87 protein-coding genes (1 of these 87 running past the window's edge) are annotated in these 111,167 nt (G+C 62.6%); 42 read left to right on the forward strand and 45 right to left on the reverse strand.

The window, feature by feature from the left end:
• The 3 genes from preA to hydA all read right to left on the reverse strand — a co-directional run.
• Positions 1 to 235, reverse strand: the beginning of a protein-coding gene (gene preA, locus ACM6IP_RS01255; RefSeq protein WP_095168849.1) for an NAD-dependent dihydropyrimidine dehydrogenase subunit PreA. The gene continues 1,040 nt to the left of window position 1, outside the view; the window shows 235 of its 1,275 coding nt (coding positions 1–235); its start codon is at positions 233 to 235; its stop codon lies beyond the left edge, outside the window.
• Positions 235 to 1,602, reverse strand: coding sequence for an NAD(P)-dependent oxidoreductase (locus ACM6IP_RS01260; RefSeq protein ID WP_159995767.1), 1,368 nt, complete (start codon positions 1,600 to 1,602; stop codon positions 235 to 237). The genes preA and ACM6IP_RS01260 overlap by 1 nt, the downstream gene beginning before the upstream one ends.
• Before the next feature lie 77 nt (positions 1,603 to 1,679).
• Positions 1,680 to 3,119 (reverse strand): dihydropyrimidinase, encoded by a 1,440-nt coding sequence (gene hydA, locus ACM6IP_RS01265; protein WP_414860766.1) that lies wholly within the window; start codon positions 3,117 to 3,119, stop codon positions 1,680 to 1,682.
• Positions 3,120 to 3,752: 633 nt separating this feature from the next.
• On the opposite strand from hydA, the gene ACM6IP_RS01270 reads away from it, so the two are divergent.
• Both ACM6IP_RS01270 and ACM6IP_RS01275 read left to right on the forward strand, forming a co-directional pair.
• On the forward strand, positions 3,753 to 5,237 hold the full coding sequence (locus tag ACM6IP_RS01270) for an NCS1 family nucleobase:cation symporter-1 (protein WP_159995771.1): 1,485 nt from the start codon (positions 3,753 to 3,755) through the stop codon (positions 5,235 to 5,237).
• Positions 5,238 to 5,327: 90 nt separating this feature from the next.
• Positions 5,328 to 6,599 (forward strand): Zn-dependent hydrolase, encoded by a 1,272-nt coding sequence (locus tag ACM6IP_RS01275; protein WP_414860767.1) that lies wholly within the window; start codon positions 5,328 to 5,330, stop codon positions 6,597 to 6,599.
• Positions 6,600 to 6,670: 71 nt separating this feature from the next.
• On the opposite strand, the gene fabI is transcribed toward ACM6IP_RS01275, so the two are convergent.
• The 8 genes from fabI to gloB all read right to left on the reverse strand — a co-directional run bounded on the left by fabI (position 6,671) and on the right by gloB (position 17,410).
• Entirely contained in the window at positions 6,671 to 7,465 is a 795-nt protein-coding gene (gene fabI / locus ACM6IP_RS01280; protein ID WP_007910591.1) for an enoyl-ACP reductase FabI, read from the reverse strand.
• Positions 7,466 to 7,484: 19 nt separating this feature from the next.
• A complete protein-coding gene (locus ACM6IP_RS01285) occupies positions 7,485 to 9,095 on the reverse strand; it encodes an ABC transporter ATP-binding protein (RefSeq protein ID WP_414860768.1) in 1,611 nt (536 codons plus the stop codon).
• Between the two features lies 1 nt (position 9,096).
• Positions 9,097 to 10,116 carry an ABC transporter permease gene (locus tag ACM6IP_RS01290; protein ID WP_414860769.1) on the reverse strand — a complete coding sequence of 340 codons (1,020 nt, stop codon included), beginning with the start codon at positions 10,114 to 10,116 and terminating at the stop codon, positions 9,097 to 9,099.
• Between the two features lies 1 nt (position 10,117).
• Positions 10,118 to 11,191 carry a microcin C ABC transporter permease YejB gene (locus tag ACM6IP_RS01295; protein WP_414860770.1) on the reverse strand — a complete coding sequence of 358 codons (1,074 nt, stop codon included), beginning with the start codon at positions 11,189 to 11,191 and terminating at the stop codon, positions 10,118 to 10,120.
• A gap of 1 nt (position 11,192) precedes the next feature.
• Positions 11,193 to 13,034 carry an extracellular solute-binding protein gene (locus ACM6IP_RS01300; protein ID WP_095168841.1) on the reverse strand — a complete coding sequence of 614 codons (1,842 nt, stop codon included), beginning with the start codon at positions 13,032 to 13,034 and terminating at the stop codon, positions 11,193 to 11,195.
• Positions 13,031 to 14,863, reverse strand: a complete 1,833-nt coding sequence (locus tag ACM6IP_RS01305; protein ID WP_414860771.1) for an extracellular solute-binding protein — start codon at positions 14,861 to 14,863, stop codon at positions 13,031 to 13,033. The genes ACM6IP_RS01300 and ACM6IP_RS01305 overlap by 4 nt, the downstream gene beginning before the upstream one ends.
• A 252-nt stretch (positions 14,864 to 15,115) precedes the next feature.
• The gene (locus tag ACM6IP_RS01310) at positions 15,116 to 16,543 is read right to left on the reverse strand and encodes a transglycosylase SLT domain-containing protein (RefSeq protein ID WP_401128849.1); all 1,428 of its coding nucleotides are present in this window, start codon (positions 16,541 to 16,543) and stop codon (positions 15,116 to 15,118) included.
• 99 nt (positions 16,544 to 16,642) lie between these two features.
• A complete protein-coding gene (gene gloB, locus ACM6IP_RS01315; protein WP_414860772.1) occupies positions 16,643 to 17,410 on the reverse strand; it encodes a hydroxyacylglutathione hydrolase in 768 nt (255 codons plus the stop codon).
• Between the two features lie 65 nt (positions 17,411 to 17,475).
• On the opposite strand from gloB, the gene ACM6IP_RS01320 reads away from it, so the two are divergent.
• Positions 17,476 to 18,234 carry a class I SAM-dependent methyltransferase gene (locus tag ACM6IP_RS01320; protein ID WP_095168837.1) on the forward strand — a complete coding sequence of 253 codons (759 nt, stop codon included), beginning with the start codon at positions 17,476 to 17,478 and terminating at the stop codon, positions 18,232 to 18,234.
• A 92-nt stretch (positions 18,235 to 18,326) separates the two neighbouring features.
• The gene (rnhA, locus tag ACM6IP_RS01325; RefSeq protein WP_095168836.1) at positions 18,327 to 18,770 is read left to right on the forward strand and encodes a ribonuclease HI; all 444 of its coding nucleotides are present in this window, start codon (positions 18,327 to 18,329) and stop codon (positions 18,768 to 18,770) included.
• Between the two features lie 216 nt (positions 18,771 to 18,986).
• Here rnhA and ACM6IP_RS01330 read toward each other — a convergent pair whose 3' ends face one another.
• Positions 18,987 to 19,868 carry a LysR family transcriptional regulator gene (locus ACM6IP_RS01330; RefSeq protein WP_095168835.1) on the reverse strand — a complete coding sequence of 294 codons (882 nt, stop codon included), beginning with the start codon at positions 19,866 to 19,868 and terminating at the stop codon, positions 18,987 to 18,989.
• 127 nt (positions 19,869 to 19,995) lie between these two features.
• On the opposite strand from ACM6IP_RS01330, the gene ACM6IP_RS01335 reads away from it, so the two are divergent.
• The 11 genes from ACM6IP_RS01335 to ACM6IP_RS01385 all read left to right on the forward strand — a co-directional run bounded on the left by ACM6IP_RS01335 (position 19,996) and on the right by ACM6IP_RS01385 (position 31,498).
• Positions 19,996 to 21,144, forward strand: coding sequence for a muconate cycloisomerase family protein (locus ACM6IP_RS01335; protein ID WP_162530203.1), 1,149 nt, complete (start codon positions 19,996 to 19,998; stop codon positions 21,142 to 21,144).
• 10 nt (positions 21,145 to 21,154) lie between these two features.
• Positions 21,155 to 21,445: a muconolactone Delta-isomerase gene (gene catC, locus ACM6IP_RS01340; RefSeq protein ID WP_159995779.1), complete on the forward strand. Its 291-nt coding sequence runs from the start codon at positions 21,155 to 21,157 to the stop codon at positions 21,443 to 21,445.
• Between the two features lie 50 nt (positions 21,446 to 21,495).
• Entirely contained in the window at positions 21,496 to 22,425 is a 930-nt protein-coding gene (catA, locus tag ACM6IP_RS01345; protein ID WP_095168832.1) for a catechol 1,2-dioxygenase, read from the forward strand.
• Positions 22,426 to 22,579: 154 nt separating this feature from the next.
• Positions 22,580 to 23,536 (forward strand): AraC family transcriptional regulator, encoded by a 957-nt coding sequence (locus ACM6IP_RS01350; protein WP_095168831.1) that lies wholly within the window; start codon positions 22,580 to 22,582, stop codon positions 23,534 to 23,536.
• A gap of 116 nt (positions 23,537 to 23,652) precedes the next feature.
• Positions 23,653 to 25,017, forward strand: a complete 1,365-nt coding sequence (gene benA / locus ACM6IP_RS01355) for a benzoate 1,2-dioxygenase large subunit (protein WP_095168896.1) — start codon at positions 23,653 to 23,655, stop codon at positions 25,015 to 25,017.
• A complete protein-coding gene (gene benB, locus ACM6IP_RS01360; protein WP_095168830.1) occupies positions 25,014 to 25,502 on the forward strand; it encodes a benzoate 1,2-dioxygenase small subunit in 489 nt (162 codons plus the stop codon). The genes benA and benB overlap by 4 nt, the downstream gene beginning before the upstream one ends.
• A gap of 10 nt (positions 25,503 to 25,512) precedes the next feature.
• Positions 25,513 to 26,526, forward strand: a complete 1,014-nt coding sequence (gene benC / locus ACM6IP_RS01365; RefSeq protein WP_414860773.1) for a benzoate 1,2-dioxygenase electron transfer component BenC — start codon at positions 25,513 to 25,515, stop codon at positions 26,524 to 26,526.
• A 147-nt stretch (positions 26,527 to 26,673) separates the two neighbouring features.
• Positions 26,674 to 27,447, forward strand: coding sequence for a 1,6-dihydroxycyclohexa-2,4-diene-1-carboxylate dehydrogenase (locus ACM6IP_RS01370; RefSeq protein ID WP_414860774.1), 774 nt, complete (start codon positions 26,674 to 26,676; stop codon positions 27,445 to 27,447).
• An 89-nt stretch (positions 27,448 to 27,536) separates the two neighbouring features.
• Positions 27,537 to 28,295 (forward strand): DNA polymerase III subunit epsilon, encoded by a 759-nt coding sequence (dnaQ, locus tag ACM6IP_RS01375; RefSeq protein ID WP_414860775.1) that lies wholly within the window; start codon positions 27,537 to 27,539, stop codon positions 28,293 to 28,295.
• A gap of 318 nt (positions 28,296 to 28,613) precedes the next feature.
• The gene (locus ACM6IP_RS01380) at positions 28,614 to 30,869 is read left to right on the forward strand and encodes an Orn/Lys/Arg decarboxylase N-terminal domain-containing protein (RefSeq protein ID WP_401128864.1); all 2,256 of its coding nucleotides are present in this window, start codon (positions 28,614 to 28,616) and stop codon (positions 30,867 to 30,869) included.
• A gap of 14 nt (positions 30,870 to 30,883) precedes the next feature.
• Positions 30,884 to 31,498: a GNAT family N-acetyltransferase gene (locus tag ACM6IP_RS01385; RefSeq protein WP_095168825.1), complete on the forward strand. Its 615-nt coding sequence runs from the start codon at positions 30,884 to 30,886 to the stop codon at positions 31,496 to 31,498.
• On the opposite strand, the gene ACM6IP_RS01390 is transcribed toward ACM6IP_RS01385, so the two are convergent.
• Positions 31,464 to 32,357 (reverse strand): LysR substrate-binding domain-containing protein, encoded by an 894-nt coding sequence (locus tag ACM6IP_RS01390; RefSeq protein WP_401128868.1) that lies wholly within the window; start codon positions 32,355 to 32,357, stop codon positions 31,464 to 31,466. The genes ACM6IP_RS01385 and ACM6IP_RS01390 overlap by 35 nt on opposite strands.
• 87 nt (positions 32,358 to 32,444) lie before the next feature.
• Positions 32,445 to 32,681 carry a hypothetical protein gene (locus ACM6IP_RS01395; protein ID WP_320334469.1) on the reverse strand — a complete coding sequence of 79 codons (237 nt, stop codon included), beginning with the start codon at positions 32,679 to 32,681 and terminating at the stop codon, positions 32,445 to 32,447.
• Between the two features lie 184 nt (positions 32,682 to 32,865).
• Here ACM6IP_RS01395 and ACM6IP_RS01400 point away from each other — a divergent pair, with 184 nt between their 5' ends.
• The 3 genes from ACM6IP_RS01400 to ACM6IP_RS01410 all read left to right on the forward strand — a co-directional run bounded on the left by ACM6IP_RS01400 (position 32,866) and on the right by ACM6IP_RS01410 (position 35,307).
• The gene (locus tag ACM6IP_RS01400) at positions 32,866 to 33,423 is read left to right on the forward strand and encodes an NADPH-dependent FMN reductase (RefSeq protein ID WP_095168822.1); all 558 of its coding nucleotides are present in this window, start codon (positions 32,866 to 32,868) and stop codon (positions 33,421 to 33,423) included.
• 209 nt (positions 33,424 to 33,632) lie between these two features.
• The gene (locus tag ACM6IP_RS01405) at positions 33,633 to 33,980 is read left to right on the forward strand and encodes a metalloregulator ArsR/SmtB family transcription factor (RefSeq protein WP_095168821.1); all 348 of its coding nucleotides are present in this window, start codon (positions 33,633 to 33,635) and stop codon (positions 33,978 to 33,980) included.
• A 43-nt stretch (positions 33,981 to 34,023) separates the two neighbouring features.
• The gene (locus tag ACM6IP_RS01410) at positions 34,024 to 35,307 is read left to right on the forward strand and encodes an arsenic transporter (RefSeq protein ID WP_320334470.1); all 1,284 of its coding nucleotides are present in this window, start codon (positions 34,024 to 34,026) and stop codon (positions 35,305 to 35,307) included.
• 129 nt (positions 35,308 to 35,436) lie between these two features.
• Here ACM6IP_RS01410 and ACM6IP_RS01415 read toward each other — a convergent pair whose 3' ends face one another.
• A complete protein-coding gene (locus ACM6IP_RS01415; RefSeq protein WP_414860776.1) occupies positions 35,437 to 36,387 on the reverse strand; it encodes a DUF1853 family protein in 951 nt (316 codons plus the stop codon).
• 104 nt (positions 36,388 to 36,491) lie between these two features.
• On the opposite strand from ACM6IP_RS01415, the gene ACM6IP_RS01420 reads away from it, so the two are divergent.
• From ACM6IP_RS01420 to ACM6IP_RS01470, 11 genes are all read left to right on the forward strand, one after another.
• Positions 36,492 to 37,382, forward strand: a complete 891-nt coding sequence (locus tag ACM6IP_RS01420) for an NAD(+) kinase (RefSeq protein ID WP_095168818.1) — start codon at positions 36,492 to 36,494, stop codon at positions 37,380 to 37,382.
• Positions 37,379 to 38,353, forward strand: coding sequence for a metallophosphoesterase (locus tag ACM6IP_RS01425; RefSeq protein ID WP_414860805.1), 975 nt, complete (start codon positions 37,379 to 37,381; stop codon positions 38,351 to 38,353). Before ACM6IP_RS01420 ends, ACM6IP_RS01425 begins: the two co-directional genes overlap by 4 nt.
• The gene (locus ACM6IP_RS01430) at positions 38,350 to 39,219 is read left to right on the forward strand and encodes a rhomboid family intramembrane serine protease (protein WP_095168816.1); all 870 of its coding nucleotides are present in this window, start codon (positions 38,350 to 38,352) and stop codon (positions 39,217 to 39,219) included. Before ACM6IP_RS01425 ends, ACM6IP_RS01430 begins: the two co-directional genes overlap by 4 nt.
• 33 nt (positions 39,220 to 39,252) lie before the next feature.
• Complete coding sequence (locus ACM6IP_RS01435; RefSeq protein WP_095168815.1) at positions 39,253 to 39,513, forward strand: YeaC family protein; 261 nt, start codon at positions 39,253 to 39,255, stop codon at positions 39,511 to 39,513.
• Positions 39,510 to 40,340 (forward strand): DUF2797 domain-containing protein, encoded by an 831-nt coding sequence (locus ACM6IP_RS01440; protein WP_159995793.1) that lies wholly within the window; start codon positions 39,510 to 39,512, stop codon positions 40,338 to 40,340. The genes ACM6IP_RS01435 and ACM6IP_RS01440 overlap by 4 nt, the downstream gene beginning before the upstream one ends.
• Positions 40,341 to 40,353: 13 nt before the next feature.
• Positions 40,354 to 43,011 carry an aminopeptidase N gene (pepN, locus tag ACM6IP_RS01445; RefSeq protein WP_414860777.1) on the forward strand — a complete coding sequence of 886 codons (2,658 nt, stop codon included), beginning with the start codon at positions 40,354 to 40,356 and terminating at the stop codon, positions 43,009 to 43,011.
• A 511-nt stretch (positions 43,012 to 43,522) separates the two neighbouring features.
• Complete coding sequence (locus ACM6IP_RS01450; protein ID WP_414860778.1) at positions 43,523 to 44,575, forward strand: WD40/YVTN/BNR-like repeat-containing protein; 1,053 nt, start codon at positions 43,523 to 43,525, stop codon at positions 44,573 to 44,575.
• A 37-nt stretch (positions 44,576 to 44,612) separates the two neighbouring features.
• On the forward strand, positions 44,613 to 46,988 hold the full coding sequence (locus ACM6IP_RS01455) for an efflux RND transporter permease subunit (RefSeq protein WP_371917593.1): 2,376 nt from the start codon (positions 44,613 to 44,615) through the stop codon (positions 46,986 to 46,988).
• A gap of 118 nt (positions 46,989 to 47,106) precedes the next feature.
• The gene (locus ACM6IP_RS01460) at positions 47,107 to 47,403 is read left to right on the forward strand and encodes a DUF5629 family protein (protein ID WP_095168810.1); all 297 of its coding nucleotides are present in this window, start codon (positions 47,107 to 47,109) and stop codon (positions 47,401 to 47,403) included.
• A complete protein-coding gene (locus ACM6IP_RS01465; protein ID WP_177440649.1) occupies positions 47,390 to 48,565 on the forward strand; it encodes a lactonase family protein in 1,176 nt (391 codons plus the stop codon). Before ACM6IP_RS01460 ends, ACM6IP_RS01465 begins: the two co-directional genes overlap by 14 nt.
• Before the next feature lie 156 nt (positions 48,566 to 48,721).
• Positions 48,722 to 48,901 carry a hypothetical protein gene (locus ACM6IP_RS01470; RefSeq protein WP_095168809.1) on the forward strand — a complete coding sequence of 60 codons (180 nt, stop codon included), beginning with the start codon at positions 48,722 to 48,724 and terminating at the stop codon, positions 48,899 to 48,901.
• Positions 48,902 to 49,055: 154 nt separating this feature from the next.
• On the opposite strand, the gene ACM6IP_RS01475 is transcribed toward ACM6IP_RS01470, so the two are convergent.
• The 13 genes from ACM6IP_RS01475 to ACM6IP_RS01535 form a co-directional block, all read right to left on the reverse strand.
• Entirely contained in the window at positions 49,056 to 49,667 is a 612-nt protein-coding gene (locus ACM6IP_RS01475) for a glutathione S-transferase (RefSeq protein ID WP_414860779.1), read from the reverse strand.
• A complete protein-coding gene (locus ACM6IP_RS01480; RefSeq protein ID WP_414860780.1) occupies positions 49,664 to 53,305 on the reverse strand; it encodes an AAA family ATPase in 3,642 nt (1,213 codons plus the stop codon). Before ACM6IP_RS01480 ends, ACM6IP_RS01475 begins: the two co-directional genes overlap by 4 nt.
• Positions 53,302 to 54,546 carry an exonuclease SbcCD subunit D C-terminal domain-containing protein gene (locus tag ACM6IP_RS01485; RefSeq protein WP_401128898.1) on the reverse strand — a complete coding sequence of 415 codons (1,245 nt, stop codon included), beginning with the start codon at positions 54,544 to 54,546 and terminating at the stop codon, positions 53,302 to 53,304. The genes ACM6IP_RS01480 and ACM6IP_RS01485 overlap by 4 nt, the downstream gene beginning before the upstream one ends.
• 113 nt (positions 54,547 to 54,659) lie before the next feature.
• Complete coding sequence (locus ACM6IP_RS01490; RefSeq protein WP_414860781.1) at positions 54,660 to 56,300, reverse strand: BatD family protein; 1,641 nt, start codon at positions 56,298 to 56,300, stop codon at positions 54,660 to 54,662.
• The gene (locus tag ACM6IP_RS01495) at positions 56,297 to 58,060 is read right to left on the reverse strand and encodes a VWA domain-containing protein (protein WP_414860782.1); all 1,764 of its coding nucleotides are present in this window, start codon (positions 58,058 to 58,060) and stop codon (positions 56,297 to 56,299) included. Before ACM6IP_RS01495 ends, ACM6IP_RS01490 begins: the two co-directional genes overlap by 4 nt.
• Positions 58,057 to 59,133, reverse strand: coding sequence for a vWA domain-containing protein (locus tag ACM6IP_RS01500; protein ID WP_095168803.1), 1,077 nt, complete (start codon positions 59,131 to 59,133; stop codon positions 58,057 to 58,059). The genes ACM6IP_RS01495 and ACM6IP_RS01500 overlap by 4 nt, the downstream gene beginning before the upstream one ends.
• On the reverse strand, positions 59,126 to 59,620 hold the full coding sequence (locus ACM6IP_RS01505) for a DUF4381 domain-containing protein (RefSeq protein WP_414860783.1): 495 nt from the start codon (positions 59,618 to 59,620) through the stop codon (positions 59,126 to 59,128). Before ACM6IP_RS01505 ends, ACM6IP_RS01500 begins: the two co-directional genes overlap by 8 nt.
• Positions 59,617 to 60,561 carry a DUF58 domain-containing protein gene (locus tag ACM6IP_RS01510; protein ID WP_414860784.1) on the reverse strand — a complete coding sequence of 315 codons (945 nt, stop codon included), beginning with the start codon at positions 60,559 to 60,561 and terminating at the stop codon, positions 59,617 to 59,619. Before ACM6IP_RS01510 ends, ACM6IP_RS01505 begins: the two co-directional genes overlap by 4 nt.
• A gap of 5 nt (positions 60,562 to 60,566) precedes the next feature.
• Positions 60,567 to 61,526 (reverse strand): AAA family ATPase, encoded by a 960-nt coding sequence (locus ACM6IP_RS01515; RefSeq protein ID WP_020800601.1) that lies wholly within the window; start codon positions 61,524 to 61,526, stop codon positions 60,567 to 60,569.
• 367 nt (positions 61,527 to 61,893) lie between these two features.
• Positions 61,894 to 63,222, reverse strand: a complete 1,329-nt coding sequence (locus ACM6IP_RS01520) for an MFS transporter (RefSeq protein WP_159995817.1) — start codon at positions 63,220 to 63,222, stop codon at positions 61,894 to 61,896.
• A gap of 65 nt (positions 63,223 to 63,287) precedes the next feature.
• The gene (lhgO, locus tag ACM6IP_RS01525) at positions 63,288 to 64,481 is read right to left on the reverse strand and encodes an L-2-hydroxyglutarate oxidase (protein WP_401128910.1); all 1,194 of its coding nucleotides are present in this window, start codon (positions 64,479 to 64,481) and stop codon (positions 63,288 to 63,290) included.
• 107 nt (positions 64,482 to 64,588) lie between these two features.
• Positions 64,589 to 65,299 carry a FadR/GntR family transcriptional regulator gene (locus ACM6IP_RS01530; protein ID WP_095168798.1) on the reverse strand — a complete coding sequence of 237 codons (711 nt, stop codon included), beginning with the start codon at positions 65,297 to 65,299 and terminating at the stop codon, positions 64,589 to 64,591.
• Positions 65,300 to 65,374: 75 nt separating this feature from the next.
• Positions 65,375 to 65,728, reverse strand: a complete 354-nt coding sequence (locus ACM6IP_RS01535) for a hypothetical protein (protein WP_095168797.1) — start codon at positions 65,726 to 65,728, stop codon at positions 65,375 to 65,377.
• A 327-nt stretch (positions 65,729 to 66,055) separates the two neighbouring features.
• On the opposite strand from ACM6IP_RS01535, the gene ACM6IP_RS01540 reads away from it, so the two are divergent.
• On the forward strand, positions 66,056 to 67,447 hold the full coding sequence (locus ACM6IP_RS01540) for a hypothetical protein (RefSeq protein WP_414860785.1): 1,392 nt from the start codon (positions 66,056 to 66,058) through the stop codon (positions 67,445 to 67,447).
• A gap of 439 nt (positions 67,448 to 67,886) precedes the next feature.
• Complete coding sequence (locus ACM6IP_RS01545; RefSeq protein WP_320332138.1) at positions 67,887 to 72,758, forward strand: NAD-glutamate dehydrogenase; 4,872 nt, start codon at positions 67,887 to 67,889, stop codon at positions 72,756 to 72,758.
• A 120-nt stretch (positions 72,759 to 72,878) separates the two neighbouring features.
• Here ACM6IP_RS01545 and ACM6IP_RS01550 read toward each other — a convergent pair whose 3' ends face one another.
• Positions 72,879 to 73,160 (reverse strand): antibiotic biosynthesis monooxygenase family protein, encoded by a 282-nt coding sequence (locus ACM6IP_RS01550; protein WP_414860786.1) that lies wholly within the window; start codon positions 73,158 to 73,160, stop codon positions 72,879 to 72,881.
• 181 nt (positions 73,161 to 73,341) lie between these two features.
• Between ACM6IP_RS01550 and ACM6IP_RS01555 the strand changes: the two genes are divergently transcribed.
• On the forward strand, positions 73,342 to 73,863 hold the full coding sequence (locus tag ACM6IP_RS01555) for a GNAT family N-acetyltransferase (RefSeq protein WP_414860787.1): 522 nt from the start codon (positions 73,342 to 73,344) through the stop codon (positions 73,861 to 73,863).
• Between the two features lies 1 nt (position 73,864).
• Here ACM6IP_RS01555 and ACM6IP_RS01560 read toward each other — a convergent pair whose 3' ends face one another.
• Positions 73,865 to 74,557: an aspartate/glutamate racemase family protein gene (locus ACM6IP_RS01560; RefSeq protein ID WP_414860788.1), complete on the reverse strand. Its 693-nt coding sequence runs from the start codon at positions 74,555 to 74,557 to the stop codon at positions 73,865 to 73,867.
• 151 nt (positions 74,558 to 74,708) lie between these two features.
• Between ACM6IP_RS01560 and ACM6IP_RS01565 the strand changes: the two genes are divergently transcribed.
• Entirely contained in the window at positions 74,709 to 75,203 is a 495-nt protein-coding gene (locus ACM6IP_RS01565) for a hypothetical protein (RefSeq protein ID WP_095168792.1), read from the forward strand.
• 112 nt (positions 75,204 to 75,315) lie between these two features.
• Here the strand turns inward: ACM6IP_RS01565 and ACM6IP_RS01570 are convergent, their stop codons facing one another.
• Both ACM6IP_RS01570 and ccoN read right to left on the reverse strand, forming a co-directional pair.
• Positions 75,316 to 75,537 carry a CcoQ/FixQ family Cbb3-type cytochrome c oxidase assembly chaperone gene (locus ACM6IP_RS01570; RefSeq protein WP_095168791.1) on the reverse strand — a complete coding sequence of 74 codons (222 nt, stop codon included), beginning with the start codon at positions 75,535 to 75,537 and terminating at the stop codon, positions 75,316 to 75,318.
• Positions 75,538 to 75,546: 9 nt separating this feature from the next.
• On the reverse strand, positions 75,547 to 76,974 hold the full coding sequence (ccoN, locus tag ACM6IP_RS01575) for a cytochrome-c oxidase, cbb3-type subunit I (protein WP_095168790.1): 1,428 nt from the start codon (positions 76,972 to 76,974) through the stop codon (positions 75,547 to 75,549).
• Between the two features lie 274 nt (positions 76,975 to 77,248).
• Between ccoN and ACM6IP_RS01580 the strand changes: the two genes are divergently transcribed.
• A complete protein-coding gene (locus ACM6IP_RS01580; RefSeq protein ID WP_414860789.1) occupies positions 77,249 to 78,919 on the forward strand; it encodes a nitrite/sulfite reductase in 1,671 nt (556 codons plus the stop codon).
• Positions 78,916 to 79,425, forward strand: a complete 510-nt coding sequence (locus ACM6IP_RS01585) for a DUF934 domain-containing protein (RefSeq protein ID WP_414860790.1) — start codon at positions 78,916 to 78,918, stop codon at positions 79,423 to 79,425. The genes ACM6IP_RS01580 and ACM6IP_RS01585 overlap by 4 nt, the downstream gene beginning before the upstream one ends.
• 280 nt (positions 79,426 to 79,705) lie before the next feature.
• Here the strand turns inward: ACM6IP_RS01585 and ACM6IP_RS01590 are convergent, their stop codons facing one another.
• On the reverse strand, positions 79,706 to 82,054 hold the full coding sequence (locus ACM6IP_RS01590) for a tetratricopeptide repeat protein (protein WP_414860791.1): 2,349 nt from the start codon (positions 82,052 to 82,054) through the stop codon (positions 79,706 to 79,708).
• 220 nt (positions 82,055 to 82,274) lie between these two features.
• Between ACM6IP_RS01590 and ACM6IP_RS01595 the strand changes: the two genes are divergently transcribed.
• Complete coding sequence (locus ACM6IP_RS01595; RefSeq protein ID WP_095168785.1) at positions 82,275 to 82,946, forward strand: DUF3313 domain-containing protein; 672 nt, start codon at positions 82,275 to 82,277, stop codon at positions 82,944 to 82,946.
• Between the two features lie 635 nt (positions 82,947 to 83,581).
• On the opposite strand, the gene ACM6IP_RS01600 is transcribed toward ACM6IP_RS01595, so the two are convergent.
• The 12 genes from ACM6IP_RS01600 to ACM6IP_RS01655 form a co-directional block, all read right to left on the reverse strand.
• Positions 83,582 to 86,098 (reverse strand): fused MFS/spermidine synthase, encoded by a 2,517-nt coding sequence (locus tag ACM6IP_RS01600; protein WP_414860792.1) that lies wholly within the window; start codon positions 86,096 to 86,098, stop codon positions 83,582 to 83,584.
• Positions 86,099 to 86,263: 165 nt separating this feature from the next.
• A complete protein-coding gene (locus ACM6IP_RS01605; protein ID WP_414860793.1) occupies positions 86,264 to 87,844 on the reverse strand; it encodes an arylsulfatase in 1,581 nt (526 codons plus the stop codon).
• A gap of 74 nt (positions 87,845 to 87,918) precedes the next feature.
• Positions 87,919 to 88,947 (reverse strand): HAD family hydrolase, encoded by a 1,029-nt coding sequence (locus ACM6IP_RS01610; RefSeq protein WP_414860794.1) that lies wholly within the window; start codon positions 88,945 to 88,947, stop codon positions 87,919 to 87,921.
• Positions 88,944 to 90,275: a hypothetical protein gene (locus ACM6IP_RS01615; RefSeq protein ID WP_414860795.1), complete on the reverse strand. Its 1,332-nt coding sequence runs from the start codon at positions 90,273 to 90,275 to the stop codon at positions 88,944 to 88,946. The genes ACM6IP_RS01610 and ACM6IP_RS01615 overlap by 4 nt, the downstream gene beginning before the upstream one ends.
• Positions 90,272 to 91,849 (reverse strand): VWA domain-containing protein, encoded by a 1,578-nt coding sequence (locus tag ACM6IP_RS01620; RefSeq protein WP_414860796.1) that lies wholly within the window; start codon positions 91,847 to 91,849, stop codon positions 90,272 to 90,274. Before ACM6IP_RS01620 ends, ACM6IP_RS01615 begins: the two co-directional genes overlap by 4 nt.
• A gap of 1 nt (position 91,850) precedes the next feature.
• Positions 91,851 to 92,843, reverse strand: a complete 993-nt coding sequence (locus ACM6IP_RS01625; protein ID WP_414860797.1) for a vWA domain-containing protein — start codon at positions 92,841 to 92,843, stop codon at positions 91,851 to 91,853.
• Positions 92,830 to 93,342 (reverse strand): DUF4381 domain-containing protein, encoded by a 513-nt coding sequence (locus ACM6IP_RS01630; protein ID WP_414860798.1) that lies wholly within the window; start codon positions 93,340 to 93,342, stop codon positions 92,830 to 92,832. The genes ACM6IP_RS01625 and ACM6IP_RS01630 overlap by 14 nt, the downstream gene beginning before the upstream one ends.
• Positions 93,339 to 94,280, reverse strand: coding sequence for a DUF58 domain-containing protein (locus ACM6IP_RS01635; RefSeq protein WP_159995851.1), 942 nt, complete (start codon positions 94,278 to 94,280; stop codon positions 93,339 to 93,341). Before ACM6IP_RS01635 ends, ACM6IP_RS01630 begins: the two co-directional genes overlap by 4 nt.
• A 10-nt stretch (positions 94,281 to 94,290) precedes the next feature.
• Positions 94,291 to 95,271 carry an AAA family ATPase gene (locus ACM6IP_RS01640; RefSeq protein WP_414860799.1) on the reverse strand — a complete coding sequence of 327 codons (981 nt, stop codon included), beginning with the start codon at positions 95,269 to 95,271 and terminating at the stop codon, positions 94,291 to 94,293.
• A 159-nt stretch (positions 95,272 to 95,430) separates the two neighbouring features.
• Entirely contained in the window at positions 95,431 to 96,336 is a 906-nt protein-coding gene (locus tag ACM6IP_RS01645) for a transporter (protein ID WP_414860800.1), read from the reverse strand.
• A 43-nt stretch (positions 96,337 to 96,379) separates the two neighbouring features.
• Entirely contained in the window at positions 96,380 to 97,783 is a 1,404-nt protein-coding gene (locus ACM6IP_RS01650) for a DUF1254 domain-containing protein (RefSeq protein WP_414860801.1), read from the reverse strand.
• A gap of 24 nt (positions 97,784 to 97,807) precedes the next feature.
• A complete protein-coding gene (locus tag ACM6IP_RS01655) occupies positions 97,808 to 98,599 on the reverse strand; it encodes a hypothetical protein (protein ID WP_095168773.1) in 792 nt (263 codons plus the stop codon).
• A gap of 457 nt (positions 98,600 to 99,056) precedes the next feature.
• On the opposite strand from ACM6IP_RS01655, the gene tpx reads away from it, so the two are divergent.
• From tpx to ACM6IP_RS01685, 6 genes are all read left to right on the forward strand, one after another.
• Positions 99,057 to 99,557, forward strand: a complete 501-nt coding sequence (gene tpx, locus ACM6IP_RS01660) for a thiol peroxidase (protein ID WP_095168772.1) — start codon at positions 99,057 to 99,059, stop codon at positions 99,555 to 99,557.
• Positions 99,558 to 99,733: 176 nt separating this feature from the next.
• Positions 99,734 to 101,050, forward strand: coding sequence for an MdtA/MuxA family multidrug efflux RND transporter periplasmic adaptor subunit (locus ACM6IP_RS01665; protein ID WP_401131111.1), 1,317 nt, complete (start codon positions 99,734 to 99,736; stop codon positions 101,048 to 101,050).
• Positions 101,047 to 104,151: an MdtB/MuxB family multidrug efflux RND transporter permease subunit gene (locus ACM6IP_RS01670; RefSeq protein WP_095168770.1), complete on the forward strand. Its 3,105-nt coding sequence runs from the start codon at positions 101,047 to 101,049 to the stop codon at positions 104,149 to 104,151. Before ACM6IP_RS01665 ends, ACM6IP_RS01670 begins: the two co-directional genes overlap by 4 nt.
• Entirely contained in the window at positions 104,148 to 107,255 is a 3,108-nt protein-coding gene (locus ACM6IP_RS01675; protein WP_414860802.1) for an efflux RND transporter permease subunit, read from the forward strand. Before ACM6IP_RS01670 ends, ACM6IP_RS01675 begins: the two co-directional genes overlap by 4 nt.
• Positions 107,252 to 108,745 carry an efflux transporter outer membrane subunit gene (locus ACM6IP_RS01680; protein WP_401131107.1) on the forward strand — a complete coding sequence of 498 codons (1,494 nt, stop codon included), beginning with the start codon at positions 107,252 to 107,254 and terminating at the stop codon, positions 108,743 to 108,745. The genes ACM6IP_RS01675 and ACM6IP_RS01680 overlap by 4 nt, the downstream gene beginning before the upstream one ends.
• Before the next feature lie 161 nt (positions 108,746 to 108,906).
• Positions 108,907 to 110,982, forward strand: coding sequence for a putative bifunctional diguanylate cyclase/phosphodiesterase (locus ACM6IP_RS01685; RefSeq protein ID WP_414860803.1), 2,076 nt, complete (start codon positions 108,907 to 108,909; stop codon positions 110,980 to 110,982).
• The last annotated feature ends 185 nt before the right edge of the window (positions 110,983 to 111,167 follow it).

Raw genomic sequence — 111,167 nt, forward strand, 5'->3', positions numbered from 1 at the left:
TCAGCTCGATGTTGTTGATGCCCATGACTTCACGGTTGGCGCCAAAGTGCGCGGAATAGCGGGACGAGACGTTGACCGCCGCCGGGTCCTCGCCCAGGGTTTTCCAGACCACGCCGCCCCAGCCGGCCTCGAAGGCCCGGACCACGTTGTAGGCCTTGTCGGTGGGCGGTGCGGAGGCCAACCAGAACGGGTTGGGGGCCTTGATGCCGGCGAAGACAATCGAGAGATCGGCCATTACGCAGCCTCCACGTTGAGCATGAGTTGGGCATGCATGGCGTGCGCGGCGAGCTTGCCGTGCTGCACCGCTTGCACGGTCAGGTCCTGGTCGAGGCTGGTGCAATCGCCGCCGGCATAGACCCCGGGAATACTGGTGCGCATCTGCTCGTCCACCTGGATTCGCCCGCCCTGGCGCTGCAGTTGGCAGGCCAGCGGATCGCTCAGGGCGTGCTCGTCGAAGCTCTGGCCGATGGCCTTGAAGATCGCATCGGCGGCCAGTTCGAAGGTCTCGCCGGTGTTGACCAACCGCCCCTCATCCAGGCGGGTGCGGGCGAAGCGCATGCCGCGCACCTGGCCTTTAGCGTCGAGCAAGACTTCCTCGGGTTGGGCCCAGGTCATCAGCCGCACCTGATTGGCCTTGGCGATGTCTTGCTCGTGGTCGGTCGCGCCCATCTCCTCCAGGCCCCGGCGGTACACCAGGTTGACGTCACGGGCCCCCAGGCGAGCCATTTGCACGGCCATGTCGATGGCTGTGTTGCCAGCGCCGAGGACGATGCAATGCTCGGCCAGGGGCAGTTGGCTGAGGTCATCGCTCTGGCGCAGTTCGCGGATGTAGTCGGTGGCGGCCAGCAGGCCCGGTGCGTCTTCGTGGGGCAGGCCCAGTTGTTTGCTGGCGGCCAGGCCGAGCCCGAGGAACACTGCGTCGAACTGTTGGTGCAGGTCGCTGAGGCTCAGGTTGTCGCCGAGCTTGTGCCCGTGGCGGATTTCGATGCCGCCGATTTGCAGGAGGAAATCCAGTTCGTGCTGGGCGAAGTCATCCACCAGCTTGTACTTGGCGATCCCGTATTCATTGAGTCCACCGGCTTTTTCCCGGGCTTCGAAGATCACCACTTCATGGCCGTGCATGGCACTGCGGTGTGCGCAGGACAACCCGGCGGGGCCGGCGCCGACTACGGCAATGCGCTTGCCGGTGGCGGCGGCGCGCTGGAACGGATGCTCGCGAAAGTGCGCGTTGTCGATGGCATAGCGTTGCAGTAGGCCGATCAACACTGGCGCGCATTCCTCGGCGTTGTTGCGCACGCAGGCGTGCTGGCAGAGGATTTCCGTCGGACAGACCCGGGCACAGCTGCCGCCGAGAATGTTCGCCGAGAGGATTTTCTGCGCGGCGCCCTGGACGTTGTCCTGGTGGATGTTACGGATGAAGGAGGGAATGTCGATCTCGCTGGGGCAGGCGTTGACGCAGGGCGCGTCGTAGCAATACAGGCAACGCGAGGCTTCGACTTCGGCCTGGCGCGCAGTGAGGGGCGGGGCCAGGTCGCTGAAGTGGCCGGCGAGGGTAGCGCCATCCTCAAGGGGATGGGGCAAGTGGTTCAGGGAATTGATCACGGTCTAGGCCTCACGGTTATTTGAGGGTTTGCCTCTGGCGGGCATTGGTTTTTGTATGGCCTGTGTGGGCCCGGATCTCAGCGTTTCACCGCCACCGGCTTGCGCAGTTCGGCGCGCTTGCTCAACAGGTCGAACACCGCCGGGTAGGCCGGGCGTTCGATGTAGCGCCCGGCACCCCGTTCGGCCCGCAGGTCGCCATCGGCCCAGACCAGCCGGCCCTGGCTGATGGTATGGCTGGGAATGCCGCGCACGGTCTTGCCTTCGAAGATGTTGAAGTCGACTTGCTGGTGATGGGTCTTGGCCGAGATCGTGCGAGTGCCCTGTGGATCCCACAGCACCAGGTCGGCATCGGCGCCTACGCGGATCGCGCCCTTGCGCGGGTAGAGGTTGAAGATCTTCGCGGTGTTGGTGGAGGTCAGCGCGACGAATTCCTGCATCGACAGGCGCCCGCTGTTGACCCCTTCATCCCAGAGCACCGCCATGCGGTCTTCGATGCCGGCCGTGCCATTGGGAATCTTGCTGAAGTCGTCGCGACCGGCGGCTTTCTGATCGGCGCAGAAACAGCAGTGATCGGTGGCGGTGGTGTGCAGGTTGCCCGATTGCAGGCCGTGCCAGAGTGCCTCCTGGTGGCCGCGGGGACGGAAGGGCGGGCTCATCACGTAACCGGCGGCGGTGTGCCAGTCCGGGTGCTGGTAGACGCTGTCATCCAGCAGCAGGTGCCCGGCCAGCACTTCACCGTAGACCGGTTGCCCCTTGCTGCGGGCGTAGGTGATTTCGTCCAGGGCTTCCTTGGTCGATACGTGCACCAGGTACAGCGGCGTGCCGAGGGTTTCGGCGATGCGGATCGCCCGGCTTGCCGCCTCGCCCTCGACCTGTGACGGCCGCGACAGCGGGTGTGCTTCCGGCCCGGTCATGCCCTGGGCCATCAACTTGCGTTGCAGGTGATAGACCAGTTCGCCGTTCTCCGCATGTACGGTGGGCACGGCCCCGAGTTCCAGGCAGCGTTCGAAACTGGCGACCAGGGTGTCGTCGGCCGCCATGATGGCGTTCTTGTAGGCCATGAAGTGCTTGAAGCTGTTGACCCCGTGCTGGCTGACCAATTCGGCCATTTCCTCGCGGACCTGCTCGCTCCACCAGGTGATGGCGACATGAAAGCCGTAGTCGGCGGCGGACTTCTCGGCCCAGCCGCGCCACTGCTGAAAAGCTTCGAGCAGGGACTGCTGGGGGTTGGGGATCACGAAGTCGATGATCGAGGTGGTGCCGCCGGCAAGGCCCGCAGCGGTGCCGCTGTAGAAGTCCTCGCTGGCGACTGTGCCCATGAAGGGCAGTTGCATGTGGGTATGGGGGTCGATGCCGCCGGGCATCAGGTACTGGCCGCTTCCATCGAGCACTTCGCAGCCTGCGGGAATTTCCAGATTGTTACCGATGGCTTTGATCAAGCCGTCGGCGCAGAGGACATCGGCGCGGTAACTTTCATCATGGGTAATTACAGTGGCGCCACGGATCAACAGAGACATTCCGAGTTCCTCGCAGGCAAGACCGGCTTGTGCCGGTTCTAAGTGTTTTATATGTAGCAGGCTAAGGAAGTTGTATTCCTGTCAGCGCTGTCAGGATTAAACGCTAGCTGGAGTTAGGCGAATGAGCAAGAATATTTTTTATATGCTTATAACTATCTTAAGTCATTGAATATAAACAGATAAAACTTATATTCCGCATATTGGTGCGACCGTTCACCATTTTGACGCACTTGACAGGAACCCAATATGGTCGAGATTTGTCATGTGAAATCAGCTATTTGAGGTCAGCCTGTTGCGAAGGAAAAATTCATCTATAAATATAACGCACCAGAATGAGTCCTGACGGGTTGGACAACTTGCCTGGCATTCAGCCTGAGTGTGCAGGTCAGTTGTCGCAGGCAGGCTGGTTTTGAAACAAAAACGAAAAGATATCAGTTGTTTACATGGATTTTACTGATCCGCACCGAAGCCTGGCAGCGTCCGCGGCACGCTTCGCGGCACGCTTATTGATTGCCGCCGCTGACACCTTGGTCGGAAGGTAAAAGTTGTCAGTTCTCCGGCCATCGTTTGGCTCGCGGTTACTCCGTTGGCCAGCCCGATGAGCAAAATAATCAAAAGAACAGTGGAGCGGCCATGCAACAGAACAGATCCCAGGTCACCGAGCGCGACGGGTTGTACGAACTGGACGCCGGCAGTGACGTCCTCGACAGCCCCAGGTACAACCACGACATTGCCCCGACCAAGGTGCATGAGCGCACTTGGAACAAATGGCACATCACCGCGCTGTGGGTCGGCATGTCGATCTGCGTACCGACCTATACCCTGGGCGGGGTGCTGACAGCGTACTTCGGCCTGAGCGTCGGCGAAGCACTGCTGGCGATCCTGCTGGCCAACGTCATCGTCCTGATTCCGCTGACCCTCAATGCCTTTGCCGGGACCAAGTACGGTATTCCGTTCCCGGTATTGCTGCGGTCCTCCTTCGGGGTGATCGGCTCCAACGTACCCTGCCTGATCCGCGCCCTGGTCGCTTGTGGCTGGTTCGGTATCCAGACCATGTTCGGCGGGCTGGCAATCCATCTGTTTCTGGGCTCGATCTTCGAGGGCTGGAAATCCCTCGGCGGCACCGGCGAGGTTATTGGCTTCATGGTGTTCTGGGCCCTGAACCTGTGGGTGGTGCTGCGCGGGGCCGAGTCGATCAAATGGTTGGAGACCCTATCGGCGCCGCTGTTGGTGCTGGTGGGGCTGGGGCTGCTGGTGTGGGCCATGCCGAACGTTTCCCTGACCGAGTTGATGGCGCAGCCACCCAAACGGCCGGAAGGCGCCAGCGTCTGGAGTTACTTTTTCGCCGGTTTGACCGCCATGGTCGGCTTCTGGGCCACCCTGTCGTTGAACATTCCGGATTTCAGCCGCTACGCAAAAAGCCAGAAGGACCAGATCGTCGGGCAGATCATCGGCCTGCCGCTGACCATGTTCCTGTTCGCCGCCCTGGGCGTGGTGCTGACCGCCGCCTCGGAAAAACTGGTGGGGGTGACAGTGTCCGATCCGGTGACCCTCATCGGTCACATCCAGAGCCCGCTCTGGGTCGCGCTGGCCATGGCCTTGATCATCATTGCCACCTTGTCCACCAACACCGCGGCGAACATTGTGTCGCCGACCAATGACTTCCAGAACCTGGCGCCCAAGCTGATCAACCGGACCATGGCGGTGATGCTCACAGGGCTGGTGGGCCTGGCCCTGATGGGCCATGAACTGCTGAAAAAACTGGGCTGGATTGTCTCCGAGATCAGCCTGGAATCGGTGTATTCCAACTGGCTGCTGGGTTATTCGAGCTTGCTTGGACCGATCGCCGGGATCATGGTGGTGGACTATTTCCTGATCAAGAAACAGCAACTGGACCTGGCGGGGCTGTACCGCGATGACGTGTACCCGGCGTGGAACTGGTTCGGTTTCATCGCGTTCGGCGTACCGGTGGTGCTGACCCTGTTGTCCCTGGGCAGCGATGCGTTCAGTTGGTTCTACAGTTACGGCTGGTTCACCGGTTCGGCCCTGGGAGGCCTGATTTACTACGGGTTGTGCACGATGCGGCCGGACGCTTCCATTGCGAAATCGGCGGTATGACTGCAGGCCTCATCGCGGGCAAGCCCGCTCCCACAGAGCGGAGCATGTGCCTGGTACCTGACAAAACAATAACAGCCTGAGGAGATCCCCATGAACGCGGCCGTAGACGTTCTGCAATCGAACCATCAGCACATCAATCGCGACCGCCTGTGGCAGTCGCTCATGGAGCTGGCCAGGCTCGGCGCCACGGTCAAGGGCGGCGTCTGTCGCCTGGCCCTGACCGACCTTGACCGTCAGGCCCGGGACATCTTTGTGCGCTGGTGCGAGGACGCTGGGTGCAGCGTGAGCATCGATGCCGTGGGCAACATTTTTGCCCGTCGTCCGGGGCGCAACCCGGGCTTGCCACCGGTGATGACCGGCAGCCACATCGACACCCAACCCACCGGCGGCAAGTTCGACGGCTGCTTTGGCGTGCTGGCCGGGGTCGAAGTGCTGCGCACGCTCAACGACCTGGGGGTGGAGACCGAGGCGCCACTGGAGGTGGTGGTCTGGACCAACGAGGAAGGCTCGCGGTTTGCCCCGTGCATGATGGGTTCCGGGGTGTTTGCCGAAAAGTTCACCCTGGAAGAAACCCTGGCCAAGGTCGATGCCGAGGGGGTGACGGTCGGTGAGGCACTCAACGCGATTGGTTATGCCGGACCGCGCCAGGTCAGCGGGCATGCGGTGGGGGCTTACTTTGAAGCGCACATCGAGCAAGGGCCGATCCTGGAGGACGAGCGCAAGACCATCGGTGTGGTGATGGGGGCGCTCGGGCAGAAATGGTTCGACCTCAAGCTGCGTGGTGTCGAGGCCCACGCCGGGCCGACGCCGATGCACCTGCGCAAGGACGCCCTGGTGGGGGCCGCCGTGATAGTCGGAGCGGTCAATCGCGCGGCCCTCGGTCATCAGCCCCACGCCTGTGGCACCGTCGGTTGTCTGCAAGCCTATCCGGGATCGCGCAACGTGATCCCCGGCGAGGTGCGCATGACCCTGGACTTCCGGCATCTGCAGCCGGCGCGACTGGACTCGATGATTGCCGAGGTGCGCGAGGTGATCGACAGTACCTGCCAGGAGCACGGCCTGACGTATGAGCTGACGCCGACCGCCGATTTCCCACCGTTGTACTTCGACCAAGGCTGTGTCGAGGCCGTACGCGGCGCGGCCCAGGGCCTGGGCCTGTCCCATATGGATATTGTCAGTGGCGCGGGGCATGACGCGATCTTCCTCGCCGAACTGGGCCCGGCCGGGATGATTTTCGTGCCGTGCGAGGGCGGCATCAGTCACAACGAAATCGAAAACGCCACGCCAGACGATCTGGCGGCGGGTTGTGCGGTGTTGCTGCGGGCGATGCTGGCGGCATCGGCGGCGATCGCCAAGAGGTAGGCCCAAGGCACAAAAAAACCGCCAGGATCGGCGTCAGCCGATCGTGGCGGTTTTTTCGTGCAGCGCGAAGATTACTCTTCGATGTTGCCCATGGCAGTGGTGTTGAAGCCGCCGTCCACGTACATGATTTCGCCGCTGATGCCGGATGCCAGGTCCGAGCACAGGAACGCGCCGGCGTTGCCAACTTCGTCGATGGTGACGTTACGACGCAGCGGGGTTTGCGCTTCGTTGGCGGCCAGCATCTTGCGGAAGTTCTTGATGCCCGAAGCTGCCAGGGTGCGGATCGGGCCAGCCGATACGCAGTTTACGCGGGTACCGTCCGGGCCCAGGGAGCCGGCCAGGTAACGCACGCCTGCTTCCAGGGAAGCCTTGGCCATGCCCATCACGTTGTAGTTCGGCATGGTGCGTTCGGCACCCAGGTACGACAGGGTCAGCAGGCTGCCGTTGCGGCCTTTCATCATTTCGCGACCAGCCTTGGCCAGGGCCACGAAGCTGTAGGCGCTGATGTCGTGGGCAATGCGGAAACCGTCACGGGTGGTGGCTTCGGTGAAGTCGCCGTCCAGTTGGTCGCCCGGGGCGAAGCCGACGGAGTGCACGATGCAGTCCAGGCCGTCCCACTTTTTGCTCAGCGCTTCGAAGACCTTGGCGATTTCTTCATCGCTGGCCACGTCGCACGGGAAGCACAGTTCAGGGCTCGAGCCCCAGCCTTGTGCGAACTCTTCGACGCGACCCTTGAGTTTGTCGTTCTGATAAGTGAAGGCAAGCTCAGCGCCCTCGCGATGCATGGCGGCAGCGATGCCGGATGCGATGGACAGCTTGCTGGCGACACCGACGATCAGTACGCGCTTACCGGCGAGAAAACCCATGTGTTGCTCCTCTTTCAGGTTATTGCGCAGTGTCTGGTGCCAGGAAAGCGGCTTCCAGCAACTGCTGTGTATACGGATGTTGGGGGGCGGCAAAGATACCTTGCGCGTCTCCCTGTTCGACCACTTGGCCATGCTTGACCACCATCAGTTGGTGGCTCAGCGCTTTCACCACAGCCAGGTCATGGCTGATAAACAGATACGTCAGGTTGTACTTGCTTTGCAGTCTGCGCAGCAGTTCAACCACTTGGCGTTGCACGGTGCGGTCCAGAGCCGAAGTCGGCTCGTCCAGCAAAATCAACGCCGGTTTTAGCACTAAAGCCCGGGCAATGGCGATTCTTTGCCGTTGCCCGCCGGAAAATTCATGGGGGTAGCGGTGCCGGGTTGCCGGGTCCAGTCCTACCTCCTCAAGGGCTGCAATGATAGCCAGCTCCTGTTCGGCTTGCGTACCGATCTTGTGGATCTGCAAGCCTTCGCCGACGATCTGGCTCACGCACATGCGTGGGCTCAGGCTGCCGAAGGGGTCCTGGAAGACCACCTGCATCTCCCGCCGCAGCGGTCTGACCTGCTGCTGCGTCAAGCCGTCCAACTGCTTGCCTGCAAAGCGGATCGCGCCTTTGCTGGCGATCAAACGCAAAATCGCCAGGCCCAGGGTCGATTTCCCCGAACCACTCTCGCCGACAATACCCAGGGTCTGGCCCTGGGGCAGGCTGAAGTTGATGCCATCCACCGCTTTCACATAATCGACCGTGCTGCGCAAGAAGCCTTTCTTGATCGGGAACCAGACTTTCAGGTCCTCGACTTGCAGCAGCGGCGGCCCGATTTCATTGGTTGCAGGCCGCCCGCTGGGCTCCGCGGCCAACAGCTCACGGGTGTACGGATGCTGCGGCGCGCGAAACAATTCTGCGCAGGATGCCTGTTCGACGATGCAACCGCGCTGCATGACACATACCCGATGCGCAATTCTTTGCACCAGGTTCAAATCGTGGCTGATCAGCAGCAGCGCCATGCCCAGGCGCGCCTGCAACTCCTTGAGCAATTCGAGGATTTTCAGCTGCACGGTAACGTCCAGCGCGGTGGTCGGTTCGTCGGCGATCAACAGTTCCGGCTCGTTGGCCAGGGCCATGGCGATCATCACCCGCTGGCGCTGGCCGCCGGACAATTCGTGGGGCAGCGCCTTGAGGCGCTTGTGCGGCTCGGGGATGCCCACCAGCTCCAGCAGCTCCAGGGTGCGCCGGGTCGCGACTTTGCCGGTCAGGCCCTTGTGGATCCCGAGCACTTCGTTGATCTGCTTCTCGATGCTGTGCAGCGGGTTCAGCGAGGTCATGGGCTCCTGGAAGATCATCGCGATCCGGTTACCGCGGATGTGGCGGATGGTTTTCTCTTTCAGGCTCAGCAGGTCGTGTCCGGCGTACTGGATGGTCCCTGTGGGGTGACGAGCGAGGGGGTAGGGCAGCAGGCGCAGGATCGAGTGCGCCGTGACCGACTTGCCCGAACCACTTTCGCCCACCAGGGCCAGGGTCTCCCCGCGCTTGATGTCGAAGCTGACGCCTTGCACCACGCGCTGCTGGTGTTCGCCAACCACGAACTCGACGCTGAGGTCGCGCACTTCGATCAGATTGTCCTGATTCATTTCACTTCCTCGGGTCGAAGGCATCGCGAGCGGACTCGCCGATAAATACCAGCAGGCTGAGCATCACCGCCAGCACGGCAAAGGCACTGATGCCCAGCCAGGGTGCCTGCAGGTTGGATTTGCCCTGGGCCACCAGCTCACCCAGGGACGGGGCGCCGGGTGGCAGGCCAAAGCCGAGGAAGTCCAGGGCGGTGAGGGTGCCGATGGCGCCCGTGAGAATGAACGGCATGAAGGTCATGGTCGAGACCATGGCGTTGGGCAGGATATGGCGGAACATGATCGCCCCGTTCTGCATGCCCAGCGCCCGGGCGGCGCGCACGTACTCCAGGTTGCGTCCACGCAGGAACTCGGCACGCACCACGTCCACCAGGCTCATCCAGGAAAACAGCAGCATGATCCCCAGCAGCCACCAGAAATTGGGCTGCACGAAGCTGGCGAGGATGATCAGCAGGTACAGCACCGGCAACCCCGACCAGATTTCCAGGAAGCGCTGGCCCAGCAAGTCGACCCAGCCGCCATAAAAACCCTGCAGGGCCCCGGCGATAACGCCGATCATCGAGCTGAGCACGGTCAGGGTCAGGGCGAACAGCACCGACACCCGAAAGCCATAGATCACCCGCGCAAGCACGTCCCGGCCCTGGTCATCGGTGCCCAGCAGGTTATCCGCCGAGGGCGGGGCCGGGGCCGGGACTTTCAGGTCGTAGTTGATGCTCTGGTAGCTGAAGGGGATCGGTGCCCACAGGGTCCAGGCGTCCTTGGCCTTGAGCAGTTCGCGGATGTAGGGGCTCTTGTAGTTGGCTTCCAGCGGGAACTCGCCGCCGAAGGTGGTTTCCGGGTAGCGCTTGAGTGCCGGGAAGTACCATCCGCCGTCGTAATGCACCGCCAGCGGCTTGTCGTTGGCAATCAGTTCGGCGCCCAGGCTCAGGCCAAACAGGATCAGGAACAGCCACAGCGACCACCAGCCACGCTTGTTGGCCTTGAACAGTTCGAAACGCCGGCGGTTGAGAGGGGACAGGTTCATCTCAATGCTCCCGGGTTTCGAAGTCGATGCGCGGATCGACCAGGGTGTAGGTGAGGTCGCCGATCAGTTTCACCACCAGGCCGAGCAAGGTGAAGATGAACAGCGTGCCGAAGACCACCGGGTAGTCGCGGTTGATCGCCGCCTCGAAACTCATCAAGCCGAGGCCGTCGAGGGAGAAGATCACCTCCACCAGCAGGGAGCCGGTGAAGAAGATCCCGATGAAGGCTGAGGGGAATCCGGCGATTACCAGCAGCATGGCGTTGCGGAACACGTGGCCATAGAGCACCCGATGACGAGTCAGGCCCTTGGCTCGGGCCGTGACCACGTACTGCTTGTTGATTTCGTCGAGAAAGCTGTTCTTGGTCAGCAGGGTCATGGTTGCGAAGTTGCCGATCACCAGCGCCGTGACGGGCAGTGCCAAGTGCCAGAAGTAGTCGAGGATCTTGCCACTCCAGCTCAATTCGTCGAAGTTGTTCGAGGTCAGGCCGCGTAAGGGGAACCAGTCCAGGTAGCTGCCCCCAGCGAACACCACGATCAGCAGGATGGCGAACAGGAACGCCGGGATCGCGTAGCCGACGATGATCGCCGAGCTGGTCCAGACATCGAAGTGACTGCCGTGGCGGGTGGCCTTGGCGATCCCCAGGGGGATCGACACCAGGTACATGATCAGGGTGCTCCACAGCCCGAGGGAGATCGATACCGGCATCTTTTCCTTGATCAGGTCGATGACCTTGGCGTCGCGAAAGAAGCTTTCACCGAAATCCAGGCGGGCGCAGTTCTTGACCATGATCCACAAGCGTTCCGGCGCCGACTTGTCGAAACCGTACATGTGCTCGATTTCCTTGATCAGCGCCGGGTCCAGGCCCTGGGCGCCACGGTAGCTGGAGCCGGCCACCGAGACTTCCGCGCCGCCACCGGCAATCCGGCTGGTAGCGCCTTCGAAGCCTTCGAGCTTGGCAATCATCTGCTCTACAGGGCCGCCGGGGGCCGCCTGGATGATCACGAAGTTGATCAACAGGATGCCGAACAGGGTCGGGATGATCAGCAACAGTCGCCGTAATATGTACGCCAGCATCTTATTGCTCCACGCCTGCAGGTTCGGTTTGCTCGTTGGTCAGCACCTCGATCGCGGGCTTGGCATCGGGCTTGATCCACCAGGTGTTGATGCCTATGTCATAGGCCGGCGAAATCTTGGGGTGGCCGATGTGGTTCCAGTACGCCACGCGCCAGGTCTTGATGTGCCAGTTGGGGATCACGTAATAGCCCCATTGCAGCACTCTGTCGAGCGCCCTGGCGTGGGCCACCAGGCTCTGGCGTGAATCGGCGTTGATCAGTTCTTCCACCAGTTGGTCGATGGCCGGGTCCCTCAGGCCGATGGTGTTGCGGCTGCCGGGCTTGTCGGCACTTTCCGATTTCCAGAATTCACGCTGTTCGTTGCCCGGCGAGTTGGACTGCGGGAAGCTGCCGACCACCATGTCGAAGTCCCGTGAGCGCACGCGGGTGATGTACTGGGACACATCGACCCGGCGGATCACCAGCTCGATCCCCAGGTCACTGAGGTTGCGCTTGAACGGCAGCAGGACCCGCTCGAATTCGGTCTGGGCCAGCAGGAACTCGATGCTCACTGGTTTACCGGTGGTGTCGACCATCTTGTCGTCGACGATGCGCCAGCCGGCTTCCTGCAGCAGTTGGTAGGCCTGGCGCTGCTGGGCGCGGATCATGCCGCTGCCGTCACACACCGAGTTCTCGAAGGGCTGGCTGAACACCTGGTCGGGGATCTTGCCGCGCAAGGGTTCGAGGATCGCCAGTTGCTCGGCATCCGGCAGGCCGCTGGCGGCCATTTCCGAATTTTCGAAGTAGCTGCGAGTGCGGGCGTAGGCACCGTTGAACAGTTGTTTGTTGGTCCATTCGAAGTCCAGCAGCAGGCTCAGGGCCTGGCGCACTCGCACGTCCTGGAACACCGGGCGGCGCAGGTTGTAGACGAAACCTTGCATGCCGGTGGGGTTGCCGTTGGGGATCTGCTCCTTGATCAGCCGACCTTCGGTGACGGCGGGAATATTGTAGGCGTTGGCCCAGTTCTTGGCGGTCATTTCCAGCCAGTAATCGAACTGTCCGGCCTTGAGTGCCTCCAGTGCCACCGTGTTGTCGCGGTAGTAGTCGGTGCTCAGGGTGTCGAAATTGTAGAAGCCGCGGTTGATCGGCAGGTCCTTGCCCCAGTAGTCCTTGACCCGTTGATAACGGATCGAACGCCCGGCCTTGACCTCGCTGACCTGGTACGGACCGCTGCCCAACGGCGCCTCGAGGTTGCCCTTGCTGAAGTCGCGGTTTTGCCACCAGTGCTTGGGCAGCACCGGCAGTTGGCCAAGGATCAGTGGCAGCTCGCGGTTATTGTTGTGCTTGAACTTGAACAGGACCCGCAGCGGGTCTTCGGCGATCACTTCTGCCACGTCGCCGTAGTAGCCGCGGAACAGGGGCGCGCCGTCCTTGATCAGGGTCTGGAAGCTGAAGACCACGTCCTCGGCGCGCACCGGATGACCGTCATGGAAGCGGGCTTCGGGGCGCAGGTAGTAACGCACCCAGCTGTTGTCCGGGGCCTTTTCGATCTTGCCGGCCAGCAGTCCGTACTCGGTGAAGGGTTCATCCAGGCTCTGGCGGGCCAGGGTGTCGTAGATCAGGTCGATGTTGTCGGCCGGCACACCCTTGCTGATGAAGGGGTTGAGGCTGTCGAACCCGCCGAAACCGGCCTGGCGGAAGATCCCGCCCTTGGGCGCGTCGGGATTGACGTAGGCAAAGTGCTTGAAGTCAGCCGGGTACTTGGGTGGCTCGTTGTACAGGGTCAGGGCATGTTGCGGGGCCGCTTGGGCGACGCAGGCCAGTCCTGCGAAGACCAGGCCCAGCAGGGTACGCAAAGGCATCATTGGGCTTTCTCCGAAGTCTTCAGCCACCAGGCGTTGAGCCCCAGCGTGTAGGGCGGCGTGGTGACGAAGGCGAACCGGTTGCGGTACGCCAGGCGATGATAATTGATGTACCAGTTGGGAATGATGTAGTGCTGCCACAGCAGCACCCGGTCCAGGGCCTTGCCGGCGGCCAGTTGCGCGTCACGGGATTGGGCGGCGAGCAGTTGTTCCAGCAGGTGGTCGACCACCGGGTTGGCCACGCCGGCGTAATTCTTGCTGCCCTTGACCTTGGCCTGGCTGGAGTGGAAGTACTGCCACTGCTCCAGGCCCGGGCTCAGGGTCTGATCGAGGGTCATCAGGATCATGTCGAAATCGAACTGGTCCAGGCGCTGTTTGTACTGGGCCCGGTCGACGGTGCGCAGGCGGGCGTCGATGCCGATGCTGGCGAGGTTTTCCGTGTAGGGCTGGAGAATGCGCTCCAGGTTCGGATTGACCAGCAGGATCTCCAGGCGCAGCGGTTGGCCGGCGGCATTCTGCAGGCGCTGGCCGCTGAGCTTCCAGCCGGCCTCGGCGAGCAGGCCAAGGGCCTGGCGCAGGGTGTCGCGGGGAATCCCGCGGCCATCGGTCTGCGGCAGGCTGAAGGGGGCGGTGAACAGCTTGGCGGGCAACTGCTCGCGATAGGGTGAGAGCATCAGCCACTCGTGACCCACCGGCAGGCCGGTGGCGGCAAACTCACTGTTGGGGTAAAAACTCATGGCCCGTTTGTAGGCGCCGCTGAACAGGGTGCGATTGGTCCATTCGAAGTCGAACATCAGGCCCAGGGCTTCGCGCACCTTGGCGTCGGCGAACGAGGCGCGCCGGGTGTTCATGAACAGGCCTTGGGTCTGGGTCGGGATCTGGTGCTCGATCTGCGCCTTGACCACCTCGCCACGGCGTACGGCGGGGAAGTTGTAGCCATTGGCCCAGTTTTTCGCCTGGTGCTCGATGTAGATGTCGAACTCGCCGGCCTTGAAGGCTTCGAACGCCACATCGCTGTCGCGATAGAACTCGACTTCGACGCGATCGTAGTTGTATTTGCCGCGATTGACCGGCAAATCCTTGCCCCAGTAATCCTTCACTCGCTCGAACAGCAACTGCCGGCCTGGCGACACCCGGGTGATGCGGTACGGCCCGCTGCCCAGCGGCGCCTGGAAGGTGGTGGCCTTGAAATCGCGGCCTTTCCAGTAATGCTGGGGCAATACCGGCAACTCGCCCAGGCGCAGGATCAGCAACGGGTTGCCCGCCCGCTTGAACACGAAGCGGATGCGCAGGGGGCTGAGGATATCCACCCGCTGCACTTCCTGCAGGCTGGTGCGATAGCGCGGATGGCCTTCCTTGAGCAGCAGCCGGTAGGAAAAGGCCACGTCGCGGGCGGTAATCGGCTGGCCATCGTGAAAGCGTGCTTCGGGCCGCAGGTTGAACACCACCCAGCTGCGGTCCTCGCTGTACTCGACGGACTGGGCGATCAAGCCGTAGCTGGAGGCCGGTTCGTCCCCTGATGGCGCGTACTGGCCGGTGCCGACCATCAACGGTTCGTTCAACTCGTTGATTCCGTACTGCAGGAAGTTAGCCGTGGCGACCGGGCTGGTGCCCTTGAAGGTGTAGGGATTGAGGGTGTCGAACGTGCCAAAGGCCATGAGCCGCAACGTACCGCCCTTGGGCGCTTGCGGGTTTACCCAGTCGAAGTGGGTGAAACGTGTCGGGTACTTGAGTGTGCCGAACTGCGCATAACCATGGCTTTCGCTGATCGTCGCGCATGCGGGGAAGCTCAAGGCCAGACTGATCAGGAACAGGGGCAGGGGACGCTTCAAGTCAGAGATCCGATCCAGGCGGCTTGGGCTACATGGTTCGTACAGTAACAGCTTGTATGGGCAGGAAAAAGGTAGGGTTCAAGGTTCTCCCACGCAACACGGGCCATCGTTGACGACCATCGCCGGCAAGCCGGCTTCCACAAGGTTTGCGGTAGAAACTGTGGGAGCTGGCTTGCCAGCGATGCACTAAAGAACAACGCGGTGATTCAGGATGTACGCGTCATCGTTGGCGACCATCGCAGGCAAGGGGGCTCAGCGTGGCGAGGAGACCGTCAGCATCTGCCCAGGCTTGAGTGCCTGGCCAACGCGCGGGTTCCAGCGCTTGAGGTGTTGCATCTCGACGTTGAAGCGCTTGGCTACCATGTACAGCGAGTCGCCTTGCTTGACCTTGTACTGGGTCTGCTTCTTGGTGTTGGCGGCCAGCACCGTAGTGGTGCGGCCGGTGCTGCGCTTGCGGGTGTCCTGCATGACCAGGGTCTGGCCGGCCTTGAGGTTCTTGCCGGTCAAGTTGTTCCAGCGCTGCAGGTCCTTGACGTCGACCCGGTTGGCCTTGGCGATGGAGGTCAGGTTGTCGCCGCGCTTGACCCGATAGCTACGCTTGGCCGTAGCCAGCGCCGGGCTGTCTGCGCCCTCGAACACCGGCTTGAGCGAACGCTTGCTGATCAGCTCTTCGGGTTTCATGGTCGACAGGCTGGTCGTCAGCAGTTGCGCCTTGGACGTTGGCACCAGCAGGTGCTGAGGGCCGTCGATGGTGGTGCGTTGCTTGAAGGCCGGGTTGAGCTGGAACAGTTCGTCTTCGTCGATGTTGGCCACCGCGGCAACCTTGGACAGGTCCATGCGCTGGTTGATCTCGACGACTTCGAAGTAGGGTTCGTTGGCGATCGGATTGAGGTTCACGCCGTAGGCTTCGGGCGCCAGGACCACTTGCGAGAGGGCCAGCAGCTTGGGCACGTAGGCCTGGGTTTCTGCCGGCAACGGCAGGTTCCAGTAGTCGGTGGGCAGGCCGAGCTTTTCGTTGCGCTCGATGGCCCGGCTGACCGTGCCTTCGCCGGCGTTGTAGGCCGCCAGGGCCAACAGCCAGTCGCCGTTGAACATGTCGTGCAGCTTGGTCAGGTAGTCCATCGCGGCCGTGGTGGAGGCCGTGATGTCGCGACGACCATCGTAGAAGCGGGTCTGGCGCAGGTTGAAATAACGCCCGGTGGACGGAATGAACTGCCACAGGCCGACGGCATGGGAACGCGAGTAGGCCATCGGGTTGTAGGAGCTTTCAATGACTGGCAGCAGGGCCAGTTCCAGCGGCATGTTGCGTTCTTCGAGGCGTTCGACGATGTAGTGGATGTACAGGCTGCCGCGCTCGCCGGCGCTTTCCAGGTAGGACGGGTTGCTGGCGAACCACAAGCGCTGTTGCTCGATGCGCGGGTTGACGCCCAGGCCATCTTGCAGCTGGAAGCCCTGGCGCATGCGCTCCCAGACATCCTGGGGAATTTCCGGGGCGGGCTTCTCGCTGAGCCAGATCGGTTTTTGCTTGGTGCGTACGGATAAGGTGTGGGCCGCGTCGGTTTGCGGCAACTGACTGGTGCTGCTACAGCCCGCCAGGGTGGCGGACACAGCCACCGCGATGGCTTGAGCCAAGCGGGTCAATGCGTCTGAATGGATGGATTTACGAATAGATGACGACATTGGCTGGAAGTAAGTTCCGGGCAAAAATGTCGGGCGATTCTAGAAAGCGCACCGGGTGCGGTCAACCATTCAGAATTTTTCGGCCTATGGTGGCACTGCTTAGAACGTATCTTTCCATGCGCGCAGGGCCGCAAAAACCTCACTGGGGGCCCGGTTATCGGGGCCATTCCGTTCGTCTATTTTTTCTTTAACAGATGTTACGCCAGTACGCAGAAACGGGTTTGTCAGCTTTTCCAGCGCCAGGGTCGAAGGCAACGACATGCGTCCGGCTTCGCGTAACTGGGAGACCTTCTCGAATCGCTCGGCTATGTGCCGGTTGTCGGGCTCGACCGCGACAGCGAAACGCAGGTTGCTCAGGGTGTACTCATGGGTGCAATACACCAGGGTGTCCTCGGGCAGGGCGGCGAGGCGGCTGAGGGAGTCATGCATTTGCTGCGGCGTGCCCTCGAACAGGCGCCCGCAGCCGGCGGCGAACAGGGTGTCGCCACAGAACAGCAGGCCGTGGTGGTAATAGGCGATATGGCCCAGGGTGTGGCCTGGCACCGCATACACCTCAAACTCCCAACCGAGTACGCTGACTTGATCGTTGTCATTGAGGGCCACGTCGCGCCCGGGAATGTTTTCGCTGGCAGGGCCGTAGACCGTCGCGCCCGTGGCGTGCTTCAGGGTTTCGACGCCGCCGACGTGATCATGGTGATGGTGGGTGATCAGAATCTCGCTCAGGCGCCACTCCGGGTGTTGGGCCAGCCAGGCCTGGACCGGCGCGGCATCGCCTGGATCGACCACCGCGCAGCACTGGCTGCGATGATCCTGTAACAACCAGATGTAGTTGTCGGTGAACGCGGGAAGAGCACTGATCTGTATCATCGCGGGATTCGCCAAGCGGAAAACATTGGTGCATCTTAGAGCTTCCTGGCGCATTGGAGAATGCAATGACCGATAAAGCGTTCGCTCAGGCTGATCCGGACTGGCTGGCATTGATCAGCGCGGCCCGCGAGTGGCTGTCCGGTCCCCTGGGGCAATTTCTACTGAATGAAGAGCGGCGCATGCTCGAAGACGAGTTGGGGCGCTTTTTTGGTGGCTACCTGGTGCATTACGGGCCGTCTGCCGAATCGCCACCCAATGCGCCCCAGGTGCAGCGTAATGTGCGCCTTGGCGCACCGTTGCCGGGGGTGGAAATCGTCTGCGAAGAACAGGCCTGGCCCCTCAGCGAACACGCCGCCGACGTGGTGGTGATGCAGCACGGCCTGGACTTCTGCCTGTCGCCCCATGGCCTGCTGCGCGAAGCGGCCAGTGCCGTAAGGCCTGGCGGGCATTTGCTGATCATCGGCATCAACCCCTGGAGCACCTGGGGCCTGCGCCATGTGTTTGCCCACGACGGGCTGCGCAAGGCGCGCTGTATTTCGCCGTCACGGGTTGCCGACTGGCTCAACCTGCTGGGCTTCGCGCTGGAGAAACGCCGCTTCGGGTGCTATCGTCCGCCGCTCGCATCCCCCGCCTGGCAAACACGCTTGGCCGGTTGGGAGCGCAAGGCCGGAGACTGGCAGGTATCCGGTGGTGGTTTCTATTTATTGGTGGCACGCAAGATAGTAGTCGGCCTGCGCCCGGTGCGTCAGGTTCGCCGCGAGCCAATGGGCAAGCTGATTCCACTGCCGATGGCCAAGGTCAACCGCCGCCACAGCGATCCGTAACACCCTCATTATTTTCCCGGCCGGGCTTGCCCGGCCTCAGGCGTTGTCGGTCGTTGATCGGCAAGCCACCGACATTTTCTGGATAGATTGGCATGAGCGATAGCGTAGAACTCTTCACCGACGGCGCCTGCAAAGGCAACCCTGGCCCCGGCGGCTGGGGCGCACTGCTGATCTGCAAGGGCGTGGAAAAGGAACTCTGGGGCGGCGAAGCCAATACCACCAACAACCGTATGGAACTGATGGGCGCGATTCGCGGGCTGGAAGAGCTCAAGCGTTCCTGCGACGTGCTGCTGGTGACGGACTCGCAGTACGTGATGAAAGGCATCAACGAGTGGATGGTCAACTGGAAAAAGCGCGGCTGGAAAACCGCGGCCAAGGAACCGGTGAAAAACGCCGACCTGTGGCGACTGCTGGACGAGCAGGTCAACCGCCACAACGTGACCTGGAAATGGGTCCGCGGGCACATCGGCCACCCAGGCAACGAACGTGCCGACCAATTGGCCAACCGCGGCGTCGACGAAGTCCGGGGTCTGTAGGATCTATAGGGGCAAGCCTGCTCGCGATGGTGATGTGTCAGGCACCGTCGATGTTGAATGTACCGGCCCCATCGCGGGCAAGCCCGCTCCCACAAACTTTGTAGGTGTATGCGGGGTCTGTGTGCATCCAGAGCCACTGTGGGAGCGGGCTTGCCCGCGATGGGGCCGGCACAGCCAGCATCCATAGCGCCTGACACACCGCTATCGCGGCAGCAATCAAGCGCTGCGCAACTGCTCGATCAGCCGCAGGCAATGGTTCAGCCCCGGCGACACATCGCCGATGCGCTGGCTGAGGATGATCGGCGAGGTGGCATTGCTTTCCAGCAGTGGAGTGAAGCCGATGTCGTCGCGGTGCAGCAACTGCACCGAGGCCGGTACCAGCGTCACGCCGATTCCCGCGCCCACCAGGCCTATCGCCGTTTGCAGTTCGTTGGTCCACTGCGCCACCTTGATGCTGACCCCGTAGGATTCGAACAGTGCGATCACGTGATCGGCATAGCTTGGCCGGGGATTGCCCGGGTACAGCACAAAGGGTTCGGCGGCCAGTTCGGTGAGGCTGATGGGCCGTGCCAGCAGCGGGTGGCCAGCGGGCAGGGCGGCGACCAGGCGGTCTTCGTTGAGCACCGTCTGGATGATCGCCGGGTCGTCGATGCGAATCCGCCCGAATCCGACATCGATCCGCCCGGCCTTGAGTGCCTGCACCTGTTGCAGGGTGGTCATTTCCGACAGCCCCAGCTCCAGTTCCAGGATCTCGTTGCTGCGCAGGCGGCGAATCAGCTCGGGCAACACGCCATACAGGGTCGAAGGCGCAAAGCCGATGCCCAGCCAGGTCTTCTCGCCCAGGCCGATGCGCCGCGTGTTGTCGCAGACCTTGTGCAGTTGCTCGAGCAACGCTGTGGAATGCTCGAGGAAAAATCGTCCCGCCTCGGTCAGGCGCAATGGCCGCCCACGCTCGAGTAGCACCACCCCCAGTTCATCTTCCAATTGCTGGATCTGCCGGCTCAGTGGCGGCTGGGCGATATGCAGGCGCTCGGCGGCGCGGGTGAAATTCAGGGTTTGCCCCAGCACCTGGAAGTAACGCAAATGACGCAGCTCCATGAGCCCTCCACCGTCCACAGGAGTGAATACCTTTAAGGTATCGATCCAGACCAATTCTATATTGGAACCCAGAAAAAAGCCGTACGAGAATCGATCCCAGAACTTCAAGAACCTAACGGGTATCGACATGCTTGCTGCTGCCATTAAATCGATCGAGACGATCATCGTCGATCTGCCGACCATCCGCCCACACAAGCTGGCGATGCACACCATGCAGAACCAGACCCTGGTGATCATCCGGGTACGCTGCGAGGACGGTATCGAGGGGATAGGCGAGGCGACCACCATCGGTGGCCTGGCCTACGGCAATGAAAGCCCGGACAGCATCAAGACCAACATCGACCAGCATTTCACTCCGCTGCTGCTGGGCCAGGATGCCAGCAATATCAACGCGGCGATGTTGCGCCTGGAGCGCAGCATTCGCGGCAACACCTTTGCCAAGTCAGGTATCGAAACTGCCTTGCTCGACGCTCAGGGCAAGCGCCTGGGGCTGGCGGTCAGCGAATTGCTCGGTGGCCGGGTGCGCGACGCGCTGCCGGTAGCCTGGACCCTGGCCAGCGGCGATACCGCCCGGGACATCGCCGAGGCCGAGCAGATGCTCGACCTGCGTCGGCACCGGATCTTCAAGTTGAAGATCGGCGCCGGTGACGTCGACCGCGACCTGGCCCATGTGATCGCCATCAAGAAAGCCCTGGGCGATCGCGCCAGTGTGCGGGTCGACGTCAACCAGGCGTGGGACGAAGCCGTGGCCCTGCGCGCCTGCCGGATTCTCGGCGGCAATGGCATCGACCTGATCGAACAGCCGATTTCGCGCAACAACCGTTCCGGCATGGTGCGCCTGAATGCCATGAGCCCGGCGCCGATCATGGCCGACGAGTCGATCGAGTGCGTCGAGGACGCGTTCAACCTGGCCCGGGAAGGCGCGGCCTCGGTGTTCGCCCTGAAAATCGCCAAGAATGGCGGACCCCGCGCGGTGTTGCGCACGGCGGCGATTGCCGAAGCGGCGGGCATCGGCCTGTACGGGGGCACCATGCTCGAAGGCGGGATCGGTACCCTGGCCTCGGCCCATGCGTTCCTGACCCTGAACAAACTGAGCTGGGACACCGAGTTGTTCGGCCCGCTGCTGTTGACCGAAGACATCCTCAGCGAACCACTGGTGTACCGCGATTTCCACCTACACGTTTCATCGGCGCCGGGCCTGGGCCTGAACCTGGACGAAGAGCGCCTGGCGTTTTTCCGCCGGGACAAGAGCGCCCCTGCCCACCATTTAGTCTGAGGATTTGCACATGTTGTTCCACGTAAAAATGACCGTGAACCTGCCGGTCGACATGAACCCTGAGCGAGCCGCTCAACTCAAGGCCGACGAGAAGGCCCTGGCCCAGCGCCTGCAGCAGCAGGGCAAGTGGCGGCACCTGTGGCGCATTGCCGGGTTGTACGCCAATTACAGCGTGTTCGACGTCGACAGCGTGCAAGAACTGCACGATCTGCTGATGCAATTGCCGCTGTATCCCTACATGGCTATCGAAGTGACGGCGATGTGCAGGCATCCTTCTTCTATTCATGAGGACGATCGCTGAGCCGCTGTTGCCTGTTCTGTACTCTAATAAATACAAGATGAGGATTAATCATGAACGTCAGAATTTCCCACACTGCCACGGCCCAGAAGTTTCTCGAAGAAGCCAGCGGCCTGCTCAACGATGACGGTAACCCGCGTGCCAAGGCCCTGGTCTACCGCATCCTGCGCGATTCGGTGAACATCATCGAAGACCTCAACGTGACCCCGGAAGAGTTCTGGAAAGCGGTCAACTACCTCAACGTGCTGGGCAGCCGCCAGGAAGCCGGCCTGCTGGTGGCCGGCCTGGGGCTGGAACACTACCTGGACCTGCTGATGGACGCTGCAGACGAGCAGGCCGGCAAGGCCGGCGGCACTCCGCGGACCATCGAAGGCCCGCTGTACGTGGCCGGCGCACCGCTGTCCCAGGCAGAGGCACGCCTGGATGACGGCGTCGACCCGGGTGTGGTGCTGTTCATGCAGGGCCAGGTCAAGAACACCGATGGCACGCCGCTGGCCGGGGCTGTGGTTGACGTCTGGCACGCCAACACCGGCGGCACCTACTCGTATTTCGATGGCAGCCAGTCGGAGTTCAACCTGCGTCGGCGCATCGTCACCGATGCCGAAGGCCGCTATCGTTTTCGCAGTATCGTGCCGTCGGGCTACGGCTGCCCACCGGATGGTCCGACCCAGCAACTGCTCGATCAACTGGGCCGGCATGGCCAGCGTCCGGCGCACATTCACTTCTTCATCTCGGCCGATGACCATCGCCACCTGACCACCCAGATCAACCTGGATGGCGACAAGTACCTGCACGATGACTTCGCCTACGCCACTCGTGACGAGCTGATCGCCCAGATTACCTTCAGCGACGACCAGCAGCGTGCCGCGGCCTACGGCGTGAGCGGTCGGTTTGCCGAAATCGAGTTCGACTTCACCCTGCAATCCTCGGCCCAGCCCCAGGAGCAGCAGCGCCACGAGCGGGTTCGCGCACTGGAGGACTGATCCACGCGGGAATCGAGCCACGGTAAAACCCTGCGGTTTTCCCGTGGCTTTGCGCTGTGGGGTAAGTTGCCTAGAATGCCCAGGCCTGATTTGCCTGAGCAGGGCGCCACGAGCAGCCCTGCACAGTCTATAAAAATAATGAGAGTGACCGGTTATGCAAGCGCATCTCTTGAGTGAGCGCAGCAGTGTCTTTGCGCAGGCCGACCCTTACGCGGTGTCGGGTTACGTCAATCAGCACGTGGGCAACCACTGCATCCGCCTGCCCAAGAGTGGCAGCCCGCAAGCCAGTCTCAATCACAGCAAATTCGCCAGCCTGGACCTGTGCCGCATCAGTTACGGCGGCAGTGTGCGGGTAACCTCGCCAGCGCTGGAGACCATCTTTCACCTGCAGGTACTGCTCAAGGGCAACTGCCTGTGGCGCGGTCACAAGCAGGAACACTACTTCGCCCCCGGTGAATTGCTGCTGATCAACCCGGACGATCCGGTGGACCTGACATACTCCGACGACTGCGAAAAATTCATCCTGAAAATGCCCGCCAGCCTGCTGGAGTCGGTCTGCCAGGAACAACGCTGGCTGCATCCGGGGCAGGGCGTACGCTTCCTCGAAAACCGCTACCAACTGGCCGAACTCGAAGGCTTCGTCAATCTGCTGGGCATGGTCTGCCAGGAAGCCGAGGCCACCGAGAGCATGCCCCGGGTCCAGGAGCACTACGCGCAGATCATCGTCAGCAAGATGCTCAGCCTGATGAAAACCAACGTCAGCCGCGCCGGTCTCGGTTCCCAGACCTCAAGTTTCGAGCTGATCGCCGACTACATCGAGCGCAACCTCAAGCAGGACATCTGCAGCGAGGAACTGGCGCGCCAGGCCCGCATGAGCTTGCGCTCGCTGTATGGCCTGTTCGAACGGCATGCCGCCTGCACGCCGAAAAACTACATCCGGCAGAAGAAACTGGAGCGGGTCAACGCCTGCCTCAGCGACCCCACCTGCACGGTGCGCAACGTCACCGAACTGGCCATGGACTACGGCTTCCTGCACCTGGGGCGGTTTTCCGAGAGCTACCGTAAACAGTTCGGCGAATTGCCTTCCGATACCCTCAAGCGCCGCCATTGACCGCCATGGGGGCAATTGCACAAAACGGATAATGATCTGCAGCCAATGGCTATTGCCCCTCCAGCACCGGCTCTAGCATGAGCCTTGCCTGAATAAAAACAATGGAGGCGGCGGCCATGTCCCTGCGACCCGAATACCTTCACTCCCTGCTCGAAGACGACAAAGAACAGGGTATTTTCCGTTGCAAGCGCGAGATGTTTACCGACCCGCGCCTGTTCGATCTTGAAATGCAGCACATTTTCGAGGGCAACTGGCTGTATCTGGCCCACGAGAGCCAGATCCCCAACAAAAACGATTTCTACACCACCACCATGGGCCGCCAGTCGATCTTCATCGCGCGCAACAAGGACGGTGAGCTCAACGCCTTCATCAACGCCTGCAGCCACCGTGGGGCGATGCTCTGCCGCCACAAGACCGGCAACAAATCGTCCTACACCTGCCCGTTCCATGGCTGGACCTTCAACAACTCCGGCAAGTTGCTCAAGGTCAAGGACCCCTCGGCGGCAGGCTACCCGGCCAGCTTCAACTGCGAAGGCTCCCACGACCTGACCAAAGTCGCGCGCTTCGAGTCCTACCGCGGCTTCCTGTTCGGCAGCCTCAAGGCCGATGTGGTGCCGCTGGTCGAGCACCTGGGGGAATCGGCGAAGATCATCGACATGATCGTCGATCAGTCCGCCGACGGCCTGGAAGTGCTACGCGGCTCCAGCAGCTACATCTACGAAGGCAACTGGAAGCTCACCGCGGAAAACGGCGCCGACGGCTACCACGTCAGCTCCGTGCACTGGAACTACGCAGCCACCCAGAACCAGCGCAAGCAGCGTGAATGCGGGGACGAGAACCCGACCATGAGCGCCGGCACCTGGGCCAAGCAGGGCGGCGGCTTCTACTCCTTCGACAAGGGCCACATGCTGCTCTGGACCCGCTGGTCCAACCCCGAGGACCGTCCGCTGTACGAACGCCGTGACGAACTGGCCAGGGACTTCGGCAAGGCGCGCGCCGACTGGATGATCGAGAACTCGCGCAACCTGTGCCTGTACCCCAACGTGTACCTGATGGACCAGTTCAGCTCGCAGATCCGCATTGCCCGGCCGATCTCGGTCAACCGCACCGAAATCACCATCTACTGCATCGCCCCCAAAGGGGAGAGCGACACCGCGCGTTCGAGCCGGATCCGCCAGTACGAAGACTTCTTCAACGTCAGCGGCATGGCCACCCCGGACGACCTGGAAGAGTTCCGTTCCTGCCAGATGGGCTACCAGGGCAGCACCAGCGCCTGGAACGACATGTCCCGTGGCGCCGAACACTGGGTCGAAGGCGCCGACGAGGCGGCCAAGGAAATAGACCTGCACCCGTTGCTCAGTGGCGTTCGCACCGAAGACGAAGGGCTGTTCGTGCTGCAACACAAGTATTGGCAGCAAACCATGCTCAAGGCGCTGGACGCTGAGCAGTCGGCGTTGATCAAGGTGGAGGAACTGGCATGAGCGTGACCTACGATACCGTGCGCGACTTTCTCTACCGCGAAGCGCGCTACCTCGACGACAAGGACTGGGACAACTGGTTGGAGCTGTACGCCGCCGACGCCAGCTTCTGGATGCCGTCCTGGGACGACAACGACGAGCTGACCGAAGACCCGCAGCGGGAAATTTCCCTGATCTGGTACGGCAACCGCACCGGCCTTGAAGACCGCATCTTCCGTATCAAGACCGAGCGTTCCAGCGCCAGCGTGCCGGACACCCGGACCTCCCACAACATCAGCAACATCGAGCTGCTCGAACAGCACGACGGCCTGTGCAAGGTGCGCTTCAACTGGCACACCCTGAGTTTTCGCTACAAGACCGTCGACAGCTATTTCGGCAGCAGTTTCTACACCCTCGACGTGCGCGGTGACAGCCCGCTGATCAAGGCCAAGAAAGTGATCCTGAAGAACGACTACGTTCGCCAGGTCATCGATGTCTACCATTTGTGAGGCCGCGGTCATGTCCCATTCCATCGCTTTGAATTTTGAAGACGGCGTCACCCGTTTTGTCGACGCCAACCCCGGTGAGACTGTGGCCGATGCCGCCTACCGCCAGGGCATCAACATCCCGCTGGATTGCCGCGATGGCGCCTGCGGGACCTGCAAGTGTTTTGCCGAGGCCGGGCGCTATGACCTGGGTGAGGAATACATCGAAGACGCGCTGACGGCCGAAGAGGCCGAGCAGGGGTTTGTCCTGACCTGCCAGATGCGCGCCCAGAGCGATTGCGTGGTGCGGGTGCCGGCCTCGTCCGATGTCTGCCGCACCCACCAGGCCAGCTACAGCGCCGCCATCAGCCAGGTGCGGCAGTTGTCGGACAGCACCATAGCCCTGTCGATCAAGGGTGAGGCCCTGAGCAAGCTGGCGTTCCTGCCGGGGCAATACGTCAACCTGGGCATTCCCGGCAGCGAGCAGACCCGCGCCTATTCATTCAGCTCGCTGCAGCGTGACGGCGAGGTCAGCTTCCTGATCCGCAACGTTCCAGGCGGGTTGATGAGCAGCTTTCTCACCGGCATCGCCAAGGCCGGCGACAGCATGAGTCTGGCGGGCCCCCTGGGCAGTTTCTACCTGCGTGATATCCAGCGGCCGTTGTTGCTGCTGGCGGGGGGCACGGGACTGGCGCCATTCACCGCCATGCTGGAAAAAATCGCCGACCAGGGCAGTGCCCATCCGTTGCACCTGATCTACGGGGTGACCAACGATTTTGACCTGGTGGAGCTCGATCGCCTGCAAACCTTGGCCGCGCGCATCCCCAACTTCAGCTTCAGCGCCTGCGTGGCCAACCCGCAAAGCAGCCACCCGCTCAAGGGCTACGTGACCCAGCACATCGAACCCCGGCATTTGAACGATGGCGACGTCGACGTCTACCTCTGTGGACCGCCCCCGATGGTCGAGGCGGTGAGCCAGTACATCCGCGAGCAGGGCATTGCGCCGAAGAATTTCTACTACGAAAAATTTGCCGCCAGTGCTGCCTGACAGGCTCAAGCAGCCACCCCATCCCCTGTGGGAGCGGGCTTGCCCGCGATAGCGCCGGGTCAGCCAACAATGATGTTGACTGTGCCGAAGTCATCGCGGGCAAGCCCGCTCCCACAGGGATCAGTCACACCGTCTTGAGGATTGGAAATGCACAGATTCCACGAAAAAGTCGCGCTGGTTACCGGCGCAGCCCAGGGTATCGGGCGTCGAGTGGCCGAGCGGATGGCGGCGGAAGGTGCGCGCCTGGTGCTGGTCGATCGCTCTGAGCTGGTGTTCGAGTTGCAGGAGCAACTGGGCGCACACTGCGAAGTCCTGACCCTCACGGCCGACCTTGAACAATACACCGAGTGCAACCGGGTGATGCAGGCCGCGGTCGAGCGTTTCGGGCGGCTCGACATCCTGATCAACAATGTTGGCGGCACCATCTGGGCCAAGCCGTTCGAACATTACGAGGCGCAGCAGATCGAGGCGGAGGTCCGGCGGTCGTTGTTTCCGACCCTGTGGTGCTGTCACGCCGCATTGCCGTACATGTTGGAGCAGGGCAGTGGGGCGATCGTCAACGTCTCCTCCATCGCCACCCGCAGTGTCAATCGTGTGCCTTATGGCGCGGCCAAGGGCGGGGTCAACGCCCTGACAGCGTGCCTGGCCTTCGAAACCGCCGGGCGCGGGATCCGGGTCAATGCCACGGCCCCAGGTGGCACCGAAGCGCCGCCGCGGCGAATCCCGCGCAACAGCGCCGAGCAGAGCCCGCAGGAGCAGGTCTGGTACCAGCAGATCGTCGACCAGACCGTCGACAGCAGCCTGATGAAGCGCTATGGCACCATTGATGAACAGGTCGAGCCGATCCTGTTCCTGGCGTCCGACGCCGCGGCCTATATCACCGGGTTGGTAATGCCGGTGGGCGGTGGCGACCAGGGCTGAGGCCTGCAACTGCCATCGGGCGGTGCTTTGCAGCTCTGTGTTAAGATCGCCGCCCTACGCAAAATGCTACGCAGAAGGGGTGTACATAGATGGCTCAGAGGATGGTGGTGCTCGACACCGAAACCACCGGCATGCCGGTAACCGACGGGCACCGGATCATCGAGATCGGTTGCGTCGAGTTGCTCGGCCGACGCCTGACGGGCCGGCATTTCCACGTCTATTTGCAGCCAGATCGGGAAAGTGACGAGGGCGCGATTGGCGTCCACGGCATCACCAACGAGTTCCTGGTGGGTAAGCCGCGCTTCGCTGAAGTGGCCGATGAGTTCTTTGAATTCATCAAGGGCGCCCAACTGATCATCCATAACGCGGCGTTCGACGTTGGTTTCATCAACAACGAATTTGCCCTGATGGGCGCGCACGACCGGGCGGACATCACCCAGCACTGCTCGATCCTCGACACCCTGATGATGGCCCGGGAGCGTCACCCCGGGCAGCGCAACAACCTCGATGCCCTGTGCAAGCGATATGGCGTCGACAACTCCGGCCGTGAACTGCACGGCGCGTTGCTCGACTCCGAGATCCTTGCCGACGTCTACCTGACCATGACCGGCGGCCAGACCAGCCTGTCGCTGGCTGGCAATGCGTCTGACGGTAACGGTTCGGGTGATGGCTCCGGCAGCCAGGCCAGTGAAATCCGTCGCCTGCCGGCGGATCGCAGCCCGGCGCGGATCATTCGGGCCAGCGAAGCCGAACTGGCCGAGCATGCCGTGCGCCTGGAAATCATCGCCAAGTCCGCCGGCGCGCCCGCGCTGTGGACCCAACTGGCCGAAGCCAAAGCCCTGGGCTGAGGAAGTAGCGCCGACCCTGTGGGAGCGGGCGCCCGCTTGCGGCTTGCCCGTGATGGACTTAAGGACCCCGCGTTGAGCCTGGCTTGGCGCGGCATCGTTCACGACCATCGCGGGCAAGCCGCAAGCGGGCGCCCGATCCCACAGGGGGACGGTGTACCCATGGATTGTGCGGGCTTTTGTGCCGGGTTCATGGTGTTCTCGTATCAGCCATACGGTTTGCCCCCAGGTTCCTGGCCCATCGCTCGCTACATGGGCCGCAACCCTCTACCCTGAGTGTATTGGCAGACCATGGTCCGCCGTCTCAGGACGCCAAGCCCCATGTACAAAGACTTGAAGTTCCCGGTCCTCATCGTTCACCGCGACATCAAGGCCGACACGGTTGCCGGTGACCGCGTCCGGGGTATCGCCAGGGAGTTGGAGCAGGAAGGTTTCAGCGTCGTGTCGGCGGTGGATTACGCGGAAGGGCGACTGGTTGCCTCGACTCACCACGGCCTGGCGTGCATGTTGATTGCCGCCGAGGGGGCGGGGGAAAACACCCACCTGCTGCAGAACATGGCCGAGTTGATCCGGGTGGCCCGCGCCCGCGCACCGAACCTGCCGATTTTCGCCCTGGGCGAACAGGTCACCCTGGAAAACGCCCCGGCCGACGCCATGAGCGAACTTAACCAGTTGCGCGGCATTCTTTATCTGTTCGAAGACACCGTGCCCTTTCTCGCACGCCAGGTAGCGCGGGCTGCCCGCAGCTACCTGGATGGCTTGCTGCCGCCGTTCTTCAAGGCCCTGGTGCAGCACACCGCCGACTCCAACTATTCCTGGCACACCCCGGGGCATGGTGGGGGCGTGGCCTATCACAAGAGTCCGGTAGGGCAGGCCTTCCACCAGTTTTTCGGGGAAAACACCTTGCGCTCGGACCTCTCGGTCTCGGTGCCCGAACTCGGCTCGCTGCTCGACCACACCGGCCCCCTGGCCGAAGCCGAAGCCCGGGCCGCGCGCAACTTCGGTGCCGACCACACCTTTTTCGTAATCAATGGCACTTCCACCGCCAACAAGATCGTCTGGCAGGCGATGGTCGCCCGCGATGACCTGGTGCTGGTGGACCGCAACTGCCACAAGTCGGTGCTGCATTCGATCATCATGACCGGGGCCATCCCGCTGTACCTGTGCCCCGAGCGCAACGAGCTGGGGATCATCGGCCCGATTCCCTTGAGCGAGTTCAGCCCTGAATCGATCCAGGCCAAGATCGATGCCAGCCCGCTGACCCGTGGCCGTGCCGCCAAAGTCAAGCTGGCGGTGGTCACCAACTCGACCTACGACGGCCTTTGCTACAACGCTGAGCTGATCAAGCAAACCCTGGGCAACAGCGTCGAAGTCCTGCACTTCGACGAGGCCTGGTACGCCTATGCGGCGTTTCACGAGTTCTTCGCCGGGCGCTACGGCATGGGCACTTCGCGTTCGGCCGACAGCCCGCTGGTATTCACCACCCATTCGACCCACAAGCTGCTGGCGGCCTTCAGCCAGGCCTCGATGATTCACGTGCAGGACGGTGGTGCCCGGCAACTGGATCGCGACCGCTTCAATGAAGCCTTCATGATGCACATCTCGACGTCGCCGCAGTACAGCATCATTGCTTCGCTGGACGTGGCGTCGGCGATGATGGAGGGGCCGGCGGGGCGCTCGCTGTTGCAGGAGATGTTCGATGAGGCCCTGAGCTTTCGCCGGGCGCTGGCCAATCTGCGTCAGCACATTGCTGCCGATGACTGGTGGTTCTCGATCTGGCAGCCACCGCTGGTGACCGGTATCGACCGGGTCGCAACCGCGGACTGGCTGTTGCTGCCCGAAGACGAGTGGCATGGTTTTGGTGATATCGCCGAGGACTACGTGCTGCTCGACCCGGTCAAGGTGACCCTGGTGATGCCCGGCCTGACCGCCGGCGGTGCGCTGAGCGAGCGCGGGATCCCGGCGGCGGTGGTCAGCAAGTTCCTCTGGGAGCGCGGCCTGGTGGTCGAGAAAACCGGCCTGTATTCGTTCCTGGTGCTGTTCTCTATGGGCATCACCAAGGGCAAGTGGAGCACCTTGCTCACCGAGCTGCTGGAGTTCAAGCGCAGCTACGATGCCAACGTCAGCCTCGCCGTCTGCCTACCCTGTGTGGCGCAACAGGACGGCGCCCGTTACCAGGGCATGGGCTTGCGCGACCTGTGCGATCAACTGCACGCCTGCTATCGCAGCAACGCCACGGCCAAGCACCTCAAGCGCATGTACACGGTGCTGCCGGAAGTCGCGATGAAGCCGGCCGATGCCTATGATCAACTGGTCCGTGGCGAAGTCGAGGCGGTGCCCATCGATCAATTGCCAGGGCGCATCGCCGCCGTGATGCTGGTACCGTACCCGCCGGGGATTCCACTGATCATGCCCGGTGAGCGTTTTACCGAGGCCACTCGCTCGATCATCGACTACCTGGCGTTTGCCCGCACGTTTGACCGCAGTTTCCCGGGGTTCGTCGCCGATGTGCACGGCCTGCAACATGAAGATGAGGGCAATGGGCGGAACTACACCGTCGATTGCATCAAGATTTGAGGACGTTTCCCAGCATGCAACCGGTCATCAACCCCAAATACCCGGGCCTGGCAGTGCGTGTCGCTGACCAGGGTTTTGCCGCGTACATCTGGGGCAGCGACTTCAGTTTTGAAGTCAGGGCCTATGCCCGCGCCCAACTTGATACACCGGTGGCGGCCTGGCCGCTGCAAACCATCACGCCTTATCGCAAATGCTACGGCATCGACCCCGAGGAGTTCGCCAGTTTCCACGACGCCGCCGACAGTGCGATTTTCATGGCCTTCCTCGATGACCAGCCAGTGGGGCACATCGTGGTCAGCACCAACTGGAACGGCTTCGCCCATATCGATGAGCTGGCGGTGCATGCGCCGGCGCGGCGCCATGGCGTGGCCAAGGCATTGCTCGACGTGGCGCAGTTCTGGAGTCGCAAGAAGAAGTTGCCGGGGATCATGCTGGAAACCCAGAACAACAATCTGGGCGCCTGCCGGCTGTATGAGCGTTGTGGGTATGTGATTGGCGGCATCGATCACCTGCGATATCGCGGTATCGACCCGCAGACGGCGGAAGTGGCGTTGTTCTGGTACCGCCTGTTTGCCGACCCGCTGGAGCACCCGGTCAGCCCGCCAGCATCGCCTCGGCTTGTGCCTTGATAATCTCCAGCAGTGCGCTCAATGCTGGTGTGGCGACAGCATTGTCGAGGGTCAGGGCATACAGGTTGATCGGCACCGCCGGTGACAGTGGGCAGACGTCCAGGCCACCGGCCTTGGCACCCAGGGCGGTAAATGGGTCGACGATGGCCAGGCCTTCGCCGGCCTCGACCATGCTGCGCATCATCTGGTGAGTCTGCACCCGGGTGTGAATCACCGGGGCGGGGCGCAGGGCCTGCAATTTACTGTCGAACAGCGGGCTCAGTGGGTCGTGGCCTTCCAGCCCGACCAATGACTGGCCCGCCAGGTCCTGCACGCCGATGTACTTCTGTCGCGGTTGCAGCCAGCCGTGGGGGGCCAGCAGCTGCAGCTTGCCCTGGGCCAGGAGTTGGCAGTGAATGTCGGCGTGTTCGGGGTCATGCAGGCTCAAGCCGAGGTCGCTTTCGCGCAGCAGCAGGCTCTTGACGATATCGCGGGTGGGTTGGCTGTGCAGCGAGCAGGGCGCATCGGGAAACCGCCGGCGCAGGCTCGCCAGTCCCTGGGGCACCAGTTGCTGGGCCAGGGGCGGAGTGCAGATCACCCGCAACGGCGGGGCCTGGTACTGACGCAGGCTGTCGGCCAGGCGCTGCACGGGCTCGAAGGCTTCATACACGCGGTCGATCTGCACCTGTAGCTGGCGAGCTTCGCGGGTCGCCTGCAGGCGCCCGCGCACGCTGGCAAACAGCATGAAGCCGAGATGATCCTCGGCCTCGCGCAACATCCCCTCGATCGCGGCCACCGGCAATTGCAGCATCTCGGCAGCGGTGCCCAGATGGCTGGTTTGCAGGAGTGCCTGGATCACTTCGATATGGCGTAGACGCATGCGTGAAGTCCATGTTCAGCAGGTGAGGGGTAGTGGCTGAATCCTAACCCAAGTCCGTGACGTTGACTTCAGCTCATGACGGTGGGCTCAAGAGGCGACGTTGGTGTCCGGTTCACGAATGATGGTGACGCCCGATTGCACCAGCACAAATTCGTTGCCGTCGAGTTTGTTGACTCGATCACCGATGGCCAGCTTGTAGGTGGTAACAGGAACGGAGGTGCTGAAACCGTCTGCCGACGGGGTGGAATCCTGGAACTCATGCACCGAATAGACACGGCCTTCCGCGTCTCTTGCATGGAATTGTCCGACGAGTACTGCTGCCATCTGCTTAGAACCTCTGGAGATAAGTCACTCAATTTGCGGTTCTGTAGACCGTCGATAAGCTTGGTAAGTTTTCCTACAGGAAAAAAATAGTGTTTTGCCGCAATAACCGCACAACAACCCCCTGAAATGGCACCGAATCATCTATAACTACAGGCTCCTTTAGCCAGATAGTCGGGAATCTCCAATGAGCAAGGTCTATACGGTTGCTGTCCTGGTGGGTAGCTTGAGAAAACAGTCGATCAATCGCAAGGTCGCGCTGGCGCTGGCCGAACTGGCCCCCGCCAACCTGCGCTTGAACATCGTCGAGATTGGTGATCTGGCGCTTTACAACGAAGACATCGACGTAACCCCGCCGGCAGCCTACAGCACTTTTCGCGATCAGGTGAGCTCATCCGACGCGGTGCTGTTCGTGACCCCGGAATACAACCGCTCGGTACCGGCACCGTTGAAGAACGCCATCGACGTTGGTTCACGGCCCTACGGCAAGAGCGCCTGGAGCGGTAAACCGGGCGCGGTGATCAGCGTTTCACCCGGTGCGGTTGGCGGTTTTGGCGCCAACCACCACCTGCGCCAGTCCCTGGTGTTCCTCGACGTGCCGTGCATGCAACAGCCGGAAGCGTACCTGGGGGGCGCGGGTTCGGCCTTCGATGAGGCGGGCAAGCTCTCGGAAAAGGTCCGGCCGTTCCTGCAAGGCTTCATCGACGCCTACGCCAAGTGGGTCGAGCAACACAAAAAATCCTGAGTGAGCTTTGTAGCAGTTGCCGAAGGCCGCGTGGGGTTGCGCAGCGACCCCACGCGGTATTGCCATATCGAATGAACGTCCTGCGGCCGTTGACGCAGTCTCGCGAGCTCGACAGTTGCACGGGTGAACCCGATTCCCAAAGTCTGTGCTTTACCAGATATTCGAAATTCCATATATTTGCGCCTGGTTAGTCCAGGCGCACTCCCTCCATGTCCCCATCCTGCAATCCCGTCGAAGTATTCAAGGCGCTGGCCGATGACACCCGCAGCCGTATCGCCTTGCTCATCACCCACGAAGGCGAGCTTTGTGTCTGTGAGCTGACTGCGGCGCTGGACCTCAGCCAGCCGAAAATCTCCCGGCACCTGGCGCAATTGCGCAGCAGTGGTCTGCTCGCCGATCGCCGGCAAGGGCAGTGGGTGTATTACCGGGTTCATCCGCAACTTGCGCCCTGGGTCGCCCGGCTGTTGCGCGAAGCCCTGGTCGCCAACGAGGCCTGGTTGGCTGCGGATATCGCGCGGTTGGTGGCGATGCCTGGCCGTCCACAACGTTGCTGCTGATGGCTTTCTCTTTCCCAAACTCGTTGATTGAAGGTTGCTGTGCATGCTGATCGCCTCATTGATTTTTCTGCTGACCATCACCCTGGTGATCTGGCAACCCAAGGGCCTGGGCGTCGGCTGGAGCGCCATGCTCGGCGCGGTGCTGGCCTTGCTCAGTGGCGTGGTGCACTTGAGCGACATCCCCTTGGTCTGGGAAATTATCTGGAATGCCACCGGGACCTTTGTCGCCCTGATCATCATCAGCCTGCTGCTGGATGAAGCCGGTTTTTTTGCCTGGGCGGCCCTGCATGTGGCGCGCTGGGGGCACGGCAGCGGGCGCAAGCTGTTTGCCTATATGGTCTTGCTCGGGGCCCTGGTCTCGGCGCTGTTCGCCAACGACGGTGCCGCGCTGATCCTCACTCCGATCGTCATTTCAATGCTGCTGGCCCTGCGGTTTTCGCCGACGGCGACCCTGGCCTTCGTGATGGGCGCTGGATTTATCGCCGACACCGCCAGCCTGCCGCTGGTGGTGTCGAACCTGGTGAACATTGTCTCGGCCGACTTCTTCCACATTGGCTTCAACCGCTATGCCGCGGTGATGGTGCCGGTCAACCTGGTGGCCGTGGCCGCGACCCTGGCGGTACTGCTGTGGTATTTCCGCCGCGATATCCCGCAGCGTTACGAGCCTGAGCAACTGGCGGAGCCGAAGACCGCGATTCACGACAAGGCCACCTTCTTCGCCGGGTGGGCGGTGCTGGCGATCCTGCTGCTGGGGTGTTTTGCCCTGGAGCCGCTGGGGATTCCCATCAGCGCGATTTCCGCGGTGTGCGCGGCGCTGTTGCTGGCTATCGCTGCCCGTGGGCACAAGATCTCCACGCGCAAGGTGATGAAGGAAGCGCCGTGGCATATTGTGATTTTTTCCCTGGGCATGTACCTGGTGGTCTACGGCCTGCGCAATGCCGGGCTGACCGCCTACCTGGCCGGCTGGCTGGATCTGTTCGCCCAATATGGCGTGTGGGGCGCGGCCATGGGCACCGGGCTGCTGACGGCGCTGCTGTCGTCGCTGATGAACAACCTGCCGACGGTGCTGATCGGTGCCTTGTCGATCGATGCCAGCCAGGCCACCGGGGTGGTCAAGGAGGCAATGATCTACGCCAACGTGATCGGCAGCGACCTGGGACCGAAAATAACCCCGATCGGCAGCCTCGCGACCTTACTCTGGCTGCATGTGCTGCAACGCAAGAATATCCAGATTGGCTGGGGCTACTACTTCAAGGTGGGGATTGTGCTGACGTTGCCGGTGTTGCTGGTGACACTGGCGGCCTTGGCGCTGCGGTTGTCGGTTTAGGACCGCGTTGGCCCTATCGCGGGCAAGCCCGCTCCCACAGTGTTTGGGGTGTTCGCAGGTTTTGCATACACCACCAAACCTGTGGGAGCGGGCTTGCCCGCGATGAGGCCGGCCCAGGCACCGCGTAACTCAGCTCGACCCCGGAACGTTCGGCCACAAATCAGAAACCAGGAACAACCGTTCGGCTTCCTCCCAGTCGCCCTGAGGGTTTTCGCTCAGGCGCACCATCAGCTGTGCCGGCGCCATGGGTTGCAGCTCAGCCAGCCAGGCGTGCAGTTGCTCCGGGCGCCAGGCCTGGTCGGCGCTGTAGTGCGCAGGCGCCAGCCAGGCGTGGCGGGGCAGGTTTACCCAGCGTCCGGGCGGGCGTTGCGCGACAAAGGCCGGCCAGTCCTTCTGGTGCAGCCAGCTGCCGCGCAGGTGTTGCGGGTGGGCACCGGTCGGGGGTTCGGCGTGCCCCGGCCACGGGTACAGCAGATAGCCGCCGAGCCACAACCTGGCACTGAACTCCCCGATATCCAGGGCGGCCAGGGCCGCGCGGCTCTCCGGGCGCGCGGAGATCGGCAGCTGGTGTTGGCTCAGGTGCGCCAGCTTCAGGTCCAGTCGGTCGTGGCAACCGGGGCCCAGCCACTGTGCGGGGTCCTGGCCGTTGCCTTGTTGCGGGCCGAGGTAGAGCTTGATTGCCAACTCCAGGTGATGCACACCGTCGCGGTCGCGCAGCAACATGTCCAGCTCCCCCAGGGTATGACCTTCGCGGCGGATCGGCAGGTTGGCGGCAATCAGTTCGATCCCCGGCGCATGCTGCACGGCAAACTGCCACAGACGTTCGTAATACAGGCCCAGGCGCCGGGTGCGAGCCTGGGACAACCAGTGCAGCAGCGCGTAGCTGTCGCGGTCGAGCTCGCGCAGCCAGCGCTCCAGGCGCTGCGGATCGTCCACCCAGGCGCTGCCGGCCAGCGGATGGCGTTGCGGCCAGGGCGTGGCGCTGAGCATTGGCGGGGCGAGAATCACCCACGCCAGGTCGCGCACTTGCGGGTGGTGCAACTGGTGGGGCAGGGTGAGCAAATCGGGGAACAGGATCATTTTGCGAGCATAGCTTCTAAAGTCCCGGCTGAAAGGATTTTGTCTACGCAGCGCTTTCGCCCATAATCGTGGTTTTCGCCGTCGCAGACCCCCGCAGGAGCCCCATGGAGCAATTTCGCAATATCGGCATTATCGGTCGCCTGGGCAGTTCCCAGGTGCTGGATACCGTTCGCCGACTGAAAAGATTCCTGCTTGACCGGCACTTGCACGTGATTCTCGAAGACACCATCGCCGAAGTCCTGCCCGGCCACGGCCTGCAGACCTCGTCGCGCAAGATGCTTGGCGAAGTCTGCGACATGGTGATTGTGGTCGGCGGTGACGGCAGCCTGCTGGGCGCCGCACGGGCACTGGCGCGACACAACATCCCGGTGCTGGGGATCAACCGCGGCAACCTGGGTTTCCTCACCGACATCCGCCCCGACGAGCTGGAAGTCAAGGTCGCCGAAGTGCTGGACGGCCACTACCTGGTGGAAAACCGCTTCCTGCTCCAGGCCGAAGTGCGCCGCCATGCCGAAGCCATCGGCCAGGGCGATGCCCTTAATGACGTGGTGCTGCACCCCGGCAAGTCGACCCGGATGATCGAGTTCGAGCTGTACATCGACGGCCAGTTCGTCTGCAGCCAGAAAGCCGACGGCCTGATCGTCGCCACACCCACCGGTTCCACGGCCTACGCGCTGTCGGCCGGCGGCCCGATCATGCATCCCAAGCTCGATGCCATTGTGATTGTGCCGATGTACCCCCATACCTTGTCCGGACGGCCGATCGTGGTCGATGGCAACAGCGAGCTGAAAATCGTCGTGTCCAAGGATATGCAGATTTACCCGCAGGTTTCCTGTGATGGGCAGAATCACTTTACCTGCGCCCCCGGCGACACCATCACTATCAGCAAGAAGGCGCAGAAGTTGCGGCTGATCCACCCACTGGACCACAACTACTACGAAGTCTGCCGGACCAAGCTTGGCTGGGGCAGCCGTTTGGGTGGTGGAGGCGACTGATGCTCGATCCCGCGCGTAGCTACGACCTGATCGGTGACGTGCACGGTTGCGCTCATACCCTTGAGCATCTGCTGGACCGACTCGGGTACCACAAGCTGGGTGGCGTGTGGCGTCATCCATCGCGCATGGCGGTGTTCCTGGGCGATGTCATCGACCGTGGCCCGCGCATCCGCGAGGCGCTGCACCTGGTGCACGACATGGTCGAGGCAGGCCAGGCGCTGTGCATCATGGGCAACCACGAGTTCAACGCGCTGGGCTGGAGCACACCGGCACCACCGGGCAGCGGCAAGCAGTACGTGCGCGAGCACACCCCGCGCCATGCCCGGCTGATCGATGAAACCCTGAGCCAGTTTGCCCACCACCCCGCAGACTGGCACGACTTCCTCGAATGGTTCTACGAGATGCCGCTGTTTGTCGACGCCGGGCGTTTCCGGGTAGTGCATGCCTGCTGGGACGGTGGCTTGATCGACCTGCTGCGCCGCCAGCACCCTGACGGCTGCGTGGATGAACACTTCGTCCAGGCCGCGGCGGTCAGCGGCAGCTTTGCCTGCATGGCCTTCGACCGCCTGTTGCGCGGCACCGACATGCGCCTGCCCCACGGCTTGACCATGACCAGCGGCGATGGCCTGACGCGTTCGTTCTTCCGTACCAAATTCTGGGAAGACAACCCGCAGACCTACGGCGACATCGTGTTCCAGCCGGACGCCTTGCCCGAACCCGTGGCCCAGACCCCGCTGACCCCAGTGGAAAAAGACACCCTGCTGCGCTATGGCGTCGACGAGCCGTTGTTGTTCGTCGGCCACTACTGGCGCAGCGGCAAACCAGCGCCCATCCGCCAGAACCTGGCGTGCCTGGACTACAGCGCAGTGCTGTACGGCAAGCTGGTTGCCTATCGACTTGACCAGGAAACCCGACTCGACCCGAGCAAATTCGTCTGGGTCGATGTCGAACGGCCGGAGGCCCTGCAATGAGTGCTGTTGCTGTATTACGTCTGCCCCTGACTGTGGACCTCAGTGGTTTTGTCAAACTGCTGCAACGTATGCAGGTGCCCCATCGAGTCAGCGAGGAGGCGGGACAGCAGGTGCTCTGGGTGCCGCACGCCGTCAGCGAAGACGTGCGCGCGCTGTACCAACGGTTTCCAGCAGGTGATCCCGATCAGCAATTGGACTTGCCGCCCGCGGCGAAATCCCAGCGTCCGGGTTTTATTGCGCAACTGCGCGCCAGCCCCATGACCGCCTTGGTGCTGCTGCTGACGCTGATCGTCGGCGCTATCACCTTGCTGGGGACCAACCTCGATACGATGCGCTGGTTCACCTTCCTGCAGTTTCGCGTGGTGGGCGAGTACATCCACTTCACCCCCCTGGCCGACAGCCTGGCGGCGGGGCAGTGGTGGCGCCTGGTGACGCCGATGCTGATCCACTTCGGTTTCCTGCACGTGGCCATGAACGGCATGTGGTACTGGGAACTGGGACGGCGCATCGAAGCGCGCCAGGGTGGCATCAACCTGTTGGGCCTGACCCTGCTGTTCAGCCTGGTGTCGAACTACGCCCAGTATTTTTACGGCGGTCCGGGGCTGTTCGGCGGCCTGTCCGGAGTGCTGTACGGCCTGCTTGGGCACTGCTGGATCTACCAATGGCTGGCGCCGAACCCGGCTTATCGCCTGCCGCGTGGCGTGCTGGTGATGATGCTGGTGTGGCTGGTGCTCTGTCTGTCGGGGCTGATCTCGCTGATCGGTTTCGGCGAAATCGCCAATGCGGCCCACGTCGGCGGGTTACTCGTCGGCTGCGCCACCGGTTTGTTGGGCGGCTTGTACAGTCGTCGTAAAACAGCCCTCTAATCTGTTTAGTAAATGAAGAGCACGGAGACCCTGATGTCCTCTTTTAGCGAAATGATCAACAACATCACCCCCGAGATCTACCAGAGCCTGAAACTGGCAGTGGAGATCGGCAAGTGGTCCGACGGCGGCAAACTCACCGCCGAGCAGCGTGAACTGTCGTTGCAGGCAATGATTGCCTGGGAAGTGCAGAACCTGCCCGAAGACCAGCGCACCGGCTACATGGGCCCGCAGGAATGCAGCTCCAAGTCGATCGAAGTGCCGAATATCCTGTTCAAGTCGGATGCCATCCATTGATCGAGATTGGCCGCGGTGCAATCAGTAAAATGTCGGCGCGCCTCGACGCGTCGGCGGTGCAATACGCTTTTCGCCTGGGCGATACCGAGGTGCCGGTCAACCCGCTGATCGGCAGCACGCTGCGCCTGGAGTTCCTGGGGGCGATCCACTGCAGCCATTGTGGACGCAAGACCAAGACCAGCTTCAGCCAGGGATACTGCTACCCGTGCATGACCAAGCTGGCGCAGTGCGACGTCTGCATCATGAGCCCGGAACGCTGTCACTACGACGCCGGCACCTGCCGCGACCCGGGCTGGGGCGAGCAGTTCTGCATGACCGATCACATTGTGTATCTGTCCAACTCATCCGGGGTCAAGGTCGGGATCACCCGCGCCACCCAGTTGCCGACCCGCTGGATCGACCAGGGCGCCCGCCAGGCACTGCCGATCATGCGGGTGTCGACCCGTCAGCAATCGGGGTTCGTCGAAGACCTGTTCCGCAGCCAGGTGGCCGACAAGACCAACTGGCGCGCCTTGCTCAAAGGCGAAGCGCCCGCGGTCGACCTGGCCGCGGTTCGCGATCAACTGTTTGCCAGCTGTGCCGAAGGCCTGCAAGGCTTGCAGGCGCGTTTTGGCTTGCAGGCGATCCAACCGGTGACCGATGTCGAGCCGCTGGAGATCCATTACCCGGTGCAACAATACCCGGCGAAGATTGTCAGTTTTAACCTGGACAAGAACCCGATTGCCGAAGGCACGCTGATGGGGATCAAGGGCCAGTACCTGATCTTCGACACCGGCGTGATCAATATTCGTAAATACACGGCCTACCAGCTCGCCGTGCATCAGTAGAAGGATTCGAGCCATGCGCACCGAACAACCGAAGATGATTTACCTGAAGGACTATCAGGCGCCTGAGTACCTGATCGACGAGACGCACCTGACCTTCGAGTTGTTCGAGGACCACAGCCTGGTCCATGCGCAACTGGTGATGCGCCGCAACCCGGCCCAAGGCGCCGGCCTGCCGCCGCTGGTGCTCGACGGCCAGCAGCTGGAACTGCTGTCGGTGGCCCTGGGCGATAACACGCTGACGCCGGCCGACTATCAGTTGAGCGACAGCCACCTGACCCTGCACCCGACCAGCGCCAGCTTCACGGTCGATACCAGCGTGCGCATCCACCCGCAAACCAACACCGCCCTGGAAGGCCTGTACAAATCCAGCGGCATGTTCTGCACCCAGTGCGAGGCCGAGGGTTTTCGCAAGATCACCTACTACCTCGACCGCCCGGACGTGATGAGCAAGTTCACCACCACCGTCAGCGCCGAGCAGCACAGCTATCCGGTGCTGCTGTCCAACGGCAACCCGATTGCCTCAGGCCCAGGCGAAGACGGCCGGCACTGGGCGACCTGGGAAGACCCGTTCATGAAACCGGCCTACCTGTTCGCCCTGGTGGCCGGTGACCTGTGGTGCGTCGAAGACACCTTCACCACCATGACCCAACGCAGCGTGGCCCTGCGCATCTATGTCGAGCCGGAAAACATCGACAAGTGCCAGCACGCCATGAACAGCCTGAAGAAGTCCATGCGCTGGGACGAAGAAGTCTACGGTCGCGAGTACGACCTGGACATCTTCATGATCGTCGCGGTCAACGACTTCAACATGGGTGCCATGGAGAACAAGGGTCTCAACATCTTCAACTCCAGTTGCGTGCTGGCCCGTGCCGAAACCGCCACCGATGCCGCTCACCAGCGGGTCGAAGCGGTGGTCGCCCACGAGTACTTCCACAACTGGTCGGGCAACCGCGTGACGTGCCGCGACTGGTTCCAGTTGTCGCTCAAGGAAGGTTTCACGGTGTTCCGCGATGCCGAGTTCTCCGCTGACATGCATTCGCGCACCGTCAAGCGGATCGAGGACGTCGCCTACCTGCGCACCCATCAGTTCGCCGAGGATGCCGGCCCCATGGCGCATGCCGTGCGCCCGGACAGCTTCATCGAGATTTCCAACTTCTACACCCTGACGGTCTACGAGAAGGGCTCGGAAGTGGTGCGCATGATCCGCACCTTGCTCGGCAACGAAGGGTTCCGCAAAGGCAGCGACCTATACTTCGAGCGCCATGATGGTCAGGCCGTGACCTGCGATGACTTCATCAAGGCCATGGAAGACGCCAACGGCGTCGACCTGACCCAGTTCAAGCGCTGGTACAGCCAGGCCGGTACGCCGCGTCTGGCGGTCAGCGAGTCGTACGACGCCTCCGCCCGGACCTACAGCCTGACCGTGCGCCAGAGCTGCCCGGAAACCCCGGACAAGGTGCAGAAACTGCCGTTCGTGATTCCCCTGGAACTGGGTCTGCTGGACCGCCAGGGCGCGGCGATTGCCCTGCGCCTGAGCGGCGAAGCGGCGGCCAGTGGCACCTCCCGTGTGCTGTCGGTGACCGAAGCGGAACAGACCTTCACCTTCCTCGACATCGCCGAACACCCACTGCCGTCCTTGCTGCGCGGTTTCTCGGCACCGGTGAAACTGAGCTTCCCGTACAACCGCGACCAATTGATGTTCCTGATGCAGCACGACAGCGACGGCTTCAACCGTTGGGAAGCCGGCCAGCAACTGTCGGTGCAAGTGCTCCAGGAACTGATCGGCCAGCACCAGGCGGGGCAGGCACTGGCCCTCGACCAGCGTTTGATCGAAGCGCTGCGCAGCGTGCTCGCCGATCCGGGCCTGGACCAGGCCATGGTTGCCGAAATGCTCTCGCTGCCGAGTGAAGCCTACCTGACCGAAATCAGCGAAGTGGCGGACGTCGAGGCAATTCATGCCGCCCGTGAATTTGCTCGCAAACAACTGGCCGAGCAACTGTTCGAAGGGTTGTGGCTGCGTTACCAGGCCAATCGCGAGCTGTCCCGGCAGACACCGTACCTCGCTGAGGCCGAGCACTTTGCCCGGCGCAGCCTGCAGAACATCGCCTTGTCCTACCTGATGCTCAGCGCCAAGCCTGAAGTCCTGGCCGCGACCCTCGAGCAGTTCGAGGCCTGCGACAACATGACCGAGCGCCTGACGGCGTTGGCGGTGCTGGTCAATTCGCCGTTCGAGGCCGAGAGGGCCAAGGCCCTGGCGAGCTTCGCCGAGCACTTCAAGGACAATCCGCTGGTCATGGACCAGTGGTTCAGCGTTCAGGCTGGCAGCGGCCTGCCGGGTGGCTTGCAGCGCGTGCGGCAACTGATGGAGCACCCGGCGTTCAACCTCAGGAACCCGAACAAGGTCCGGGCGCTGGTGGGGGCGTTCGCCGGGCAGAACCTGATCAACTTCCACGCCGCCGACGGCTCGGGCTATCGCTTCCTCGCCGACCTGGTGATCGAGCTCAACGGCTTCAACCCGCAGATCGCCTCGCGCCAACTGGCGCCGTTGACCCGCTGGCGCAAATACGACAGCGCCCGCCAGGCGCTGATGAAAGCTGAACTGGAACGCATCCGCACCTCGGGCGAGCTGTCCAGCGATGTCTTCGAGGTGGTCAGCAAAAGCCTGGCTTAGGTAGGAGCGGGTGCCCGCTTGCGGTTTCCTATTCAACATCGATGGCGCTTGACCCACCGCCATCGCGAGCAAGCTCGCTCCCACAGGTTTGCTGTATGTGATGCAAAATCTGCGAACAGCAGAATCTACTGTAGGAGCGGGCGCCCGCTTGCGGCCTGCTCGCGAAAAACGTCAACGATAACGCGTGTATTCAGTATAAACGCGACGCCTTTGAGTTCTTCGCGAGCAGGCTCGCTCCCACAAATATCTAAAGGCCACCTTCGTGGCCTTTTTTCATCATGCGCACGAATGCCTTGCCATTCAGCGCCTACCCTTACTCCCCAAGTTAACAAAACATAACGTGGCGTCGATTGTCAGACGATTCTAAAGCTGGATAGGATAGGCCAGCTTCCGAGAAGGGGCTCTAGATTGCAGGTTTCAGCTCAACGCTGAATCCGGTCATCCGGTAGCACGCCCCGCACGGCGCCCTGAAAGGTTGAACGACCTAACAATAATAATGGGGGAAAGGTCTATGAGTGAGCCTGTCATGGGTGTGGGTATTGGCCGCCCGCCGGCACTACGCAGATTCGCGTTGCTGGCTACAGCGCTCTCGCTGTTGGGCAGCGCGGTCCTGTCGGCACCGGCCCTGGCGAATGCCACGCCAGCCGTCGATACGGTCTATTCCATTGAATCGGTCAAGTCCGCCAAGGGCTTGATGCTGGATGTCGTGCATGCCGGCAAACGGCTGATCGCGGTTGGTGACCGCGGGCACATTCTCTATTCCGATGACCAGGGCAGCACCTGGACCCAGGCCAAGGTGCCTTCGCGGCAGTTGCTGACCTCGGTGTTCTTCATCGATGACCAGCATGGCTGGGCCGTCGGTCACGATGCGCAGATCCTCGCCAGCGCCGACGGCGGTGTGACCTGGACCAAGCAGTTCGAAGACCTCAAGCGCGAAGCGCCGTTGCTCGACGTCTGGTTCAAGGACGCCAGCAACGGCTTTGCCGTGGGTGCCTATGGTGCGCTACTGGAAACCACCGACGCCGGGAAAACCTGGGAAGACGTCAGTGACCGCCTCGACAACGAAGATCAGTACCACCTCAACGCCATTGCCGCGGTCAAGGATGCCGGCCTGTTCATCGTCGGAGAGCAGGGCAGCATGTTCCGCTCCGCCGACTGGGGCCAGACCTGGGAACGGGTCGAAGGCCCGTACGAGGGTTCGCTGTTCGGGGTCATCGGCACCGCCCAGCCATCGACGCTGCTGGCCTACGGCTTGCGCGGCAACCTGTTCCGCTCCAGCGATTTTGGCAGCAGCTGGGAGCCGGTCGAGCTCAAGGCCGCGCGCGGCGCCCTGGAATTCGGCCTGTCTGGCGCGACCTTGCTCGAGGATGGCTCGATCGTGATCGTCGGCAACGGCGGCAGCGTGGTGCGCAGCAATGACGACGGGCAGACCTTCAGTGTGTTCAATCGCCCAGACCGGATTTCGGTGGCGGGCGTCACGGCGGCAGGCAACGGCAATTTGATTTTGGTCGGACAGGGCGGCGTTCGCGCCACTTCGCCAACCGGTGCAGAACTGAATAAATGAGCCGGGCAAATAATAAGAAGGCGGAGAAATGACATCCATGAGCAGTCATCATCAAGACAAGGCGACGTTTCTCGAGCGCCTGATTTTCAACAACCGCCCGGCAGTCATCGTGATCTGCCTGCTGGTGAGCATTTTCCTGTTCTGGCAGGCGACGCTGATCCGGCCTTCCACCAGCTTCGAAAAAATGATCCCGCTGCAGCATCCGTTCATTGAAAAAATGATGGAGCATCGCAACGACCTGGCGAACCTGGGCAACACCGTGCGGATTTCGGTGGAGGCCACCAACGGTGACATCTTCTCCAAGGAGTACATGGAGACCCTGCGCCAGATCAACGACGAGGTGTTCTACATCTCCGGCGTCGATCGCTCGGGCCTGAAGTCGCTGTGGAGTCCCAGCGTACGCTGGACCGAAGTGACCGAGGAGGGCTTTGCCGGCGGTGAAGTGATCCCGCAGAGCTACAACGGCTCGGCCGACAGCCTCGAACTGCTGCGCAACAACGTGCTCAAGTCCGGCCAGGTCGGGCGGCTGGTGTCCAACGACTTCAAGTCGAGCATCGTCGACATTCCGCTGCTGGAGTCCTACCCGGACCCGCAAGACCAGGGCAAGCTGCTGGCGCTGGACTACCAGAAGTTCTCCCACGAACTTGAAGACAAGATCCGCAATAAGTTCGAGCAACAGAACCCCAACATCAAGATCCACATCGTCGGTTTTGCCAAGAAGGTCGGTGACCTGATCGATGGCCTGATCATGGTGGTGCTGTTCTTCGGCGTGGCCTTTGTCATCACCCTGGTCCTGCTGTTGTGGTTCACCAACTGCGTGCGCAGCACCATCGCCGTACTGAGTACCACCCTGGTGGCGGTGATCTGGCAACTGGGCTTGATGCATGCGTTCGGCTTCGGCCTGGATCCGTACTCGATGCTGGTGCCGTTCCTGATCTTCGCCATCGGTATTTCCCACGGCGTGCAGAAAATCAACGGTATCGCCCTGCAATCCAGCGAGGCCGACAACGCGCTGACCGCAGCCCGGCGTACCTTCCGCCAGCTGTTCCTGCCGGGCATGATCGCGATCCTGGCGGACGCGGTGGGCTTCATTACCTTGCTGATCATCGACATCGGGGTGATTCGCGAGCTGGCCATCGGCGCCTCCATCGGCGTGGCGGTGATCGTGTTCACCAACCTGATCCTGTTGCCGGTGGCGATTTCCTACGTCGGCATCAGCAAGCGTGCTATCGCCAAAAGCAAGAAAGACGCGACCCGCGAACACCCGTTCTGGCGCCTGCTGTCGAACTTCGCCAGCTCCAAAGTCGCGCCGGTGTCGATCCTGATCGCCCTGATCGCCTTCGGTGGCGGCCTGTGGTACAGCAAAAACCTGAAAATCGGTGACCTCGACCAGGGCGCACCGGAGCTGCGTCCGGACTCGCGCTACAACAAGGACAACAACTTCATCATCAACAACTATTCCACCAGCTCCGACGTACTGGTGGTGATGGTCAAGACCAAGTCCGAAGGCTGCTCGCGCTACGAGGCCATGGCACCGATCGATGAGCTGATGTGGAAAATGCAGAACACCGAGGGCGTGCAGTCGGCGATTTCCCTGGTGACCGTGTCCAAGCAGATGATCAAGGGCATGAACGAGGGCAACCTGAAATGGGAAACCCTGTCGCGTAACCCTGACGTGCTGAACAACTCCATCGCCCGCGCCGACGGCCTGTACAACAACAGTTGCTCCCTGGCGCCGGTGCTGGTGTTCCTCAACGACCACAAGGCCGAAACCCTCGACCGTGCGGTACATGCGGTGCAGGAGTTTGCCAAGGAAAACAACAAGGATGGCCTGGAGTTCATCCTTGCCGCCGGTAACGCCGGGATCGAGGCGGCCACCAACGAGGTGATCAAGGAGTCGGAGCTGACCATCCTGATCCTGGTCTACATCTGTGTAGCCACCATGTGCATGATCACCTTCCGCTCCTGGGCGGCGACCTTGTGCATCGTCCTGCCGCTGGTCCTGACCTCTGTGCTGGGCAACGCCCTGATGGCCTTCATGGGCATCGGCGTGAAGGTTGCGACCTTGCCGGTGGTGGCGCTCGGGGTGGGGATTGGCGTGGACTACGGCATCTACATCTACAGCCGCCTGGAAAGCTTCCTGCGTGCCGGTCTGCCATTGCAGGAGGCTTACTACCAGACGCTGAAATCCACCGGCAAGGCGGTGCTGTTCACCGGCCTGTGCCTGGCCATCGGCGTGTGCACCTGGATCTTCTCGGCAATCAAGTTCCAGGCCGACATGGGCCTGATGCTGACCTTCATGCTGCTGTGGAACATGTTCGGCGCCCTGTGGCTGTTGCCGGCCCTGGCGCGGTTCCTGATCAAACCGGAGAAACTGGCAGGGCAGAAGGGTAATTCGCTGTTTGCCCACTGATCCTGACCTGAAGTGAAAGAACCGCAGCCCCAGGGTTGCGGTTTTTTTTTGCCGGTTCGCTGCGCTGTCGGGCTCACGGCCGCTATCATTGCGCCTTTCAACTTGATGATTGATCGCCATGACTGCTGCAACCGATACCTTGCTCACCATTCTCGAAACCTGCGACATGCTGGAAATCGATGGCCTGCACGCCTTCGACTTCTCGTTGGACGAGGAGGATCAGTTGCACATCGAGTGCATGGATGGCCGCGCGGCCAAGCATTGGGTGTTCAGCCTGGCCCAGGTGCAGGCGGCCGTGTTCGACGCCGACCTGCAGAGCTGGACCCTGAGCGGCGATGCCGGTGAGCACCGCCTGGTGTGCATGAGCGCGTTCAGTGGCAGCAATGATGAAGGCGAAGACCATGGCGATGCGTAACCTCTGGCCGCTCCTGGTGGCCAGCAGCTTCGCCGCGATGGGGGTGCAGGCCGCTCCCGTCGAGCCCCATGAACTGTTGATTGGCAGCTACACCCAAGGCCAGAGCCAGGGCATCTATCGCCTGCAGTTCGACAGCCGCAGCGGCCAGCTCGACGCCACGCCGTTGCAAGTGTTCCAGAGCGCCAACCCTTCGTGGCTGACCTTGTCCCGCGATCAGCGGCAACTGTTCGTGGTCAACGAGAATGGCCCCGGACAAGCTGACGTGGTCGGACGCGTCAGCAGCCTGGCGATCGACCCGAAGACCCGCCAACTGAGCTTGATCAACCAGGTACAGAGCCTGGGCAACGAGCCGACTCATTCGAGCCTCAGCGCCGATGGCCAGTACCTGTTCGTCAGCAACTACTCGGTAGCGGCCGACCCGGGTGGCAGCCTGGCGGTCTTGCCGGTCAGCCGCGAGGGCCGGTTGTCGCCACCCGTGCAACTGAGCAGCCATCCGGCGAGCCGGGTCAACCCCGAGCGCCAGATGTCGGCCCACGTGCATTCGACGGTGTCGTCACCGGACGGTCGGTTCGTGTTTTCCAATGACCTGGGGGCCGACCAGGTGTTTGTCTATCGCTACGACCCCAAGGCTAATCCGGAGCACCCGCTGACGGCCGCCACGCCGGCCTCGGTGCAGTTGCCACCAGGCAGCGGGCCACGGCACCTGCTGTTCGCCGCCGATGGCAAGCATGCCTACCTGAGCATGGAGATGAGCGCGCAAGTCGCGGTGTTCGACTACCAGGATGGCACGCTGACCCAGCGCCAACTGGTGGACCTGGCAGCCGGGCAGCCAGCGGCGAAAAAAGCCGCAGCCGCGTTGCATGCCTCTGCCGATGGCAAGTTCCTCTACGTCAGCAACCGCGGTACGGCCAACGAGCTGCTGGTGTTTGCCATCGACCCGAGCACGGGTGAGCTCAAGGAGCTGCAACGGCGTTCGGTGGAAGGCGATCATCCCCGCGAGTTCAGCCTCGATCCGAGTGGCCGGTTTGTGTTGGTGGCCAACCAGAAAAGTAACCAGATCGTCGTCATCGAGCGTGATGGACACAGCGGCCTGCTGGGTAAAACCGTGCAGAAGCTGGCGTTCGATGCGCCCAGCGATCTCAAGTTCCTGTCCCGCCCGTAAGCGTGAGGCCCCGCCTGGCGGGGCTTGCACCGTTGTATTAATCGCAGTGATATCGGCTACTGATACAAAAGATTTCAAGCGCGCCAACCCTCGGGCGTAAGTTTGCTTCACGGCCTACACAGGCAAGCAAGCCAACTGCACACGAGGGTTACCGCCATGAACTTCAATCTCTTCTCCGTCATCGCCGCGTCCGCCATCTCAGCCAGCGTCGTGCTGCCAGCCAATGCCAGCGTCGAGATCAACGACAAAAGAACCGGCACCCAGACCTACACCCAGAAATACCTGCAACAGAGCGCCAATTTCTATGCGGCGCTGGATCACAAAGTCCAGCATTGATCTGCCAGGCACCAAGTGTGACACCATCAATGGTGCCTGTTCCGCCGCCATCGCGAGCGGGTCGCTCCCACGGGTTTGCAAAATCACTGTGGGAGCGGGCTTGCCCGCGATGAGGCCGGCATAGCCAACATCAATGGTGCCTGATTCAGTGGTATCAGTGATGCTCGGGTTGCTTGGCCATGATCGCCGTGAACAACGGCGACTCGATCATCCCCGTAAGCCACACCTGCAACTGCGTATACGGTAGCTGCGCGAAGCCGTCGCGGTCGACGTGGGCGAACTGGCGGATAAAGGGCATCAGGGCAATGTCGGCCAGGCTTGGGTGATCGGCCACTAAATAGCGCTGCTGTTGCAGCAAGCCATCGAGCTTGCGCAGGAACACTTCGCCCTCGGCGCGGTAGTGCTCCCTGGAATGCTCCGGGTAGCGCTCGGCGTACTTGTAGCGATTGAGGCTGACCTTGAACACCTGGTCGTTTTCTTCGATCAGCGCCGCCGTCAGTGATTGAGCGACAGGGTTGCCCTTGAGCAACCAGTCCTCGGGATCGTTCTGCGCCAGCGCCCAGGCCATGATCTGCAGGCTTTCGTCGATCACTCGGCCATCGGTACTCAGTACCGGCACCGTGCCCTTGCTTGAAAGCGCGAGCATCTCCGGCGGCTTGGCCTTGAGGCTGACTTCGACGATGGCCAATGGCACCGCGCTATAGCGCAGCGCCATGCGTGCCCGCATGGCGTAGGGGCAGCGGCGGAAGGAATACAGCCGGTTCATTTCACCTCCAGGGTGCTCAGTCCGTTGCCTTGGCGACGCACCTGAATCTGCACCGGAATCCGCTCGTGCATTTCCTGCACGTGGGAAATCACCCCCACCTTGCGTCCCTGGGCCTGCAGGCCGTCGAGGGCGTCCATCGCCAGTTGCAGCGACTCCGGATCGAGACTGCCAAAACCTTCGTCGATGAACAGCGACTCGATTTTCAAGGTGCTCGAAGCCATCGAGGCCAGGCCCAGGGCTAGCGCCAGCGAGACCAGGAAGGTTTCCCCGCCGGACAATGAATGCACCGAACGCAGTTCGTCGCCCATCTCGGTGTCCATCACCAGCAGGCCGAGCATGCTGCCGCCGCGCTTGAGCCGGTAGCGCCGCACCAGTTGGCGCAATTGCACGTTGGCGTGATGCACCAGCAGGTCGAGGTTGTAGGCCTGGGCGATCTTGCGGAAAGTGTCGCCGGTGGCCGAGCCGATCAAGGCATTGAGCCGGGCCCAGCGCTGCCACTCCAGATACGCCTGGCTGATGCGTTGCGCCAGCGCCTGGTTGGCATCCTGGCGTCGTTGATCCTCGGCCTGTTGTGCGCGCAACTCGGCGCATTGTTGTTCGCTGATGGTGGCCTGTGCTTGCAGATCGCCCAGGGCCGCGGCCAGTTGTTCGCCGTCCAGGTAAGCGTTGTGCTGGGCCTGATGTTCGTGCAGGCGCTGCTCGCGTTCCTGCAGCAAGACCTTGGCTTGCTCGATCGCGGTTTCGCTGCGTTGCAACTGTTGGCGCAACTGGCTGACCTGTTCGTCGCTGTAACCCAGCAACTGCGCAAGGCCTGCGTCGTCGAGTTCGGGGTGCAGGGCACGCCATTCGGCGACGTTGCTCTGCAGTGCTTGGCGTTCGCTGTCCAGCGCCTGCTGGCGCTGTTGCTGGGCCTTGAGTTCGGCTGCCAGCTGGATGAGCTGGCTATGCACTTCCTGCAGTTGCTGGCTGGCCGTGGCTTGTGCCTGGCGTGACAGTTCGAGCGCTTGCTCCAGTTGTGTTTGCCAGGCTTCGGCACTCGGCTGTTCACCCAGCAGCGCACTGAGTTGCTGTTGGGCGCCGTGCAGCTGTGCGCTGAGCAGGGCGTGCTGCTGTTGCGCGGCCTCGGTCTGTTGCAGCCGGGTCAGTTGGCGGTCTTGTTCCATTTCCAGGCTTGGCTGGCGTTGCTGCTGCTCGTCCAGTTCTTCACGCTGGCGCGCCAGTTGCTCCAGGCGCTGGGCCACCTGTTGGTCGAGCTGGAGGAAGGTCGCCGCAGGTTCATGGCGCAGGCCTTCAAGGATGGCGCTCGGGAGCAGGTTGGCGAAAGCGGCAAGCTCTTCGTCCAGGCGTAGGCGGTCGTTGCCCAGCTCGCGCTGCTGCAGGGTCAGCTGTTGCGCCGCCTGCTGGCTGGCCTGTTCGGCGGCCTGCAGTTGCTGCGCCAGGCGCGCGGCGTCCTGTTGCAGGGTGAGCAGGGCGCCCTGGCGCTGTTCGTCCTGGCTGAGGTTCTGGTTCAACTGAGTGTTTTGCTGGGCCAGCCAGGCTTCGCGGCGACCAGGATCCTGCGCCAGCAACTGGGCTGCCAGCGGATGGGCTTCCAGGCTCGGGGCCAGGCTCTGCTGCTGGGTGAGCAGGTTTTCCTGCTGTTGCAGCAGCTCTTTTTGCTGGGCGATCACGCCGCCGACTTCGGCGCGCAGTTCGGCGAGGGTTTCCTTGAGCAGGTCGACGGCTTTCTGGGCGCTGGCCTGTTCGTTTTCATCGTGTCGGCCCAGGCTTTGCAACAAGGCCTCGGGCTGGTGATAGGGGTGCTCGACACTGCCGCAGACCGGGCATGGCTGATCGTCCTGCAACTGCCCGCGTAACTCCTCGACACTGGCGCTGCGGGCCAGGCGTTGGCGCTCCAGCAGCGCTTGGGTTACGGTCAGTGTCTGCTCGGCCACGGTCAGCTCGGCCTTGGTTTGAACGCCTTCGCGGGTCAGGCGTTCGCGTTCGCCCTGGGCACTGTGCAGGCGCTGTTGCAGGGCTTGCCCGCGATTGTCCAGCTCCTGTTGGTTGGCCCACAGCCGCGTCAGCTCTTCCACCGCCCGCAGTTGCTTGCGGTTGTCTTGCAGCAGGCTGCCGAGAATCTGGATCTGCTCGGCGACTGCCTGAGGTTCGACGTCGGCTTCGCTGTACAGCACCTGTAGCAGCTGACGCTGCTCCTCCAGGCGGCTGGCGCTGGTGCTCGCCTGATGTTGCAGCCCCTGCAGTTCCGCCTCGCCTTGTTTCAGGCGATTGCCCACCAGCATCAGTTGCTGCAAGCGCTCGCGGTGCAGGTTCCAGGCATCGCTGACCGGCGCCCACTGCAGGCTTTGCTCCAACTGGCTGGCGATGCTGACCAGGCGCTCGGCCACGCGCTGTTGTTGTTCGAGCATCTGTGTGATGGCTTGCTGGCCTTGCAGGCTTGCCTGTTCGGCGCTCTGCTTGAGCTCCGCCGAGGCGCTGATGGCCTGGGTCAGTCGCGCCAGGTTGCCTTGTTCTTCGAATGCCTGACGCAGCAGCGGAACATTGTTGGTGTGCTGCTGTTGCGCCTGAATCAGTGCCGCCTTGGCCGACTCCAGGCTCAGTTCCAGCTGTGCCTGACGGGCCAGTTGTTCGGCCTGTTGGGCGCTGTGGTGCTGGATCGATGCGGCCAAGGGGCTCAACTGCGCATCTAGCTCGGCCTGGCGGGCAAACTGGTGGCGTTGCGGGGCCAGGTGCTCCAGGCGCTTGAGGTTCAGCCGTGCGTCCGCCAGGGCATCCCAGGCGTGCTGGGCTTGTTGCAGTTGCTCGGCGCCCGCCAGTTGCTGGTCCTGGATCTGCTGCAGTTCCTTGAGCCAGGTGTGCTGCAGTTCCAGCTGCTTGAGCTGCGCCTGCTGGGTCTTGAGCTGCTGCTGGGCCTGACTGAAACGCTGGTCGAGTTCGGCGCGGGCCTCGGGCTCCAGGGGGGTGACGCCGCTGGCCTGGTCCTGCAGCTGTTTGTGCAGCTCGCGGGTTTCCTTGCTCTTGTCGAAGGCGCGTTTGCCCAGACGGGTGTAGAGCGCGGTGTCGGTGAGTTTTTCCAGCAGTTCGCTACGGTCGTTGTCGTCGGCCTTGAGGAAGGCGCTGAATTCGCTCTGGGCGAGCATCACCGCCCGGGTGAACTGTTCGAAGTTCAGGCCCAGTACCGCTTCGAGCTGGGTCTTGTATTCACCTTTCTGGCTGGCCAGCAGTTGATCGGTGTCCAGGTCGCGCAGGCTTTGGCGGCTGGCCTGCAGTTTGCCGTTGGCTTTTTCCCGGGCGCGGTTGGCTTCCCAGCGCGCGCGGTAGCGCCGGCCATCAATGCCGAGGAAGTCGACCTCGGCGTAACCGTCGCCGGTGCCGCGGCGCAGCAGGGTGCGTGGATCGCCGGTGGCGATTTCGCCGTCGGCGTCCGGGACCTTGGCGTCACGCCCGGTGTTGTTGAGTCGCGGTACGGCGCCAAACAGGGCCAGGCACAAGGCGTCGAGCAGGGTACTTTTGCCGGCGCCGGTGGGGCCGGTGATCGCAAACAGGCCGGCACTGGCCAGCGGTTCGGCGCTGAAGTCGATCTCGAACGGCCCGGCCAGCGAGGCCAGGTTCTTCAGGCGGATGGCGAGGATCTTCATGGCTGTTCGCTCTCCTGCTGAACGTCTTGCAGCAGTTGCGCAAAATCGCTGAGGGTCTGTTCGTCGACGGCGCTGCCGTAATTATCCAGCCAGGCGCGACTGAACAGCTCCTGGGGCGTCAGTTGGTCCAGTTCGATCAAGGTGTCGCCCTCATCGCTGCCGCCCCCCGCGCCGCTGCCGGCGTATTCGGCGGCGATCCGCACCAGGCGCACGGCTTTGCCTTGCAAGGCGTTTTCCACCTGTTGACGCAGGTCCGGTTGCGGCTCGTCAAGGCGCACCCGTACCTCCAGCCAGGGCTGGCGCTGGACATCGGCCAGCAGGTCGATGTCGGGCAGTGCTGCCAGTTGGCCGAGGATCTCGGCCAACGGTGCCGGGCCCATGCGTTGCAGGTTGACTGCCCGCGGAATCAGGCGCGGCTCGACGCTGACCAGGGTCGAGCCGTCAAGACGCACGTCGAGGATCTGGTGCTGGTAGCCAATTTCGGAAAACGACAAGGGGATGGGTGAACCGCAGTAGCGAATGCGCTCCTCGCCGTTGACCTTCTGCGGCTTGTGCAGGTGGCCGAGGGCGACGTAGCTGATGCTCGGGCCAAACAGGCTGGCGGGCAGGGCTTCGGCGTTGCCGATGATCAGGCTGCGCTCGGAGTCCTCGGACACCGAGCCGCCGGCCATGTGCGCATGACTGATGGCGATCAGCGCCTGGCCCGGCTGGCGCTTGGCGTTGGCGGCTGCGATCAGCCACTCATGCACCTGGCCGATGCCGCGCAGGTAGTTGTCGCCCAGGTGGGCGCCGGTGACTTCGGCAGGGCGCAGAAATGGCAGTGCCAGGCACCAGCCGGCGATCTCGCCCGAGGCGTCGGGCAGCGGGATCAGCAAACGTTCGGCATCCAGTTGCCCGTCATCGAGCCACAGCACTCGGCCCAGGGCGTGGGTGCGCAGGCGGCGCATCAGCGGCGCGGGCAGTTCGATCCGGGAGCCGGAATCGTGGTTGCCGGCGATCATCACGATGCTCAGCGCGGGCTGTTGTTCGTGGGCACTGACGATGAAGTCGTACAGGCGTTCCTGGGCTTTGACCGGTGGGTTGACCGTGTCGAAGATATCGCCAGCGATCAGCAGCACGTCGGGCTTTTCCTGCCCCAGTTGACGCAGCAGCCAGTCGAGGAAACAACCGTGTTCGTAGTCGCGTTCCTGGCCATGCAGGTTTTGCCCAAGGTGCCAGTCGGAGGTGTGAAACAGACGCAAGGCAAACTCCGCTCATTCTGAAAGAGGTGGACTGTGTAGGGGCAACGCTTGCTGGCGATAACGTTCTTTGGGACGTGATCACCGTCAAGCCTTGCCCCTGCAGGGTATCGAAATTACTTAGGATAAAGCGGCGGCAAGCCACTGTCGCCCACCGGGTCCTGGACCCGTTCGGCGGTGGGGATGGCGCGGATCGCGCGCCACAGGTCTTCGCCTTGCCAGTGTTGTCCGGTTTCGCTGTAGAGCGCGCCGTTGAGGCCGTCGAGGGCGTCGGACAGCGGTACGAAGCGCGCCGCCATGTCAGCCAGGGTTTCCGGTTGCTGGCGCGCCCAGGCGTCCAGCGCCTGGCGGGTGGCTTGGGGGTCGTTGGCCTGGCTGGCGCGCTTGAGGTCATCGAGCAGGGTGCGTGGGCTCGGCCCGGTCTGGGCGGCGCGCAGGATCGCCGGTTGCCAGCGCGCGCGCCACCACAGGCCGAAGCCGAGCAGGGTGGTGCAGGACAGGATCAGCGTGGCGAGCTTCCAGTACCACAGCGCTTCGCTGTCGGCGGTGGGCTGGGCCGGCGCGTTGCCGGCCGGGGTGTCGATCATCAAGTTCGGGTTGTTCTGGATGTGCAGGGTTCGCGCCGGCAGGCTGCTGCGTTCCAGGCGGTCTTCGTCGGTGTTCCACCACACCACCTCGACGCCCGGCAACTCGATGTTGCCACTGCGGGTGGGGACCAGGGCTTCGCGGTCCTCGCGGCTACCGATCAGGCCACGGTCGCTCTGCTGATTGCTCAGTTGCGGTTGGTCGGGGTAGCGGCGCAGGCCGCTGACGTCAGTCGCCGGCAAGGGCGGCAGTTGCGAACTGGCCAAGCCTTCGGCCTTGAGCGTCAGGCTGCGGGTCAGCGAGTCGCCGACCTGGCTGCGGTCCGGTTCCGGGTTCCAGTGTTCCCCCAGGCTCAGGCTTCGGGCCGGTAGCCATGGGGTATCCGGCGGATATTCGGCGGGCTTGACCTTGACGGTCAGGGTGGTCTCGGCGGAGCTGACGCGCAGCAACTTGCCGGATTTCGGCCCCTGGGCCGCGGAGTCCTGGCTCGGCTGGGCGTCCACCAGGGTGGCGCTGAATATCTGCGGCGGGATGCTCAGGACACCGCTGTGCTGCGGGTAAATGGCATAGCGCTGTTCAATCACCCCATGGCGCAGGTCATTGATGACTTTTTCGTAGGTGCGCGACTCGCCCAGCGGTTCGACGCGCGCATCGGGAATCTGCAGCGGTGTGATGTTGCTGTCGTCGTACAGCGACACCGAGTGATAGATGCGCAGGGTCAGGATGGCCTGGGCCTGCACGTAGACGCTGTCCTGATCCAGGCTGGCCTCGACGAACACCGGTGCCAGTTTGCTCGGGGAGTCCTGGGTCTGGCTTTGCACCACGGTCAGCTCAATCGGTTCGCTGGTGAATTCCCCCAGTTGCAACGGTGCAATTACCACGCTGCCGGTGAGCTTGGGCAGCAGGGTGATGATCCAGCGGGTGGTGGCGTGATTTTCGCCGTTGAGGCTGGTCAACTGGTTGACCTGACGGGTGCCGCGCACTTCGAACTGCGCCTCCAGAGCACTCAGGTCGGGTTTGCCGAAAAGCGTGACATCGTTGGATTCCAGGGTCAGCTCCACCGTTTCCCCGGAACTCAGTTGGTTGCGGTCGACGCTGGCGACCAGGCCCGCCGCCTGGGTTTGCAGGGTGCAGAACAGCAGGCCGAGTGAGAGTGCGGTGCAGCGGTTCATCGAGTTTTTCCCTGATCTTGATGTTGTTGCTGTTCGTACCAGAACTTGCGTCTGAGCAGTTCTCCCGGTTCATCGGGGATTTTACGCAGCCATTGTTCCAGCGCTTCGCGGTGTTCGCCATTGAAGTCGTTATCGGCGCTGCTCAGCGGTGGGGTGGTGGTTCGCTCGTCGCCCAGTTCACTGCCCGGCACTTCATTATCACCTGGCTGGGGCGGGTGGTCGGGGTCGGGTTGCGGCTCGGGTGGATTCTCCACCACGGGCTCGGCTGGCTCGCTCGGGGTCTCGGCGGGCTGTTCTGCGCTGCTGGAAGGCGGTGTCGCAGTCCCCGGCGGCGGTGTTTGTGCACCGGGTGGCGGGGTTTCCTCACTGGTTGGTTCTGGCTCGGTGGCAGGCGGCGTGGCGTTCTGCTTGATCAGCGCCTCGACCAGAGCTTTGTTGGTTTGTGCCGGGCGCAATTCCGGTTGTTGCTCCAGGGCTTGCTCGTAAGCATCCAGCGCCGCTTCCAGTTCACCGCTCTTGGCCAGGGCGTTGCCGCGATTGTAGTGGGCTCGGGCGTCGCTGCCCTGGGCGAAACGTTCGGCGGCCGCGGCATACTGGCCGGCCTCGTACAGCGCCACCCCTTGCCATTGCGGGTCCTGGAAATGCTCGGCGGCGGCCAGCGGCTGCTTCTGGCGGAGCAGGTGCAGGCCCTGTTGATCAGGGCGCAACCACAGGTCGTTGAACTCGAAGGCCTGGCTCGGTTGCGGCAGCATGAACAACAGCGGCAGGCACAACAGCCAGCCCCTGCGCCCGGCGCAGGCGGCGAGCAGCAACAGCGGCAGTAACAGCCAATAGCCCTGGTCGGCCCAAGTGTCGAGGCGCAAGGTCTGGCCGTCTTCACGCAGGCTGTGGGGTGCGTCAAACAGGCCCAGGCCGCGCAGGTCACTGTCATCCACCCGCGCCTGGCGATAGCGGCCGCCCAGCTCATTGGCAAAGGCTTTTAAACTCGGGCTGTCCAGGCGTGGCACCAGGATCGCGCCCTGGGCGTCCTTGAGGAAGCTGCCATCCTCGGCGGTGACAGGTGCACCCTGGGGCGTGCCGATGCCCAGCATCAACCACTGCGGGGCCTGCCCGCGCAGGGCCTGGCGAATACCCTGGCGCTCCGGTTCGCTTAGAAACGAGCCGATCAACAGGATTCGTCCCTGGCCCAGGGCGCCACGCTCCAGCAAGGTCAGTGCCTTGGTCACGGCGAGGTCGGCGCGCTGGCCGACTTGCGGCATGATCGAGGGCTTGAGGGCTTCGAGCAGGTTGCGGCTGGTGGCCAGGTCATCCGACAGCGGCACCAGGGTGTGGGCGCTGCCGGAATACACGACGATTGCGGTTTGCGCATCGCTGCGGCTCTGCAGCAGGTCGAGTAGTTTGCGCCGCGCTTGCTCGAGGCGCGTCGGCGTGACGTCGGTGGCGAGCATTTGCGGGGTCAGTTCGAGCAATACCACCAGCGGGTCGGCAGGTTTTTGCGCGGACTGTTCGACCCGGTCCCAGCTCGGACCGAGCAGCGCCAGCACGGCCAGCAGCCACGCCAGGCCGAGGACGATCCACGGGGTCTTGCTCTCACGGCCACTACCACCCTTGAGCAGTGCGGCGTGAAAGGCCGGCGGCAGGATCATCTGCCAGCGCCCGGCACGTTTTTGCCGGTGCCAGAGTTGCCACAGCAACCAGCCCAGCAGCGGCAGCAGCAGTAACCACCAGGGACGGAACCAATGGGGCCAGAGGGCGATCATCGACGCCTCCGCAGACGCAGGCGTTTGAGCCGTTGGCGCCAGTCCGGGTGCTGTTGCAGAAAGTGCGATGAATTCAACAGGCGTTGCAGTGGGTTGTGCGGCCAGCGTTCGCGAATCGCCAGCAGCATGCTCATCAGCAACGCTGCCGCCAATGGCCAGCTATACAACGCCTGTGCGGGGCGGGCCTGGGTGGGTTGCTGGATCACCGGTTCCAGTTCGTCGAGGGTCTGCTTGATCGCCTCCAGTTCGGCACCGTCGCGGGCGCGGAAGTAGCGCCCGCCGGTGGCCTCGGCAATTGCCTTGAGCGCCGGCTCGTCAAGGTCCAGGCTCGGGTTGAGGCCGAGCAGGCCCAGGGTCCCGGTTTGTTCCGGGTCGGCGCCGATGCCGATAGGGTAGATCTTCACGCCTTCTTCGGCTGCCAGGCGCGCGGCTGTCAGGGGATCGATTTCGCCGCCATTGTTGGCGCCGTCGGTGACCAGGATCAGCACCCGGCTTTGCGCCGGACGCTGGCGCAGGCGCTTGAGGGCCAGGCCGATGGCGTCGCCAATGGCGGTGTTCTTGCCGGCGATGCCGATCCGCGCCTCGTCGAGCCAGACCCGCACGGTGCGGCGGTCGAACGTCAGCGGGGCCTGCAGGTAGGCCTGGCTGCCGAACAGGATCAGGCCGACCCGGTCACCATCGCGCTGCTCGAGAAAGTCGCCCAGCAGGTGTTGGACCAATTCCAGGCGGCTGACGTCTTCGCCTTGCCACTGCATGTCGGGAAAGTCCATCGAGCCGGACACATCGACGGCCACCAGCAAATCGCGGCCACTGGCGGCGATTGGCAACGGCTCACCCAGCCATTGCGGGCGGGCAGCGGCTACCAGCAGCAGCAACCACAGGAGTATGAACGGTGCCTGCTGGCGCCAGGCCGGCAGGTTGGCTCGGGCGCGACGGCGCGCCAGGCCTTCAAGGTCGCTGAGGAAGCTGACCTTGAGCGCCGGCTCGCCACTGTCGGCCACCGGCAGCAGCACGCGCATCAGCCACGGCAGCGGCAGCAAGGCGAAAATCCACGGCCAGGCGAACTCAAACATGTTTGCGGATCCAGGTGTCGATGGCCTGGGTCAGGCCGGCGATGGCCTTGTCATCGAGTTTGCATTCCGGCTTGTAGGCGCCTTCGACCAGGATCATCCAGCGGGTGAGGCCGGCAGCGGGGCAACGGTTATCGAGGAACGCCAGCCATTTGCGGCCGTTGAGGGTGTGGCTCTGGCTGTAGGGATAGTCGTTGCGGCACAGGCGCTTGAGCAACCCGTTGAGTTGTTGCAGCCAGGCCCCGGCCGGTGCGCCGTCGTAGGGCTTGGGCATCTGCGCCAGCTCGGCCAGCGCCGCGACCCGCAGTGGGTCCAGAGGTTGGTCGGCGCGCACCAGGTTGCGCTTGACCGGCAGCAACCGGCGCAACTGCCACAGGCCAAAGCCGAGCGCTGGCAACAGCAGGAGCAGCAGCCACCAGCCCGGGGCAGGCGGCCAGAACGGGATCGGCGGGGGCGTCATCAGCGGTTGCAGTAGCTCGAGGCTGCTCATTGGCTTTTCCCCGGGCGTTGCGGGTTGAGGTATTCGCGCAGTTGCTCGACCATTTCGCTCTGGGTGCTCAGTGGCATCAGCAGCACCCGCAGTTTTTGCGCCAGCAACTCCCAGCGGGCGATCCGCGCTTCGGCCTGGGCGCGATAGCTTTGGCGCAGTTCGAAGTTCAGGGTATCGAGCTCCAATTGCGCGCCGCGCTCGGCAAAGCGCAACAGGCCGGCGGCGGGGAGGGCGTGGTCCAAGGGGTCGGACAGCGGCAGCAGCAACAGGTCGCAGTGGCGTGACAGCAGGCTCAGCTGCTGCTCGGCGCCCTCGGTCAGGGCGCGCTCGTCGCAGATCACGATCACCAGGCTGCCGGGGCGCAACACTTCCCGGGCGCGACGCAGGGCCATGCCGAGGTCGTCGCTGGGCGGTTCACCTTCGGTGCTCAGGCTCTGATTGACTCGCACCAGGCGGTTGAGCAACTGCAGCAGGCTCTGTTTGCTGCGTCGTGGCTTGATCTCGTAGTGTTCGTTGTCGCCATAGACCAGTCCGCCCACCCGGTCGTTGTGGCCGAGCGCGGCCCAGCCGATCAGGCTCGCGGCCTGGGCGGCGAGGACTGACTTGAACATCAGCCCGGAACCGAAGAACAAGCGGCGGCTTTGCTCGACCATGATGAAGATCGGGCGTTCGCGTTCTTCGTGAAACAGCTTGGTGTGGGGTTCCTGGGTGCGTGCGGTGACGCGCCAGTCGATGGTGCGCACGTCGTCGCCAGCCTGGTAGACCCGCACCTGGTCGAAGTCCACGCCACGCCCGCGTAGCTTGGAGTGGTGCAGGCCGATCAGCGGGCTGCGCTGGCTTGGCGTGGAAAACAGCTGGACTTCGCGCACGCGATGGCGCATCTCGATCAGCTCCGAGAGGCTGACACGGATGCCCGGCTCGGGCGCTGCGGGGGTGCTCATCGGGGTCAAGCGACGGCTACGACGTCGAGAATCCGCTGGACCACGCGGTCCTGGTCGATACCGGCGGCTTCGGCTTCGAAGGACAAAATGATGCGGTGGCGCAACACGTCGAACAGTACCGCCTGGATGTCCTCGGGGCTGACGAAGTCGCGACCGGCCAGCCAGGCGTGGGCCCGGGCGCAGCGGTCGAGGGCAATTGAGCCCCGCGGGCTGGCGCCGTAGGCAATCCATTCGGCCATTTCCGGGTCGAACTTGCCCGGTGTGCGGGTGGCCATCACCAGTTGGACCAGGTACTCCTCCACGGCGTCGGCCATGTACAAGCCGAGGATTTCCTTGCGCGCGGCAAAAATCGCTTGCTGGCTGACTCGGCGTTCGGGTTTGGTTTCGCCATTGAGCGCTTCACCGCGTGCCTGTTGCAGGATCCGCCGCTCGACGGCGGCGTCCGGGAAGCCGATTTTTACGTGCATCAGGAAGCGGTCGAGCTGGGCTTCGGGCAGCGGATAGGTGCCTTCCTGCTCGATCGGGTTCTGCGTGGCCATCACCAGGAACAGCGGTGACAGTTCGTAAGTGCTGCGCCCGACACTGACCTGGCGCTCAGCCATAGCCTCCAACAGCGCCGACTGGACCTTGGCCGGAGCCCGATTGATCTCGTCGGCCAGCACCAGGTTGTGGAAGATCGGCCCTTGCTGGAACACGAAGCTGCCGGTTTCCGGGCGATAGATTTCGGTGCCAGTGATGTCGGCGGGCAACAGGTCGGGGGTGAACTGGATACGATGGAACTGGGCTTCGATCCCTTCGGCTAGCTCTTTGATGGCCTTCGTCTTGGCCAGGCCCGGTGCGCCCTCGACCAGCATATGGCCGTCGGCGAGCAAGGCGATGAGCAAACGCTCGATGAGTTTTTCCTGGCCGAGAATCTGCGTGGAAAGAAAGGTTCGCAGCGCCAGCAGCGCTTCACGGTGTTCCATCGTCGAGTGTTCCTGGAAGAGGCCCGGGGTACACAGCATCAAGAGCGCCCGGGCGGGGGCTGCTACTTTAATCTATCCGGGCCCCTGGCGACTAACGGCACCGGGGAAAAATCTGCAAATAAGTAGGTGGGCGCAAGTAACCTAGCGTTCTTGCCCCTGACGTTCGGGCTGTGCATCAAGATCAAAAGCACGGCGGCCAGGTTTTTCCAGTGGGCACCCGCAACCACTGTAGGAGCGGGCGCCCGCTCCTACAATGGTGTTGGGGGCTGAGGATGTTGCATACACCCACCAAGCCTGTGGGAGCTGGCCTGATCAGGCCTCACCGCAGAAACGGATATGCCCCCATACGCGCGACCCCAACCCGTAATCAGTTCTTGAAGCTCGAATGCTTACGCCCCTGGTCAAACAGCGCAAACACCACCACCAGTACCCCGGAAATCAGCAAAATCACCGCCACGCCATCGGTAGAGTGGGTCGCCGAGTTAGCCACCAACGCCAGCCCACCCAAAGGCGCCAGACCACCGGCGATCGCGGTACCGATTTCACGGCCGGTGCCAAACCCCGAAGAACGAGTCTGGGTCGGGAACTGCCGGCTGAGGAACGAGCCCTGGGGCGCGAACATCATGGGCGCGAGGATCCCGGTGCCGATAGCAATGGCCAGGTAGATCATCAGCGGCTCGCCAGTGTTGAGCAGGGTCAGGAACGGATAGGCGAACAGCGCCGAGAGCACACCGCCGAGCATCAGCACTTTTTTGCTGCTCCACTTGTCGCAGAGCCAGCCGAAGCACGGCACGGCAACGATCGCCACCAGGCTGGCAATGGTCACCGACAACGAGGTGACGTGGGCTTCGACACCTTTGAACTGGGTCAGGTAAGCCAGGGAGAAGGTCTTGAAGATATAGCTCAGTGCGTTGTAGCCAATCGCTACGAACAACACCACCACCAGGCCCTTCATGTCATTTCTGAACAGCAACTTGAGCGGCGAAACCTGTTCCTTGGCAACGGTGGCGTCGAGTTCCTTGAACTGCGGGGTTTCCGGAATGCTGCGACGCACCCACAGGCCTACACCCACCAGGACGATGCTGCAGATGAACGGAATGCGCCAGCCGCCGGACAGCAGGAATTCGTTGCCATTCATGGTCAGCACGTAGACGGTCAGCGACGACAGGAGCAAGCCCAGGTTCAGGCCCAGGGCCGGCCAGGCACCCTGGCTGCCGCGCTTGCCTTCGCTGGCGTGTTCGTAGGAAGTGACCGCGGCACCAGACAGTTCGGCACCCGCGCCCAGGCCCTGGATGATCCGCACCAGCACCAGGATGATCGGCGCCCAGATGCCAATCGCGGCATAGCTGGGAATCAGCCCGATCAGGGTGGTGCACACGCCCATCATGCAGAAGGTGATGACCAGTACTTGCTTGCGGCCGAAACGGTCGCCCAGGTAGCCAAACAGAATGCCGCCGAACGGACGGGCAATAAAGCCAATGGCAAAGGTCGAGAAGGCCAGCAGCGAGGCGACTGCGGGGTTGCTCGGATCAAAGAAGATTTTCGAGAAGACGATCGCCGCCATGGTGGCGTACAGGTAGAAGTCGTACCACTCCAGCATCGAGCCGAAGATTGTCGCGGCAGCCACCTTGCGCAGGCGTTTTTGCTTTTGCAGCGGAGTTTCCGGGGCGGTCGGGGCCGCTTGATGTACCGACATCGGTGATTTCCTTGTGGGTCTTTGTAGTTATTTTTTAGTGGGTGAAGCCACCCGTGCAGCGGGGTTCAGCGATTCTTGAGGATTTTCTCTGCGATCATCTGGCCGATGGGAATGGCCGAGGTCGCGGCCGGCGAAGGGGCGTTGCACACGTGGACCATGCGCGGCGTCTCGGCGAACAGGAAGTCATGCACCAGGGTGCCGTCGCGCATGACCGCCTGGGCGCGGATCCCGGCCTCATAGGGCAGCAAGTCGTCGACTTCCAGCGACGGGCAGTATTTGCGGCACTGTTCCAGGTAGCCACGCTTGAACAGCGAGTTCTTCATTTCCGTGGTGCCGGAGCCGAGGTTGTTCCAGATGGTTTTCCAGAAGCCCGGAAAGCTCGCGTACTCGGCGACGTCGCGCCAGTTGATCGAGAACTTGCGATAGTTCTCCCGGCCCAGGCCCAGTACGGCGTTGGGGCCGACCGTGACACTGCCATCGATCATCCGGGTCAGGTGCACGCCGAGGAACGGCAGCTCCGGGTCGGGAATCGGGTAGATCAGGTGGTTGACGATCTCATTCCTGGACGCTGGCAGGCGGTAGTACTCGCCACGGAACGGAATGATCTGATGGTCAATCTTGACCCCGGCCAGCTTTGCCAGGCGGTCGGACTGCAAGCCGGCGCACGCCACCAGTTGCCGGGCCTGCCAGACCTGGTCGAGGCTGCTGACGGTGACGCTGTCGGCGCTTTCGCTAATCGCGGTAACGCTGGTCTGCAGGCGGATTTCGCCGCCTGCGGCCTCGATCACCCGAGCCATGGCCTGGCATACCTGGCGGTAGTCGACAATCCCGGTGGCATCGAGAAACAGTCCGCCCAGGCCGACGATGTTTGGCTCGCGGCGGCGCAGTTCGGCCGCATCCAGTTGCTCGACTTTCAGGCCGTTCTGTTTCGAGCGCTCATACAGGGCATGCATGCGGCTGACTTCCAGCGGTGTCGAGGCCACCAACAACTTGCCGCAGACGTCGAACTTGATCTGGTGCTCGGTGCAGAACGCCTTGGTCGCCTCGGCGCCACGCTTGCACAGGTCGGCCTTGAGGCTGCCGGGGGCGTAGTAGATGCCCGCGTGGATCACGCCACTGTTGTGCCCGGTCTGGTGTTGCGCCAGCACCGCTTCCTTTTCCAGGATCAGCAACGAGGCGCCGGGCTGGCGTTCGAGTAGCGCCATGGCGGTGGCGAGGCCGACGATGCCGCCGCCGATGATGCAATAGTCATAAATCATGCAGGTGTCACCTTGGATTGCTGGCAGAGAGTCTGCTTATCAGGTTGTCAGACAAAGTATTCGGTAAAAACGACGCCAAATCGTGGCGTCCTCGGTGTTGCCGGTATTCAGTCGATGCTGGGCAGGTCGATCTTCAGGCGCTTGGCCGCTGCGCGCAGGTGCGCTTCGGCACAGGCGGCCGCCTGGGTGCGGTCGCCAGCGGCGATGGCTTCGTATAGGGCTTGGTGTTCGCGTCCGGCATCGGCCGAGCCGCCTACCGAGTGTGCTGCAGAGTTTTCCCACGCCCTGCGTCGGGCTTCGGCCAGTTGGCCACGCAGGAAATCGTGGAAGGCCACGAAGTAGTCGTTCTTGCTGGCATCGGCGATAGCCCGGTGGAACTCGACGTCGGCCAGGGCCGCTGCAGCAAAGTCGCTGCGCTTGTCGTGCATTTCCTCCAAGGCGCTGCGCATGCGCAACAGGTCCGCGTCGTCACGGCGCTGGGCGGCGATGGAGGCGGCCTGGGTTTCGGTCCACAGGCGCATTTCGAACAGTTGCACCAGGTCGGGCTTGCGGCCTTTCTGGCTAGGAAAACGGAACACTGTGCCGTTGGGGTTCTGGGAAATGTACGAGCCCAGCCCGCGGCGACTGATCAGGATGCCATCGGCCTTGAGCTGAGCCACGGCCTCACGCACCACCGAGCGACTGACATTCAGTTGTTCGGTCAGTTGCTGTTCGGTAGGCAGGCGCGATTCGGCGGTCAGGCGACCGGATTCGATTTCTTCGCGGATCGCATTGACCACTCGTTCAACCAGAGAGTCGGGGCGCTGTAGCTGAAGCATGAGGAGTGTGGCTCGTAGGTCAGGTTGTCAGACAATGCCCGTGCGCTGATTTCTTGTCAAGAAATCAGCTGGCCGTTACAGCTCGCTCAAGTAGGTGCCGGTGCCCTTGAGGATGTTCTGCAGGGTTTCTTCAACCTCGGCCAGGTCAGATGCGGCGGTGCTGTGGAGGATTTCCAGGTGATCGTCACCGTTCAGGGCATCGGCGTCGGCCGCGGCGATTTCGATCAGCAGGCGGGTAGGGCTGAGGGTGACTTTGACGCCGTCCAGGGTCGAGGGCTCGCCATCGAGGGTGATTTCCAGCTCGTCTTCGTCCGGGTAGCGGGTCATCAGGAACATGTCGCCCTGATCGCTGTGGCAGCACAGCATGGCCAGGTTGTCTTCTTCGTCATCGCACGGGTTGGCGATCAGGTGGGCGGTGGTCAGTTGCATGTGAGCAGTCCTGGCGCGGGGCGCGGTGTTGGCAGGCAAAGGGTGATTTTGCCAGTCCCGGGCATTTTTTGCTTCGCTAGTTTTGTGTTGGTGATGCTTGAAGTCCGACGCTGGCTGGGTCGCCCAAGTGCAGCCTGTAGGCGTTTTCCTTAAGTTAAATATCTATTGTGTGATTGAACTTTCCGCTGTTGTTGTAGGGGTAAAGGAGGGCGTAGGAATAATAACAAGTTGCGCAGTTATTGCTTGTTTGCAGCACGCTATGTCCCTTACGTTTGTGCCTTCAGAGCAAGGGAGTGCAGGGTAAATGATTGAAGGGGAAAGCTTTGAATGAAACCGTATTTCGAGTTGTTGGGCGAGGTAAAGCATCTGTCCGAAGAGGAAATAGAGCAGCTTTACCAACGATATCTTGCCGGAGAGAAAACCAGCGAGCTGATTGCCGAGTACAGAATCCCGGTGGCGGTCAGAAGTTTACTGACGGTATTGCCGCCGCTGCTCGATAAACAACTGAAGTGCCCCTACTGCGACCTGCCAATGTGGGCGAAGAGATACGCCAAGGGCACCCCAGCGTCTCTCAGGCCAGCGTTCAAGTGTGTCAGTTGTGAACACCGTCTAGTCCCGGCTGGCCAGTACCGGCGTCATAGCCATTGCACCTGTACTGCTTGCTACGAAGTCCGGCAGCAGGAGATCGCCACCGAGGCTGCGCGCAACCGCGAGGAACTGCTCAGCCGTTATACGCCGGGCGTTGCACCGCTGGCCTATGCCAGCCTGGGCTTCATGCAGAAACTCACCCTGCTGGCGTTGCTCGAAGGACTCAAGCCAGGCAACGACAGCATCGCTCCGCTGGAAGGGGCGAACCGCAACGAGAGCCTGGCCCCTAGTGCAGCGACCGCTGAAGAGTTGTTGAAAAACCTTTACCAGGCAGGTGTGCTGCGAGTAGACGCCGACTCGGACATCCAGGCATTCGATCCTATGGCCGGCTACCAGATCCGGCGGTTCTGTGCAGTGCGCTGGTTGCCCAATGTCGCCCTTGAAACCGGTGTGCGTTGCCCGTGTGACGAACTGTATGGAACGTTGTACCAGGAGTTGTCCGGTTTTATTCCAATCGCGTGGAAGAGTGAGTTGTATAGCCTGATGTTCAGTCTGGCCCGGGAAGAGTCGTTAAGTTATATCCGGGTGTTGGCCGAGGAAGTTGACCTGGTGTTTTCCGCCGCCAGTCGTGGTGAAGCGGTAATAGGTCAGCTCTTGCAGGACTTCTCCGTGAGCGAGATTTACTACTTCGCCAAACTGGCAGTCAAAAATGCCGCGCACTTTTTTGCCACGGGCAACTCCAAAGGCCGCACCCACGCCGCCAATACCATTCCCGGCTATATGCTGGGCACCGCCCAACATGCCCTGGCCGAAGGCTGGCGGCGACCCTCCTATCGTGATTCGCGCGTAGCCAAATCGGCACTGCATCGCTTGTTTTACGACGTGGTCCTCAAGGACAGCGGCGCCGGTTTTGCCACGTCCCCCGGTGTGTACTGGCGCGAACAATTGCTCCCGCGATTTTTTGCCAGCCAAACCGGCTACGAAGCAGGGCAACCATCCGCACAACTGTTCTGCCGCGAGTGCGACTCCTGCAACATCGATGTCTGGATGGACAAGGTGATCCTGCAGACCACCTGCTATGACTGCGCGACGGTCAGCCGGTTTCAGGCGGTTTATGAGGTGCAAGATTGATCGCCGCCCTGACTCAAATGTCAGGAAACCTGCCGTGAACAAATCTCAGGATCCAGTCATTTCCAATACGCAAACCCTGTGAATCCTGGGATAAAACCGCCATTTTCCGCCACGCCTGCTAGTGTTGTTCGAGGCCCCGCCGCGGGGCTGCGTACCGATGACCGAATATGTCGCAGCATCGCAAGCACGGGCCTTGCCGCACTCGTTAAGCTGCGCAACGGATGGACACCTGTAAAGACATTGCCGGGTTACCCGGCAGTCGTTTTTGCAGATGCCCATCCTTGGAAGGTGAATGTGACCTGAGTGTCTCGTCCAGCTTCACCCACCTGTCGCCCTGTTTCCTCTGCCCGAGAATCAGGAACCGGGTGACGAGTTGCCCCGAACAGGGGTTTTGCACGCGACGCTTCCATCAATAACAAGCCCAAGCGGAGTACCACAGATGGCGTTCTTCACCGCAGCCAGCAAAGCCGACTTCCAGCACCAACTGCAAGCGGCACTGGCGCAGCACATCAGTGAACAGGCACTGCCACAAGTGGCGCTGTTCGCTGAACAATTCTTCGGCATTATTTCTCTTGATGAACTGACCCAGCGCCGGTTGTCCGACCTCGCCGGCTGCACACTTTCCGCCTGGCGCCTGCTTGAGCGCTTTGATCACGCGCAGCCGCAAGTGCGCGTCTACAACCCAGATTACGAACGCCATGGCTGGCAGTCGACCCACACCGCGGTCGAAGTGCTGCACCACGACCTGCCATTCCTGGTGGACTCGGTGCGTACCGAGCTGAACCGTCGCGGCTACAGCATCCATACCCTGCAGACCACCGTGCTGAGCGTGCGTCGCGGGGCCAAGGGCGAGTTGCTGGAAATCCTGCCAAAAGGCACCCAGGGCGAAGGCATCCAGCAAGAATCGCTGATGTACCTGGAAATCGACCGTTGCGCCAACGCCGCCGAGCTCAATGTCCTGAGCAAGGAATTGGAGCAGGTGCTCGGCGAGGTCCGCGTGGCGGTCGCCGATTTCGAGCCGATGAAAGCCAAGGTCCAGGAGCTGATCGACGGCGTCGATACCAGCCAGTTCGCCATCGCTGCTGACGAGAAGGGCGAGATCAAGAGCTTCCTCGAATGGCTGGTGGGCAACCACTTCACCTTCCTCGGCTACGAAGAGTTCGTGGTTCGCGAAGACCAGGACGGCGGTCACATCGAATATGACCAGGACTCCTTCCTCGGTCTGACCAAGCTGCTGCGCGCCGGCCTCACCGCCGAAGACCTGCGCATCGAAGACTACGCCGTGAACTACCTGCGCGAAGCGACCCCGCTGTCGTTCGCCAAGGCCGCCCACCCAAGCCGGGTGCACCGTCCTGCGTACCCTGACTACGTGTCGATCCGCCAGATCGATGCCGATGGCAACGTCATCAAGGAATGCCGCTTCATGGGCCTGTACACCTCCTCGGTGTATGGCGAAAGCGTACGGGTGATCCCTTACATCCGCCGCAAGGTCGAGATCATCGAGCAGCGCTCTGGCTTCCAGGCCAAGGCCCACCTGGGCAAGGAACTGGCCCAGGTGCTGGAAGTACTGCCTCGCGACGACCTGTTCCAGACCCCGGTGGACGAGCTGTTCAGCACCGTGATGTCGATCGTGCAGATCCAGGAACGCAACAAGATCCGCGTATTCCTGCGCAAAGACCCTTACGGCCGCTTCTGCTACTGCCTGGCCTACGTGCCGCGCGACATCTACTCCACTGAAGTGCGGCAGAAGATCCAGCAAGTGCTGATGGATCGCCTGAAAGCCAGCGATTGCGAGTTCTGGACCTTCTTCTCCGAGTCTGTGCTGGCCCGTGTGCAACTGATTCTGCGGGTTGACCCGAAGAACCGCCTGGACATCGACCCGCTGCTGCTGGAAAAAGAAGTGGTGCAGGCCTGCCGCAGCTGGCAGGACGACTACGCCAGCCTGGTCGTGGAAAGCTTCGGCGAAGCTCACGGCACCAACGTGCTGGCCGACTTCCCAAAAGGCTTCCCGGCCGGCTACCGCGAGCGTTTTGCCGCGCACTCGGCCGTGGTCGACATGCAGCACCTGCTCAGCCTGAACGAAAAAAATCCGCTGGTGATGAGCTTCTACCAGCCGCTGGGCCAGGTCTCCGGCCAGCGCGAGCTGCACTGCAAGCTGTATCACGCCGACACCCCGCTGGCCCTGTCCGACGTCCTGCCGATCCTGGAAAACCTCGGCCTGCGCGTGCTGGGTGAGTTCCCGTACCGCCTGCGCCACAACGGTGGTCGCGAGTTCTGGATCCACGACTTCGCCTTCACCGCTGCCGAAGGCCTGGAACTGGACATCCAGCAGCTCAACGACACGTTGCAGGACGCGTTCGTGCACATCGTGCGTGGCGATGCCGAGAACGATGCCTTCAACCGCCTGGTGCTGACGGCCGGCCTGCCGTGGCGCGACGTGGCGCTGCTGCGTGCCTATGCGCGTTACATGAAGCAGATCCGCCTGGGCTTCGACCTGGGTTACATCGCCAGCACCCTGAACAACCACACCGACATCGCTCGTGAGCTGACCCGGTTGTTCAAGACCCGTTTCTACCTGGCGCGCAAGCTCTCGGGCGACGATCTGGAAGACAAGCAGCAACGCCTGGAACACGCGATCCTCAGCGCCCTGGACGACGTCCAGGTGCTCAACGAAGACCGTATCCTGCGGCGCTACCTGGACCTGATCAAGGCCACCCTGCGTACCAACTTCTACCAGACTGACGCCAACGGCCATAACAAGTCGTACTTCAGCTTCAAGTTCAACCCGCACCAGATTCCAGAGCTGCCAAAGCCGGTACCGAAGTTCGAAATCTTCGTGTACTCGCCGCGCGTCGAAGGCGTGCACCTGCGCTTCGGTACTGTGGCGCGTGGCGGCCTGCGCTGGTCGGACCGTGAAGAAGACTTCCGCACCGAAGTCCTGGGCCTGGTAAAAGCCCAGCAAGTGAAGAACTCGGTCATCGTGCCCGTCGGCGCCAAGGGCGGCTTCCTGCCGCGTCGCCTGCCACTGGGTGGCAGCCGTGACGAAATTGCGGCCGAGGGCATCGCCTGCTACCGCATCTTCATTTCGGGCCTGTTGGACATCACCGACAACCTGAAGGACGGCGCCCTGGTGCCGCCGGCCAACGTCGTGCGTCATGACGACGATGACCCGTACCTGGTGGTGGCTGCGGACAAGGGCACTGCGACTTTCTCCGACATCGCCAACGGTATCGCCATCGACTACGGCTTCTGGCTGGGTGATGCGTTCGCTTCCGGCGGCTCCGCCGGTTACGACCACAAGAAAATGGGGATTACCGCCAAGGGCGCGTGGGTTGGCGTACAGCGTCACTTCCGCGAGCGCGGCATCAATGTACAGAAAGACAGCATCACCGTGGTCGGTGTCGGCGACATGGCCGGCGACGTGTTCGGTAACGGCCTGTTGATGTCCGAGACCCTGCAACTGGTGGCGGCGTTCAACCACCTGCACATCTTCATCGACCCGAACCCTACGCCTGCCAACAGCTTCGCTGAACGTCAGCGCCTGTTCGACCTGCCGCGTTCGGCCTGGTCGGACTACGACACCAGCATCATGTCCGAAGGCGGCGGGATCTTCTCCCGTAGCGCAAAAAGCATCGCGATTTCCCCGCAGATGAAAGAGCGCTTCGACATTCAAGCCGACAAGCTGACCCCGACCGAACTGCTCAATGCCTTGCTCAAGGCACCGGTGGATCTGTTGTGGAACGGCGGCATCGGGACTTACGTCAAGGCCAGCAGCGAAAGCCACGCCGATGTCGGCGACAAGGCCAACGATGCACTGCGGGTCAACGGCAACGAACTGCGCTGCAAGGTCGTGGGCGAGGGCGGTAACCTGGGCATGACCCAACTGGGTCGTGTCGAGTTCGGCCTCAATGGCGGCGGCTCCAACACCGACTTCATCGACAACGCCGGTGGCGTGGACTGCTCCGACCACGAAGTGAACATCAAGATCCTGCTCAACGAAGTGGTGCAGGCCGGCGACATGACCGACAAGCAGCGCAACCAGTTGCTGGCGAGCATGACCGACGAAGTCGGTGGCCTGGTGTTGGGCAACAACTACAAGCAGACCCAGGCCCTGTCCCTGGCAGCCCGTCGCGCCTTGCCGCGGATTGCCGAATACAAGCGCCTGATGAACGATCTGGAAGGCCGTGGCAAGCTGGATCGCGCCATCGAGTTCCTGCCGTCGGAAGACGCCATCAACGAGCGCGTTGCGGCAGGGCATGGCCTGACCCGTGCCGAGCTGTCGGTGCTGATCTCCTACAGCAAGATCGACCTCAAGGAGCAGCTGTTGGGCTCCCTGGTGCCGGATGACGACTACCTGACCCGCGACATGGAAACCGCTTTCCCGCCGACCCTGGTGAGCAAGTTCTCCGAAGCCATGCGTCGTCACCGTCTGAAGCGCGAGATTGTCAGCACCCAGATCGCCAACGACCTGGTCAACCACATGGGCATCACCTTCGTGCAGCGACTCAAAGAGTCGACCGGCATGAGCCCGGCGAACGTGGCCGGCGCCTATGTGATCGTGCGCGACATTTTCCACCTCCCGCACTGGTTCCGCCAGATTGAAGCGCTGGACTACCAAGTCAGCGCCGACGTGCAACTGGAACTGATGGATGAACTGATGCGCCTGGGCCGTCGTGCCACACGCTGGTTCCTGCGTACCCGTCGCAACGAGCAGAACGCGGCGCGTGACGTCGCGCATTTCGGTCCGCACCTGGCAGCCCTGGGCCTCAAGCTCGACGAACTGCTCGAAGGCCCGACCCGCGAAGGCTGGCAGACCCGCTACACCGCGTACGTCGATGCTGGCGTGCCGGAGTTGCTGGCGCGCATGGTTGCAGGCACTACCCACCTGTACACCCTGCTGCCGATCATCGAGGCTTCGGATGTCACCGGGCAGAACGCAGCGGACGTGGCCAAGGCCTACTTCGCCGTGGGCAGCGCACTGGACATCACCTGGTACCTGCAACAGATCAGCGCTCTGCCGGTGGAAAACAACTGGCAGGCACTGGCCCGTGAAGCTTTCCGTGATGACGTCGACTGGCAACAGCGGGCGATCACCATCTCCGTCCTGCAGCAGGGCGACGGTAGCCTGGACGTGGAAACACGCCTGGCCCTGTGGATGGAGCAACACGAAGGGATGATCGACCGCTGGCGTGCCATGTTGGTGGAAATCCGTGCCGCCAGCGGCACCGACTACGCCATGTACGCGGTAGCCAACCGTGAACTGCTGGACCTGGCGTTGAGCGGTCAAGCGGCAGTGCCTGCCACTGCCTGATTGAGCGCCAAATAAGAAAGCCCCGTCTCGCAAGAGCCGGGGTTTTTTTTATGCCTTGTTGTCGATGTAGCAGCTGCCGAGCCCGCGTGGCTGCGTTCGGTTGCGCAGCAGCCGCAAAACTCAAACCAGAGCAAACCCACTAAAATCCAGGGAATTGGCCAGGCGGCTATCCAACTGCCCGATGATTCCCTGCACCTGAGGCCCGTCGAAGTGCGCCTGCATGGCCGCCTCGGATTGCCAGTGGGCACTCTGGCTCCAGCGACTGTCGTCATCGGGGCAGCGGTCTGCCAGGTAGCGGTCGTTGCCGGGGGCCTGGCGCAGGGTCTCGACGATCTGCTGCAACCGTCGACCCCGTTCATCGCTGCAGCACGGCGCAAACTTTTCGAGCATTGGCTTGGACATGTCACAGACCCTCGTTCCAGTCCCATGGACACCCATGCAGGATAGGCCGCTCGCCGGCACCGGCCAACGACCAATTGGCTGTAAAAACCCAGGCCTCTTAGACCCCAGGTGAAATGCCGGTCGTCAGCAAGGCGCTGGCCGGTTTAGACTCGACGGCCTGCCACTTTCAAGGAAGATAACCGTGTCCAGCAGCGATTCCAGCGTCACCATCGAGCGTTTTTGCGAAGCCCACATTCAAGGTATCACCGCGCTGTACAACGACCCGGCGGTTGCCCGTCAGGTCCTGCAGATGCCGTTTCAATCGACCGAGGTCTGGCGCAAGCGCCTGGCTCCCGACAACGAGCGGGTGGTGCAACTGGTGGCCCTGCATCAGGGACAGGTGATCGGCAATATCGGCCTGGAGCAGTTTTCCCGAATCCGCCGCAGCCACTGCGCCAACATTGGCATGGGCGTCGCGCAAGCCTGGCAAGGCCAGGGCCTGGGCAGCCGCTTGCTGGCGACGGTGCTGGACCTGGCGGATAACTGGATGAATGTGCAGCGCGTGGAATTGACGGTGTATGCCGATAACCAGGCGGCGATCAGCTTGTACCGCAAGTTCGGCTTCGACACCGAAGGGCTGCTGCGCCAGTATGCGGTACGCGATGGCGCGCTGGTGGACGCCCTGGCCATGGCGCGCTTGCGCCACGCCCCCGAGTCGGCGTGAGTCAGTCGCCGAGGGCGAAGGCCACCGCTGCACGGGCGTGCAACTCGGTGGTGTCGAGCAGGGGCAGGGCGCTGTGCTCGGGTTTGATCAGCAGGCTGATTTCCGTGCAACCGAGGATGATCGCCTGGGCGCCGCGCTCGGCCAGGGCCTGGATCACCCGCTGGTAGGTGGCGCGGGACTCCTCGCTAATGACTCCCACGCACAGTTCGTCGTAGATGATCCGGTGCACCGCCTGGCGGTCCGCCGCGTCCGGCACCAGCACCTGCAGCCCGCGGGCCGTGAGCCGCTCCTTGAGAAAGTCCTGTTCCATGGTGAAGGCGGTACCCAGCAGGCCGACGCTCAGGTGACCGGCAGCCTCTGCCGCTTGCCCGGCCGGGTCGGCAATGTGCAGGAAGGGCACGCTGATTGCGTCCTGGATCTGCCCGGCCACCTTGTGCATGGTGTTGGTACAGAGCACCACACACTCGGCACCGCCGGCTTGCAAGCGGCGGGCGGCGTCCACCAGGATCTGCGCCGCGTCGTCCCAGCGTCCAGCATGCTGGGCCTGTTCGACCGGCCCGAAGTCGACGCTGTACATCAGCAGGCGGGCGGAGCGCAGTGGCCCGAGGCGGTCACGCACCTGCTGGTTGATCAGACGATAATATTCGGCGCTGGACTCCCAGCTCATGCCGCCGATCAGGCCGATGGTGCGCATGCGGTGCTCCCGTTGATAGTTGATGTGCTGGCCTACAGTGCCCGCGATTGGCTGGCGCTGCAATCGCTCGTCCGGCGGTTAGTCGTACGCCCGGCGCGCACATCTGCCATGCTCAATGTCCGTAACACCGGTTTATCCAAGGAACAGCGCAATGGACGACGTACAGCAACTGGGTGAGATGCTTCGCCACTACGCAGAAAGCGAAGCGCACAAGAAGCAGCTGTTTGAAAACCAGTCGGCCGTGTGGGCCACGCGCATTGCTGAGTTGTTCGACCAGATCGAGCAGTGGCTGGCGCCGGTCAAGGCACCGGACCTGTTGGAGGTCAGTCGTGAGGCCTATGTGGCGTTTGGCGCGAGCGTGCCGGTGGAAAGCTCAACCTTCAACACCGAGAAGCTGAGCATCCTGATTGCCGGCAAGCCAGTGGAGTTCGTGCCCGAGGTGATGGGCGCGGCAGGCCTGATCTCCCTGGCGGTGATGGGCTTGACCGCGGCCCGCTACGGCAGCGTGTCACTGGTGTGCCAGCCGCCCTCGAGCGGCTGGCAGTGGCGCAAGACCAATGGCCTGAAAGACCCCGACACCTTCACCTTTGACGCAAACTTCCTGGCCCAGCAGTTGCAGAGCCTGATCCCCCGCGAACGCGGCTAACGACCTGTTCCTGTGGGAGCGGGCTTGCCCGCGAAGGCGTCGGTACAGCCACTATCATCATCGACTGACACACTGCTTTCGCGGGCAAGCCCGCTCCCACATGGCCCAGGGCTTAGAGGTCGATATTGCCCCAGCCCGGTTTCGCCATCTCAGGCGCCACGGCGTTGACTTTCTTGCCGGTGGCCAGTTCGACCCGCCGTGCCACTTCAGGGTCGTCGGCAAAGGGGATCAGGCTGGCTTCGTCCAGGCTCCTGGCGGTCTGGTGGCGCAGGCAGTATTCGATGGCGAACCACAGGAACGCCACGCCCAGGCTGTTGAGCAGTAGTTCGGTCATGGTGACCTCCTAGGCAATCTGCGCTTCGCGTTCGGCCATCCGCACGTCGGCCACCCGCACGGTACGCCAGGTGTTGTAGGCCATCAGCAACATGCCGCTCAAGAAGAACACCCCGCCGACAAACCGCACGATGAAGCCCGGATGGCTGGCCTGCAGCGCCTCGACGAAGGAGTAGGTGAGGGTGCCGTCGTCGTTGATCGCGCGCCACATCAGGCCCTGGGTGATGCCGTTGACCCACATCGAGGCGATGTACAGCACGGTGCCGATGGTCGCCAGCCAGAAGTGCGCGTTGATCAGGCCAATGCTGTGCATCTGCTCACGGCCGAAGATTTTCGGGATCATGTGATAGGTGGCGCCGAAGGTGATCATCGCTACCCAGCCCAGAGCGCCGGCATGCACGTGGCCGATGGTCCAGTCGGTGTAGTGGGACAGGGCATTGACCGTCTTGATCGCCATCATCGGGCCTTCGAAGGTCGACATCCCGTAGAACGCCAGCGACAACACCAGAAAGCGCAGGATCGGGTCAGTGCGTAACTTATGCCAGGCGCCGGAGAGGGTCATCATGCCGTTGATCATGCCGCCCCAGCTCGGTGCCAGCAGGATCAGCGACATGGCCATGCCCAGCGATTGCGCCCAGTCGGGCAGCGCGGTGTAGTGCAGGTGGTGCGGGCCGGCCCAGATGTACAGGGTGATCAAGGCCCAGAAGTGCACGATCGACAGCCGATAGGAATACACCGGGCGACCGACCTGTTTCGGCACGAAGTAATACATCATGCCCAGGAAGCCGGTGGTCAGGAAGAAGCCCACCGCGTTGTGCCCATACCACCACTGGACCATGGCATCGGTCGCACCGGAATACACCGGGTAGGACTTGAACCAGTCCACCGGGATCGACAGGTGATTGACCACGTGCAGCATGGCGATCACCACGATAAAGGCGCCGAAGAACCAGTTGCCGACGTAGATGTGCTTGGTCTTGCGCTGCACCACGGTGGTGAAGAACACGATGGCGTAGGCCACCCAGACCACGGTCATCCATACCGCGCCGGTAAACTCGATCTCGGCGTATTCCTTGGTAGTGGTGTAGCCCAGCGGCAGGGTCACCAGCATGCTGACGATCACCGATTGCCAGCCCCAGAAGGTGAAGGCTGCGAGCTTGTCGCTGTACAGTCGCACCTGGCAGGTACGCTGCACCGCGTAGTAGCTGGCGGCGAATTGCGCGCTGCCGGCAAAGCCGAAAATCACCAGGCTGGTGTGCAGCGGACGCAAGCGCCCGAAGGTGGTCCAGGGCAAATCGAGGTTCGCCTCCGGCCACACCAGTTGCGAGGCGATCCACACGCCCATCGCCATCCCGATAACGCCCCATACGACGGTTGCCACGACGAATTGGCGGACGACCTTGTAGTTATAGGCCTGTCCGATTGTTGCTGTGCTCATGGTCATTGCTTCCACGGTTGCAAAGTCTTGCCAGGCCACCCGGTCTGGCATGGTGCGAACTGTAGGAAACCGTGAAGAAACAAAACAGGCTCAGAAAAACTGCATTAATGCGGAGCAGATTTTCCCCGTGTCTACGGTGATCTGCCGCGAGCTGATATGGTTTTTTAGTTTTTAGCTGAATCTGTAACGCGCTGAGCTGTTGTCCCATAGTCCTCCTCACACAAGAACCCCGCCAAACCCCCGGGGCGAGGGTCAATCCTGATGAGGTAGCGACATGTATCAATACGATGACTACGACCGGGCCTTGGTGTTAGAGCGGGTCGCGCAGTTTCGCGATCAGGTGCAGCGGTTCATGGCCGGTGCCTTGAGCGAGGAAGAGTTCTTGCCATTGCGCCTGCAAAACGGCCTGTACCTGCAAAAACATGCCTACATGCTGCGGGTCGCCATTCCCTACGGCACCTTGAGTGCCCGGCAGATGCGCACGTTGGCCAGCATTGCCCGGGATTACGACCGCGGCTACGGGCACTTCACCACCCGGCAGAACCTGCAGTTCAACTGGATCGAACTGGCCCAGGTGCCGGACATCCTCCAGCGCCTGGCCGAGGTCGAGATGCACGCGATCCAGACCTCCGGCAACTGTGTGCGAAACATCACCACCGAAGCCTTTGCCGGGGTGGCGGCCGACGAGTTGATCGACCCTCGACCGCTGGCCGAAATCCTGCGGCAGTGGTCGACCATCAACCCGGAATTCCTGTTCCTGCCACGCAAGTTCAAGATCGCCATCTGCTCCGCCGAGGAGGATCGCGCAGCGATCATGATGCACGACATCGGCCTCTATCTTTACCCTGACGAGTCGGGGCAGATGCTGCTGCGGGTGATCGTCGGCGGCGGCCTGGGGCGTACGCCGATCCTCGGCCTGCAGATTCGCGAGGGCTTGCCTTGGCAGCACCTGTTGTCCTATGTCGAAGCGGTGTTGCGGGTCTACAACCGTCACGGCCGGCGCGACAACAAGTACAAGGCGCGAATCAAAATCCTGGTCAAGGCCCTGGGGATCGAGGCCTTTGCCCGGGAAGTGGAAGAGGAGTGGCAGTACCTCAAGGACGGTCCGGCACAACTCACCGAGGCGGAGTACCTGCGTGTCGCCAGCGCGTTCGTCGCACCGAACTACGTTCAACTGGCCGACACCGATCTGGATTTCGGCACGCGCCTGGCCGAAAATCCGGCCTTCGCCCGCTGGGTCTCGCGCAACGTGCAGCCGCATAAAATCGCCGGCTACGCCAGCGTGGTGCTATCGACCAAACCCGGGATCAGCGCGCCGCCGGGTGATGTCAGCGACCAGCAGATGGACGCTGTCGCCGAGTGGTCCGAGCGGTTTGGCTTCGCCGAGATCCGCATTGCCCACGAACAGAACATCGTCCTGCCGGATGTGCCCAAGCGTGATCTCTACGCCTTGTGGTGCCTGGCCAGCGAGGCCGGGCTGGGCACTGCCAATGTCGGGCTGCTGAGCGACATCATCGCCTGCCCGGGCGGCGACTTCTGTGCGCTGGCCAATGCCAAGTCGATCCCCATCGCCCAAGGGATTCAAGCGCGCTTCGATGATCTGGATTACCTGCATGACCTGGGGAACATCAGCCTGAACATTTCCGGGTGCATGAATGCCTGCGGCCATCACCATATCGGCAACATTGGCATCCTGGGGGTCGATAAGAGCGGCAGCGAGTGGTACCAGGTCACCCTCGGTGGCTCCCAGGGCAAGCACAGTGCACTGGGCAAAGTCATGGGGCCTTCGTTCAGCGCTGCCGAGGTGCCCGGGGTGATCGAGCAGATCGTTGCCACCTTCGTCCGTTATCGCGAACCAGAGGAGCAGTTTGTCGACACTGTGCAGCGCATCGGCCTGGAGCCGTTCAAGGAACAGGTGTATGCACAGCAGGAGGGGGCGGCATGAACAACCTGCTGCGGCTGCGGGAAGGGTTGGCAACGCACGAGCCAGGCGATCGCTGGACCTTGATCAAGGACCCGAGCGGTGATTTGCCCTGTGGCCCACTGATATTGCCCCTGGCGCTGTGGCTCAAACGCCGCATCGAGCATCACCCGGTGTTCGACGCGGTGTGGCTGGGCCCGGACGACGAAGTCGAAAGCCTCGCGCCCTGGCTCAACCGGTTGCCGATGATTGCCCTGGAGTTCCCCAACTTTCGCGACGGTCGCGCCTACAGCCAGGCCTACCTGCTGCGCACACGCCTGGGCTGGGCCGGGGAGCTGCGGGCGATTGGCGATGTGCTGCGTGACCAGTTAAGCCACATGCGTCAGTGCGGATTTGATGCGTTTGCCGTGCGCGAAGACAAATGCGCCGAGGACGCCCTCAAGGGGCTGGCGGGCATGAGCGTGACGTATGGCCGCTCGGCAATCGAGCCGCGGCCCTTGTTTCGCCGACGCCTGGCGGGTGAGGCCTGAGCTCACCTGAATGATCCAGGGTTGCCACCTGTGGGAGCTGACCTGCCAGCGATAGCGATGGGTCAGGCACCATAGATGTCGAATGGACCGGCCTCATCGCGGGCAAGCCCGCTCCCACAGGTTTGATGTGGTGTATACAGAATCTGTGAACAGCCAAAATCACTGTGGGAGCGGGCTTGCCCGCGATAGCGATGGGTCAGGCACTATAGATGTCGAATGAACCGGCCCCATCGCTAGCAGGCTCCCACAGCGTGCTATGGATACACGCAGATTCTGCAGGTCATTTCAGTGCCGGGTCTCCCGGGTTGAGCTTCTTCCAACCTTGCAACAAGACCTGGGCCTTGGGTTCCTGGCCGTTGTCCAGGTAGTACTGGATCAGTGACAACCGGGCGTTGCGGTTGGCCGGTTGTTGTTTGATCAGTTGCTCCAGTTGCGCGCAGGCTTCGTCGATCTTGCCACCGTCGTACAAGGCCACGGCCAGCACATAGCCGTACTGTGCGTTCAGCGGCTCCAGGCGAGCGGCATTGCGTAAGGCTGACATGGCTTGCGCGGTGTTGCCGGCTCGGATCAGGGCCAGGCCCTGGGTGTGCTGGAGCAGCGCCGAGTCCGGATGCGCCTTGAGGCCTTGGGTCAACAGTGCCTGGGCTTCCTGCGCCCGACCACGCGATTCCAGCCATTGCACCAGGGTCACCAGCGCCGGGAAGAAATCGCCGTCGCGCTGGATCGCCGCACGTAACATCGGCTCGACTTCGGCAGTCCGTCCACTGGCCTGATAGAGCATGGCCAGATTGAGGTTGGCTTCGGCGCGTTCGAGCAGGCTCAACTGGACCTTTTCGTACTCGTCGATGGCTGCCTTCCAGCGCGGCTGGGCGGCCCCCAATTGGTTGCCGGCCGCCAGCAGGTCACGGGCGGCGGCGATGCGCACGGCCTTGACCGGGTCACTGAGCAGTGGCGTATACAGCGGCACGCGCTCAGGGGCCGGAAGGAAACCGCTGACCGCGCGTATCGCGCTTTCACGCACCTGTGGATCGCTGTTGCCCAGGTCTTTGGTCGCCAGCTTCAGCGCCTGTTCGCTTGGGTACAGCACCAGTTCGGCCAACAGGGTGGCGCGCTGGATGGCGGGCAGGTTGCTGCGCTGCAATTGCTCGTACAGCGCTTGGGCGGCGCCCGGCTGGCCGTTGCGGATCAGCCACAGGCTTTCGTCATAGCGCGCAGCCTGGGCCGCCGGGTTGGCGTTCCACAGTTTGAATTGCTCTGTGACCTTGTCCCCGGCCTTGCCCTGATGGCAGGTCAGGCAGGCATCCGGGCTGCCGAGTTTTTTCGCGCGCTCGGGATTGGGGATGCTGAAGCTGTGGTCATGGCGAAAGTCGTTGCCCATGTAGAACTTGCCCGGCATGTGGCAATCCACGCACTGCGAGCCTGGCTGGCCTGCGGCATGGCGATGGTGTTCGGGGGAGTCATAGTTCTTGGCTTGCAGGCCCTTGCCGTCGACGCCTGGGAGCGTGGTCTTGCCGGCGGTGTTGTGGCATTGCAGGCAGACGCCATTGCCCGGCGCCTTGAGCTCGTTGCTGTGGGGGTTGTGGCAGTTGCTGCAGCGCACCCCCTTGTCGAACATCTTGCTCTGCAGGAACGAGCCGTGTTCGAACACTTCATCCTTGATCTTGCCATCCAGCGCGTACAGTTCGCGGGTCAGTACGCTGGGCAGGTAGTCGTCCATCAACCGTTTGCCGACGGTGAAGCCATCGCCCAGGGGCGCACGCCGGGAGTGACAGCGGGCGCAGGTCTCGATCTCGGTGGTGGCGTTCTTGTCCTTGAGGTCGACGGCAAAGCCTGCGTGGATCAGGTCGCCCTTTTTCGCCGCCCATTCAAGGTGATTGGAGGCCGGACCGTGGCACGCCTGGCATCCGACCCCCAGGCTGTTCCACTGGCTGGCAAAGGAATTGCTCGCGGCGTCGAAATTGCGTTGGTACCCGGTGGTGTGGCACTCCACGCACATAAAGTTGGCGTTCTGGCTGGGTTTACTCCAGTGCAGCGGATTCTTGAAGCTCACGCCCTGGCCCGGATACAGGTGAAACCAGCGGTTCTTCTCGGTATCCCAGGCCACGCCCAAGGCTTGCAGGCGGCCTTCACCGACTTCGATCAGGTACTGCTGCAGCGGCGCGATACCGAAGGTGTAGGCCACCTTGAAGTCGGCGTTCTTGCCGTCGGCGCCCGGGGTATTGACCCAGAAGCCAGCGTCCTTGCGAAAGAACCGGGTCGTCTCGTTCTCGCCCTTGAAGGTGCTGTCCTTGAAGTTGGCCAGCACGGTCTGCTCGTCGGCGACCTGCATCGCCAATTGGTGATGGGAGCCTTGCCAGTCCTTGACCTGCTCGGTGTGGCAAGCCTGGCATTGCTGCTCGTCGACCATGCGGGCCGGCGGCAGGAGCGCAGCGACTGGCGGCGTCGGGGCCACGGCCACGCTCGGCGCTACATAGGGCGCTGGCGTCGGTTTGCTGGCGAACAGGAACCAGCCGAGGCCCGCCATGACCAGCAGCAACAGGCCGGCAGTGACGGGAAACAGGTAGCGGGAAATCAGGGTCGGTGGCGAATCAGGGTCAGGTGTAATCGAATTTTTCTTATGCTTGGGCATTACGACTTCCGTAGTCCAGAGGCGCTGGCCATAAAGGCAGGCTTTTTGTGCTGCCGTGCAGCTTTGCTGCATAGGGTCAGTCTGTCAAATGACGCTTGTGATCGATCCTACAGTTGTTTGTGAATTTTCAGAGCCTGTCACAGCAATCGTCTTAACTTTTGGCTATACCTGTAAGTCCGTTTGACAGTACCGTTGTCGTCCTTTTGACAGGAGTTACCGAATGAAGCTTGCCCTCATGATGAGTACGCTGTGCATTGCCTCCCTTGGGGTAGTGGGCTGTTCCAGCACGATCACCAAGCCGGAAGACTACTCCGGGTTTCTCAAGGACTACAGCCAGCTCAAGGAGGCCAAGTCGCCGTCGGGCGTAGACGTGTTGCGTTGGGTCGACCCCAAGCTCGATATCAATAAGTACACCAGTGTCTATGTCGAACCCACCCAGTTCTATCCGCAGCCCAAGCCGACGGTGAAAATCCCGCAAAGCACGCTGTCAGGCATTACCAGCTACTACGACCAGGCGCTCAAGCGCGAGCTGGGTAAAAACCTGCCATTGGCCAACGGCCCGGGCCCGGGTGTGGTAGTCGTGCGTGCGGCGATCACCGCTGTCAGCAGCCAGACCGAAGGCCTGAAAGCCTACGAGGTGATCCCGATTGCCCTGGTGGCAGCGGCGGTCAGCACCGCGACCGGTATTCGCGATCAGGAAACCGACCTGGCCACCGAAGCGGTGTTCCTCGACGGCAGCACCAACAAGGTGATCGCCCAGGTAGTCCGCAAGGGCACCGGCAGACCGCTGGAAAACGACTCGCAAGTGATGACCGCCAACGACGTGAAGAACGTGGTCGATGGCTGGGCCCACGACCTGGGCCAGTCGTACATCAAACTCAAGGCCAAGTAAGCGCCTGGATGGGAGCGAGCCGACTCGGGATGGTGGGGTGTCAAGGCCATAAATGTTGGCTGTGCCGGCCCCATCGCGGGCAAGCCCGCTCCCACAGTGGTTCTGGGGTGCTCGCGGACTTTGCATGCGCCACAGCCAACTTGTGGGAGCTGGCGCCCGCTTGCGGCCTGCCAGCGATAGCGGTGGGTCAGGCACCATCGATATTGAATGTTCTGGCCCCATCGCTAGCAGGCTATCCCACAGGGGATATCACACAGAGATATCGCCGTCAGGAAAAGCAGGCCGGCCGCTAGGCCGCCTCGCCCGCCCTCACCACTCAGGCCGACTGTCAGGTCGCCGTGCTCTTGCTTTTGATCTTGATCCACCCGCCCCATTGGAAGGCTGAGCGAAGGTGTCCATCTGGGGGGAGGCGCGTAGCGCCGTGCGGCGAAGCCGCATACATCGAGAGGAGGTGCAGCGCAGCAAACCGGAGGCGATGCCCCCGGATGGATACCGTAGCGAAGGTACCCCGAGCCTAAGCGAGGGGCCGTACGTCAGGGGTAAGAGCCCTTGGTTACTTGGGGCTTTTCCAAGTGACCCGCCGTAAGGGCGGAACCATTAGCCGCCATTACCCAAGCAACGGATATACCTCCACATCACTGGCCGACAAACCAACGGAAATACGGGTTGGCGGCATCCCCTTGCATCACCTCACGAATATCCCTGGCCCAGGCTTCACGATCGCCATCGTAGGCGTGCAGGCTGGCGCGGTAGAACTGCATCAGGCGCTGCTGGTGGGCATTCATGCGCTCGATGAACGTGGCGTCGGCATTGAGCAGTTCCGGCGGTCGCCGCAGGTCGAGCAAGGCGGGGAGTACCCGGCTGATTTCCTTGGCGCGCACCCACGGCGCGTACTCGATGCGCGGCTGGTCGTCGGTGACGGGCAGGGCCTGGCCGGCGAACTGCTGCAGGCCCTGGCGATCGGTGACCCAGGTGGCCAACAGCGCCGCGGCCGAACTCACCCCGACATCCTGCAAGGTGCTGCGCACGGTTGCCTGGGCATAGCGTTGAGTGATCCGCGCCGCATCCAGCTCGATGGGGTCGAGCGAGCCCACCAGGAGCATTTCATGGAACTCGCTGGTCCACACGTTGGCGTACGGAAACACGTCGAGGAAGCTCTGTACCAACGCCCGCGAGTCGTCGATGTTCTGGGTTGGCAATGGCAGCCACTGGGCCACCAGGCCGTTCTTTTCCAGGCGGCTGGCAGCCAGTTGATAGAAGTCCCGCGAGTACAGGTTGACCACGCCGGCCGCAGAGGGCGGTGGCGGCTCCAGGGTGATCAGGTCATAGGTCTGTTCGCTGCGCAGCAGTTCCTGGCGACCGTCGCGCAGGCGCACCTGCAGCGCCGGGTCGGCGGCGGCGTTGAAGTTGCCTTTGAACAACGGCGCGGCCTTGACCACCGATGGCAGCAGCTCGGCGACCACCCGCCGTTCCAGGCCCGGGTACTGCAGCAAGGCGCCGGCGGTGATGCCGGTGCCAAAGCCGATGACCAGGGCCGAACGTGGCTCGCCCTTGTGGATCAGCAGCGGCAGCAGGGCCTGGATCCGCATGTAGCGCAACGACGGCATGGCATCGCCGGTGTTCGATACGCCTTGAATGTACAGGCGCTGGAACGCGCGCTGGCCCTTGCCCTGGGTGACCACGGCGACGGTACCGCCACGACCTTCCTCATAGAACACCAATTCGCCGTTGCGCGCTCCTGGCAGCAGGCTCGCAAGCTTGTCCACCGGGGTCAGCAGCGCGACCCCCAGCGCCAGCACTCCGACAGCCACCACGCCCTGGCGGGTGCCTTTGTGTACTGCGCTGCCACGGCTGACAGCCAGGTAACCGACGGCCGCAGCGACCAGTGCCAGCAGGCCCAGGGTGTGCACCAGGCCGAGCAGCGGTATCAGCACAAAACCGCAGAGCATCACCCCGACGATGCCACCCAGGGTATTGAACGCCACCACTGCACCGACATCCCGGCCCACCCGGTCCTGGCCCACGCACAGGCGCAAGGCCAGGGGGAACGCGGCACCCAGGAGCAAGGTCGGGAGGAACACGATACTTAAGGCCGCCACGGCAAAACGGCTACTCATGGCCACCAACTCACTGGCGCCCAGGGCCAGCACCGCTGATTCGGCCTGGGTTTGCGCCAGCACCAGCCAACGTCCCAGCAGGGCTACTTCGAGCAGTGCCAGCAGCCCCGCACCGGCAATCAACAAGCCGAACAGGCCCCATGGATCGCGTACCCGCGCCACGCGCCGGGCCATCCACACGCTGCCCAGGAACAATCCGCACAGGTAGGTCGCCAGGACCACGGCGAAGGCATAGGTGCGGGTACTCATGAATTGCACGATCGCTTGCGACCAGACCACCTCGTAGCCCAGCGCCACGCCACCGGCGATCGAGTACAGCCACAGCGCCAGGCGCGCGGGTGCGGCCTGGGGTGGGCGTTCCACGGGCGCCGCGATGGCCGTCAGCGGTTGGCGTTGAAACCACAACAGCGCGCCGGCGGCGGCCAGCAGGTTGAGCATGGCCGCGGCAATGGCGCTGCCGCGCACGCCGAGGGCCGCGATCAGGACGAAGGCGGTCAGCAGGGTCCCGACGATGGCCCCGGCGGTATTCGCTGCATACAACTGGCCGCCGGCCTTGCCCAGTTGCTGTGGGTCGGCGGCCAGCGCGCGCACCAGCACCGGCAGGGTGCCGCCCATCAACACGGCGGGAATCCCCACCAGGGCAAACGGCAGCACCCAGGCTGCCAGTCCGATGTGCTCGGCCAGCCAACTGAATGGGCTGGCCGCCAGGCTCATGCCCACCGTGGCACCGACACCCAGCAGCGCCACCAGCACCTCCAGCCCGGCGTACAGCAGCACCGGCCGTTGCAGGCGGTCGGCCAGGCGCCCGAACAGCCAGCCGCCCAGGGCCAGTCCGGCGAAAAATGCGCTGATGCCGGTGGTGATGGCGTAGACCTCGACCCCGACCACCAGCGACAACTGCTTGATCCACAGCACCTGGTATACCAGCGCGGCAGCGCCCGAGACCAATAGCAGCAGGGCCGGGATCAACAACGCCGGGGCACTGGCGTGTGGGGCGGGAATGGCCGTCGACTTGCTGGCGACTCGTGAGGACATTGTTGGTTGCCTTGTACAGAACTTGAAAAATGTGGTGGACCCAGAACACTGGCACCAAGGATGGTGAAGGCCATCGCGGGCAAGCCGCAAGCGGGCGCTCGCTCCCACAGGGGAAAAAGAAAAAACGCCGTTCACCGGTGAGGGTGAACGGCGGTGTAACGGCTATTACTGTGCAGCTTTCATTTTTTCAGCAATTTTTGCATCTACCGCAGCGCGGATCTGGTCGACGCTGAAGCTCGCCGGTTTCTGGCTAGGTGGGTACTCGATGAACGTCTGCAGGAAGTGCGCAGACTTGGTCACCGCCTGGGCTACCAGGTAGACGTTTTTGGTGGTCCAGTCGTAGTACTGATCGGAAACCACGTCAGCACGCTCGTACGGGTCCATGCGCAGGTTGAAGATTTTTGGTACACGCAGGCACACGAATGGCTCGCTCCAGACCTTGAAGCCGCCGGGTGCACGTTGTTCACAGAACACTGCTTTCCAATTACCGAAGCGCATCGACACCAGCACGCCGTCGTCGTTGAAGTAGTAGAACTCCTTACGCTCGCCCTTGGGTTGCTGGCCGGTTACGTACGGCAGTTGGTTGAAGCCGTCCAGGTGCACCTTGAAGCTGTTGCCACCGGCGACTGGCGCCCAGCCCTTGAGCAACTTGTCCTTGACCCCGGTATCACCAGCGGCAGCCAGCAGGGTTGGGAACCAGTCCAGGCCCGAGAACATCTCGTTGGACACTTCGCCAGCCTTGACCTTGCCCGGCCAGCGGATCATCGCCGGTACGCGATAAGCGCCTTCCCAGTTGGAGTTCTTCTCGTTACGGAACGGCGTGGTCGCCGCGTCCGGCCAGGAGAACTGGTTCGGGCCGTTGTCGGTTGTGTAGACGACGATGGTGTTGTCGGTGATTTTCAGGTCGTCGAGGGTTTTCAGCAGTTTGCCGACGTCGCCGTCGTGCTCGATCATGCCGTCGGCATAGTCGTTGCCGGGCATGCCGCTCTGGCCCTTCATCGACTCACGTACGTGGGTGAACAAGTGCATGCGGGTAGTGTTCATCCAGACGAAGAACGGTTTGTCCGCCTTGGCCTGTTTCTCGATGAACGCCTGGGCGGCGGCGGTGGTTTCGTCGTCGATGGTTTCCATGCGCTTGGTGGTCAGCGCGCCGGTGTCCTCGATCTTGCCGTCGGCGAAGCTGTGGATCACGCCGCGCGGGGAGTTGGCCTTGACGAACTCGGCATCATCCTTGGGCCAGTAAGGGCGCTCTGGCTCCTCTTCGGCGTTGAGGTGATACAGGTTGCCGAAGAACTCGTCGAAACCGTGGTTGGTCGGCAGGTACTCGTCCTTGTCGCCCAGGTGGTTCTTGCCGAACTGGCCGGTGGCATAACCCTGGGATTTCAGTGCCTGGGCGATGGTGATATCGCGGGCCTGCAGGCCAACGCTGGCGCCCGGGGCACCGACTTTCGACAGGCCGGTACGCAATGGCGTCTGGCCGGTGATGAACGATGAGCGCCCGGCGGTGCAGCTGTTCTCCGCATAGTAGTCGGTGAACATCATGCCTTCTTTGGCAATCCGGTCGATGTTCGGCGTCTTGTAACCCACCACGCCCATGGAATAGGCGCTGATGTTGGTCTGGCCGATGTCATCGCCGAAAATCACCAGAATGTTCGGTTTTTCTGCCGCCATGGCGGTCGCCGAGATGGCCATGACCGAAGTCGCCACCAGGGCAAATTTCGGCAGCCACTTTTGTATGCGAGTCATCTGACTTGCTCCTTGTACTGACTGGAGTCGTGTTGAAGTACGACTAACGTTTACTGCGGTCCTGCTTACATCTTTTACTTCTTTTGCTCAGTTGTGCCGGTGTCGAACGGATAGATCCGGTTCCATTCGGTGCTCATGTCGACGACACTCCAGCCGCGTTTGTTGGCTTCATCCAGGGCCTTGTCCAGGCGACCGATGTTCGACTGCCGGTCGTAGGCCCATTCACGCTTTGCATCGGTATGGTGCACCAGGCCCATGAACCTTTTACCGGGGCCGGCAGCCGTCCACTGGAGCATTTGCAGGTCACCGTCGGAGTTGCCGAAGGCGAGAATCGGCTGGCGCCCGATGACCTGCTGGATGCTTTCCGGTTTACCCGAGCCATCGTCGTTGTGGGCCAGCTTGGGCAGGCGCAGGATCGAAGCGTCGTTGCCATTGAGCTGGAACTGCGTGGCAAAGGTGGTGCCGATCACTTGCTCCGGTGGAATGCCGTAGACCTGCTCGGCGAAGGCACGCATGAACTCGACTTCACCGCCGGACACGATGTAGGTCTTGAAGTCCTGGCTGCGCAGGTAGTCGAGCATCTCCAGCATCGGCTGGAAAATCATCTCGGTGTAGGGCTTGCCGGTCTTCGGATGGCGGGCCTGGCTCAGCCAGGTCTTGGCGTTGTCCATGAAGGCGGCGGTGGTGATCCCGGTATGGGTCGCGCCGATGATCTTCATCAGGCCGTCCATGCCGCTGGCGGCCAGGGCCTGGTGGTCATTCTCGAGTACGGCCTTGAACGGCTGCTCGGTTTTCCATTGCGGATGCTGGGGCGCCATGCGCTTGACTTCTTCCAGGGCGAACAGCACCTGGAAGTACATCGGCTGTTCGCTCCACAGCGTACCGTCGTTGTCGAACACGGCGATGCGCTCGGCCGGCTTGACGTAGTCCTTGGAGCCTTCAGTGGTCACGGCCTGGACAAATTCGATGATGCTTTTTTTCGACGGGCCATCGTTCCAGGAGGGCAGCGGCTCGGCCGCCAGTGCCAGGAGCGGCAGGCTCAGGGCCAGGCTCAGCAGGAGCTTGAAGGCGTGACGTTGGCGGGGGGCTGCGTGATTCGTCATGAAAAGTCCTTATCGTGACCGGGGTTCAAGGGGCGCAAGGCCGAGGAGTGCGTCGCGTTGGCGGTGACAGCCTGATCATGCAGCGTAGCCAAGGATTGCTTGAGTTGCGGCAATGCCTGACTTTCCGCCGGCTGGCGCCCATACCGCCCACGCAACAGCGCCTGCACGTTGTTGCCCAGGCCGCCGATCCCCAGGCCCAGGCGGCTGCGCCGGGCCCAGAGGTACAGCGCGCTCAAATGCGGCGGCTGGCCGTCGAGTTGTTCGGGGATCTGCTTCCAGGCGTAGTCGGCAGAGGCCTGCCAGGCGGCATGGCGTGCGTTGCGACGCGCTTGGAGGGCGCGCCAGGCCCGCAGGCACCAGGGCTGCAACAGGTAGCCGGCGGTGGCCAGTATCGCCAGCAGCACTACCAGCATCAGCCAGTGCCGCGAGAGGTGGAAGCGGCCCTGTTGCCCCAGTTGCTTGAGGTCCTGGGTAATCGAAAACACCGGCCGATAGCTGGCGTTGGCCGCAGCCTCGAAGGTCACTGCCGGAACTTCGGCGCTACGTGCCTGTTGGGTGCTGGCGTCCCACCAGTGCATCTGGATGGCCGGCAGGCTGTAGTGTCCCGGGCGTTGCACCTGGTAGACGACGCTATCGATCCGCTGGCCGCCGCTGATATGGCCGCGGCCATCGTCGAGGTTGCTGACTTGCGCAGTCTTGGGATAGCGCTTGAGGCCGTCGACCTCGCCCAGGGGCGGCGCTGGCAGGGCCATCGCCAATGCGCCGTCGGCCTGCAGGGTCAGTTGGCGGGTGAGGGTGTCACCGACCTTGATTGCCGGCGATGACTGCTTGAGTACCTGGGTCAAACGCACGCCCTGGGCCACCAGCACCGGTTCGCCGGGCTTGAACCCGGGCGGCTGCTGGGCGATGAAGTGCAGGGGTTGGCTTTGCGCGCTCAGTGGCTGGCTGGCCTGGCCGGGCGTGGCCTGTACGGTCAATGCCGGGATGTCGAAGCCCTGGGCCTGGTTCGGGGTGATCAGGTAGAGGTAGCGCATGCCGAAGAAGGTTTTACCCTCCAGGGTCTGCGTGGTGTGCTGGGCTTCGCCGTTGGGCGGCATCACCAACGCGCCCGGCAGCTTCAACTCCGGCAGGGTCGGGGCGCTGGTGAACCAGCTGTCGGTCAGCACATCGACCTGCAATTGCACGACGCCGCCCACCATCACCGCAGCGCCAGGCTGCAGTTGAGCCTGCACCCGCAGTTCGGGTTCAGCCGCCAGCACACGGCCGGTCAACAGGCACAGCAGCAGGGCGCCGCTGGCGGTGAAACACTTCGCGAGTCTGCTGCTCATGGCTTGCCCGCCTGATCCTGGAGGCTGAACTTTTGCTTGAGGAACTTGGCCGGCGAGGTGGTCAGGTTCTGCAGCCACAGCTCATCGGAAGTCGCCTGCTGGGTCTCTAGCGATTTGCTCTGGCCCTTGCCCTTGGGCTTGTCGTATTTGACTTCGTCGGGCTTGACCTCCGGGGTGTTCTGCTGCGCGCTGTCGGTGTCTTTTTCCAGGGCGATGGCCAGCGCCAGGTTGGCCGTCGCCTCGGGGAACTGTGGCTGTAGCTTCAATGCCTGGGTGTAGGCGGCAATCGCCTGGTCGAACTTGAAGCGCCGCACATAGATGTTGCCCAGGTAGAAGTACGCCTGGGGCGTGTCGAGACGGGCGAAACTGGCCAGTGCCAGGTCATAGTCGGCGGCGTTGTAGGCGGCGATTCCCTTCCAGTACGGGTCCTGGAACAACTGGGCGGCAGCGGGAAAGTGCTGGTGCTCGAAGGCCCAGCGGCCTTGCTGGTCGCGGGTGAAAAACGCGTCGGTGAGGGCGTTGGCCTGGCTCTCTGGCGCCTGCAAACCCAAGCCCAGGCCCAGCAGAAGTGCCGCCGCCCAGTTCAGGCTCCAGCCCCGGCGCACGCTGAAAAAGGCCAGCAGCAACAGCGGCCAGCACAACCAGTAGCCGGCGTCTTTCCAGTGCAGTTCACGCTGTTCGGCGCTGGCATTCTGGAAATGTTGCTGGGCATGCAACTCGATCCAGTCCAGGTCGTCGTCGTTGAGGGTCAGGCTGCCCAACGGGGCGTCGGTGGCAGCGGCCAGTTGCTTGAGGGCGGCCTGATCGAAACTGCCCAGGGTCGGACGGCCATTGCTGTCGGTGCGGGGCTGGCCGTTGGTGTCGGTGATGATCCCGCCATCGGTACTGCCCACGGCCAGCACCAGCACCTGCAACTGACTGTTGTCCAGCAGCTTGTCGAGATTGCCCAGTTGGCTGGTGTCGGCGCCGTCGGTGATCAGCAGTAGGGTGCCTGGGGCTTTTTCTGCCACCAGCAAGCGCTTGGCCTGTTCGATCACGCCGGCGACATCCTTGCCCGGTTTGTTCAGCAACTCGCTGCCCAGCGCCTGGATGAAGCTGTCGAGCAACGCCGGGTCATCGGTCGGTGGGAGCACCAGGTGGGCGCTGCCGGCGTAGGCAATCAACCCGGTGCGCGCGCCGCTGCGGCGCTGGACCAGGTCATGCAGCTTGTGTTTGGCCGCTTCCAGGCGAGTCGGCTGGACATCGCTGGCGTCCATCGAGGGCGACAGGTCGAGGGCGATGATCAGCGGCGCGCGGTTTTCCAGGAAGTCCGGGCGATCGCGCTCCCAGGTCGGGCCGGCTGCAGCGATGGCACCCAGCACCAAGGTGGCGCAGACCAGATGGACCGGGCGCAGGCGATGGCTGTCCTCGGGGGTGATCAGCAGGTGCGACAGCAGATGCGGGGCAATGTTGCTGCCCAGGCGTCGCCGCAGGTCGCGGCTGCGGCGCCAGAGCAGCGGCAGCAGGGCGCCGAACAGTGCCAGCAAGAGCCAGAGCGGGCGCAGGAAGTGCAAGTCGCTGAGGTTGATTTCCATCTCAAGCCTCCTGGCGCGATGGGGTGCTGCGCAGGCGAGGCCAGAGCAGGGCGAGCAGGTGATAGACGGCCAGCAACGCGATGGCGGCCCCCAGGGGAATCCAGAACAGGTCGCGCTTGGGCTGGTGACTGAAGTGCTGCACCTGGTGGGGGGTGATCTGGTCGAGGGTGCTGTAGACCTGGTCCAGGGCCTGGCGGTCTTCGGCACGGAAAAACCGCCCGCCGGTGGCCGTGGCGATCTGCTGCAGGCCTTGCAGGTTGACCTTGGCTTCGCCGTCGGCGTTGGGGTCGCCGATGCCGATGGTATGAATCACCACGCCCTTGGCCGCCGCCATGCTGGCGGCGTGGTCCGGGGTGATCGCACTGCTGGTGTCATTGCCATCGGTCAGCAGAATCAGGACTTTTTCCTGTTCGTGGGCCTGGTCGAGCATCTTCAAGGCCAGGCCAATGGCATCGCCGATCGCGGTATTGGGCCCGGCCATGCCGATGCCGGTGTCATCGAGCAACAGCGCCAGGCTGGCATGGTCCAGGGTCAGCGGTGCTTGCGGGTAGGCGCCGCTGCCGAACACGATGAGGCCCAGGCGATCGTCCTTGCGGCGGTCGATGAAGCCGTGGACCACTTCCTTGACGGCTGCCAGGCGATCGATTTTCTGGCCATTGGCATCGCTGTAGTCAGTGGTTTCCATGGACTGGGAAATGTCGATGGCGAGCATCAGGTCGCGCACCGGTTGCTGGCGTTCGATCGGTTTTTCCACCAGCACCGGGCGCGCCACGGCCACCACCAGCAAGGTCCAGACCAGCAGGTTCAGGGCCAGTTGCCAGCGATTGCTGCGGCTGCCGGCCTGGCTTGGCGCCTGGCCGACGGCGCGGCTCATGGCGGCGAAAAACGGCACCCGCACGGCACTGCGCGCTTCGCGGTAGTCGGGCAGGAAGCGATAACCCAGCCAGCAGAGCGGGAGCAGTAGCAACAACCAGGGGTAATCAAGCTGCCACATGATGATGCTCCACCCAGTGTTTGCAGGTGCTGAACAGCTGATTTCGCTGCGCTGCCGGCAACGCCAGCAGGACTGTATCCGGGGCGTAGGCCAGGGTTGCCAGTTGCTGGCTGAAATCGGCGGGTAACGGCTGCGCGCTGTGTCGCACCAGAAATGCTTGCCAATCCTCACCGCCCAGAGCCGCAACCACAGTATTTGCATTGCAGTCGTTGGAGCCCCGGGAAGGCATCGACAGCGCTACGCGCTTGAGCAGCTCCGGCAATTCGCGCAGGGCGGCCAGTGGGTCGCTGCTGCGTTGCAGTTCCGCCAGGCGTGCCAGGGCTTCACGTCGATAGCGGTCCCGGCGCCATAACCAGTAGCGCCGGCCGGCCCACGCCAGCAATCCCACCAGCAGCAGGCCGAGCAGTAGCCACCAACCCCAGGTTTGCGGCAGATAGCTGACCGGCGCTGGCAGGCCCAATTCAGTGAGTTGCTCGATGCTCGGGACGTGCGCAGTCATGGCCGACCTCCGAGCTTGCCCAGTTCGGCGCGCAATTGTTCATGGGCTGCCTGGGCGGTGCTGAACATCATCAAAGGCACCTGACTGCGGCGCAGCAGGCTGGCGACATCCTTGAGCCGGCCGCTGAGGAAGTCCCCCAGGGGCTGATGGACCTGCCGCTGGGCCACCGCCAGCTCCACCTGCAACTGACCCTGGGTCACCAGCAGGTGGCCGTTTTTTGGCAGATTCAGTGCCAGTGGGTCATAGACCTGCATGGCGATCACATCGTTGTGGGCGCTGAGCTGGCGCATCAGTTGCAGGGTGCGCGGACCGGCGCCGGCAAAGTCACTGATGATGCAGATCAGGTGATCGTGTCCGGCCACGGCCAGGCAGTGCTGCAAGACCTTGTCCAGTTGGTCCTCGCCTTCGCGATCGGGGTTGTGGGCGCTGAGTTCCTGATTCTGCTGGGCGATGCGATTGCACAGCGCCTCGATCCGTTTGCGGCTGCGCAACGGGCCAATGCTGTCGATCCGCTGATCGTTGAACACCAGGCCGCCGACCCGGTCGCCGGCATTGAAGACCATCCAGGCCGCCAGCGCGCCGAGTTCGGCGGCCAGGGCCGACTTGAAGCTGCGCTGGGAGCCAAAGAACATCGACATGCGCTGGTCGACCAGGATCAGCGCCGGGCGATCACGCTCTTCGGTGAAGGTGCGCACTACCGGTTTGCCGGTCCGCAGGGAGGCGCGCCAGTCCAGGTGCCGCAGGTCATCGCCAGGCTGGTAGCGGCGCAGTTCGTCGAAGTTCAGGCCACGCCCGCGCAGACGCGAGGCGTGGTTGCCCGCCAGGATGCTGCCCTGGGGCTGGCGCGCGAGGAAACTAAGATCGGCGGCCTGGTACTGCAGCGCCATCAATTGCGCCAGCGACACGTACACCAGGCCATCCAGTTCCTGAGTGTTCATGGGCATCACCTCAAGCCGGGATCGCGACTTTGTCGAGCAGGCGGTCGAGCACCTGATCGGCCGTCACGCCATCGGCCACGGCGTCGTAGCTCAATTGCAGGCGATGGCGCAGCACCGGATGGGCCACGGCGCGTACATTGTCCGGGGTGACGAAGTCCTGTCCTTGCAGCCAGGCATCCGCGCGCGCACAGCGATCCAGGCCAATGCCGCCACGTGGGCTGGCGCCGATGGCGATCCAGCGGCCGAGGTCGGCGTCGTAGTCGGCCGGGTGGCGGGTGGCATTGATCAAATCGATCAGGTAGCGATCGATGGCCGGCGCCACACTGACCGCGCTGACTTCACGGCGCGCGGCGAAGATCACCTCCTGGCTCAGGGAAAATCCTCCTGGCGCCTCGGTCTTGGCGCCCTGGGCCTGCTCTTCTTCACGCAGCAGGCGCAGGACCTGGCTTTCGTTGTCCGCACTCGGGTAATCCAGCAGGACCTTCATCAGGAACCGGTCCATCTGCGCTTCGGGCAGCGGGTAGGTGCCTTCCTGCTCGATCGGGTTCTGGGTCGCGACCACGATAAACAACTCAGGCAGCACGTGGCTGTTGCCGGCTACGGTGATCTGGCGTTCTTCCATGGCTTCGAGCAGCGCCGCCTGGACCTTGGCCGGGGCCCGGTTGATCTCGTCCGCCAGAATCAGGTTGCCGAACAACGGGCCTGGCTGGAACTGGATCTGGTTCTGCCCGTCGACCTGGTGCAGCACCTCGGCGCCGGTGATGTCGGAGGGCAGCAGGTCAGGGGTGAACTGGATCCGGCTCATCTTCGCATCCAGGTGCTTGGCCAGCGCCTTGACGGTGCGGGTCTTGGCCAGTCCAGGCAAGCTTTCGAGCAGCAGGTGGCCGTTGGCCAAGAGACCGAGCATGATCTGGCGGATGACCTGATCCTGGCCAAGTACCGCCTCGGCAATGCTGGCTTGCAGGGCGTTGATGTCATTAAGCGCTGTCATGGGACGGTCCTTTGCGTAGACGGGTTAAAACATGAACGTTGGCATAACCGGGATAAACGATAGACCCAAGTTTCAACTACCACTAATAAGATCATCCCGGTGAATGGCCAAAGACTGGACCCGGACGTATCCTTGAAGATCCCATCGCTCAGCTCTCTCTTACCAGGCGTACTGAAGACGCAGGGTCCAGGTGTTGACGTCCGGCGAACCGCTGCGTTCGGCGACGGTGTCGGAATAGGCGATCAGGCCGCCGAACTGCGGCGAGAGCATGAAACCCAGGCTGGCGCCGAGGATGCCGTTCTCTTGCTTGTTGTCCTGCCAGTCACCGTTGATCCGGGTTTCGCCGCCGCGGTTGTACGTGGCATCCAGCGATGCCCACAGCGCACGGTTGAAGGTGTAGCTGTAGTGTCCTTCAATGGCGTACAGGGCCTTTTGTTCGAGCGTGCCGTCGCCGTGGTAGTCATCGTTGTCGCCGTACAGCGAGACGTAGGTGTTGAGCTCCAGCCAGGTCGGGCCGATTGGCGTGCCAAAGGCAACTTCCGGCTTGAAGGCCCAGCGGTTGGCGCCGATGTTGATCACCCGGTTCTTGTCATAGTCGCCCGTGGGAGCGGTGACCCAGAGTGCGCCGGTGAGGAAGGTTTCCGGGGTCCAGTTGGCAAACTCCTCCTGGGTCAGCGCCGGGCCGCCGAAGAGGTTGTGCACCAGCACTACCTGGGTGTCGGCCATGCCGCCGTTGCGCTTGGTGCCCTTGAAGAACTCGGCGTTGTCGAACGAGGCGGAGATGTCGGCGTAAGGCTGCAGGACCTGGATCGCGCTGTTGCGCCCGTCAATGGCGAACGAGCGGGCAAATCGGGCGATGTACAGGTCGGCATTGACCGACAGGCCGTCTAGCGGCAACGCGGTGTCGATCGGGGTGTTGCTGTCGATCCGGTTGTAATAGCCGAAGACCATGTTCAGGTCGGTCGGCAGGTTCTGCCAGTCCCGGGCGTTGTCGGCAGCGGCGAGAACAGGTGTCAACGCCAGGGTGAAGACGCCCAAGCGACCCAGTTTGGAGGTAAAACCCATCGGTATGCTCCTTGCAGAAGGTAATTCGGCTGGGCCGGCTTGATCAGTTGATCGGTGTCAGTGCTGGCTGTTTCCACTGGCCATTGGCGACTTCGGGCTTGGGCAGGTACAAGCGCAATACCGCATAGAACGGGCCGTGGGGTGCTGGCAACCAGTTGCTGCGCTGCTCCTTGAGTGGCACCGAGTGCTGCACGTAGAGGGTCAAGCCGCCATCGGCATCGCGCTTGAGGTTGGGCAGCATGCGTGAATTGATCAGGTAGCGTTGCTGGTGGTTGGCTACCAGCAGCTTGCTCTTGCCGTCGTACATGGTCAGCGACCAGAAGGCATCCGCCGGCGGCAATTGGTCCTTGGCAAAGTGCAGGGTGTAGCTGTGCTTGGCGCCGTTGGCCGGTTTTCCGCTGCTGTCGACGAAGTAACCGATATACGCCGCTTCATCGGCGGAGTTGCCGAAGATGCCCATGTTGGCGCCCGCGTAGCGGTACAGGTAGTTGTTGTCCAGGTGGTCACGGGTGCCGAAGAAGTCGCCGCTGACGACCTGATGGGTGTCCACCTGGTCTTTCTTGAAGGCGGCGAACTCGGCCTTTGCGTCACTGATGCCATCGTCCAGGGCCTTGCGTTGTTCGACACTGAGGGCCTTGAGGTCGAACGGCTGGCCGGCAACGATGCCGATCCTGGCGAAACGCGCGAGCAGGTCTTTCTCGGAGTCCTGGGCCGGGGCGAAGGCCAGCATGAAATTCAGGTAGCGAAACAGCTCCGGGCTGTCGGTCATGCTGGCGGTCGGTTTCGGCCAACTGATCTTCGCCGGGGTCGCCGGTGCCGGTTGCTTGAGGTATTGGCTCAGGGTCTGGACCTTGTAGTTGCCCTGGATTTTCCGGACCTTTTCCAGGTCTTTGTCATCGAACAGTTGGGTGCGATAGAGGGCGTAGGCGATGTTGCTTTCGCTGCGCACCACGCGATCGATGTTGACCGGTTGCTGGCCTTTCCAATCCGGCCCGACCACCATGAAGTGTCCGCCTTTGTTACCGGTGCTGCGGGTGCCCAGGTACGCGAAGTTGTGCGTGAAGAGGTCGATCAGTTGCACCGAGTAATAACGCTCCTCGGCTATCTGCGGCAAAGTCAGGACCAGCGGTTCGGCGCGCAGGTCCATCCACACGAAGGAGTAGGGGGTGTCCGAGTTGGGCGTGACAAACGCAGTGTCCTTGGGCGTGAACACCTTGGCGGTGTTGCCGATACGGTTGAACGGTGCCTTGAAATTCGCCCCTGTCTTGTCCACGGCCTGGGTGTACAGGGTCTTGTACATCTCCACCACCGGGAAGCCGTAGAGGTAGGCCTCCTTGGCAATCCCGCGGGCCTCTTCGGGGCTGGCCGTGAAATCGGCCCAGGCGCTGGCGCTGAGCAGCAGCGAGACGCCAGCGAGCAACAGACGGGTCGGTTTTGCAAAAGTCATGGCACTGTCCTGTGGGTCGCGCGGTTATTTGCCGAAGGTCACGTTGATGCCGGCAAACAGCGTGAACTGCGGCAGGCCATCACCCTTGCGCTCGACCGTCCATTGCGGTTCAACGAAGGCGTTGATGATGTTGCTGCCGGATTTCCAGGCCTTGCCCGCACCAAAACCGATGGGGATGTAATGGGTGTTGTTCTTCAGGTCGAAGGTCCAGGTGCCCGTGGAGCGCAGGTACCAGCCTTTTTCCAGGTTGTGCATGAGAAAAGGCTGCAAGGTGGCGGTTTCGACGTGTGCCCGGTCGTGGTCACCAGCGAACGAGCTTTGATACTGCACCAGTGCGCCCAGCAGGCCACGGGGCGTCGCATCGATGGCCACGGCGGCCAGGCCAGCCTGCCATTTGCCGGTGCCCAACTCATCCTGTTCGGCGGTCGGCGCGGTGATCTGCGGGCCGATGCCCAACTGCACGCCTTCGGTCTTGAGCAGGAAAATGTCGAACAGGTTCAGATCACCGATGCCGGTGCTGTAGCCACTGTGTGGATCGGGGCGGGTGCTGATGGGCAGGGTCGCGCGCAGCAACTGCGGGACTGCGATGAAGTCATTGGCGGCCATCGGCAAGGTGCCGCGCAACAAGGCATCGTTGGTGTGGGCGTTGCTGTCGAAGAGTTGCGGGGTGTAGTAGTCCTGAAGGTTGGCGCCGGGCGCCAGGCTCAGCGGGTTGTTGCTCTTGTTGGCGGTCTCGGCGTTGTCGGCCAGCGCACCAGCAGCAGGCAGCAGTGTGACGGCCAGCAGCAGGACGCTGCTTGAAATTCCCTTTGACATCGTTCCTTCATATCCCTGTTGGCTCGATTGATGGTCGATTGCTTTGTAGTATTTATTCTGGAGAGCCGTAGGACGAGTCAGGCTTGGTTAGCATTAAACACGGTAACGACCGCTCGTCGTCATTAAATATTTCGATATGTGTCGCAGTTCACTTAAAGTTTTTCAATAAAATCCATTGGATTCATTGGATTAAGCGGGGAATGTGCGGTGAAGCCTCAACAGCTGAGGTCGAGTCTTGGGCGTTGACGATCCGTGAGGTCTGCAACTGGCATTTCAGGGATGAAATGTTCAAAGCGGCCGCAGTTCGCGCCAGTTCCAGGGGTGTGTTTCGCGGTCATTGCGATGAATTGTCTGACAGCTTGCCGGGGTAGGCTCACCGGCACATTCGTGGTTAACTTTGGCTCCTCGCAACACCAGACGATTGTTCATAACCACTGCATTAATAAGGATACTGTTCATGGCTCAAGTCACTCTCAAAGGCAACCCAGTCCAGGTCAACGGCCAACTGCCACAAGCCGGTGCCAAGGCACCAGCCTTTTCCCTGGTTGCCGGCAATCTGTCGGACGTGACCCTGGCGGACTTCGCCGGCAAACGTAAAGTGCTGAACATTTTCCCAAGCGTCGACACCCCGACCTGCGCGACCTCGGTGCGCACCTTCAACGCCCAGGCCAATGACGTGGCCAACACCGTGGTGCTGTGCATCTCGGCTGACCTGCCGTTCGCCCAGGCCCGCTTCTGCGGCGCCGAAGGCCTGGAAAACGTGCAGAACCTGTCCACCCTGCGGGGTGCCGAGTTCATCGAAAACTACGGCGTAGCGATTGCCGATGGCCCACTCAAAGGCCTGACTGCCCGTGCCGTGGTGGTGCTGGACGAAAACGACAACGTGCTGCACAGCGAGCTGGTGAAAGAAATCGCCGAAGAGCCTAACTACGCAGCAGCGTTGGCCGTTCTCAAGTAATAGGCTTTACAATTATTCACGGCCTGGCTCTGTCCAGGCCGTTTTCATTTGTGCTTCAGTAATTTAGCAAACACTCGCAAAAGTCAGCTGAAGGTAAATTGCCGGTAAAGGCGCTTTGCTAAAAGGCCTCTAGTGCTTATCTTTCAGCCTCCCGTATAAAGATGCCCACGCGCCCAATGGTTAATCACTCCATGCAATCCTCCGCTTCCCGTAATTCTCGTCGCTGGCTGTTCGGCCTGCTGGTCCTGCTGCTGGTTGGCGGCCTGTGCTGGAAATTCTGGCCCAGCAGCTCCGCCAGCAAGGATGCCCCGGCATCCAAGGCGGCGGCCGGCCATACCGGCAGGGCAGGTGGCATGCGCCCGGGTTTCGGTGGCGCGGCGGGGGCGGTTCCGGTGCGGGTGGCTCCAGCGGTACTCGGCGATTTCCCGCTGTACTACAAGGCCCTGGGCACTGTTACCGCGCTCAACACTATCAATGTGCGCAGTCGGGTCGGCGGCGAACTGGTGAAGATCGCCTTCGAAGAAGGGCAGATGGTCAAGGCCGGCGACCTGCTCGCCGAGATCGATCCGCGCCCGTACCAGAACGCCTTGCTCCAGGCCGAAGGGACCCTGCTGCAGAACCAGGCTCAATTGAAAAACGCCCTGGTGGACCTGGAACGCTACCGCGGCCTGTACGCCGAGGACAGCATCGCCAAGCAGACCCTGGATACCGCCGCCGCGCTGGTGGGCCAGTACCAGGGGACGGTCAAGACCAATCAGGCTGCGGTCAACGACGCCAAGCTCAACCTTGAATTCACCCGCATCCGCGCGCCGATTACCGGGCGTGTCGGCCTGCGCCAGCTGGACGTCGGCAACCTGGTGGCGGCCAACGACACCACGGCCCTGGCGATCATCACCCAGACCCAACCGATCAGCGTGGCCTTCACCTTGCCGGAGAACAGCCTCGACGTCGTGCTGGCCCGCTACCGCTCCGGGGCCAAGCTGCCGGTCGAAGCCTGGGACCGTGGCGACACCCAGTTGCAAGCCACCGGCGTACTGCAGAGCCTGGACAACCAGATCGACACCACCACCGGCACTTTGAAATTCAAGGCGCGCTACGACAACCGTGACCAGGCGCTGTTCCCCAATCAGTTCGTCAACGTGCGTTTGCTCGCTGACACCCTCAAGGGGGTGATCCTGGCGCCCTCGGCGGCAATTCAGTTCGGCACCAACGGCACGTTTGTCTACGCCCTGGATGGCGACAAGAAAGTCACCATTCGCCCACTGAAAATCGGCGCCACCGACGGCGACAACACCGTGATCAAGGAAGGCCTCAAGCCAGGTGACCGGGTGGTGCTGGAAGGCACCGATCGCCTGAAAGAGGGCAGCGAGGTGGAGGTGGTCAACGACAGCAACCAAGTCCCGGCCGCGCCGGCCGACAACCTCCACAGCCAGGCGAGCGATGCCGCGCCTGCACCAGAGGCCAATGGCAAGGCGCATAAGGGCGGCGCATGAACATCTCCCGCCTGTTCATCCTGCGTCCGGTCGCGACTACCCTGAGCATGCTGGCCATCGTTCTGGCCGGCCTGATCGCCTATCGCCTGCTGCCGGTCTCGGCACTGCCCCAGGTGGACTATCCGACCATTCGGGTCATGACCCTGTACCCCGGCGCCAGTCCGGACGTAATGACCAGTGCGGTCACCGCGCCCCTGGAGCGGCAGTTCGGGCAAATGCCCGGCCTGACCCAGATGGCCTCGACCAGCTCCGGCGGCGCTTCGGTGCTGACCCTGCGCTTCAACCTCGATATCAACATGGACGTCGCCGAGCAACAGGTGCAGGCCGCGATCAACGCCGCCAGCAACCTGCTGCCCAACGATTTGCCGGCACCGCCGGTGTACAACAAGGTCAACCCGGCGGACACCCCGGTGCTGACCCTGGCGATCACCTCCAAAACCATGCTGCTGCCCAAACTCAACGACCTGGTCGATACGCGCATGGCGCAGAAAATCGCCCAGATCAGCGGCGTCGGCATGGTCAGCATCGCCGGCGGACAACGCCAGGCGGTGCGGATCAAGGTCAACCCCGAGGCCCTGGCGGCCAACGGCCTGAACCTGTCGGATGTGCGCACCCTGATTGCCGCTTCCAACGTCAACCAGCCCAAGGGCAACTTCGACGGCCCGACCCGGGTGTCGATGCTCGACGCCAACGACCAGTTGACCTCGCCCAAGGACTACGCCGAACTGATCCTTGCCTACAACAATGGCGCGCCATTGCGGCTCAAGGATGTCGCGCAGATCGTCGATGGCGCCGAGAACGAGCGCCTCGCGGCCTGGGCCAACGAAAACCAGGCGGTGCTGCTCAATATCCAGCGCCAGCCGGGGGCCAACGTGATCGAGGTGGTTGACCGGATCAAGGCGCTGCTGCCGAGCATCACCGACAACCTGCCGGCCGGGCTGGATGTCACGGTGCTGACCGATCGCACCCAGACCATCCGTGCCTCGGTCACCGACGTGCAGCACGAATTGCTGATCGCCATCGCCCTGGTGGTGATGGTGACCTTCCTGTTCCTGCGCCGCGTCAGCGCCACCATCATCCCTTCGATTGCCGTGCCGCTGTCGTTGATCGGCACCTTCGGGGTGATGTACCTGGCCGGTTTTTCGGTCAACAACCTGACCCTGATGGCCCTGACCATCGCCACGGGGTTTGTGGTCGACGACGCGATCGTCATGCTGGAGAATATTTCGCGCTACATCGAGGAGGGCGACAGCCCGCTGCAGGCGGCACTCAAGGGCGCGAAGCAGATCGGTTTCACCTTGATCTCCCTGACCTTGTCGCTGATCGCGGTGCTGATTCCGCTGCTGTTCATGGCCGACGTGGTCGGGCGGCTGTTCCGCGAGTTCGCCATCACCCTGGCGGTGGCGATCCTGATTTCCCTGGTGGTGTCCCTGACCCTGACGCCGATGATGTGTGCACGCTTGCTCAAGCCTGAGCCCAAGCCTGAAGAGCAGGGCCGTTTCTACCGTGCCAGCGGCGCGTGCATCGACTGGATGATCGCCGCCTACGGACGCAAGTTGCAGTGGGTGCTCAAGCACCAGCCGCTGACCCTGATGGTGGCCATCGGCACCCTGGCTCTCACTGTGTTCCTCTACATGATCGTGCCCAAGGGCTTCTTTCCGGTGCAGGACACCGGGGTGATCCAGGGGATTTCCGAAGCGCCGCAGTCCATCTCCTTCGCCGCCATGAGCCAGCGCCAACAGGAACTGGCCAAGATCATCCTGCAAGACCCGGCGGTGCAAAGCCTGTCGTCCTATATAGGCGTGGACGGCGACAACGCCACGCTCAACAGCGGCCGCCTGCTGATCAACCTCAAGCCGCACAAGGATCGCGACCTCAGCGCAGCCCAGGTGATCACCCGCTTGCAGCCACAACTGGACAAGCTGGTGGGCATTCGCCTGTTCATGCAGCCGGTGCAGGACCTGACTATCGAAGACCGGGTCAGTCGCACCCAATACCAGTTCAGCATGTCGTCACCGGATGCCGAGTTACTCAGCCTGTGGAGCGGCCGCCTGGTCGAAGCCCTGGGCCACCAGCCGGAGCTGACCGACGTCGCCAGTGACCTGCAGGACAAGGGCCTGCAGGTGTACCTGGTAATCGACCGCGACGCGGCTTCGCGCATCGGCGTGTCGGTGGCCAACATCACCGATGCCCTGTACGACGCCTTCGGCCAGCGGCAGATCTCGACCATCTACACCCAGGCCAGCCAGTACCGCGTGGTGCTGCAGGCCAAGGATGGCGAGAAGATCGGCCCGCAGGCGCTGGAGCAGATCCACGTCAAGACCACCGACGGCGGCCAGGTTCGATTGTCCAGCCTGGCGCGCATCGAGGAACGCCAGGCCCAACTGTCGATCGCCCATATCGGCCAGTTCCCGGCGGTGATGATGTCGTTCAACCTGGCGCCCGGCGTGGCATTGGGGCAGGCGGTGGAACTGATCGAACAGGTGCAGAAGGACATCGGCATGCCACTGGGCGTGCAGAGCCAGTTCCAGGGTGCGGCCCAGGCGTTCCAGGCCTCGTTGTCGAGTACCTTGCTGCTGATCCTGGCGGCCGTGGTGACCATGTACATCGTGCTCGGGGTGCTCTACGAGAGTTACATCCACCCGATCACGATTCTGTCGACCTTACCCTCGGCGGCAGTCGGGGCCTTGCTGGCGTTGCTCTTGAGTGGCAATGACCTGGGGATGATCGCGATCATCGGCATCATCCTGTTGATTGGTATCGTCAAGAAAAACGCGATCATGATGATCGACTTTGCCCTCGAGGCCGAGCGCAACCAGGGCATGGACCCGGCGACGGCGATCTATCAGGCGGCGCTGCTGCGCTTCCGGCCGATCCTGATGACCACCCTTGCAGCGCTGTTCGGTGCGGTGCCGCTGATGCTGGCCACCGGTTCCGGCGCGGAACTGCGCCAGCCCCTGGGCCTGGTGATGGTCGGCGGGCTGTTGGTCAGCCAGGTGCTGACGCTGTTCACCACGCCGGTGATCTACCTGTACTTCGACCGCCTTGGGCGGCGCTGGCGGCCCGCGCCTGAGCGCCTGGAGTCGGTAGAACAGCCATGAACCTGTCCGGACCTTTCATCAAGCGCCCGGTCGCGACCATGCTGCTGAGCCTGGCGATCATGCTCCTGGGCGGCGTCAGCTTCGGCCTGCTGCCCGTATCGCCACTGCCGCAAATGGACTTCCCGGTGATCGTGGTCCAGGCCAGCCTGCCGGGTGCCAGCCCCGAGGTGATGGCCTCCACCGTGGCCACTCCGCTGGAGCGCTCCTTTGGCGCCATCGCCGGGGTCAACACCATGAGCAGCCGCTCCAGCCAGGGCTCGACGCGGGTGATCCTGCAATTTGACCTGGACCGCGACATCAATGGCGCGGCGCGGGAAGTGCAGGCGGCAATCAACGCCTCGCGCAACCTGTTGCCCAGCGGCATGCGCAGCATGCCCACCTACAAGAAGGTCAACCCGTCCCAGGCGCCGATCATGGTGCTGTCGCTGACCTCGGACGTGCTGGAAAAAGGCCAGCTGTATGACCTGGCCTCGACCATCCTCTCGCAAAGCCTGTCCCAGGTGCCGGGCGTGGGCGAAGTGCAGATCGGCGGCAGCTCGTTGCCGGCGGTGCGCATCGAGCTCGAGCCGCAGTTGCTCAACCAGTACGGCGTGGCCCTGGATGACGTGCGCAACACCATTGCCAACGCCAACGTGCGCCGGCCCAAAGGCTCGATCGAAGACGATCAGCGGATGTGGCAGGTGCAGGCCAACGACCAGTTGGAGAAGGCCAAGGACTACGAACCACTGATCATCCGCTACCAGAACGGCTCGGCGTTGCGCCTCAGTGACGTGGCCAAGGTCAGCGACGGCGTCGAGGACCGCTACAACAGCGGCTTCTTCAACGACGACTCGGCAGTGCTGCTGGTGATCAACCGCCAGGCCGGCGCCAACATCATCGAGACGGTCGACGAGATCAAGGCGCAATTGCCGGCCTTGCAGGCGGTGCTGCCGGCCAGCGTCAAGCTGAACCTGGCGATGGACCGTTCGCCGGTGATCAAAGCCACCCTGCACGAAGCGGAAATGACCCTGCTGATTGCCGTGGGGCTGGTGATCCTGGTGGTGTTCCTGTTCCTCGGCAACTTCCGCGCCTCGCTGATCCCGACGCTGGCGGTCCCGGTGTCGCTGGTCGGCACCTTTGCGGTGATGTACCTCTATGGTTTTTCCCTGAACAACCTGTCGCTGATGGCGTTGATCCTGGCCACCGGGCTGGTGGTGGACGATGCCATCGTGGTGCTGGAGAACATTTCCCGGCACATCGACGATGGCATCGCCCCGATGAAGGCGGCGTACCTGGGGGCCCAGGAAGTCGGCTTCACCCTGTTGTCGATGAACGTCTCGCTGGTGGCGGTGTTCCTCTCGATCCTGTTCATGGGCGGGATTATCGAGAGCCTGTTCCGCGAATTCTCCATCACCTTGGCCGCCTCGATCGTGGTCTCGCTGGTGGTGTCCTTGACCCTGACCCCGATGCTCTGCGCCCGCTGGTTGAAACCCCATACCCCAGGCCAGGAAAACCGCCTGCAGCGCGGCAGCCGCAAGGCCAATGACTGGATGGTCAAGTACTACGCCAGCAGCCTGGACTGGGTACTGCGCCATCCGCGCCTGACCCTGTTCAGCCTGTTCATCACTATCGGCGTCAACGTGGCGCTGTACGTGGTGGTACCCAAGACCTTCCTGCCACAGCAGGACACCGGCCAACTGATCGGCTTTGTGCGCGGTGACGATGGGCTGTCGTTCAGCGTGATGCAGCCGAAAATGGAGATCTTCCGCCGCGCGGTGCTCAAGGACGATGCGGTGGAAAGCGTCGCTGGGTTCATCGGCGGCAGCAACGGTACCAACAACGCCTTCATGCTGGTGCGCCTCAAGCCGATCAAGGAACGTAACCTGTCGGCGCAGAAAGTCATCGAGCGCCTGCGCAAGGAAATGCCCAAGGTGCCCGGCGCGCAACTGATGCTGATGGCCGACCAGGACCTGCAGTTTGGCGGTGGCCGCGAGCAGCAGTCGTCGCAATACAGCTACATCCTGCAAAGCGGTGACCTGTCGGCGCTGCGCGAGTGGTACCCGAAAGTGGTGACGGCGCTCAAGGCCCTGCCGGAGCTCACCGCCATCGACGCCCGCGAGGGCAGTGGTGCGGCGCAAGTGACACTGGTGGTCGACCGGGACCAGGCCAAGCGCCTGGGCATCGACATGGCCATGGTCACCTCGGTGCTCAACAACGCCTACAGCCAGCGGCAGATCTCCACCATCTACGACAGCCTCAACCAGTACCAGGTGGTGATGGAGGTCAATCCCAAATATGCCCAGGACCCGATCACCCTCAACCAGGTGCAAGTGATCACCTCGACCGGCGCGCGGATTCCGCTGTCGGCCATTGCCCACTACGAAAACAGCCTGGAAAACGACCGCGTCAGCCACGAAGGGCAGTTTGCTTCCGAGAGCATCGCCTTTGACATGGCTGAAGGCGTGACCGTGGAGCAGGGTGGGGCTGCCATTGAACGGGCGATCGCCAAGCTCGGTTTGCCAGAGGAAGTGACCGCCAAGATGGCCGGCACCGCCGACGCCTTTGCCGCGACCCAGAAGAGCCAGCCGTGGATGATCCTCGGCGCCTTGCTGGCGGTCTACCTGGTGCTTGGGGTGCTGTATGAAAGCTACGTGCACCCGCTGACCATTCTCTCCACGCTACCGTCCGCCGGGGTCGGCGCCTTGCTGTCGATCTATGTGCTGGGCGGCGAGTTCAGCCTGATCTCATTGCTGGGATTGTTCCTGCTGATCGGCGTGGTGAAGAAAAACGCCATCCTGATGATCGACCTGGCGCTGCAACTCGAGCGCCATCAGGGTCTGGCGCCGCTGGAATCGATCCGCAGCGCCTGCCTGTTGCGCTTGCGTCCGATCCTGATGACCACCCTGGCCGCCATCCTCGGCGCCTTGCCCTTGCTGCTCGGCAGTGCCGAGGGCGCGGAAATGCGCCAGCCGCTGGGCCTGACCATCATTGGCGGGCTGATCTTCAGCCAGGTGCTGACGCTCTACACCACCCCGGTGGTCTACCTCTATCTCGACCGTTTGCGCCACCGGGTCAACCGCTGGCGTGGGGTTCGTACCGATGCTGCTCTGGAAACCGCGCTATGACTGACCGTTACCCACTCAACCGCGACTGCCTGTCGCCCCAGCGCCTGGTGACGGCCCGTGGCTCGCGATTGCTGAGCCTTTCCCTCAGCGCCCTGATGCTCAGTGCCTGCGCCGTCGGCCCGGACTATCAGCGCCCCAGCGTCGCAGAACCGGCCCAGTACAAGCAGGCACAGGGCTGGCGCCAGGCTAATCCGAGCGATTCCCTGGCCCGTGGCGCCTGGTGGGAGCTGTATGGCGATCAGCAGCTCAATGGCCTGGTGGAAAAACTCAACAGCTCCAACCAGACCGTCGCCCAGGCCGAGGCCCAGTACCGTCAGGCCCAGGCCCTGGTCGCCAGCGCGCGGGGCGCGTTTTACCCCACGGTCGACCTGAGCGCCGGGAAAACCCGCTCCAGCCAGGGCACGGGGAGCAGCAGTTCATCCTTGAGCAGTTCCAGCAGTGGCATCCGCAACACCTACAACACGCAGTTGGGGGTGAGTTGGGAAGCGGATATCTGGGGCAAGCTGCGCCGCGGCCTGGAGGCCAACGAGGCCAGCGCCGAGGCGAGCTTTGCGGACCTGGCGGCCATGCGCCTGAGCCAGCAATCGGAGCTGGTACAGAATTACCTGCAACTGCGGGTCATCGATCAGCAACGGCGCCTGCTGCAGGCCACCGTGGAAAACTACCAGCGCTCGCTGAAAATGACCGAAAACCAGTACCGCGCCGGGGTGTCTGGCAAGGACGCGGTGTCCCAGGCCCAGACCCAGCTCAAAAGCACCCAGGCCGACATGATCGACCTGATCTGGCAGCGCGCGCAGTTCGAGAACGCCATTGCGGTGTTGATGGGCCAGGCGCCCGCCGAATTCACCCTGGCCGAAACCCAGGACATCCCGGACTTGCCCGAAGTGCCGTTGGGCCTGCCTTCGCAATTGCTCGAACGGCGTCCGGATATTGCCTCGGCCGAGCGCTCGGTGATTGCTGCCAACGCCAATATCGGCGTGGCCAAGGCCGCCTACTACCCGGACCTGACCCTGAGCCTGTCCGGTGGTTACAGCAGCAGTACCTCGACCGACCTGATCAGCTTGCCCAACCGTTTCTGGTCGGTGGGGCCGCAACTCAACCTGCCATTGTTCGACGGCGGCCAGCGCTCGGCGGAAGTCGATCGCAACGAGGCGCTGTATGACCAGACCGTGGCCAAGTACCGGCAGACCGTCCTCGACGGGTTTCGCGAGGTAGAAAACTACCTGGTCCAGCTCAGGGTCCTGGGCGACGAAGCCGTGGTGCGCCAGCAGGCGCTGGATGCCGCTCGGGAGTCGTTGCGCCTGATCCAGAACCAGTACAAGGCCGGCTTGATCGCCTACCTCGACGTGGTGGTGGTGCAGGCCACGGCCTTGAGCAACGAGCGCAGTGTGCTGACCTTGCAGCAGAGCCGACTGATCGCCAGCGTGCAGTTGATTGCGGCGTTGGGCGGCGGTTGGGACGGGCAATTGATACCCGCTGAAAGCCAATGACCTAGGCTCCGTAAGGGCTTGTCGAGCTTGTTACAGTCTTTCTGTCGCGCTGGTGGCCTTTTGATTACTTTGCAGGTGCTTTCGCCCTTGGAATCAGTACAATCGGCAACTTTCGCCCAGGGTGCACGGACGCTTCAGCCAGGGCATAGTCGAGAAGTCTGATGCTCATCGGTAACTATTCCCCTGCGCTGGTCCTGATTTCGCTCTGCGTGGCTATTTTGGCGTCCTACACCGCCCTCGACATGACCGGGCGTATCGCTACGGCGAAGGGGCGAGCGGCCCACCTGTGGACCGTCGGCGGTGCACTGGCCATGGGCGTCGGAGTCTGGTCCATGCACTTTATCGGCATGCTGGCCTTCAGTTTGCCGATCGACCTGGGCTATGACTTCGGCATCACGGCCTTGTCGCTGCTGATCGCCATTCTCTCCTGCGGTTTTGCCCTGTGGCTGGTCAGCCAACCCCAGTTACCTGCCTGGCAGTTGGGGTTTGGTGCCTTGATCATGGGGACGGGCATCAGCGCCATGCACTACACGGGCATGGCAGCCATGCGCATGACCCCTGGCATCGACTATGACCCGAGTCTGTTCGGCGCCTCCCTGTTGATTGCGGTGGGGGCATCTGCCGCAGCGCTGTGGATCGCCTTCCGCCTGCGCCAGAACACGCCCTATGTGCGCTTCGCCCGTGGTGGGGCGGCGGTGATCATGGGCCTGGCCATTGTCGGCATGCATTACACCGGGATGGCTGCGGCACGCTTTGCCGATGGCAGCTTCTGCGGTGCGGCGGTCGATGGATTGAGCGGCAAGGGCCTGGACAATCTGGTGCTGGTGACCACGTTGGCGGTGCTGAGCATTGCCTTGCTGACTTCGATTCTCGACGCGCGCCTTGAGGCGCGCACCTCGGAGCTGGCCAATTCCCTGACCCTGGCCAACCGCGAACTGACCCAACTGGCGCTGCATGACACCCTGACCGGGCTGCCCAACCGGGTGTTGCTGGCCGACCGCATCGACCAGGCCATGCTCATGGTGCAGGAACAAAGCGGCTGTTTTGCCCTGATGTTCATCGACCTGGACGGCTTTAAACCGGTCAACGATGCCTTCGGGCATCACATGGGCGATCAGTTGCTGCGTGAGGTCAGCGTGCGCCTGCGCGAGGACTTGCGTAGCCAGGACACCCTGGCGCGGATCGGCGGTGACGAGTTCGTGTTGCTGGTGCAACTGCACGAGCCGGACGATGCGCTGCGCTTGGCAGCGCGCCAGGTGGGCCTGCTTTCCCGGGTATTCCGGGTCGGTGAGCACGATCTACAGATCTCGGCCAGCATCGGCATTGCGGTCTATCCCGGCAACGGCCACACCGCGCAAGAGCTGTTGATGAACGCCGACGCGGCGATGTACCACGCCAAGGGTACTGGCAAGAATGGCTATCGCTTCTTCGATGTGTCGATGAACAACAACGCGCGGCGCCAGTTGCAGTTGCTGCAGGACCTGCGCAACGCGCTCGAACAGGATCAGTTCCGGTTGTATTACCAGCCCAAGTTCGATGCCAGCAACGGTCATCCGGTGGGGGCCGAAGCGCTGTTGCGCTGGGAGCACCCGACCCAGGGCATGCTGCTGCCGGACAAGTTCATCGAACTGGCGGAAAAAACCGGCTTGATCATCCCGATTGGCGATTGGGTGCTCAATGAAGCCTGCCGGCAGATGCGCCTCTGGCATCTGCAGGGCTACACCAACTGGCGCATCGCGGTGAACCTCTCGGCGCTGCAGTTCTGTCACACCGAGTTGGTCCACAGCGTCGCCAAGGCCCTGGCTACCCACGGCCTGCCTGCCAACAGCCTGACCCTGGAAATCACCGAAACCACGGCCATGAGCGACGCGGACGCGAGCATGACGGTGCTCAATCAGCTATCGGAAATGGGTGTCGACCTGTCCATTGATGACTTTGGCACCGGTTACTCGAGCCTGATGTACCTCAAGCGCCTGCCCGCCAACGAGCTGAAAATCGATCGCGGCTTCGTGCGCGACCTGGAGCGCGACAGCGATGACGCCGCGATCGTCTCGGCCATCGTTGCCTTGGGCCAGGCATTGGGGCTGCGGATCGTTGCCGAGGGCGTGGAAACCGACATGCAGCAGGATTTCCTGACCCAGTTGGGCTGCGATTCGCTGCAAGGCTACCTGCTGGGCCACCCGTTGCCGGCGGAACGCTTCATGCTCGACATCCATCGGGCGGAGCAGGTGGTGTAGGAGCAAGGCTTGCCCGCGATGGGCATAGGTTTCTACACAGCTGTGGTGCGACGTTGCACCTGTGGGCCTCTGGGGTGTTGGATTAGACCGCGTACATATCCATTTCTGCGGTAACGACCACCTATGGTTCCGCTTTTACAGCGGCTCACTTTTGAACAGCGCAAAAGTAAGCAAAAGGCTCTTAC

It is taken from the genome of Pseudomonas sp. IT-P176 (assembly GCF_949767245.1).
Lineage (GTDB): Bacteria > Pseudomonadota > Gammaproteobacteria > Pseudomonadales > Pseudomonadaceae > Aquipseudomonas.

Bases quoted from the DNA above. Each gene is read 5' to 3' on its own strand.
- hydA (WP_414860766.1), bottom strand. From the start codon at position 3,119: ATGTCTCTGTTGATCCGTGGCGCCACTGTAATTACCCATGATGAAAGT.
- ACM6IP_RS01270 (WP_159995771.1), top strand. From the start codon at position 3,753: ATGCAACAGAACAGATCCCAGGTCACCGAGCGCGACGGGTTGTACGAA.
- ACM6IP_RS01275 (WP_414860767.1), top strand. From the start codon at position 5,328: ATGAACGCGGCCGTAGACGTTCTGCAATCGAACCATCAGCACATCAAT.
- fabI (WP_007910591.1), bottom strand. From the start codon at position 7,465: ATGGGTTTTCTCGCCGGTAAGCGCGTACTGATCGTCGGTGTCGCCAGC.
- ACM6IP_RS01285 (WP_414860768.1), bottom strand. From the start codon at position 9,095: ATGAATCAGGACAATCTGATCGAAGTGCGCGACCTCAGCGTCGAGTTC.
- ACM6IP_RS01290 (WP_414860769.1), bottom strand. From the start codon at position 10,116: ATGAACCTGTCCCCTCTCAACCGCCGGCGTTTCGAACTGTTCAAGGCC.
- ACM6IP_RS01295 (WP_414860770.1), bottom strand. From the start codon at position 11,191: ATGCTGGCGTACATATTACGGCGACTGTTGCTGATCATCCCGACCCTG.
- ACM6IP_RS01300 (WP_095168841.1), bottom strand. From the start codon at position 13,034: ATGATGCCTTTGCGTACCCTGCTGGGCCTGGTCTTCGCAGGACTGGCC.
- ACM6IP_RS01310 (WP_401128849.1), bottom strand. From the start codon at position 16,543: ATGTCGTCATCTATTCGTAAATCCATCCATTCAGACGCATTGACCCGC.
- gloB (WP_414860772.1), bottom strand. From the start codon at position 17,410: ATGATACAGATCAGTGCTCTTCCCGCGTTCACCGACAACTACATCTGG.
- ACM6IP_RS01320 (WP_095168837.1), top strand. From the start codon at position 17,476: ATGACCGATAAAGCGTTCGCTCAGGCTGATCCGGACTGGCTGGCATTG.
- rnhA (WP_095168836.1), top strand. From the start codon at position 18,327: ATGAGCGATAGCGTAGAACTCTTCACCGACGGCGCCTGCAAAGGCAAC.
- ACM6IP_RS01330 (WP_095168835.1), bottom strand. From the start codon at position 19,868: ATGGAGCTGCGTCATTTGCGTTACTTCCAGGTGCTGGGGCAAACCCTG.
- ACM6IP_RS01335 (WP_162530203.1), top strand. From the start codon at position 19,996: ATGCTTGCTGCTGCCATTAAATCGATCGAGACGATCATCGTCGATCTG.
- catC (WP_159995779.1), top strand. From the start codon at position 21,155: ATGTTGTTCCACGTAAAAATGACCGTGAACCTGCCGGTCGACATGAAC.
- catA (WP_095168832.1), top strand. From the start codon at position 21,496: ATGAACGTCAGAATTTCCCACACTGCCACGGCCCAGAAGTTTCTCGAA.
- ACM6IP_RS01350 (WP_095168831.1), top strand. From the start codon at position 22,580: ATGCAAGCGCATCTCTTGAGTGAGCGCAGCAGTGTCTTTGCGCAGGCC.
- benA (WP_095168896.1), top strand. From the start codon at position 23,653: ATGTCCCTGCGACCCGAATACCTTCACTCCCTGCTCGAAGACGACAAA.
- benB (WP_095168830.1), top strand. From the start codon at position 25,014: ATGAGCGTGACCTACGATACCGTGCGCGACTTTCTCTACCGCGAAGCG.
- benC (WP_414860773.1), top strand. From the start codon at position 25,513: ATGTCCCATTCCATCGCTTTGAATTTTGAAGACGGCGTCACCCGTTTT.
- ACM6IP_RS01370 (WP_414860774.1), top strand. From the start codon at position 26,674: ATGCACAGATTCCACGAAAAAGTCGCGCTGGTTACCGGCGCAGCCCAG.
- dnaQ (WP_414860775.1), top strand. From the start codon at position 27,537: ATGGCTCAGAGGATGGTGGTGCTCGACACCGAAACCACCGGCATGCCG.
- ACM6IP_RS01380 (WP_401128864.1), top strand. From the start codon at position 28,614: ATGTACAAAGACTTGAAGTTCCCGGTCCTCATCGTTCACCGCGACATC.
- ACM6IP_RS01385 (WP_095168825.1), top strand. From the start codon at position 30,884: ATGCAACCGGTCATCAACCCCAAATACCCGGGCCTGGCAGTGCGTGTC.
- ACM6IP_RS01390 (WP_401128868.1), bottom strand. From the start codon at position 32,357: ATGCGTCTACGCCATATCGAAGTGATCCAGGCACTCCTGCAAACCAGC.
- ACM6IP_RS01395 (WP_320334469.1), bottom strand. From the start codon at position 32,681: ATGGCAGCAGTACTCGTCGGACAATTCCATGCAAGAGACGCGGAAGGC.
- ACM6IP_RS01400 (WP_095168822.1), top strand. From the start codon at position 32,866: ATGAGCAAGGTCTATACGGTTGCTGTCCTGGTGGGTAGCTTGAGAAAA.
- ACM6IP_RS01405 (WP_095168821.1), top strand. From the start codon at position 33,633: ATGTCCCCATCCTGCAATCCCGTCGAAGTATTCAAGGCGCTGGCCGAT.
- ACM6IP_RS01410 (WP_320334470.1), top strand. From the start codon at position 34,024: ATGCTGATCGCCTCATTGATTTTTCTGCTGACCATCACCCTGGTGATC.
- ACM6IP_RS01415 (WP_414860776.1), bottom strand. From the start codon at position 36,387: ATGATCCTGTTCCCCGATTTGCTCACCCTGCCCCACCAGTTGCACCAC.
- ACM6IP_RS01420 (WP_095168818.1), top strand. From the start codon at position 36,492: ATGGAGCAATTTCGCAATATCGGCATTATCGGTCGCCTGGGCAGTTCC.
- ACM6IP_RS01430 (WP_095168816.1), top strand. From the start codon at position 38,350: ATGAGTGCTGTTGCTGTATTACGTCTGCCCCTGACTGTGGACCTCAGT.
- ACM6IP_RS01435 (WP_095168815.1), top strand. From the start codon at position 39,253: ATGTCCTCTTTTAGCGAAATGATCAACAACATCACCCCCGAGATCTAC.
- pepN (WP_414860777.1), top strand. From the start codon at position 40,354: ATGCGCACCGAACAACCGAAGATGATTTACCTGAAGGACTATCAGGCG.
- ACM6IP_RS01450 (WP_414860778.1), top strand. From the start codon at position 43,523: ATGAGTGAGCCTGTCATGGGTGTGGGTATTGGCCGCCCGCCGGCACTA.
- ACM6IP_RS01455 (WP_371917593.1), top strand. From the start codon at position 44,613: ATGAGCAGTCATCATCAAGACAAGGCGACGTTTCTCGAGCGCCTGATT.
- ACM6IP_RS01460 (WP_095168810.1), top strand. From the start codon at position 47,107: ATGACTGCTGCAACCGATACCTTGCTCACCATTCTCGAAACCTGCGAC.
- ACM6IP_RS01465 (WP_177440649.1), top strand. From the start codon at position 47,390: ATGGCGATGCGTAACCTCTGGCCGCTCCTGGTGGCCAGCAGCTTCGCC.
- ACM6IP_RS01470 (WP_095168809.1), top strand. From the start codon at position 48,722: ATGAACTTCAATCTCTTCTCCGTCATCGCCGCGTCCGCCATCTCAGCC.
- ACM6IP_RS01475 (WP_414860779.1), bottom strand. From the start codon at position 49,667: ATGAACCGGCTGTATTCCTTCCGCCGCTGCCCCTACGCCATGCGGGCA.
- ACM6IP_RS01480 (WP_414860780.1), bottom strand. From the start codon at position 53,305: ATGAAGATCCTCGCCATCCGCCTGAAGAACCTGGCCTCGCTGGCCGGG.
- ACM6IP_RS01490 (WP_414860781.1), bottom strand. From the start codon at position 56,300: ATGAACCGCTGCACCGCACTCTCACTCGGCCTGCTGTTCTGCACCCTG.
- ACM6IP_RS01495 (WP_414860782.1), bottom strand. From the start codon at position 58,060: ATGATCGCCCTCTGGCCCCATTGGTTCCGTCCCTGGTGGTTACTGCTG.
- ACM6IP_RS01500 (WP_095168803.1), bottom strand. From the start codon at position 59,133: ATGTTTGAGTTCGCCTGGCCGTGGATTTTCGCCTTGCTGCCGCTGCCG.
- ACM6IP_RS01505 (WP_414860783.1), bottom strand. From the start codon at position 59,620: ATGAGCAGCCTCGAGCTACTGCAACCGCTGATGACGCCCCCGCCGATC.
- ACM6IP_RS01510 (WP_414860784.1), bottom strand. From the start codon at position 60,561: ATGAGCACCCCCGCAGCGCCCGAGCCGGGCATCCGTGTCAGCCTCTCG.
- ACM6IP_RS01515 (WP_020800601.1), bottom strand. From the start codon at position 61,526: ATGGAACACCGTGAAGCGCTGCTGGCGCTGCGAACCTTTCTTTCCACG.
- ACM6IP_RS01520 (WP_159995817.1), bottom strand. From the start codon at position 63,222: ATGTCGGTACATCAAGCGGCCCCGACCGCCCCGGAAACTCCGCTGCAA.
- lhgO (WP_401128910.1), bottom strand. From the start codon at position 64,481: ATGATTTATGACTATTGCATCATCGGCGGCGGCATCGTCGGCCTCGCC.
- ACM6IP_RS01530 (WP_095168798.1), bottom strand. From the start codon at position 65,299: ATGCTTCAGCTACAGCGCCCCGACTCTCTGGTTGAACGAGTGGTCAAT.
- ACM6IP_RS01535 (WP_095168797.1), bottom strand. From the start codon at position 65,728: ATGCAACTGACCACCGCCCACCTGATCGCCAACCCGTGCGATGACGAA.
- ACM6IP_RS01540 (WP_414860785.1), top strand. From the start codon at position 66,056: ATGAAACCGTATTTCGAGTTGTTGGGCGAGGTAAAGCATCTGTCCGAA.
- ACM6IP_RS01545 (WP_320332138.1), top strand. From the start codon at position 67,887: ATGGCGTTCTTCACCGCAGCCAGCAAAGCCGACTTCCAGCACCAACTG.
- ACM6IP_RS01550 (WP_414860786.1), bottom strand. From the start codon at position 73,160: ATGTCCAAGCCAATGCTCGAAAAGTTTGCGCCGTGCTGCAGCGATGAA.
- ACM6IP_RS01560 (WP_414860788.1), bottom strand. From the start codon at position 74,557: ATGCGCACCATCGGCCTGATCGGCGGCATGAGCTGGGAGTCCAGCGCC.
- ACM6IP_RS01565 (WP_095168792.1), top strand. From the start codon at position 74,709: ATGGACGACGTACAGCAACTGGGTGAGATGCTTCGCCACTACGCAGAA.
- ACM6IP_RS01570 (WP_095168791.1), bottom strand. From the start codon at position 75,537: ATGACCGAACTACTGCTCAACAGCCTGGGCGTGGCGTTCCTGTGGTTC.
- ccoN (WP_095168790.1), bottom strand. From the start codon at position 76,974: ATGAGCACAGCAACAATCGGACAGGCCTATAACTACAAGGTCGTCCGC.
- ACM6IP_RS01580 (WP_414860789.1), top strand. From the start codon at position 77,249: ATGTATCAATACGATGACTACGACCGGGCCTTGGTGTTAGAGCGGGTC.
- ACM6IP_RS01585 (WP_414860790.1), top strand. From the start codon at position 78,916: ATGAACAACCTGCTGCGGCTGCGGGAAGGGTTGGCAACGCACGAGCCA.
- ACM6IP_RS01590 (WP_414860791.1), bottom strand. From the start codon at position 82,054: ATGCCCAAGCATAAGAAAAATTCGATTACACCTGACCCTGATTCGCCA.
- ACM6IP_RS01595 (WP_095168785.1), top strand. From the start codon at position 82,275: ATGAAGCTTGCCCTCATGATGAGTACGCTGTGCATTGCCTCCCTTGGG.
- ACM6IP_RS01600 (WP_414860792.1), bottom strand. From the start codon at position 86,098: ATGTCCTCACGAGTCGCCAGCAAGTCGACGGCCATTCCCGCCCCACAC.
- ACM6IP_RS01605 (WP_414860793.1), bottom strand. From the start codon at position 87,844: ATGACTCGCATACAAAAGTGGCTGCCGAAATTTGCCCTGGTGGCGACT.
- ACM6IP_RS01610 (WP_414860794.1), bottom strand. From the start codon at position 88,947: ATGACGAATCACGCAGCCCCCCGCCAACGTCACGCCTTCAAGCTCCTG.
- ACM6IP_RS01615 (WP_414860795.1), bottom strand. From the start codon at position 90,275: ATGAGCAGCAGACTCGCGAAGTGTTTCACCGCCAGCGGCGCCCTGCTG.
- ACM6IP_RS01620 (WP_414860796.1), bottom strand. From the start codon at position 91,849: ATGGAAATCAACCTCAGCGACTTGCACTTCCTGCGCCCGCTCTGGCTC.
- ACM6IP_RS01625 (WP_414860797.1), bottom strand. From the start codon at position 92,843: ATGTGGCAGCTTGATTACCCCTGGTTGTTGCTACTGCTCCCGCTCTGC.
- ACM6IP_RS01630 (WP_414860798.1), bottom strand. From the start codon at position 93,342: ATGACTGCGCACGTCCCGAGCATCGAGCAACTCACTGAATTGGGCCTG.
- ACM6IP_RS01635 (WP_159995851.1), bottom strand. From the start codon at position 94,280: ATGAACACTCAGGAACTGGATGGCCTGGTGTACGTGTCGCTGGCGCAA.
- ACM6IP_RS01640 (WP_414860799.1), bottom strand. From the start codon at position 95,271: ATGACAGCGCTTAATGACATCAACGCCCTGCAAGCCAGCATTGCCGAG.
- ACM6IP_RS01645 (WP_414860800.1), bottom strand. From the start codon at position 96,336: ATGGGTTTTACCTCCAAACTGGGTCGCTTGGGCGTCTTCACCCTGGCG.
- ACM6IP_RS01650 (WP_414860801.1), bottom strand. From the start codon at position 97,783: ATGACTTTTGCAAAACCGACCCGTCTGTTGCTCGCTGGCGTCTCGCTG.
- ACM6IP_RS01655 (WP_095168773.1), bottom strand. From the start codon at position 98,599: ATGTCAAAGGGAATTTCAAGCAGCGTCCTGCTGCTGGCCGTCACACTG.
- tpx (WP_095168772.1), top strand. From the start codon at position 99,057: ATGGCTCAAGTCACTCTCAAAGGCAACCCAGTCCAGGTCAACGGCCAA.
- ACM6IP_RS01665 (WP_401131111.1), top strand. From the start codon at position 99,734: ATGGTTAATCACTCCATGCAATCCTCCGCTTCCCGTAATTCTCGTCGC.
- ACM6IP_RS01670 (WP_095168770.1), top strand. From the start codon at position 101,047: ATGAACATCTCCCGCCTGTTCATCCTGCGTCCGGTCGCGACTACCCTG.
- ACM6IP_RS01675 (WP_414860802.1), top strand. From the start codon at position 104,148: ATGAACCTGTCCGGACCTTTCATCAAGCGCCCGGTCGCGACCATGCTG.
- ACM6IP_RS01680 (WP_401131107.1), top strand. From the start codon at position 107,252: ATGACTGACCGTTACCCACTCAACCGCGACTGCCTGTCGCCCCAGCGC.
- ACM6IP_RS01685 (WP_414860803.1), top strand. From the start codon at position 108,907: ATGCTCATCGGTAACTATTCCCCTGCGCTGGTCCTGATTTCGCTCTGC.